Here is a 115,343-nt window from a genome sequence, read left to right on the forward strand (position 1 = left end):
ATGGTCTACGACCTGATCTCCAAGATCACCATCAAGCAAGACCTGCCCATGTTCGAAAGGATCATCGATATGAAGTTCTTCTTCGAATTCGACAACTCCCTCCTGCTGTCTGCCGTGCGCAACGGTCATACCGATATCTTCACCTACAGCATGACCAACAGCAAGGTAGACCAGATCACCAACGACGTGTGGGACGATCTCGATCCTTCTTTCGCGGCGTTCCCCGGCAAAAGCGGGATCATCTATTCATCGAACCGCCCCAACGCGAAAGCCCGTACTTCGGACACTTCGCTGCCGCATAACCGGTATAATATTTTCATGGTCGACAACTGGAACAAATCTTCCGAAAAACAGATTTCCCAGTTGACGGACCTCCCCTACGGCAATGCCCGCCTGCCCGTTCAGTACAATACCACCCACTTTACCTTCGTGAGCGATGCCAACGGTATCAACAACCGGTACGCCGGTTTCTTCCGCGCGGAAAGGGCCGGGGTGGATTCCCTGTACTTCGTGGGCGCGGAGATCCTCCACAATCCCGACAAGGAAGAACTGGATTCCGCATTGATGGATTACGGCGCCACGGCACCGGATTCCGTGCAGGCCATTACCATCACCAACGACTCAACGTACGTTTTCCCTGTTACCAACTACCAGTTCGGCATCAAGGAATCCCGGATCGCGGGAGACCAGGGCATGGTGTCGGAAGTAGTGCAGATCGGCGACTGGAAACGGTTGTATAAATTGAAAGTGGACACCAATACGCTGAAAAAACGCAACGTATCGGCCCGGCCCACCAACTACATGCGCCAGCAAATGCGCTACGACTCCCTGCGCATGGGCCTCCCGAGCTATTACGCACGGCCAGACACGGCACCCAAGCAGCCCAACTTCTTCCAGAACGAATTCGGCAACGAGCCGGCAGATACGGCCGCGCATACCGCCAATGAGCCCGCGCTGTCTGAAAAGAAAGAGCCGCCCATCCTGAAAAGCGCGCGCCTGAGCAATTACAGGCTCAAGTTCAGCTCCGACTACCTGGTAACGCAGATAGACAACTCGGTGCTCATGAACCGCTACCAGCCTTACTACGGCTGGCCGCAGGGCCCCATCCGCCTGGCAGATCCCGTGAATGGCCTCATCCGCCTCGGCATCAGCGATCTCATGGAAGATTACAAGTTCTCCGGCGCGTTCCGTATCCCCCTCGCCCTCGACGGTACCGAGTATATGTTCTCGTTCGCTTATCTCAAGAAGCGTTTCGATTACAAACTGACGTATTACCGCAAGGTGGAAAAAGCCGCACTGACCGTTGGGGACGGCAGCAACCAGTTCACCAACTATCCCATCAAGAACAAAACGAACATCTACCAGGGAGAAGTCCGCTATCCGTTCGACCAGGTGCGCAGCATGCGCATCGCGGCAGGCCTGCGGACGGATGAGCTGGTAGTGCTCGCCAACGACCAGGGATCGCTGAAAGAGCCCAACTACAAGGAAACCGCCGTGCTGGCGCGTTTGGAATATGTGCACGACAATGTGATCAACCCCGCCATCAATATCTTCAAAGGCACCCGCTACAAGATTTATGGCGACATGGTGGCGCAGATTTCCGGGAACCGCAACACCCTGTTCGGACAAGTGACACCGAAAGGCAAGTTCACCTACAACATGGGCATCGATGCGCGCCATTACGTGGAAATTACCCGGAACTTCATCTGGGCAACGCGTTTCGCCGCCGACCTTTCCTGGGGCTCGCGCAAGCTGATCTACTTCCTCGGCGGGGTAGACAACTGGATGATCAAACCCGACATCTACACCAACCGCGCGCCGAACGCCAATGAAAACTACGCTTACCAGACGCTGGCCGTGAACATGCGCGGCTACAAACAGAACATCCGCAACGGTAACAACGTGATGTTGATGAATACGGAGCTCCGCCTGCCGGTGTTCACCACTTTCATCGACAAGCCCATCAACAGCGCGTTCCTCCGCAACTTCCAGCTGATATCGTTTATCGACATCGGTACGGCCTGGAACGAGAAACTGAAGTTCAAGGACGCGAATTATACGGAATACGTGACCGAAGAAGGTGTGGTGATCCGCATCAAGGAAGGCTTCCTCGGGCCCTTCGTAGGCGGTTACGGATTCGGTGCCCGCACCACCGTGCTGGGCTACTTCGCCCGCTTCGACGCCGGCTGGCCCATGACCGGGTTCTTCCGCGGCAAACCGCAGCTCACCTTCGGTTTGGGGGTAGACTTCTAAACAAAACGCATTTTCACATACACGAAAAAGCCGGCTACATCAGCCGGCTTTTTTTATGGTAAAATCTGTTGTAAAATGTTGGAAAGGCGCGATGGCTGTGCGGATCATTCCGTTACAAAATTTTTGGAAGGAAGATGCACCCCGCTGCGATCACTGCGCCGATGGCTGCGATGAGCACCGCCCCGGCTGCCATGTCTTTGATGTTTTTGACGAGGGGATGCTGGTCCGGATGGAGGAGGTCCATCGATTTTTCGATGGCAGTGTTGAGCAGTTCGGCCGTCCACACGGCAGCGGTGGCTACGGCGAGCACGGCCCATTCGCCGGCGGAACAGCGGAAGAAGGCCCCTGCTGCGATAACGGCGCCGGTGGCCACGAGGTGGATACGGGCGTTGGGCTCGCTGCGGAGCGCGGTGCCGATACCGCGGAAGGCGTTGCGGAAACTGCCGGTCAGCCTGTTCATCACTGTGTAAATTTGATCATGGCTTCCAGCGCGGCGAGGTGGCCCTTGAAGGCTTTTTCGCCGGTTTTGGTGATGGAATAGGTGGTGTTGGTTTTGCGGCCCACGAAACCTTTGTGCACCTTGATGTACGCATTTTCTTCCAGCGTGGAAAGGTGCGAGGCCAGGTTGCCGTCGGTTACGTCGAGCATCGCCTTGAGATCGTTGAAGCTCACTTCCTCGCTCACCATGAGCACGCTCATCACGCCAAGCCGTATTCTACTTTCGAACAGTTTATTCAGATTCTCGATTGGATTCATGCATACCGGGGTTTAAGCCGCCTGGGGGGCGCGTTCGTATTTCCACCACATGATGACGCCGTACAGGATATGTACCAGCCCGAAGCCGAGCGCCCAGAAAAAGAGGCCGTATCCCAGCCAGAAAGTGGCGATAACGCCGAGGAGGCATTCGGTGAAGCCCACATAACGCAACTCCGGCATGGTGAATTTGCTGGCGTTGATGAGCGCCAGGCCATAAAACACGAGGCAGGCCGGGGCCACGAAACCGTAAAACCCGTTATAGATCATGCCGAGGATGAAGAGCCCTCCGGCCACGAGCGGCACGGCGAGGTTGATGACCACTTTGCGGGCGGTGGCGTCCCAGATGGGAAGGCCCTGCTGCCGGGCTTTCCGCCAGGTGAAGTAGCTCCCTGTGGTGAGGGCGCCCGCGAGCACCGCCGCTGCCACCAGCATCAGTTTGAGTATGACGGTGTTATGTTCGGGAGCGGGGCTGTAAATATCAGCATCGTAAGCGATCTGCGTTCCGTTCCCGGCGCGGTACTCGTCCAGGATGCCGTACGCGAACCATGCGCCGATGAGCCCGCTGAGGCCTGCGCCCACGCCGCCGAGGCCGCTGAGCGACATGAACCGCGTGCTGCGTTCCATGATCCGCTTGATGTCTTTAAGGGTATCGAGATGTTGTTGCTCGTTCATAGAGAAAGCACTTTGTCTATCAAAGCTAGGCATATTTCCGGAAAATGGGGCATGGGAACGCCGGGAAAGAAATCCGGCATGTTTTTGTGTTGTTATAGGGGTGAAGGGTCGGGACGCGCGTTTTGTCATAGGGCGTTGCGGGCAGAGCGGAGTAACCTTGGGAAGGGGGTGTTCGTTTAGGGTGGGTTACGACGGCCGGTGCCGATCCTCATAAAATTACCATGTTGCCCGAAAAGTGTAGGCTGATGCGTGAGTGGCGATGGATGGATGATGGGTGCGATGCGGGCCTGACAGCACGGGTTTCCCGGGTTTCCGCGGTGCGGCTTACCCTGGCAGGCTGGAAATTGCCATAAATCCGTCCCATTTAACAACAGTCAAAGTAATTCGTCCGAAAATATCTAATTTGCCTCCTGAAATGAACGGCTGGAAACGAACCATAGCTTCAATAATAACGCTCATCAGCTTCTTACCCCTACATGCGCAGCATAAAGTAAAAGGCATTGTTAAAGACGCGCACACCCAGGAACTGATCCCATTTGCCACACTCCAATTCGTGGGCACCAACACCGGTATGGTCACCGATGCGGAAGGCGCATTCGTTTTCGAGCTCCCGTCCATCCCCTCAGATTCCCTCCTCGTCCGCGTCATGGGATACGCCCGCACCGTGCTGTTCGTTGACCGGAAACTGCCCGAACAAACGCTCGTTTTCGAGATTTCCCGCGGCGACGTTTCCCTCAAAACCTACGAAGTCAAAGCCAACGTCAACTTCGCCCTCATCCTGCTTCGGAACATCGTCCGCCGCAAACCGTTCAACAATTACGACCGGCTCGACAGCTATAAATACGAGATCTATAACAAACTGGAGCTCGACATCAAGAACCTCAACACCGTCAAGCTCGCGAAAAACCGCTTCACCAAACCGTTTTCGTTCATCCTGAAGAATATCGACAGCACCACGGAAAACCAACCGTTCCTGCCCGTGTTCCTCACCGAAAGCATCTCCGATTACTATTTCCAGCGCAACCCGAAGAAAACGAAAGAGATCATCAAAGCCTCCCGCACCTCGGGCCTCGACAACGAAAGCGTCACCAAGTTCCTCGGCGGCATGTACCAGAACATCAATGTGTACGACAACTTCATCCCGGTGTTCGACAAAAGCTTCGTGAGCCCTATCAGCAGCAACGGCACGCTTTTCTATAATTACCGCATCACCGATACGCAATACATCGCCAATAACCGGTTCATCCGCATGAACTTCGAACCGCGGCGCAAAGGCGAGAACGCGTTCATCGGCGACCTTTGGGTGATGGACTCCACCTTCGCCATCCAGAAGATGAGCATGTCTGTCCCCAACGACGCCAACATCAACTTCGTCCGCAAAATCTCCCTCGTCCAGGAATTCAAACAACTGGCAGACAGCAGCGGATGGTTCCTCGCGAAAGATAAATTCGTGGTCGACTTCTGGACGCCGAGCCCCAAACCGACAAAAACCATCGAGTTCATCGGCCGGAAAACGACGACGTACGAAGGTTTCATCCTCAATGATACCGCCGTTACCAACCTGTTCTCCGAAAAACGCTACCCGCAAAACATCGTGGTGGCCGACAGCGCGCGCACGCGGACGGATTCCTTCTGGGACAGCCACCGCCACGAATCGCTGAGCCAGAATGAACAGTCGATCTACAAGATGGTGGACACGCTGCAGAAGATGCCGCTGTTCCAGAAATATTCCAATACCATCCGCTTCCTGGCTACGGGATATAAACCGTTCGGGCCGCTGGAATGGGGGCCGTACTGGTACCTCTTTTCCCAGAACCGCCTGGAAGGTTTCCGGGTGCGGCTGGATTTGGGGACTACGCCGCAGTTCCATAAAGACCTGTACCTCAACGGGTACCTGGCCTACGGATTCGGCGACGACCGCTTCAAAGGAAAAGTTTCCGCGCTGTACCTCCTGCAGCGCCACCCGCGCATGTACGTGTACGGTTCATTCATACGTGATCTCGACAATGGCGCGAGCTACTACGATGAGGTGGGCACAGATAACATTTTCACCCTGGCGATCCGCAAGCCCGGCGTTCCGCAGAAATTCATGCAGATCGAAGAGAAGCGTGCGGAGTTCTACAAGGAATATTACAGCGGGTTCTCCCATCACTTCTCGGTGGTGCACAAACAGTTCATGCCCTACGATCCTTTGCCGGGCAGCGCCGTATTCCCGCACAGCGGCGGCAAAACGGACCCCTACACGAACCTGGAAGTGGCCGTGAAACTGCGGTACGCTTTCCGCGAAGAATTCCTCGAAGGCAATTACTACCGCTTCAGCCTCGGCAGCAAATACCCCATCGTGGAACTGAAATACGCGCTGGGCGTGAAAGGCATCTGGAAGAGCAATTACAGCTACCACAAAGCAACCTTCACGGTGTCTGACTACCTGAAAGTGGCGCCGTTCGGACAGTTGTACTACAACTTCTTCGGCGGTAAGATCTTCAATACCACCCTGCCCTATCCGCTGCTGGAAATACATCCCGGCAACGAGATTTACTACTACAACAAATACGCGTTCAACATGATGAACCGCTACGAGTTCATCAGCGACCAATACGCCGGTTTCAACCTCGAGCACACCCTCGGCAGCGGGATCTTCAACTACATCCCGCTCGTCCGCAAACTGAAGTTCCGCCAGTTCTGGACGGCCAAAGGCGTGATCGGCAGCCTGAGCGACAAGAACCGCGCCCTCAACCTGCAAACGAACTATCCGTTCAAGACATTACAGGGCAGTCCCTACGTGGAAGTAGGCACGGGTGTTGAAAACATTCTCAAATTCATTCGGGTGGATTTCGTTTGGCGAGTGGCGCCGAAGCCCCTGCCGGCCGAGGTCAACAACAAAAAGTTCGGCGTGTTCGGCAGCTTCCGGCTCCAGTTCTAGGGCTTCTGCGGCTTCGCTTTCTGCGTGGACATTTCCCGGATGGGATGCAGCACCGCCTGCATGATCCGTATGTGCTCGCGCATCATCTGGTCCATCTTCTGCATAGAATCGCGCATCGTCGTCATCATTTCCTTCATGAGCAATTTGTCTTGCCGGAAATACGCCAGCAGGTCTTGCAAGTCTTTTTCCTGCAACACCGGTTTCAACTGCCGTTGTTGTGGCGGCTGATCGTTGAACAGTTCCGTGAAATGAACATCGAGCACTTCGGCGATCTGCATCAGCCGCTCCACCGTCAGCCGCTTCACTTCGTTCCGCTCTATGTTCCCATAAGCCGTAGAACCGATGCAGAGCCGGTCCGCCATGTACTCCTGCGTCAGGTTGCGGTACTCCCGCAATCGCCGGATCGTGTTGCCAACATTCATAATGAAGGTATTTGAAAATCGTACCTGGGTTAACGGTCGCGCCCGCAATATTAACGCGCCCGGCAACACGTTCCAAAAAATCTCCGAAAATGCAAGAAGTTCTCTTCTAACTCGGAGAATATCTCCGAAAATCGAAGATTGCGGGCATAAAAAAAGCGCCTTTTTGAAGGCGCTTTTATGTAAAGTATGTCTTTTCAAAAACGATCATTTCAGAAACCGCATCCCCACGAACCGGAATATCAGCGCGCCCGCAATGGCGCCCGCCGTATCCGCGGCAAAATCCCACAGGTCGAAACTGCGGTTGGCCACCAGGTATTTCTGGATGAACTCGATCGCCAGGCCGTAGGCAGACACACAGGTAACGATCAGCGTGAGCATGCCCGCGCCGATGCGCCCATGATGCCGGTAATATCCGTACGCCAGCAGCAACACCATTCCCCCGAAAAGGAAAAAATGCACCACCTTGTCGAAATGCAGCATCTCCAGGAAACCTGACGTTGGGATCGCCTTTCCCGGGAGGGTGCACAAAAAAAGAATGAGGATGATCCATCCCATAGCGGGCAGGTAATAGCGGACCATCCTCATACTAAATGTGTCTTTATGGTTTCTACTCGATGTATCGGGCATAATTCATTATTCGCCTACCAGCGCTTTGTACTGGTCCGCCGTCAGCAGGCCTTCCACATCGGCAGGGTTGTTTACGGTGATCGTCACCATCCAGCCATCACCATAAGGGTCGGTATTCACCAGTTCGGGGCTGCCTTCCAGCTCCTCGTTCACCGATCCGATCGTACCGGCAACAGGCAGAAACAGGTCGGAAACGGTCTTCACCGCTTCAACGGTACCAAATACGTCTTCAGCGGCCAGCGATTTACCGGTCGTGGGAATGTCCACGAACACGATATCGCCCAATTCGCGCTGCGCGAATTCGGTAATACCGATTTTCGCAGTTGTCCCTTCTAATAATACCCACTCGTGGTCTTTGGTGTAACGCAGATTCGACGGAAAATTCATGTCAAGTTTGATTTTGAGCCGTAAAAATAAAGATTACGTCCAGAATTATAAAAAGTTTGTCATTTTCAAAACGTTAAAATGACAGACCTAGAAGAAAAAGAACTTCTTTTTCAGGCGGATTTTCATGCGCACGTCCTGCAAAGGCCGGTTGTCGGCCTTGTTCGTCTGCACGGCTGCGATGCTGTCGATCACGTGAAACCCTTTCACCACCTGGCCAAACACGGTATAGCTCTGGTCCAGGTGCGGCGATCCGCCCCAGGTTTTGTACACCTCGCGCTGGTCTACCGGCAGCTTCCGGCCGCCCAGCCGCGTTTGCTCCAGCGTATCCAGGCCGCCGTCTGTCCACTTCTTCCCCTGCACAATGTAAAACTGGCTGCCCGACGAGGCTTTGGTGGGATTATCGTCCCGCGCCGCGCCCAGTGCGCCTTTCCGGTGATACAGATCCAGCTGGAACTCCGCCGGCACCGTATATCCCGGCCCGCCGTTGCCGACGGTTTCCCCGGGTTTGGCGCGCTTGCTGTCCGGATCGCCGCCCTGGATCATGAAATTTTTGATCACGCGGTGAAACAACAGGCTGTCGAAATAATGCTGCTTCGTGAGCCGGATGAAGTTGTCGCGGTGCTTCGGGGTCTGGTCGTACAACCTGATCACCATTTTTCCGTAAGGCGTATACACCTTCACTTTCCGGTTGCGCTGTGCATGCGCGGCCATGGTGGCGAGCAGCAACAGCAGTAAAAAGGGTAACTTTTTATTCATGGGCATGTTCGTGTATTCGTCTTTTGGGCAGGGCCGGGCCGCCGTTGCGTCGCACACTTCGGCCGGGTTGCGGGGCCGGGCTTATTCCTCCCCTTCTTCGAAATAGTCGATAATATGTTCTTTCAGGAACCGTTCCTGCTCTTCCATCCCCATTTTGGGCACCGGCTGGATTTCCTTGAAATGCGGCCATCCGTCCTTATCCCGCCCTTCCGGCTCAAAATAGCCGCTGCGGGTCAGTAATACGCAAACCGCCACGTGCATGAGGTCTTGCTTCTGCTCTTTCGTGAATTTCTTCTTCGGGAGGTTCACTTCCTGCACCCCGATCATCATGAGCATTCCCTCGAAATTGGGCATTTTGCCGAACCGGGCGGTCAGCAGGTCTTCTACTTTTTTCCAGCGTATATTAAAATCGTCGTTGTTCATTTTCAATGGGTTTATGATGCGCCGCCCTGTCTGGCATTTGTATTGCAGGGCTAACGGACGACAAATGTACGGTTTACGCAAAAAATCACTGTAAATATCGATCCGTATTCTTAAATTGGAATTTTTTATAAACCATATCTGCTTTAACAGGAAATCCCTCCGGCGCCCGATTTAACAGGTTTTTAACTGCGGAATCCCGCCATGGGAGTAGGTTTAAATGGCAGAATCCTTATTTTAGCAACCTTGAAATAACAATTCATGGAAAATACCTCGTACGACATCCGACAGATAAACGAAAAGATCCACCAGGCCAGCTCCTTCGTAGACCTCCTCAATTCGGAGATCAACAAAGTGATCGTGGGCCAGAAATATATGGTGGAGCGCCTCATGATCGGCCTGCTCGCCCAGGGCCACGTGCTCCTCGAAGGCGTGCCCGGCCTCGCCAAAACGCTCTCCATCAAATCTTTGTCTTCCGCCATCGACGCCAAATTCTCCCGCATCCAGTTCACGCCCGACCTGTTGCCGGCAGACGTGGTGGGCACCATGATCTATAACCAGCAGCGCAACGAGTTCATGGTCCGCAAAGGCCCCATCTTCGCCAATTTCATCCTGGCAGACGAGATCAACCGCGCCCCCGCCAAAGTGCAGAGCGCCCTCCTCGAAGCCATGCAGGAAAAACAGGTGACCATCGGAGACACCACCTTCAAACTCGAAGAACCGTTCCTCGTGCTCGCCACGCAGAACCCCATCGAGCAGGAAGGTACTTATACCCTCCCGGAAGCGCAGGTAGACCGTTTCATGCTGAAAGTCGTGATCGGATACCCCACCAAGGAAGAAGAACGCCACATCATCCGGCAGAACCTCGCGCCCGAAGGGCAGGCGAAGATCAATCCCGTGGTGCGCCCCGAAGATATCCTCGAAGCACGTAAACTCGTTCGCCAGGTATATATGGACGAAAAGATCGAACAATATATCCTCGACGTCGTGTTCGCCACCCGCAACCCGGAAGATTATAAACTCGGTAAACTGAAACCGCTCATCGCCTACGGCGGATCGCCCCGCGCCTCCATCAACCTGGCCCTCGCTTCCAAAGCGTACGCCTTCATGAAGCGCCGCGGATACGTGATCCCCGAAGACGTTCGCAGCGTTTGCTTCGACGTGATGCGCCACCGCGTTGGCCTCACCTATGAAGCCGAAGCCGAAAACGTGACCAGCGAAAACATCCTCAGCGAGATCCTCAACGCCGTGGAAGTGCCCTGATCCCTTTAAACCCGCCATCAGATGGACACTGCAGAAATACTCAAAAAGGTCCGCCAGCTGGAAATAAAGACCAAAGGGCTGACCAACCACATCTTCGCCGGAGAATACCACTCGGCCTTCAAAGGCCGCGGTATGTCTTTCAGCGAAGTGCGCGACTACCATTTCGGCGACGACGTAAGGGCTATCGACTGGAACGTGACCGCACGCTTCAACAGCCCCTACATCAAGATATTCGAAGAAGAACGCGAACTGACCGTGCTCCTGCTGGTAGACGTGAGCGAAAGCGAAACCTTCGGCACCACGCGCCAGACCAAGCGCAGCCTCGTTACCGAGCTGTGCGCCGTGCTCGCGTTTTCCGCCATCAAGAACAACGACAAGGTAGGCGTCATCTTTTTCAGCGACGGCATGGAAAAATACATCCCGCCGAAGAAAGGAAAATCGCACATCCTCTTCATCATCCGCGAACTGCTCTCGTTCGAGCCGAAGAAAAAAGGCACCAACATCGCCGAAACCCTCCGGTTCTTCAACAACGCCACCAAAAAGAAAAGCATCGTGTTCCTGCTGAGCGATTTCTTTTCCGGGAATTACCAGGATGCCCTCAACATCGCCTCCAAACGGCACGATGTGGTGGGCGTTCAGGTGTACGACCGCCGCGACAAAGAGCTCCCCGACGCAGGGCTCATCCGCATGACCGACGCCGAAACGGGTGCATCGCAGTGGGTGGACTCCAGCGACCGGAAAGTGCGGGAATATTACGACCGCCAGTTCCAGCAGCATGCCCAGTATTGCCGCAACGCTTTCATGAAAAGCGGCGCCGAACTGATCAGCATCCGCACCGATGAAGATTACGTAAAAGCATTACAGACATTTTTCCTGAACAGGGTATAACCGATAAACGAAGCACGATCAAGACCGGATGAAATCCATCAAGAACATATTCACCACCGTCCTCCTTTGTTGCATCTTTGCCGGCGCCCGGGCGCAAGACAAGGAAGAACCGGTACAATACGAAGACTACTTCAAGGTAACGGCCAAAGCCGACACCACGCGCATCCGCATCGGCGAGCCCGTGAAGGTAGACCTCACCGCCAAAGTGATGCTGTACGCCCTCAAAGGCGCCAACATCAAAGTGATCTTCCCCAACATCCCCGATTCGAGCAACCACATCGAGCTCGTGGAACGCACACAGCTGGATACGACCGGCTCCAACGAAAACCAGCGGATCTGGCGGCAAACCGTCACCTTCACCAGTTTCGATTCCGGCCGGTGGGAACTGCCGCCCATGAAATTCGAAGTGTATTCGGTGACAGACGGGTCTTACGATTCCGTGTTCACCGATCCCATTTTCATCGACGTGGGCACCGTGGCCGTGGATACCACCAAAGCCTTCAAGCCCATCAAGCCCCTGCGCGTGGTGGGGATCAACTGGCTGGATTACTGGTTCCTTATTTTGGGCGGATTCCTGCTCATCACGGCCATCATCCTGTACTTCACCATGTGGCGCAACCGGAAGAAAGCGCCGAAACCCTTGCCCGTGGTACCCTCCAAGTCGCCGTTCGAACGCGCGGTGGAAGCGTTGGACAAGCTGGAGAAGGAACAGCCCTGGCAAACGGACGTCAAAGGGTATTATACTTCGCTGACAGACGTGCTGCGCAATTACTTCGAGCAGCAGTTCAACATACCGGCCATGGAACAGACCACGGCGGAACTGATGGACGACATCAAGCCGGTCACCATCCTCAATCAGCAGCGCAACGAGATCTACGCCATCCTCAGCCTGGCCGATCTCGCCAAGTTCGCCAAGCTCCAGCCTTCGCCGCAGGAGCATGAAGACTCGCTGCGCAAGGCCAGGGCCGTGGTGGAATGGACGCGCGCCTCCGCCCTGCCCAAAACCGAACAGCCGGCCATCGGCACAAATTCGTAAAACGACTCATGAACGCGGAACTCTGGAAAAATATTGAATTCGCACACCCGGCCTTTTTCTGGCTGCTGCTGCTCATCCCCGTCTTTATCTGGTGGAGCGTGAGCGCCGGCCGCAAGTTCCAGGGATCGGTGAAAGTCTCGTCGCTGCAAGGCCTCAAAGGCATCCCCGTTTCCTGGAAAATCCGTTTCCGGCCCATCCTCCCCGCCCTGCGCATCATCACGTTCGCCGCGCTGGTTACCGCATTGGCAAGGCCGCAAACGTCCAACACTTCTGAAAACATCGACAGCGAAGGCATCGACATCGTGCTGGGCATCGACATTTCCGGCTCCATGCTCGCCGAAGACCTCCGGCCCAACCGGATGGAAGCCGCCAAGAAAACAGCGATGGATTTCGTGGACAGCCGCATCAGCGACCGCATCGGCCTGGTGATCTTCTCCGGCGAAAGCTTCACGCAATGCCCCATCACCTCCGACCACGGCGTGCTCAAACAGCAGCTCATGGCCATCCGCAGCGGAATGTTGCAGGACGGGACGGCCATCGGGATGGGGCTCGCCACATCGGTCGACCGCCTCCGTGAAAGCAAAGCCAAAAGCAAAGTGGTGATTTTATTGACGGACGGGGTGAACAACACCGGCCTCGTAGACCCGCTCACCGCGCTCGAAATCGCCAAAGCGTATAAAGTGAAAGTCTACACTATCGGCGTAGGCACCATCGGCAAAGCCCCCTCGCCCGCCACCATGCCCGACGGCAGCGTGCAGATGCAAATGGTGGACGTGCAGATCGACGAGCCCCTCATGAAAAAAATCGCCACCGAAACCGGCGGGCGGTATTTCAGGGCCACCAACAACGCTTCCCTGCAAGACATCTACCACGAAATCGATAAAATGGAGCGCACCAAAGTGGAAATCACGTCTTACCGGCGCTTCAAAGAGCATTTCTTCCCCCTGGCCATGATCGCCCTGGCGGCGTTGCTGCTGGAGGCCGTGCTGCGGTATACGCTTTTCAAGCGGCTGCCCTAGTCCGGATTTGCTTTATCTTTACACCGTGCAAGCAACGATCTATAAATCCACCGGCAGTTGGTATTCCGTGAAAACGGACGAGGGCGCCATTTACCAGGCGCGTATCAAAGGCATTTTCAAAATCGATGAAGACATCACGTCTACCAACCCCATCGCCGTGGGCGACCATGTCGAAATCCAGCTGGAGACAGACGGCGAGGAAGGAACGGCCATCATCACCGGCATCGAGAAACGGCATAATTACATCGTTCGCAGTTCGCCCCAGGGCAAGCACAAAAAACATATCGTAGCCGCCAACCTCGACCAGGCGGTGCTCGTGGCTACCGTGCGGGAGCCGCGCACCTCCCAGGGGTTCATCGACCGCTTCCTCGTTACCGCGGCCGCATACCATATTCCCGTTATTCTCGTGTTCAACAAAATGGACGTGTACCGCGACAAGGAGATGGAGCAGTTCGAACACTGGAAAGAAGTGTATGAGCAGATCGGTTATACCGTTTTGCTGACGGGCGCGGCGAAAGGGATCGGTATAGACGAATTGGGAGAATTGCTGAAAGATAAGACCACCCTCATTTCCGGGCATTCCGGCGTGGGCAAGAGCACCATCATCAATGGGCTGATGCCCGGCCTGCAACTGAAAACGAAGCAGGTGAGCGGATGGAGCGGGAAAGGTTTACATACCACTACTTTCGCCGAGATGTTCGACCTGCCCAATGGCGGCCGGCTCATCGATACGCCCGGGGTCCGGGAATTCGGGATCGTGGATATCCCGAAAACGGAGCTTTCGCATTATTACCTCGAGATGCAGGAATACATTCCTCAATGCCAGTTCAACAACTGCCTTCACCTCGACGAGCCCGGTTGCGCCGTGAAAGCCGCCGTGGAAAAGGGAGACATAGATCTTGACCGGTATGTCAGCTACGCTACTGTGCTGGCTACGATCAATGAGAATGATTACGATTGATTACTGCGGACAGATAATTCCCTCCTGGAGTATTTACTGGCAAGCCTGGGCCGGCGGCGTTATGCGTGGGTCGCCTGCGCAAAACGGGAAACGGCTTGCGGGGGCCGTTTGGGACAGCATCACCTTCTTCTGAATAGCCCCTTTTTCTTCGGGGCGTTCATTTCATCGAACACTTTTTCGGCACCGAGGTTACGCTTTGGCGTGGGGCAGCCGGTTTTCTGAGACCTGCAGCCCGCTCCCAGTGCGGATATCACGATCAGGCAAATGACAAGATGCCGCATGAACGGGGGTTTTAGAAAAGTTTCATTTGTTTGCCGGCTTTGGCGTTCTGTTTCATATTGCCGGAATTGTAGAAAGTGCTGCCAGGGCAGCCTTGCTTCTGGGAGGCGCATCCCACCAACAGGAATGCCGCCCATAGCCCAATCATCCATTTTGATTTCATAGGTCCGGGATTAGACCTGCAATATAATGATTATTCATAACATGACTATACCTGGTCGCGGAACCAGTCGGCGTACATGATGTAGTTGTTGGCGATGCGGTCGATTTCCCCGGAAATGAGCTCCTGGGAGATGGTTTTCACCTTTTTGGCGGGCACCCCGGCATAGATACATCCTGCTTCCACCTGCGTATTTTCCAGCACCACGGCCCCCGCGGCGATAATGGTATTGGAACCGATATGGGCATTGTCCATCACGATGGCGCCCATCCCGATCAGCACATTATCTTCCACCGTACAGCCATGCACGATCGCGTTGTGGCCGATGGAAACGTTGTTGCCGATAAGGGTTTTCGTTTTCTGATAAGTGGCATGGATCACGGCACCGTCCTGGATATTGACTTTATCGCCCATCCGGATGCTGTTCACATCTCCCCTCACAACAGCATTGAACCAAACGCTGCAATCCTTTCCCATCACCACATCGCCCACGATGGTGGCATTCGGCGCAATGAAACAATTGTCGCCCATTTGCGGGTGTACACCCTTTACTGGTAATATTACTGGCATGATACAAATATAGAACTTCACTACCTTCGCCCCAATGAATAACAGGCAGCTTTTTTTACAGCACGTAGCGCAAACCTCCGACGCCCCGCTGGCGCTCGAAATGGTAAAAGCGCAGGGAATGCACATGTGGGACGCTTCGGGCAAGCAATACCTCGACATGATCGCGGGCATCAGCGTCTGCAACGTCGGCCATTGCCACCCCGCCGTCGTGAAAGCCATCCAGGAACAGGCGGCCGCTTACATGCACCTCATCGTGTACGGCGAGTTCGTTCAATCGCCGCAGGTACAATACGCCACTTTCCTCACCCAACACCTCCCCGGATCCCTCAACTCCGTATACTTCACGAATTCCGGCAGCGAAGCCACCGAAGGCGCCATGAAACTGGCCAAGCGCCACACCGGCCGCACCGGCGTGATCGCGTTCAAAAACAGCTACCATGGCTCCACACAGGGCTCGCTGAGCATCATCGGCGACGAATACTGGCGCAACGCCTACCGTCCCCTCCTGCCCGATGTGCTTCATTTGCAGCATAACGATATGGGCATGCTGGAACAGATCACCCACCGCACCGCCTGCGTGATCGCGGAAACCGTTCAGGCCGAAGCGGGCGTGCTGGCGCCTTCCGTGGAATGGATGCAAGCCCTCCGCCGTCGCTGCACCGAAACCGGCACGCTGCTCATCCTCGACGAGATCCAGTGCGGGCTCGGCCGGAACGGCACGCTGTGGGCCTTCGAACAATACGGCATCGTCCCCGACGTGCTGCTGCTGGGCAAAGCCCTCGGCGGCGGGATGCCCCTGGGCGCGTTCATCGCCGACCGCGATATCATGTGGAGCCTGACGAACCAGCCCGTCCTCGGCCACATCACCACCTTCGGCGGCCACCCCGTGGCCTGCGCCGCGGGGCTCGCGGGCATGAAGGCGCTGCTTTCCGAAAACATGATCGACGGTGTTTTCGAAAAGGAAAAACTGTTCCTCAGCCTGCTGCAACATCCGAAGATCAAGGCCGTGCGGAGCCGCGGGCTCATGCTGGCCGTGGAAGTGGAAGATTTCCCTGCCGCCAAGAAAGTCATTGATTATTGCATCGCCAACGGCGTCATTACAGACTGGTTCCTCTTCGCATCCAACGCCATCCGGTTCGTGCCGCCGCTGATTATTTCAGAAGAAGAAATCCGCCAGGCCTGCGCCATCCTCCTCGCCGGGCTCGATACTTTATAAATTAAGGTTTACACTACAAAAGCCGCCATGGACAAGGTCTCTGGCGGCTTTTTTTCATAAGCGGCATGGCAAAAAAATCCTCCCGGAAAGCCGGGAGGACCGTTTCAAACTGCTTATGAGAAAATTCAACTAAAAAGCTTATTTCTGACCAGCTTCGTTCTTCGCGTCGGACTTCATTTTGTCGTTTGCGAAGATGGAGAATTCCACACGACGGTTTTTGGTGCGATTGGCTTCGCTGTCGTTGGGGAATTTAGGCTGGGTTTCGCCGTACCAGAAAGTCTGCACGCGGGAAGCGGAAACGCCCTGGCCAACGAGGTAGTTCGCTACGGATTTTGCCCGGCGTTCGGACAGGCCGTAGTTGTAGGAATCGGAACCGGTGTCGTCCGTATGGCCTTCCACACGAACGTGGGTGTCTGGGTATTTGTTCAGCACTTGCGCCAGCTCTTCGATGTTGGATTTAGCGGTAGCGGTAAGGTCGGATTTGTCGAAGCCGAACAGTACGCCGGAGTTGAAGGTAACGTTGATACCTTCGCCTACGCGTTCTACGGTGGCGTTGGGTACTTCGTTCTTGATTTCTTCGGCCTGTTTGTCCATCTTCTTACCGATGAGCACACCGGCAGTGCCACCTACTGCGGCACCGATGATGGCGCCCAGGGCGGTGTTACCAGCGGCCTTGCCGATCACCGCGCCGGCAGCAGCGCCGCCGCCGGTGCCGATTACGGCGCCTTTTTTCGTATTGTCCATGCTCTGCCACGTGCTGCAGGAGCTGAAAACAAGGATACCTGCCATCGCCATCGCCACAAATGCATTCAATCTTTTCATCTTAAAATATTTTATTGGTTTGAGTACGCTAGCCTAAACAAATTCTTTGCCAACAATTTTTGACGGCAGATAAATTTATGTTTATCAATGTGTAAGGGATAACGGTTTAAAAAGATATGGAGTTATTCCCCGATGCGTCATTTCCCGAAAAGGCCACCAAGAAGCCCGCCCAGGCCGCCGCTGCTTTGCTGCTGTTTGGCGCCTTTCGTGATCATGGCGGTAAGGTCTTGCATATCTACGTCGCCATCGCCGTCTTTATCCAGGCCGAATTTGCCCAGCAGGCCGCCGAGGTTGAAGCCGCCGGTAGAACCGCCGGTGAGGGAACCGATGATGCTGTCCAGCGAAAAAGAGCTGTCTCCGGGATCATTGGTTTTCTTCACGAGGCTGCCCAGAACGGAAGGGATGAGCGACCCTGCGAGGGAGGCTGCGGCACCGTTGTTGAGACCGAATTTCTCCATGAGGTTCTTTACGAAATTCCCCTGAATGCCGTTTACCAAAGGGTTTGCGCTATCGGGCGCGCTGCTTCCGTTGAAAAGGCCCATCACTTCGTTCACATTGCCGTTGGCAAGGGCAGACTGCAGGCCTTCTGCGATGGAGTGAGACGCTTCGCCGATCACGGCATCGTTTTGTTCGTTGGGGACGGCAGGGTTGGCTACCACTGTTTCCTGCGCATTTTCGCGGACCAGTTGCACTAATTGATCTAACATTTGTGAAAGTTTAGGGTGGATAAATTATGAAGCTCGACAATTTCTGCATACGCGCAGGATTAATAACATTTCCCTTCCGCAAATTGTTGCGAAAGGGAATTGTCTATACGGGCGAAGCGGGACGCGACGGGACTATACGCCCATCTGGTCGCCGGTCTTCATTTTCTCTGCGTTTTCAGCGAACTGGAGGGCCTGGATCATTTCATCGACCTCGCCGTTCATGAAAGCGTCGAGGTTATAGACGGTCATACCGATACGGTGATCGGTCACGCGGCCCTGGGGATAGTTGTACGTACGGATTTTCGCGGAGCGGTCGCCCGTGGAAACCAGTGATTTACGTTGCGAAGCGATGGCGTCTTCATGCTTGCGGACGGCCGCTTCGTAAATGCGGGTCCGGAGCATGCGCATGGCGATGTCGCGGTTGGAGTGCTGGCTGCGGCCTTCCTGGCATTCCACCACCACGCCGGTGGGGATGTGGGTGAGGCGAACGGCCGATTCGGTTTTGTTTACGTGCTGGCCACCCGCGCCGGAAGACCGGAAGGTGTCCATCTTGATATCGGCTTCCCGAACGTCTACGTCCACTTCTTCCGCTTCGGGCAGCACTGCTACGGTAGCGGCGGAGGTGTGCACACGGCCGGAGGCCTCGGTGGCGGGCACGCGCTGTACGCGGTGAACGCCGGATTCGAACTTGAGGGTCCCGTATACATCATCACCGGAAACTTCGACCACTACTTCCTTGTAGCCGCCTGCGCCGCCGGTGTTTTCGTTCATGATAGACGTTTTCCAGCCTTTGTTCTCGCAGTAACGGAGGTACATGCGGAGGAGATCGCCGGCGAAAAGGGCGGCTTCGTCGCCCCCCGTGCCGCCGCGGATCTCGAGGATGGCGTTTTTCTCGTCTTGCGGGTCTTTCGGGATGAGGAGGTTCCGGATATCGGCCTCCATCTGGTCTTTCTGTTCCGCCAGGCCTTCGGTTTCTTCCTTGGCCAGCTCGCGCATTTCCTCGTCGCCGCTTTCGAGCACTTCGCGGTTGAAGGCGATGGCTTCGAGGAGCTTGCGATAAGCTTCGTAGGCCTTTACGATCTTTTCCAGCTGGCGGTATTCCTTGCTCAGCTTGCTGAATTGTTTGTTATCGCTCACTACCTCGGGGTTGGTAAGCGCCATGGAAACTTGTTCGTATCGGCCTTTGATGGCTTCCAGTTTATCTATCATAAATCGGTTATCCGGATTAAAATTCAGCAATTTAGGGCTTGATCCTGCGTTATTACGCCGCCTGCCTTGCCGGTTCGGGTTGCAAAATTACGTTTTTGCCGGTTATTTTAAGCGCCCGAAGGCGATGCTTCCGGCCAACATTCCCTAAATTCACCCTTATGATCAAGATTACAGCAGATGATATATTCGACGGGAGAAAGTTTCATGGCCCCGACCGGGCGTTGGTGCTGGACGAGCACGCCACCGTTTCGGCGCTCGTTCCGCGCTCGTGGGTGGGGGAAGATTTCGTGAAAGTGGATGGGATACTTTGCCCGGGGTTCATCAACACCCACTGTCATCTTGAACTGTCGCACATGAAAGGTTCCGTGCCCGAGGGCACCGGCCTCCCCGCTTTCCTGACGGCCGTCATGGAAAACCGCACCCCTCCCGCCGCCGACGTCCTCCATTCCGCCATAGACGCCGCCGCCGAGGCCATGCGCCAGGAAGGGACCGTAGCCGTGGGAGACATCGCCAACACCGCCGCCACCGTGTCCGTCAAACGGCGAACGGCCCACCAGACCGAGTGGCACACCTTCGTGGAATGCATGGGCGTCGCCGACGCATTCGCCCCACAGCGCCTGGAACACTCCATGGCCGTACTGGCCCAGTTCCGCCAGGCACAACTGCCGGCGGCCCTCGTCCCCCATGCGCCCTATTCCGTGTCGCCCACCCTGTTCCGCCTCATCAACGGCCTCAAAAGCAACGGCACCATCAGCATCCACAACCAGGAATCCGCCGCCGAAAACGAATTATTCCGTCACAAAACCGGCCCATTCCTTCAATTTTACCGTCATTTCAATATGGACGCTTCTTCTATCGGGGGAACCGCGTCCAACAGCCTGCCCGCCTTTATCCCGTATTTCGACCAGGGGCAAACGATGCTCCTCGTCCATAATACCTTCACCAACCGGCAAGACGTGGAAGCCGCGCTGGCGCGGGAGGGCGAAACCTACTGGTGCCTCTGTCCCAACGCCAATCTCTATATCGAAGGCATGCTGCCGGATGTGGACATGCTCCTGGAAATGCCCGGGGTAACGATCACACTGGGGACAGACAGTCTTGCATCCAACCACCAGCTTTCCATCTGGCGCGAAATCGAAACCCTCCGCGGAAAATTCCCGCACATCCCGCTGGAAACCATGCTGCAATGGGCTACCCTCAATGGCGCGATGGCACTGGGGATCGACGACCGGTTCGGCAGTTTCGAAAAAGGAAAAACACCCGGCGTTGTCCAGATTACCGGAAATACCTCCCGCATCCTCGACCCGAAATCGCTATTTGCGTAGATTTGCACCGCTATGAATGAATTCCTGAACCAACAGTTTTTCGAAAACTCCATTCGCAACTATCTCATCGTTGCGGGCATCATCCTTTTCGTTGTCCTCATCCGGCGATATTTGTCCAAAAGCCTCGCCGCCGGGTTGTACAAGCTCATCCGCCACTGGTCTCCCGCCATCGGGCAGAAAGAATTCGTGGAGCTGCTGCTCAAGCCGATCGAATATTTCCTGGTGATGGTGGCCGTGATCATGGCCAGCAACCACCTCGTGTTCCCCGAAGCGCTGAACATCGTCGTGTTCAACCGCGCCGAGCCTTTCACGCTGAAAATGCTCCTGGCACTCGTGCTGAAAATCGTGCTGAGCATGACGTTCATCATGATCCTGCTGCGCCTCATCGATTTCTTCGCGCTCATCCTGGAAAAGAAAGCCGGCCTCACGCACGATAAAACCGACGACCAGTTCGTCATCTTCTTCCGCGATTTCTTCAAAGCGATCGTTTACATTATCGGGGCGATGATCCTCATCAACATACTTTTCGGGAAAGAGCTGGTAGACAAGCTGGTGGCGGGCCTTGGCATCGGTGCGGCCGCCCTTGCCCTCGCCGCCAAGGAAAGCATCGAGAACCTCATCGGCTCGTTCATCATCTTTTCGGACAAACCATTCCGTGTAGGCGACAGCGTTAAGGTCGACAATTTCCAGGGAACGGTGGAAAAGATCGGATTGCGCAGCACCCGCATCCGCACGCTGGAAAAGACTTTCGTGACCGTTCCGAATAAAAAGATGGTAGACAGCGTGCTCGACAACCTGTCGCTCCGCACGCAGCAGCGCGTGGCCATGAAGCTGGAGCTCGCGGGCGATACGCCTCCTGCTGCCGTGCTGGCCGTGGTGAAAGACCTCCAGGCTTTCCTGAAGGCGCAACCTGACGTGGAGCCCGGTTTCAACGTGAACCTCCACGATTTCGGCAAAGATTCCATCCTCCTGCAACTCATTTACATGACCAATATCCTCGACGGCACGCCGTACCTGGAGCTGCGCGAGCGCGTGAACCTGGAAGCATTGCGCATCCTGGAAAAGCACGGTGCGCGCCTGGCTATGAAGGAAAGCGCATAAAGCGGCTTCATTGCAAAACAAAAAATCCCCCCGGGCATTGCCGGAGGGGATTTTTTGTCGCTGTATGTAACGATAATTATTTCGCGTTCATCTTCATGATGATCTTGGCCAGATCGTCTTCCACGGTGGAAGAAGCGGCGCCGGTGATGCGGCCTTCCTCTTTGCCGTCGCGCACCACGATGATGGTGGGATATTTCTTCACTTTGTAGCTGTCGGCCTTCGTATCTCCGCTGTTCCCGGAATTATCCACGGCGTACATGTGGATGGATTCTTCGGGCACGCTGGAGAGGATCATTACTTTATAGAATTCGGGGAGGAGCGTGCGGCTGGCCTCGTCTGCCGGGTTTACCAGTGCCACCAGCTGAATTTTATCTTTATTGGTCTTGATATAGTTGACCATGGTGGTGTTGGCGTTATAGCGGTTGACGCCGTTATGGAACCAGGCGTAGGAGGAGTCGGAAAGGAGCTGTTTCATCTCGAATTTGCCTTTGAGCGGCTGGCTCTGGCCCATGGTCACGGAAGACAGCAACAATCCGCATCCCAGTAGTACTGTGTGTAAACGCATAATGTCCTATGTTTTATAATTGATCTTTTAACTCCGTCAGGAACGTTCTGACTTTCTCGAGGGATTTTACCATTTCGAAATTGCGGGAGGCGATGCGCTTGTCTTCCCGGAGTTTCTGTTTGGCGCCTTCGATGGTGTACTTTCTTTCGCGCAGCAGGTGATAGATGAGTTTGAGGTGCTGGATATCTTCCTGGCGGAAAAGGCGGTCGCCCTTCCGGTTTTTTTGGGTTGGAGGATATCGAACTCATTTTCCCAGTAGCGGATCAGGGAAGTGTTGACGCGGAACATGCCGGCTACTTCACTGATGGAATAGTACTGTTTGTCGAGCGTTAATTTTTCCAGTTCCTGGATCACGTGTGGATCGCCAGACAGCTCTTTCAGACTTTTCCGGCCCCTTTTTTTGCCCTTTACCGGTGTAGCACCTGCGGCAAGCGGGGCGTCCGGTGCCGGAAGGGCGCCGTTTTCTTCCCCGGGAACACCGGGCACAGGTTGCTTTGCGGTCGGGGGCGGCGTCGGGAGGCCGAATAAGTCCAGTTGCTGCATCATAACCGAAACTAATTGATAATGAAAAAGATTACGGATACAATATTACGGAATCCATCCCATGAACTGAACCGCCATTTCCTTCAATAATCATTCCATTAATCGAAAGATTGGTTGCCGGAACGCGCGATCTTCAACATACGGTCGAATTGCTCGGGAGTAAGATCATTATAAAAGAAGTACACAGGGTCTACTTTCACCCCGTTTTTCATCACTTCGTAGTGGCAGTGCGGACCGGTAGATTTGCCGGTGCTGCCCACCCAGCCGAGGATGTCTCCCCGTTTCACGGCCTGGCCGCGCTTGGCTTTGATGCGCACCATGTGGCCGTAGAGCGATTTATAGCCATAGCCGTGGTTCACCACCACGTGGTTGCCGTAGCCAACGTCGCTGAGGCTGGATTCTTCGATGGTACCATCGCCCGTGGCATAAATGGGTGTGCCGGAAGGAGCGGTGAAATCGAGGCCGGAGTGGAATTTTACGGTTTTATAGATAGGGTCGATGCGATAGCCGAACCCGGACGCGATCCTGTCGAGGTCTTTGTTGGCCACAGGCTGGATGGCCGGGATGGAGGCGAGCATCTTTTGTTTGTTCTTGATAAGATCTTCGATCTGGAGGTAGGATTTTTCCTGGAGCTGGACGCGGTTCCCGATTTCGGCGAGCATTTTTTTGGTAGCGGCGATGATCTCGCTTTCGGGTTTGGTGGACAGGGCGAGGTTTTCTTTGGATTTCTCGTCTTGCCCCGCCCGTACGCTATCCGGGATGGGAGCGGCTTCGAAGATGACGCGGTAAATCTCGTTGTCGCGGTGCTGCAGCTCGCCCAGCTGCCCTTTCAGTTCCTTGACCTGGTCTTGCAGGGTGTTATATTCCTCCTGCATATTATCGAGGTCGCGGCGGAGCATCGTTTCCTTGGGGGAATCGAGGAACCGGTAAGAGACGGTGAGGAACAGCATGCCGGTGACGATGGCGGCAGACAGGAAGCCGAGGATCCGGAGGACTTTTACCTTGACGGAGACTACGAGCTTTTCGTATTTAAGCGTTTGAGTATTATAAAAATATTTGACTTTCTTCATGAACCATTAGCGGTTGATAGCAGCGTACGATAGAACGCCCCCCGTTAAAATTTATTATAAACCCGGTTCCCGGGCGGATTGGCCCTGGAAAATGGCGGTTAGCTAGTTATGATTATTTCGATATTTTTGCACCGCATTCCACCTTGCGCTAAAAAATTGAACGGTTGTAACCGGGGTCCGCAAACCTAAGAGAATTAGGCTAAAACGTCAACCTTTTGCATCTCAATTTTCTCGGCGGGCCTATTTGCGACAATCACAAAATAACGCCAATTTCAGGACGGATGCAATTATAATACTAAAATTAGATATTAATACCGACTAATATTTTATGACCGCAGCCCAGATCAGGCAACAGTTCCTGGATTTTTTCGTGTCCAAGGGGCACCACATCGTCCCTTCCGCACCGATCGTACTGAAAAACGACCCCACGCTGATGTTCACCAACGCGGGGATGAACCAGTTCAAAGACATTTTTCTTGGTAACAAGCAGCCGCAGTGGACGCGCGTCGCGGACACCCAGAAGTGCCTCCGCGTGAGCGGCAAGCATAACGACCTGGAAGAAGTGGGGATAGACACCTATCACCATACCATGTTCGAGATGCTGGGGAACTGGAGCTTCGGGGATTATTTCAAGGAAGAGGCCATCGCCTGGAGCTGGGAATTGCTGACGGAGGTGTACAAACTCCCGAAAGACCGCCTGTACGTTACCGTTTTCGAAGGCAGCGAGGCGGAAAACCTGCCCATGGACGCTGAAGCTTTCGATTTCTGGAAGCGCCACATCGCGGAAGACCGCATCCTGCTGGGCAATAAAAAGGATAATTTCTGGGAGATGGGCGAAACCGGCCCCTGCGGCCCCTGCACCGAAATCCATGTGGATTGCCGGACAGACGCCGAAAGAGCCGCCGTTCCCGGGAAAGAACTCGTGAACAACGACCATCCGCAGGTAATCGAGATCTGGAATAACGTATTCATGCAGTTCAACCGCATGAAAGACCGTTCCCTCGTGCCCCTGCCCGCCCAGCACGTAGACACCGGCATGGGCTTTGAGCGGCTGGTACGCGTGATCCAGGGCAAACAGTCCAATTACGATACCGATGTTTTCACGCCGCTCATCCGCGCCACAGAGCAACTTTGCGGCAAAAAATACGGTCAGACCGAAAAAACCGATATCGCTTTCCGCGTGATCGCCGATCACATCCGGGCCATATCCTTTACCATCGCCGACGGGCAGCTGCCTGCCAATACGGGGGCCGGTTATGAGATCCGGAAGATCCTTCGCCGCGGGGTACGTTATTACAACTCCTTCCTCGATGTGACGCAGCCGCTGCTCCATGAGCTCGTTCCCGTCCTGGCCGAAGAATTCAAAAACGTGTTCCCGGAATTGCACCAGCAGACCGATTTCGTGAAACGCATCATTTTCGAAGAAGAAACGAGCTTCCTTCGCACCCTCGATAGCGGTTTGGGCCGTCTGGAAGGCATCCTGGCCGATTCGAAAGATAAAACCCTCGCTGGCGCCGTTGCCTTCGAACTGTTTGATACTTACGGCTTTCCGTTCGATCTCACCCGTCTTATCGCTTCCGAAAAAGGATTTACTGTAGACGAGGCAGGCTTCAAATCTGAGCTGCAAAAACAAAAAGAGCGTTCCCGCGCCGCCACCAAGCTCGATATGGGCGACTGGAGCGTACTGGACGAGCAGCCTTCCGGCGTTTTCGTGGGCTATACCGAACTGGCGACGGACGCTAAAGTGCTGAAATACCGTCAAATCACGGCGAAAGGTAAAGACCAGTACCAGATCGTGCTCGACAAAACCCCCTTCTACGCCGAATCCGGCGGCCAGGTGGGCGACACCGGCACCTTGTACTTCGGGGACGAAGCCATTGCCGTTACCGATACCAAAAAGGAAAACGACCTCATCGTTCATTTCACCGATCACTTGCCGGCCCATCCGGAAGCGGCGGTCAAAGCTGAAGTAGACGCGCTCAAGCGCCGGGACATCGCCCGTCACCACTCCGCCACCCACTTGCTGCACGCGGCCCTTCGCCAGGTGCTGGGCACGCATGTGGCGCAGAAAGGCTCGCTGGTGAACGCGGAATATCTCCGCTTCGACTTCTCCCATTTCGCCAAAGTGACCGACGAAGAGCTGGCCTCCATCGAAGCGATCGTGAACGAAAAAATCCGGGAAAACATCCCCGTGATCATCCGCGAAATGCCCCGCGACGAAGCCATGAAACTGGGCGCTATGGCGCTTTTCGGCGAGAAATACGGAGACACCGTTCGTGTGGTGACCATCGATCCTCAATATTCCCTCGAACTTTGCGGCGGCACGCACGTTGGCCATACGGGCGAGCTCGGCCTTTTCAAATTCCTCTCCGAAGGCGCTGTTGCAGCCGGCGTGAGAAGGGTGGAAGCCGTAACCGGCGCCAAAGCGGAAGCATACGTTAATGAACAGATAGCGCAGTTGAAGGAAATTAAAGCTGCGATCAAAAACCCGAAAGAGCCCGCCAAAGCCGTGGAAACGCTCGTTGCCGAAAAATCGGCCCTCGAAAAGCAGCTTGCTGCCCTCGAACTGAAACAGGTGCAACAGGCCGCGGCCAGCCTCCCGCAACAGGCGGAAACCGTGAACGGCGTTCAGTTCATCGGGGCCGTGGTAGATGCTTCCAGCGCAGATGCGGTAAGGCTTTACGCCAACGTCCTGAAAGACCTGCTGACCGCGCCCTTCGCGGCCGTGCTCTGCGCCAACGTCGGCGGCAAAGCGCAGGTGACGGTCCTCCTGTCTGACGACCTCGTGAAAGACAAAGGCCTCAACGCGCAGAAGATCATCAAAGAACAGGTTGCCGGCCTCATCAAAGGCGGCGGCGGCGGACAGCCCTCCATGGCCAATGCCGGCGGGCAAGACGTCAGCCAGTTCCCGACGGTCATCGAAAAAGTGAAAAGTATCCTCTGATAATAGAAAGGCTCCTCCGGGAGCCTTTTTTATTTTAACATTCCCTTATCGCCTTCATCGCTTTTTTAACATTTTTTTACCCTCCCCGGCCTGTAAATTTGCCCTGTCACTAAAAACAGCTGATATGCGCAAACTCCTTTTTTCCGGCAGCACCCTTCTCCTCGCTTGTACCCTGGCATCGACCGCGGTATCCGCACAAGACGGGCGCGGCCATAAATTGGGAGAATATGATGAGATCATCATCAAACGCAAAGGCGAAACGCAAAACGCGAAAGTAACCGTAGAGATCAAAGACGGCGAAGTGTACGTGGATGGCAAACCCATCCGGGAATACGAGGGCGACGGACTTTCTGTGAAACGCCGCGTCATCATACCGCGCAACGGCAATTTCCCCGACCAGGCGCCCGAAAACCTCCTGGAAGACGCCATCAGGCCGGGTGCGGCAGTGCTGGGCGTGATCACTGAAAAATCCACCGCAGCAGGTGCCACCGTTACAGAAGTAGCGGAAAACAGCGCCGCGGCCAAAGCTGGCCTCAAAGCCGGGGACGTGATCACGAAAGTCAACGAAGTCAAGATCTCCGAGCCCCAGGACCTTTTCGAAACCATCGGAAAACTCCAGCCCGGCGACGAAGTGACCGTTCTCTATCTCCGCGACAAAAAAGAACAAAAAGCGAAAGCCAAATTACAACCGCGGGATAGTGCAGAAGACACGATGCGTGGCCGCCGTTTCCGCAATCCGCGCATGCTCGACGACGAGCCCCGCGTGTTCCAGATGCCCCGTGGCTTCGACGACCTGTTCAACCCCAACGCTCAGGCCAAACTGGGCCTTCAGGTGCAAGACCGCGAAGAAAATGATGGCGCTACCGTTCAATCTATCGATAAAGAATCCGCCGCCGAAAAAGCCGGGTTCAAAACCGGCGATGTCATCCTATCCATCGATGGCCAGACCGTAAAAAACGCACGCGAAGTGGTGGCCGGTTATCGCGGAGCGAAAGATAAATCCAGCATCGCATTCAACATCCGGCGCAACGGTAAAACCGAAACACTCACGGTAAAAGTGCCGCGCAAACTGCGGTCAGAAAATTTGTAAACAGTAAGGCAGATATATAGTTTAGTGTAAAGCAAAGAGAGGCGGCCCGGGGTTTCCCGGGCCGTTTTTTTTATTGATTAAAACGTTATCATTTCTGCTGATAATTTTCCTTCCAATGTTTATAAAGAACGAAAAAAGCTGATAATTGAGAATACACAATTACTTGCTTCAAATCCTCTTTAGTTTCCTCGTCGATTCTTGAATCTGCCAGTAAGCTATCTAAGAATTTCAGATAGCGATTTCTGGCATAGTTGGCTTTGCCATTCCTCAATGCAAACACCACCTCCAATTCCAAAAAATTCCAGCTTTGTTTTAATATTAACGTTACTGCCGGAACGAGGTCTATCAAAAGGCCCTTTTCGCTAAAAGTATCAGGTAAACTCAGCGCCATTTGTGCCAGAAACATTCCGCCTCCCACGGCGGCAATACTGTCGGCAGTGATTACAATTCTTCCAGTGGCATTGGCCGCACGGTTTGTGTTTTCCATAATTTGTTTATTCCTGCCCAAAAAATACTTTTCCGAATTCTACCATTTCCTTCGGGTCGTTTTCACCTCTCATATTGAAGGATACAGCTTTGCCGGTCTTCTTGCTGATAATTGTATACTTCCTTGGAGGAAAAATTCGAAAACCCAGGTACTTAATCAATGGGATAAGCACCGGTGACAAGAACATTAATAAGAAAATGATTTTTAAGATTTGATTTGGTGTCATAATATTCAGGTTTTAAAATGTTCATCCCAATAATAACAACTTGCGAAACACAAAACTTTTTCGGCATCATCCCACAAAAAATTTTGCAACCAATTTTCTCAAACCGGTATTGATAGTTAGTTGCGATTTCTCTTCATTTTATTACACATCAAGCGAAAAAATTTTCTTCACTTTCACCCATAAAAAAACGTTTCGCAAACCGATCAATTCAATGATAACGATTCACGAAACGCGAAACTTTTTTGGACGATTTTCTCCGTCTATTTCTGCAGCATCTTCAGCATTTTCAGTTTATTCCCGAACGGCGGATATTTCACCGGAACATCCAGCCAGGTACCCGTTTTCATCACGCCCTTCACATGCGTGAACTCGTCGAAACTGTACTTCCCGTGATAGCGTCCCATGCCACTGGGGCCAATCCCGCCGAACGGCATCTCCAGGTTCGTGAAATGCACCAGCGTATTGTTGATACAACCGCCGCCGAAAGCCACTTTCTCCACAAGCGTTTTCGCAGTACGCGAACTTTTGGTGAAAATGTACAGCGATAGCGGATATGGATTGGCGGCGATGATCTTCACCGCTTCGTCGGTGCCACTGTATGGGATCACCGGCAGAATGGGCCCGAAAATTTCTTCTTTCATCACCTTCGCATCCGGCTTTATGTCGGTCAGGATGGTCGGGGCGATGTACTTGTCGGCCCGGTCGGACTGTCCACCGGAAAACACGGTGCCATCCGCCAGGTAGCCCGAGAGCCGGTCGAACTGCCGTTCGTTGATGATGCGCGGATAATCGGGGCTTTTGGCGGGATCCTCGCCATAGAATTTCGTGACGGCGTCGCGCAGGGCTTCGAGCAATTGCGGCATTATTTTTTTATCGGCCAGCACATAATCCGGCGCGATGCATGTTTGTCCGGCGTTCCAGCATTTCCCCCACACGATCCTTTTTGCAGCGGTTTTAATATCGGCGCCGGCGTCTACCACGCAGGGGCTTTTCCCGCCCAGTTCCAGCGTTACCGGCGTGAGGTGGGGCGCTGCCATTTCCAGGATTTTCCGGCCCACGGGGATGCTGCCGGTAAAAAAGACATGATCGAACCGGTAGGCCATGATCTCCGGCACCACTTTGGCGCCATCGCCCAAAACGGTGGTCACGTGCTCCGGCGCAAACGCGTCTGCGATCACTTTGGCTACCACGGCTTCCGTGGCGGGCGCCAGCTCGGAGGGCTTCACGATGGCGCAATTGCCCGCCGCCACCGCCCCGATGAGCGGATTCACCACCAGCTGGAAAGGGTAATTCCAGGGGCCGATGAGGAGCGTCAGTCCCTTGGGCTCGCGGTACACCGTGCTGGACGAAGGGTAATGCATGAGCGGGGAGCTGACCGGTTGGGGGCGCATCCACTGGCGGAGATTGGTGAGGGTATGATCGATTTCGTCGTACAAAAGCCCTACTTCGCTGCCAAAAGCCTCTACCGGCGCTTTCCGGAGATCAGCGCGGAGCGCGGCCAGAATGGCTTCTTCATGCCGTTTGAGGGATTTTTTCAGTTGCTTGAGGGCGGATTTGCGGAATTGCAGGGAACGGGTGGCCCCGGAGTCGAAAAAGCGGCGCTGGGCCTGGTGAATATCTTGGATAGCAGCCATAGGATGGAACGTTGATGATACAATTTCGTGAAAATTCCCTGCTTTTTTACAGTTTGAATATCTTTGTGCGAATCAGCAGTGATATCAATATTATGAGTGCGAGCATCGATTATAACAAATATGAAGCGGTAATAGGCCTGGAAGTGCATGCCCAACTGCTGACAGTCAGCAAATTATTCGCCAGCGACTCCGCCGCTTTCGGCGGGCAGCCCAACACGCATATCAGTCCTGTTACACTGGGGCACCCCGGCACCCTGCCCTTCATGAACAAAAAGGCGGTAGAACTGGCCATCAGGCTCGGTTTTGCCTGTCATTGCCGCATCGAGCAGGAAAACTTCTTCGCCCGGAAGAACTATTTCTACCCCGATCTCCCGAAAGGATACCAGATCAGCCAGCACACCGCCCCCATCTGCGTAGGCGGCCATGTGCCCATTTTCGTGGACGGGACCGCCCGGAATGTCCAGCTCAACCGCATCCATCTCGAAGAAGACGCCGGAAAATCCATCCACGACCAGGACCCTCATAACACCCTCATCGACTATAACCGCGCCGGCGTTCCCCTCGTGGAGATCGTTACGGAGCCCGACCTCAGCTCGGCAGACGAAGCCTACGCCTACCTCACCGAGCTCCGCCGGCTCGTTCGCTGGCTCGATGTGTGCGACGGCAACATGGAAGAAGGCTCCATGCGCTGCGACGCCAACGTTTCCATCCGCCTCAAAGGCGAAACCACGCTCGGCACCAAGGTGGAAGTGAAGAACATGAACTCCATCCGCAACGTGAAGCGCGCTATCGAGAACGAGATCAAACGGCAGATCGAGCTCGTGGAAACCGGGGGCACCATTGTCCAGGAAACCCGCAGCTTCGACGCTTCCAACGGCAGCTCGTTTTCCCTCCGTTCCAAGGAAGAAGCCAACGACTACCGGTATTTCCCGGAGCCAGACCTGGCGCCTTTCCGCCTGACGGAAGCTTTCCTCGACCAGGTTCGCCGCTCGCTGCCGGAGCTTCCCGAAGAAAAAGTGACCCGTTATACCAGCCAGCTGGGCCTTCGTGAATACGATGCCCGCGTGATCTGCGACGACCGCGAAACCACCGTGTATTTCGAAGCCCTCATGGCCGAAACGCCCCACGCACAGGCCGCCTCCAACTGGATGCTCGGCCCCGTGAAATCGTGGCTCAACGAGCGCAATGCCGGTATTTCCGACTTCCCCCTCACCCCTTCCGCCCTCGCCGCGCTCATTGCGCTGATCCACGACGGCAAGGTAAACTTCTCCATCGCTTCCTCCCGCATCCTGCCCGCCATGATCGAACAACCCGGCCAAACACCGCTGGAAGTGGCCACCGCCCTCAATCTCATCCAGGAAACCGATGCCGGCAGCATTCTCCCGGTCATCGATGAAGTGCTGGCCAGATTCCCGGCAAAAGTGGCGGAATTCCGCTCCGGAAAAAAAGGCCTGATCGGGATGTTCGTTGGCGAAGTGATGAAAATGAGCGGCGGAAAGGCTGACCCGAAATTAACTAACGAGTTGCTGCTCAAGCGCCTCAACGGTTAACAACTGCCGCTCATCCCGGATAACATCTCCCGAAAAAGCGCCGCCACAGGCCCATTCCGCGCTTACGCCCCCCGCTGGAGCCGATACCGCAGGGAAATGACCATTTCAGGTGATTTGTTTAATTAACCGACTACATAATTTTAACATTTCCGGAGAACCCTTCCGGGGATTTAGGACTATTTTTGATTGAAAATCCAACTAAACGAAAAGCCCATGAAACAATTTGCGATTTGGCTGACAGGAGCGGCCGCCTTGCTGGCAAGCTGTAACAGTCACCCGGAGAAAGGCGCGTTCAAGATCGATGTGCAACTGGCGAACACCCCCTGGAAAAGGTGTACCTCGAAGAAGTGATGGAAAACTCCACCAAAATCGTGGATACTGCGGCCGTTAAAGACGCGTCCGGAAAGATCACCCTCGAAGGCATGGTGCCCGAACAAGGCCTCTACGCCATCCGGTTCGAAAGCGGAAAATATATCTTCCTCGCCCTCGATGCAGGCGATATGAGCATCACCGGCGATTATAACGAACTGGAAAAAATCCAGGTGAAAGGCTCCGATGCCACCACCGAGATCCAACAGTTGCTGAAATATTATAGCGAGAAATCGCAGACGCTGAGCAAGGAAATGCAGGCGTTCGACAGTATGCGCATCGCCAAAACGCCCGACAGCGTCCTCAATGCGCGCCGCGCCGCCATGGACCAGGAAACCAAAAACTTCCGGGAACATTTCCTCGCCGCCGCCCGCGCTTCCAAAAACCCCGTTCCCGCGGTTTTCGCCATGGAGCTGGCCGGTTTTGAAGACGCCGCCGATCGCGTTGCCCATAAAAAAGATTTCCAGGACATCGCCAAACGATTCCCTGAAAACGGCTTCGTGAAAAACACCCTCGCCGGCCTCGAAACCCTTGAAAAAGGCGGCGCCAAAGAAGCCGCCGAAGGCCCTGCTGCCATGGTAGGACAGGTTGCCCCCGACTTCGTGCTCCCCGACCCCGCAGGCAAACAGATCAAACTCAGCTCCTTCAAAGGGAAATTCGTACTGGTCGATTTCTGGGCCAGCTGGTGCGGCCCCTGCCGCCAGGAAAACCCCAATGTCGTAGCGGCTTTCAATCAGTATAAAGACAAAAACTTCACCATCCTCGGCGTTTCGCTCGACAAGGAAAAAGGCGCCTGGATGAAGGCCATCTCCGACGACCAGCTCGCCTGGACGCACGTGAGCGACCTCAAATTCTGGGAATCTTCCGTAGTGCCGCTGTACGGCATCAACGCCATCCCCACCAACATCCTGGTAGACCCCGCCGGCAAGATCATCGCTGCCAACCTGCGCGGTAACCAACTGGAAAAGAAACTGGCTGAAGTGTTGAAATAATTGCAGTGCTGCTGTAAACAAAAAGGAGCCTCCGCGCGGAGGCTCCTTTTTTATGCCCGGCATCAAAAAGCCCGGAAGCGGTGGCTTCCGGGCTTTTGCAGGTATAGATGTTGCGATTTCCCTATTGATACAGGGGATGCTGGCCGATATTCCGGTTTGCCTGCATCTCCTCGAACGGGATGGGCATGAAATACTGCTTTTTCGTAACCGGCAACGTCAGCACATTCCCGCCGACGCTCACGATATCCTGCGGCAGCCGAACAATATCTTTCTTCCAGCGGCGGAGGTCATAATAACGATGCCCTTCGAAAGCCAGTTCGCGGAAGCGTTCGGCTTCAACGGCGGCCAGCACTTGCGCGGCGGTGCCGTAGCTGGAATGCACATAATTATCGATTCTGCTGGTGCGCAGGGTTTCCAGGTCGGTATTGGCCGCGGCGATGTTGGCGCCGGTTTTGCGCGCCTGCGCTTCCGCCCGGATGAGATACATTTCCGAAACACGGAACAGCTTGATGTCGGTCAGGTTCAGGTTGGCGGAATTGCCGGTGTATTTCGTGACCGTCCAGCGGGTGCTGGCGGGCGCGGCATCGAGATCGGCGATCCAGCTGCTGAAGCGGACATCGTGCGCGGCATCGAAAGCCGCCAGCAGTTTGAATGACGGCGCATAGAGCACCATGCCCGCGCTCGAACGGTAGAATGCGCCGAAACGCTCGTCGGAAGGTTCCCTTTTCAGTTTCCAGATCACTTCATGCGTGGCCAGGTCGGTCCAGATGCCGGGGAATTGTTGCTCCGTTGCCAATGGCACCGCGCCGATCACTTCATCCGCAGCGGCGATGGCCGCCGTCCAATCCTGCTGGTACAGCGCGGTACGCGCTTCGATGGCGAACACGGCCAGCCGGGTAATGCGCGTTGAACTGGCCCAATTGGCGGGAATGAGCAGCTTCGCGTCGGCCAGGTCTTTGCGGATCTGCGCGAAAACCGCGCTCACCTTGCTCCGGCCGGGTTGCGAAACCTGGGAGGTCGTCATCACGGGAACTCCATCGTCGTTCCCATCGTAAGACACCGCGTAATTGCGCAGCAGTTCCAGGTGGCAATATGCCCGCAATGCCAGCAGCTCCCCTTTCATCTGGTTTCTCTGCTCCACTTCATGCGCTTCGGCAGGCACGCCGTCGATCACGGCAAGGATCCGGTTCGCCCGGTCGATGGCCTGGTAGTTGCTTTGCCAAACGGGCAACACGTCGGGCGTAGATTCGTTGTGCTGCCACCTGAACACCGTTGCGCCAGCATTCGTGGTGTTTTCCAGCGGCATCATATTTTCATCCGCGATAAGCGAGCTGATCTTGATGGATTGACCATTGAGCGAAGCATACGCTCCCAATACGCCGGCATTCACATCGTCTACCGAATTGAATGCTACCGTCTGGTCTTTGATGTTGGTGGGCTTGACGTCGAGGTCTCCCAGGCAGGAAGCCGCCATCATCCACACCGCTATCAAACTATATCTAAACATTGATTTCATCCCTGATTGATTTTAGAACTGGACACGAACGCCCGCCACCATCGTGCGCGGTGCAGGATATTCAAAAAACGCGTTGGCATTATAATCTTCCGGATCGAATCCGTTCCATTTGGTGAACGTCAGCAGGTTCTGGCCCTGCAGGTACACCGTCACGCCCTTGATCACCTGCGTACGCGCCAGCAGGCTTTCCGGCAGGTTGTAACTGATCTGTGCGGTGCGCAGGCGCAGGAACGATGCGTCCTGGATGTGGCGGGACGAGAACGTCCGCACGCTGCCGAAGGATGCTTCTTCCGCCGCTTCGCCGGCCTTGCGCCAGCGGTCGAGCCAGCGGCGCGACTGGTTGCTGTACACATTGGAATTGTTGTTCAGCGTATACCAGTCCATCGCGTTGTACCGGGAAATGTCCGTCACGTACGAGAACAGCACATCGGCCGACCAGTTTTTCCAGCGAACGCTGGTGTTGAAGCCACCGTATATGGTAGGATCGTTAGCACCGAATTCGGCCACGCTGGCGTTGAAACTATAGTTCGAATTGATATTGCCGTTGCGGTCGTAATACAGGGCTTCGCCCGTTTGGGGATCAACGCCCGCGTATTTTACGATGTAGTGGGAATTGACGGGTAATCCTTCCTTGATGAGGAACGTGCTCACCTGGTATTGGTTGGCGTTGCCGAGGCTCGTCACCAGGTTGCGGTTATACGTGAAGTTAACACCGGCCGACCAGGTCAGGTCTTTCTTCCGGATGATGTCTCCGTTCAGATCCAGCTCCACGCCGCGGTTGCGCACATTGCCGGCATTGATGTTCCGGGAATCGAAACCGCTCGTCATCGACAGTTGTTCGTTCAGGAAAAACCCTTTCGTTTCGCGGTTATACCAATCTGCCACGAGGCGCAGGCGATGGTCGAAGAATGCGAGATCGAGGCCGAGGTTGGTCATGTGCGTTTTCTCCCATTCGTAATCGGGATTGCCGATGGCGACCGGCGCGATGGCCGGCTGACCGTCGTACCGCGTAGCCCCGTACCCCGCTGCGTAGGCGAAATACTGGTTCGGCGGCGCGGCAGACGTACCGTAGCTGGCACGAACGCGCAAGGTATTGATCCACGCTACGTTTTCCAGCCAGGGAAGATCGTACCCCGCGCCGATGGAATAAAACGGCTGCCAGCGGTTCTTCTTCGGAAGGGTCGACGAGCCGTCGTACCGGTAACTGAAGTTGAGGCTGAAGCGCTCGTCGAGCAGGTAGCGCACGAGCCCTACCCACGATGCCAGCGCCATTCCCGTCCGTTCCCCGCCCACCTGCGGGATAAACCCGTTCACGGCAGAACCCGGCGTGGTACCGGAAAGCGTGCCGCCGAGGCCCGGCGTCAAGCCGAAACCTTTCGCCTGCAAACTCTGATACTTCAACCGGTTGAATTCATAAAACCCTGCCACCACGAGCCGGTGGCGTTCGGCCAGCAGCTTGTCGTACGTAACGCCCGCGGAAGAAGTGAACTGGAAGAAGCGGTTGACTTTTTCTTCATGATACCCCTGTCCACCGGGTGCCGACTTACCGGCCACGGAGCCAGGTGCCGCACTGCGGATTTCATTGTTTTCGCGGAAATCCATCCCCATGTTGAAAGTAGCGTACAGCCAGTCGTTCACCTGGTATCGCAGCGATGAGCTGAGGAGCCCTTTCAGTTGGTTCAGGCGGTTGGTGGTGGTCTGCATCCGCTCGATGGCGTCGGAACCTTCACGGGTGTCGTACACGCCGCCGAAACTGGCTTTATTCCCGCTATGCACGAGCACGCCGTTAATGTAAGGCTGTTCGTACGGCAATGCGTAGTAAATGGAGGCGAAGGGATTGCCGACGGCTTGCGTGGCTTCATCTTCGATCAGATCGCTGCCGGTGTACCCGATGGCCGTATTCACGGAGAGGCGCAGCTTTTTGCCGGTAGCGTCTACGTTGGTGCGGAAGGTATACCGGTCGAGGCCGGAGCGGTAGGCGATGCCTTGTTGGGACAGATAGCTGGCGGAGGAGTAGAACCGCACTTTATCGGAACCGCCGCTGGCGGAAAGTTCGTATTCGTGGAAAGGCGCTGCGTCGCGCATGAGGTAATCCATCCAATCGGTCTGGATGCTGCCGAGGCTATCGAGAATGCCCTGGTAGCGGGCTTTCACATCGGCGGGAAGATTGGCGTTGGCGGGATTGTTCCTGGAAAATATCCAACCGGCGCCGATGGTGCGGCCGTTCTCTTTACCCACTTCTTCCTCAAACTGCAACCTTTCTTTCGTATTCATCATATCGAAATGGCGGCGGGAAACCTGGGAAATACCGTGGCGGGTGTTGAAGGAAAAGCGGACATCTCCCTGCTGCCCCCGCCGGGTGGTGACGATCACCACGCCGTTGGCGCCTCGGGAACCGTAGAGCGCCGTTGCGTTGGCATCTTTGAGTATACTGACGGATTCGAAGTCTGCGGGGTTCAAACCCATGAAAACACCGCTTTCCACCGCAATTCCGTCTACGATGAAGAGCGGAGCGGAGGCGTAGAAGTTGTGGATGTCGTTATTGGTGCCGGTGCCCCTGATCACCATGCGCGCGGAAGCGCCGGGCTGACCGCTTCCCGTAGCCACGTAAAGGCCGGGCACACGGCCCTGCAGCATCTGGTCGAAAGATGCGGTGGGCGCCATACGGAATTTGTCTCCCGCTACGATGGTGGCCGCTCCCGTGTATTGCTTGCGGGTGGCGGTGTTATAACCCGAAATAACGACTTCGTCCAGAAGCCGTTTCGAAGGGATAACAGAATCTGGTCTACTACCTGTTGTCTGTGCAACGCCCGGAATGCTGATGGCGGTTAATAACCATAGCGGCAGCGTTTTGTTCATGTGATTGCGTTTTTGTCTAATGCCCCGAAGGTGTAACAGAATGAACCACAAGATACTGAATTTCAACAGATACTATAGTACACTTAAATGTGATTGGAAATTTGGGGGGATATTTTATGGGGAGGGGATAAAAAAAGCCGTTCCGGGTGAACGGAACGGCTTTCTTATAGTTGAATAAACTGCAAGACTTATTCGGCGATATCCCACCAGAGGCGTTCGCTGTTCGGTCTGTGTTTTACGTCTTTAAATGAACCGTTGGTATTGGCTTCCGTTTCAGGATAAGGCAAACGAACGGGGAACTTTCCGCCCAGGCGTTGGTTTACCGACAGCGTGAAGAAGTCGGGATAACCGGTACGGCGCCATTCAGTCCAGGCTTCGAAGGTCTGCCATCCATTCATGGCATAGTATTTCTGGGTGATGATCGCCTTTACCTGGTCGGCCAGTGTACCAGGCCATTGGGCATCTGGCGCGCTTGCGATGTACGCTGCGGCTTCTGAACCGATCTTATTGGCTTCAAAACTAGCCGTGATGCCATCATTGAAGAGCGTTTGTGCGCTGCCGGTAGTGAACCAGCCGCGGGCACGGGCTTCCGCTTGCAGGAAATAGCTTTCTGCTTCGGAGATCAGTACTACGGGAGCAAGCGCGGAATTGTTATCGGCACCGAGGCCACCGGTAGCGGCGCTGGGATAGGAATAATCGAAATCCGGAGAGCTACCGAAGTCACCCTGAGGGCCGCCCACGATAGTGTCCTCAACTCCGTCCCAGGTTACCTTGGTATAGAGTTGGGCCAGGCGGGGGTCATTATTCTCCTTCATGGCATCCAGGAAAGTATTGCTGGCTACGAGGTTCTGGGTTCTGCCAAGACCGAGGATTTCGGAGAACAGGGGGTTCTCGTTACCACCGGAGGTAGCGTACTGGATCATAGCGGAAGAGGCCAGCAGCGGTTTGCCTGCCAAAGCTCTTACACCGGCCTCTGCGCGCGTTCCGTCGATAGCGCTGATGCGGAGATAAGCACGCAGCTTCAAGGTGTTGGCGAAACGGATCCACTGGTTGATATTACCCTGGAAAACCACGTCTTCGCTTCCTACCTTGTTGGGGCTGGCAGGGTTCAGCATAGCAAGACCACGATCGAGCCACAATTGAATGCTGTCGTAAACAACTTTCTGCGACTGATACGGGATGTTCAGGCTAACGCCTTCGTTAAGCGCATCCTTTACAGGTACATCTCCCCAGGCGTCGGTGATCATCTGGTAGGTGTAAGCCTTCATCACATACGCGATTGCCGCGTGCTGGGTAAGGCTGCCTGCATTCTCGATCACCCGTTTGTAATCTTGCAGGGCGCCTGCATACAAAATAGCCCAGGAATTGTTGGAAGTAGATGGTTGGAGGTTATAACGATCGTTGTTACGGTACTGGCTGGAGAACGGGTTCTGCGTCCAATACTGCGCCCAAATACCACCTGTAATACCGAATTGGTTGGAGAGCACGTGTGCCGTTGCCGCCTGTCCGGAAGGCAGCAGGAGTTTTACATCCGCCACCAATGGCTGGTTGGGACTTTCGTTCACATCCAGGAACTTACCGCAGCCTGCCGCTGTCACGGCTATCGTAACAGCTAACGCTACATTCTTTATATTCAATTTTCTCATTCTTCAAATTTTTAGTAACCGTTAAAAAGTAACTTTCACGTTAAAGCCAAAGTTCCGCAGAGAAGGCTGTGCAGAGAAGTCCAGGCCTTGTTCGTTAGAAGAACCGCCGGAGTTCACTTCAGGATCTACGTATTCGTTTTCTTTCGGTGTCCACATGAACAGGTTGTTGCCAAATATCCCGATAGTAACATCACTGAACATACCTTTATTCAGCATGTTTTTCGGGAAGCGGTAGCTCAGGTTTGTTTCGCGCAGTTTAACGAAGGAACCATCCAGTACGTGCTGGCCAGCAGGAATCGCATTGGTCCAGTAGTTCAACATATCATAGGGTTCCGTGTTCGCGATGTATTTGTTGGCATCGTTCGGGTCCTTGATTACAGAATTCGGGAACGGATGGGGATTACGTCCATTTGCAGCGGATTCTTTCGAAACGCCCACAAAGTCCATCAGGTCTTTCGTTCTGGAATAGAACATACCGCCTTGTTTGGTATCAAACAGTACGCCCAGGCTCCAGTTTTTAAACTTGATGTTGGTACCCAGCGATGCCATATAATCCGGGTTGTAGTTTCCGAGGTATACGGATGCAGGTGTCAACAGCGGTTCACCCGTGGTAGGACTTACGATAACTTTTCCGTCAGGAGTCTTTTGAATATCCTGGGAATAGAATGTACCATAAGGTTTACCAACAGCAGCAACGATAGACATGCCGCCGAATCCGCCCAGAACGATCTGGTCTACTCCAGGCAACAGCGAGATTACTTCGCTCTTGTTTTTGGTGTAGGTACCATACAATTCAACGCTCAGGCCGTAAGATGTCTGAATAGGCGTACCACGCAGGGCAAGTTCCACACCTTTATTCTGAATAGTGCCCGCATTCACCACTTTGGAAGTAAATCCGCTGGCGGCAGAGATCGGGATGCTCAGGATCTGGTCTTTAGACTTGTTCTGATAGTAGGAGAAGTCGATGCTCAGTCTGTTCTTGAAGAAGCTCATCTCGGTACCCACCTCGAATGCCGTGGTGATTTCCGGTTTCAGCTCGGGGTTACCGATCCTGTTGGACTGTGCCAGACCGGGAATGCCATTGAGCGGGAAGCGTGTGCCACCGAAAGGTCCAAGGATGTTGGTACGGTCATAGAAGGTATTGAGCAGATAAGGGTCCGCATCATTACCCACTTGCGCCCAGCTGGCACGGATCTTACCATATTCAAACCAATCGGAGATCGCAGCATCTTTCATCAGCTCGGTAAACACGAACGAAGCGTTCACACTGGGATAGAAGAAAGAACGGTTGTTCTTCGGCAAGGTAGAAGACCAGTCGTTACGCGCGGTAAGACCCAGGAAGATCAAGTTGCGGTAAGACATGTTGATGTCTGCGTATACACCGATGAGGCGACGACGGGAGAAGGTATTCACCGCGTCGATCGGACCATTGGAGTTGCCGAAGTTATACCATCCGGGTACTACAAGGCCGCCGGAAGGGTTGGTTTCCACATCAGAAACGTCGAACTGGCGTTGACGGATGTTGTGTCCAAGCAGGATGCTGCCTTTGAAGTCGGAGTTGAATTGATGCTCAGCCGAGATCATGAAGTCGTTCACGATTTCAGCCAGGTTGTAAATTTCCTCCTGGTATTTACCTGCGCCCACCTGGGTGTTCGCGGCTCTGCTGTACTCGCCGGAAGTATTATCGGCAGGAGCGAAGCTGAATTTCGGGTATTTGTATTTACGCCTGTCAGCATAAACGTCGACGCCAAGGCGTTCAACAACGTTCAACCATGACAGGGGTTTCCAACCCACCTGGAAGTTACCGGTAATACGATCTACCGCGTTTTCGTTGCGGTAATTCGCCAGCTGCCAGTAAGGATTCACCGTGTAAGCACCGTAGTAGCCGTACAGCGGGTTGCCAGCAGCATCGGAGATATTACCGAAGCTGTTGTAGGGGTTGTTCATGTCTGCCAACTGGGTCAGCGGAATATCGCGCGGCATCTGGATAACAGAGTTCCATACGGAACCGTCGCCCTGGCCACCCTGGACCATGTTCGATTTGATTTTGGCGTAGTTGAAGTTAACGCTCGTGGTCAGGTTGTGCGCCAGCTCGGCAGATCCGTTGAAACGCACGTTGTACCTGTTGTACGTGTCGGAATGGCCGGGCATAACACCGTCAGAATTCAAAGCGTTGAGCGACAGGAAGTAAGTTGTTTTGTCGCCAGCGCCGGAAAGTGCCAGGTTGTTGTTGGTAGCCTTACCCAAGTCAAAGAAGTCTTTCACGTTGTCTTTAACTGCGGAGTAGGGCTTCTGTTGGCGAACGCCGTTAATCGCCTGACCCCAGGGTTGCACTTTACCGGTGAAGGGTGCGCCCCAGCTAAAGTTTTCCTTCGGGTCATTGTGATAACCACCGGGATAAACATCGGGATCGTCAGGGTAGCCCTGGCCGAATTCGTTCTGGTACTCGGGGATTTTCAGGACGGAGGAGAAAGTGTTGGCCGTATTGAACGAAACGTTCATTTTGGACTGTCCTTTCTTGCCGGATTTGGTGGTGATGATCAATGCGCCGTTGGAAGCGCGGGAACCGTAAAGGGCCGCTGCAGCGGGACCTTTCAGGATGTTGATGGACTCGATGTCGTCCGGGGAGATGTCGTTACCACGGTTACCGAAGTCTACGGAAGAACGGCTGTCGCCGCCACCCATCAGACCGCTGTTATCGATAGGAACGCCGTCTACAACCAGCAGTGCCTGGTTGTTACCGGAGATGGAAGAACCACCACGGAGTACGATACGGGTAGAACTACCGGGAGCGGATGCTGTACCGGAGATGTTCAGACCGGGAACTTTACCGGTCAGGCCGTTCAGGGCGCTAACGCTCTGGCCTTTGGTCAGCTCCTCGGCTTTCACCGTGGGCGCAGCAAAACCCAGCGAACGTTTCTCCCTGCGGATAGCCTGGGCCGTTACAACTGTTTCTGTAAGATTCGTAACGTCGGTAGACAATACCACGTTTACGTTTGTGCCGGAGATCCTTGCCTCCTGGTCACGCATACCGATGAATTTAACCACCAGTACGTCTACACCATCTGGAACGTTCAGGGAATACACACCCTCAGCATTTGTAACGGTTCCTACGTTCGTGCCTTTAGCAATAACCGTGGCACCAATGATAGGGGTACCGTCATCTGCCGCTGTAACCTTTCCTTTAATGGTTCGGCTCTGCGCCAATACCTGTCCTGATATACAAACCAGGATCAGGAAAAGTGCGGTTAGACCTTTCCTCATAAGCATAATTTAGTTGTTTAACAGAATTTTAACAGACAAATATAAATTACTTAACTCTTTTTTAACGCAATTGATTTGTAAATTTTTTGGAGGGGACATACATTTTTTTTGGTTAATACTTTTTTTCTTGATAAGTTGAATGTGTGGTATAGAAAGAAGTTATATTGGGATGCCGCCCTGTTGCTTTGCCTTGAGCCGGGTTAAACCAGGTACAAAAAGAAAAAGCAGGCGACAAGATTATCACCCGCTTATCATCAACCAAAATCTAAATCGAGATCTTTAGAATTAGTTGTATGCGCCGCATTGCTGCGGAGCACAATATTTTTTATTGCTGAAACGCTGTACGGTAAAGGTTTATATGCAGTACCCCGACCAGATTTTGTTTGCACCGGCACGCCCGGCCACCCGAACGGCAAGCGTTTTTCGTTTACTTTTTTCATAAGCGACAGACTTTGGTAACGTAAAATTACTGGTTTTCCCGTAATTCACGCCTACTGTCGCTAGAAACAAATTATGGTCAAGATAAGTTTAATGGATAAGTCTTGAGAAGATTAAGTAGTACTGCGTATAATTCCTCATGTCTATAGTTGTAGCGAAACTCGCATTCTTTCAAATGTAAATAAGCCGTATTCCGGTTCAGGCCCTTGAACTTCGCCAACCGGTGCTTCGTCAAACCCCAGAACCCGTCCACATCGTCGAGCACCGTCTTGCTTTCCGCCTCGTGGTGCCCGTGGCCCAGGTGATACAAACGATATTGACTCAGGTCTACCACCCCGTTGAACCGGCGGATCCGCTCCGCACTGCCCACCGTTTCCAGCACAGACCGCCCGCGGGCGATCGCCTGGATCATGGAACGGCTAACATCCGGGAGGATCTCCGTAAACACCTTGTTGTCGCTCTTGTAAATACCGAATATCACCGGCTTCACGATCCGGTCTACATCGGTCTTAACAGCAACGGCTATGTCTTGCGGCTGATGGAGTGCGTGAGCGCGGTGCCCCAGAGATGCGGACCCCGCTGCTTTTTCAGGCTGTAAAGACTCACAGTACTTTACAATCTGCATCCTGATTTTCTTCAGGTAACTGTTGATCGTTACCCTGCTCACACCGCTGATATTGGCTATCTGCGTGGCGGTTAAATCTTCGGAGAACAGCTTAAGTATCTCCTTAAATTTACGCTCAGATAAATGAGCGCCCTTTAGGAACTTATTTTTCATGGACTAAGAGGATTAGAAATGGCATCCTAAACCTCTTACTTTTTCTCTACTATATATAACGCTTTATTATAAACGGCGAATTCCCCATGTCGAACGCCCCCTACTAGATTATTTGACCGGAAGCCACTAAAAAACCCGCGGCAAGCGGCCACGGGTTTAAAATTTAACGCCTTACAGATATGAGATAATTATCTAGTGCGGCGATCGTAAAATTTTTTGAACGGTCATAAAACAGGATGAACGCATCAGTCCTTGTGCTCATCCAGCCCGATCTGATCCATTTCCAGGTCGGCCTCCTCATCCAGCGCCTTCCATAATTCCTTCTTCTTCGCCTTCTTCTGCAACGCCTTCTCCATCCACAACAACATCGCCGGCAAAATCGTCAGGTTCGTGATCATCGCCATCACCAGCGTCAAACTCGTGAGCCAGCCCAGCGCCTTCGTGCCCTGGAACTCCGAAAAACTGAAGATCATAAAGCCCGCAAACAGGATCAGCGATGTGTAAATAATACTCAAACCCGTATCGTTGATCGTATGCCGCACGGTCGCGGAAATATCATAATTATTCAACGGCAACTCCTGCTTGAAGTTCACGAGGAAACGGATCGTTACGTCTATCGCGATGCCCAGCGCAATGCTGAAAACGAGCACCGTGGAGGGTTTGATGGCAATGTCGAGCCAACCCATCACCCCGGCCGTCACCAGCAGCGGAATTATGTTCGGCACCAGCGAAATGATGAGCATCCGCCAGCTGCGGAACAGGTACAGCATACAGAAAATGATCAGCACGAAAGCCAGCAGAATGCTTTCCGCCAGGCCGTTGATGATGAACCGGCTCCCTTCCAGGAAGATGATGCTGGTGCCAGTAAACGTCACTTTATATTGCGCGGTATCGAAGATCCGGTCTGCCTGCGGGCGCAGCGAATCCAGCAGCCGCGGCAGTTCCACCGATCCCACGTCGGCCATATTCACGCTCATGCGCGCCACCTGGCGCGTGCTGTCCATAAAAGAGGCCACCAGCTGGGAAAATACGGATTTATCGCCCCCGCCTTTCATACGCAGGTACGGCGCCAGGAACCCGATGTCGAACTGGTTGGGCACGGTATAGTTCAGGCTGTCGCCACTGTAATACGCCTGTTTCGCGAATTTGATCCCTTCGGCCACGCTCAGCGGCCGCGCAAACGCAGGTTGATCGGCGATGATCTTGCCCAGCTCGTCGAGTTTTTCGAGCGTGCGGAGGTTCACCACGCCGTTCTTCTTTTTCGTATCCACCGCAATTTCCAGCGGCATTACGCCTTTAAAGCGATGTTCGAAGAATTTGAGATCGGTATAGAGCTTATCGTTTTTCGGAATATCGTCGACGATGAAACCCACCGGACGCAGGCGCATCATACCGACAACGGCCAGCACCACCATGATCACGGTAAATGCGTATACCCATGGCCGGTAGTTGAACACGAGGCGGTTCAGGAACTCCAGCACCCAGCGGCAGGCTTTATTGTCGAGATAGCTCGTATGCTTCGTTTTCGGCGGCGGCAGATAGCTCAGCACCGACGGCAGGAAGATGAAGGAGATGAGGAAAATGAGCATGATATTCACGCCGGCCACTACCCCGAACTGCTTCAGGATCGCGGAATTGGTGAAATAGAACACCCCGAAACCGATGGCCGCGGTGAGGTTGGTGAACAGCGTCACGATGCCCATCCGTTGCACCATCCGTACGAGCGCCTTCATCTTATCGCCGTGAACGGCATATTCCGTATGGTATTTATTGAGGAAGTAAACGCAGTTGGGGATGCCGATCACCACGATCAGCGGCGGTATCAGGCCGGTGAGCAGCGTGATCTTGTAGCCGCAGATAACGATGGTACCTACGCTCCAGATCACCCCGATCGCCACCACGATCATGCTCATGAGCACGGCGCTGAACGAGCGGAAAAACAGCAGCAGGATGAGGGCCGTGAGCACGAAAGAGATGTAGAGGAACATCTTCAGCTCGTCTGCCACCTTGGTGGCCATGATGGTCCGGATCATGGGCAGGCCGCTCAGCTTCACGTCCACGTTATGTTTTTCGCCGAATTCTTCCGCTATTTTCTGGATGGCCTGCACCACTTCGATCCTTCTTTTCGAATTGAGGATCTGTTTGTTGATGCTGACCGCCATCATATAGGCGTTAGCGTTGGCGCTATAGAGCAGGCCTTTATAGAATGGCAGGGAATAGAAAACGTTTTTCAGGCTATCCAGCTCAGCCTGGGTTTGCGGCAGGGGCTGGAACAGGGGAACGGCCTTCAGTTTCTGTGTTTCCGCGTCTTTCACGAGGTTTACGGCCACGGGGATGCTGAGGGTGTTTTCCACGGCTTCCACCTTGCGCAGCGCGTCGTTCATGGCTACGTAGTCGCGGAAGAAATCCAGCTGGAAGAGTTTATCGGATTCGAGCCCGATCACCATCATGTTCCCGTCTTCACCGAATTTCTGTTTGAAATCCTGGTAAACCAGCCATTTGGGGTTATCGCGGGGGATAGCGCCGGTGAACTCGTAAGAGAGCTCCACTTTGCTCGCGAAATAAGCCATGACGCCCGTTCCCAGGAACAACAAAGCCAGAAGCCACAAACGGAATTTCAACACGAAAGCTGCAAGGCGCTGCCACATAGATTTAGACTAATTTTGTTTAAAGGCCATAAAGGTAACTATTCATGTCGATTAATGCATAAGAGATAATTCATAATTGTTACTTTTGAGGTATGTTTCGCCCCTGCTTGATTTTCTTTTTGATATTCGTTTCCAACGACTTACGCTCGCAAAGCATCCCGATTGGCCAATGGCGCGAGCATTTCCCCACCCGCCAGGCCATGGCCGTGGCGGCCAGTGGGAATGAAATCTTTTGCGCCACCGCCCAGGGGCTCTTTTCGCTGTCGGCCGACGAGCACGCGGTAACGCGGTACGGTAAATCCACCGGCCTGCACGATGCCGGCATTTCCGCGATGGCCTGGCACGAAGGGCTTCAAACCCTCGTGCTCGCATACCGCAACGGCAATATCGACCTCGTGGCCAACGGCCGCGTCACCAACATCCCCGACGTGCTCCAGCGCCCGGGGAACCCCGACAAAGCCGCAACAGTCATCCTCATTTCGGGCGACAGAGCCCTCCTGCCCCTGCCCACCGGCATCATCGTGGCCGACCTCCGCCGCCGCGAAATCGCCGACACCTGGACGCCGGGGCACCCCGTACTGTCTGCCACCATTTACGGCACGGAAATATTCGCCTCCACCCCACAGGGCATCTACCGCGCATCGATATCGGCCCCCAACCTGGCCGACCCCGGTTCCTGGAAAATGCTCCCGCCCCTGCCCGCAACCGCGCAACAACTGGTAGCCTCGGATTACCTCGTTGCCCGCGTCCAGGACACCCTTTTCCGCTTCACCGGCAACGCCTGGCAAAAGTGGGTTTTCGGCCGCGGTGCGATCACGTTCCTGCAGTCGTCCGGGAATGCGCTGTTCATGGGGCTCCCGGGGATGGTGGTCCGGATTTCGGATGAAGAAACCACGCTGGCCAACGCCCTCCTGCCCTCGCCTTCCGGCGCTGTGCCCACCGCAGGCGGGATCTGGATCGCCGACCGGCAAAACGGGCTCATTTTTTACCACGACAATACTTTCACATCGCTCACGCCCGATGCTCCGGCAGGCCCGGCTTCGGGGGCGCTGCTTCCGCAGGGGGCGCGATGTGGGCCGCTTCCGGGGCCGTCAGCGACAGCTGGCAGCCATCCGGGGCTACTTTCCCCGTCTCGGTTTTCCGGGAAGGCGAATGGGTACAGCAGGGCAAGGTTGTCCCCGACGTGATTTCCCTTTCGGCGGGGAACGGGAATGTGTATGCGGGCTCCTTCGGCGGAGGGATCTTCACTTTCCGCGACGGCGCACCGGTTTTACAGGAAAAACCCCTGGGCCGCGACCGTATCGGCGGCCTGGCGGCCGATCAGAACGGCAACCTCTGGGCCACCGCTTTCGGCGCCACGCAGCAGCAACTCCTCTTCAAAAACAAATCCGGCAACTGGAACGGGTTCACCGTCCCGTATTTCCTCCCTTACAACGCCGTCTCCCAAATCCTCATCGACGATTACGACCAGAAATGGATGGCAGCTCCGCTTGGCGGTGGCGTGATCGTTATGAACCATGGCACCCATGCCGACGACCCGCGCGACGATCGCTGGAAACAGCTGTTATCGGGCGCCGGGCGCGGGAATCTGCCGTCGCCGCAAGTCTATTGCCTCGCCAAAGACCGCGATGGCTGGATCTGGATCGGTACGTCGCGGGGCATCGGCGTTTTCCAATGCGCGCAGGACGTTTTTGCCGCCAACGCGTGTGAAACCTGGCTCCCGGTTGTGCGTACAGACGCTTTCGCAGGGTATTTATTCCAGAACGAGGAGGTGCTTTCCATTGCGGTGGACGGCGCCAACCGTAAATGGGTGGGCACACGCAACGGCGCCTGGCTCACCAGTGCCGACGGCAGCCGAATCCTGCAACATTTCCATACGGGAAACAGTCCCCTGCCCGACAACACCGTGCAGCGCATCGCCATCGATCCCGTAACGGGGGAGGTATTCTTCGGAACGGGGAACGGATTGGTATCCTGGCGCGGAGAAGCCACCGAAGGCAGCGAAACGCAGGGTGGCGAAGTGCTCGTCTTCCCGAACCCCGTACCCTCCGGCTATACCGGCACGATCGCCGTTCGCGGGCTCGTGCGCGACGCATATGTGAAAATCACGGACGTTTCAGGGAAATTGGTCTTTCAAACCCGCGCCCAGGGCGGCCAGGCGGTTTGGAATGGGCGGGATTACACGGGGTTCCGTCCGCAAAGCGGGGTTTATCTCGTATTGGCCAGCGATGCGGCGGGGAAGGAAAAAATCGTATCGAAGCTGGTATTTATCCGCTGATAACCGATTTTTGTGTGATATGCTGCACAAAACTCCGGGCATCGTACTCCGCACCGTCAAATATGGGGACACCAGCGTTATCCTGAGCATCTTCACGGAGCTTTTCGGGATACAGTCGTACATCGTGAACGGCGTGCGCTCGTCGCGCCCCAAAGCGGCAAAAGGAAATATCCTCCAGCCTGGGAACATCCTCGACCTCGTGGTGTACCATCACGAACAGAAAAACATCCAGCGGATTTCCGAATTCAAACCGGGGCATATCTATACCACCATGCACGTAAATATCGTGAAGAACACGGTGGCGCTGTACCTCATCGAGCTGCTGCAAAAATCCCTCAAACAACCGGAGCCCGATCCCGAACTGTATCATTTCACGGAAAAGGTGTTCCGCGCCCTCGATACCGAAAACACCGCCGTGGCGGCCAATCTCCCGCTGTTTTTCACCCTGCGCTTCGCCGCGCACCTCGGGTTCCATTTCGCGGGGCACTATTCGGAATTCACGCCCTACCTGGATCTGGCCGAAGGCACTTACGTCGACCTTCCACCGCACCACACCAATTATCTCGACGAAACCAACAGCGAGCTTACTGACAAGCTGCAGAACATCCAGTACATCCCCGACCTGGAGCAGGTGTTGATGAACAAGGAGCGCCGGCGCAACCTTCTGTACGCGTACCTCGATTTCTACAGGCTGCACCTCCCCGATTTCAAGGAATTGCACAGCCCGCCTATCTTACACGAGATCCTCGGTTAAATCGGGGTGCCGGTTTTGTAATATTTCAGTTCGGTAGTCTGGCCGTCGAACACGGCGTAAGAATGATAGTTCAGCCAGTCGCCCAGGTTGATGTAGCGCGATGCGTCTCCCAGTTTCAGATCGAGCGGGAGGTGGCGATGGCCGTAGATGAAGTAATCGAAATGTTCTTTCCGGAGGATTTCGCGGGAGTATATCGCCAGCCATTCCTCGTTTTCGCCGAGGAAGGTTTCCAGCTTTTCGCCGGTGGCCGCGCGGCTTTTGCGGCTCCAGAAGTTCGCCATGGAAATCCCCCAGTTCGGCGGGATGCACGAAAAGAGGAAGCGGCAAACAGGATTGCGGAAGATTTTCTTGAGGAATTTATACCCATGGTCCCCGGGCCCGAGGCCGTCGCCATGACCGATATAGAATTTCTTTCCACCGATCACGTATTGCTGCGGCTCGAAGTACACGGGAATTTCCAGTTCTTCCTCGAAATAACCGTCCATCCACATGTCGTGATTGCCGATGAAAACGGTGATGCCGATGCCTTTGTCGCGCAGTTCGGCGAGTTTGCCCAGCAGGCGGGTGTATCCTTTGGGGATGACGTGTTTGTATTCGAACCAGAAATCGAAGATATCGCCGACGAGGAAAATGTGCTGTGCGTCTTTCGAGGCTTCGTCGAGCCACTGTACGATGAGTTTTTCGCGCTGGCGGCTGCGGGCCATATCGGGGGCGCCGAGGTGAAAGTCGGAAGCGAAATATACACGTTTGCCGGGCGGCAGATGAATGTTCATGGTTCGTAATGAAATGTAAAATGCAAAAGTGATGAATTCCTTTTGCATTTTACACGTATCGTTATCTATTGTATTTGAAGTAGTTATTCATCCAGCAGGAAAACATACACTTCTTTCGGGCCGTGCACGCCGACCACGAGCGTTTTTTCGATATCGGCGGTGCGGCTGGGGCCGGTGGCGAATGAGATCATGGAGGGAAGGTTTCCCTGGTATTTCTCTTTCAGCCGCTGGATGCCGTCTTTCACGTCGAACACGAGCTGGTGGGTGAACGCCACAACGAGGTGGACGGGCGCGAACACGGGCAGTGCGCGGCCGGAGGGCTGCGCTGCGCTCATGACGATGGACCCGGTGCGGGCAACGAGCATTTCGCAATCGGTGATCGCGGCGTCCATCTGGTTCATGTCGCCCACGTTGAGGTAGGCGGGATTGAACGGCTGGAGGATTTTCTCCAGCGCCGGTGTTTTGCAATGCACGTGCGCCCATTCCTTGTTCTCCACGAGCGTCTGGAGGTTTTCCGCCAGTTCTTCGCGGGAGGAGCAGAAGATGAATTTGCCCTGCAGTTTCGAAAATTCTTCCGCGAATTTCAGTTCGAGGCCTTCATTTTCGGTGACGAATACGGAGTTGTTACCTTCCGCATGGGGGAACGGGAGCTGCACCGGCTGGCTGAGCGCGTTGCGGACCCTTTTAAGGATGTTTTCTTTGGCGGGAGATACTTTCATAGTGCCTTATTCCTGTTCGGTTGTTACGTTAGCCGGGGAAGGATTGATGATGTCTGACGGGTGAACGCCTTCCACACCGATACCTGCCTTTGTCGGGATATGTTCTTTGTGCGTATCGTACGGGCGTTTGCCGATGAGGCGCTCGAGGTCGTCTTTATACAGCACTTCTTTTTTCAGCAGTTCTTCCGCCAGCAATTTCACCTGGGGCAGCTTGTCGGTCAGCATGGCCTTGGTGCGCTGGTACGCTTTGTCGATCAGTGCGCGCACCTCATCGTCGATCAGTTTCGCCGTTTCTTCGGAATACGGTTTGGTGAACGATTGTTCGACGTTCGGATCGTAGAAGGATACGTTGCCCACTTTGTCGTTCATACCATACACGGTCACCATGGCGTACGCCATGCGGGTGATTACCTGCAGATCGTTCTGCGCGCCGGTGGAGATCTTTCCGAACACGATGTCTTCTACCGCGCGGCCGCCGAGGGTCATGCAGATATCGTCCATCAGTTGTTCGGTATTGTAGAGGTATTGCTCTTTCGGGAGATACTGTGCGTACCCGAGTGCGGCCACGCCACGGGGGACGATGGTGACTTTCACGAGCGGGTTGGCGTGTTCGAGGTACCAGCCGCAGATAGCGTGTCCGGCTTCGTGGTAGGCGATCACTTCCTTTTCTTCGGGGGAGATGATCTTGTTTTTCTTCTCGAGGCCGCCGATCACACGGTCGATGGCGTCGTTGAAGTCTTCCATTTCCACTTCGTTCTTGCCTTTACGGGCGGCGATGAGCGCGGCTTCGTTACATACGTTGGCGATGTCTGCACCGGCGAAACCGGGCGTCATGGAAGCGAGTTTCTTGATGTCGAGGTTGGGCGACGTCTTGATGGGCTTCAGGTGTACGTTGAAGATATGTTCACGGCCTCCGAGGTCGGGCTTGTCGATGGAAATCTGGCGGTCGAAACGGCCGGGGCGCAGCAGGGCGCTGTCGAGCACGTCTGGCCGGTTGGTGGCGGCGAGGATGATGATCCCGCTGTCTGTTCCGAAGCCGTCCATTTCCACGAGGAGCTGGTTGAGGGTGTTCTCGCGCTCGTCGTTGGACATCATGACGTTCTTGCCACGGGCGCGGCCGATGGCGTCGATTTCGTCGATGAAGATGATACAGGGTGCTTTTTCGCGGGCCTGTTTGAAGAGGTCACGAACGCGGGAAGCGCCGACGCCTACGAACAGTTCCACGAAATCGGAGCCGGACATGGAGAAGAAGGGGACCTGCGCTTCGCCCGCCATGGCTTTGGCGAGGAGGGTTTTACCGGTACCGGGAGGGCCTACGAGGAGGGCTCCTTTCGGGATTTTACCCCCGAGCGCGGTGTATTTCTTCGGGTTTTTGAGGAAATCCACGATTTCCATCACTTCCACTTTGGCTTCGTCGAGGCCGGCAACATCGTTGAAGGTGATGTTGACGCGGGTGCCTTTATCGAAGAGGGTGGCTTTGGATTTGCCGATGTTGAAGATGCCGCCGGGGCCGCCGCTTCCGCCGGACGGGCCGCCCATTTTACGCATGAGCAGTACCCACATACCGATGAGCAGCAGGATGGGCAGCAGTATTTGCATGAGCGGCTCGAACCAGTTCTGGCGCGGAACGTAGGATACGTTCATCTGGTCTGCCAGGGGCATCCCTTCCTGGGCGCGGTCCAGCTCCTTCTGGAAGCTTTCCACGCTTCCGATGGTGAACTGGTAATGCGGGCCTGAGTTCTGGGCGCCGAGGCGGCCTTTGGCCACTTCCGAATATTGGGGCTGGTTCAGCCTTTCTTTTTTGATATAAACTTCTACAAGTGCCTTGTTCACCACTACCAGCTTGTCTACGTCGCCGGTGCGGAGCAGCCTTTGCTGGAACTCCTTGAAACCGGACAGCTCTTTGGGCTGGCTGGAGATCGGCAGTACGAAATTCATAGCCAGCAGGGCAATGCCGATAAAGGCGTATACCCAGTAGATATTGAATTTCGGTCCTTTCTTCGGTGATGATTTATCAGGTCCCTTGCTATAGTTATTGCCTCCTTTTTCCATGATCGTTCGCTCCTTTACGAATGAGAGTTGTCTTTTATAAGTAATTAATACAAAACCCGGGGTTTTGTTCAGTGATCGAGGTGTTCCATGCGTTCCGCATCGCTCCACATCTCTTCCAGGTTATAGAATTTCCGGGTTTCGGGTATGAAAATATGCACTACCACGTTCACGTAATCCACCAGTATCCACTGCTGAGCCGTGAACCCTTCGTGTTTGTACGCGGATTCGTCCGTGTTGTTCTTCACTTCCTCCTCCACAAAATCCGCTATAGCCTTAACTTGGTTACTGGAATTGGCCTCACAAATGATGAAGAAATCAGCTACTGCTTCAGGAATCTTGCGCAGATCAAGGGAAACGATATTCTCCCCTTTTTTCTCCTGTATGGCCTTTATGATGGAAGTAAAAATCTTGCTGTTCCTATTGATGCGTGTTACCGCCTTTTTCCTGCTGTTCAGTATGGTTAAGGGTGCCAATAAGTGCTGTTTTTGTTAAAAATAGTCTTTAATCTCCAAAATTACTAAACCGGGGCCAAAATATAACGCCGGCTTATATGCTGGAAGACGGATGGGTCGGTAAAATATTGTTAAAATGATGGTAATTTGCTCATTTTACAGTTAAATCAGGATTTGTGATAGGCCATCCGTTTCACGTGCTCAACACGGTAGACAGCACCAATAACTATGCCATGGCAAGGGTCGCCGAAGGCCCCGTGGCGCCCGGGTACACATGGTTCGCTATGGAGCAGACCGCAGGGAAAGGACAGCGCGGCAAACAGTGGCTCTCCACGCCCGGTGAGAACATCATGCTCACCACCGTTCTCCAACCCGCGCTGGGCCTGCATCAGCAGTTCATGCTCAGCGTGGCCGTAGCCCTCGGCGCATTCGATTTCTTCCGGAAATACGCAGGAGACGAAACCCGCATCAAATGGAGCAATGATATTTACTGGCGTGACAGAAAGGCAGGGGGCATTCTTATCGAGAACGTTTTGCGTGGAAGCGTCTGGCAATATGCCATAGCTGGGATGGGCATTAATATCAACACCCCCCATTTCCCCGACCATCTCCAAAACCCCGTTTCCCTCCGCCAGATCACCGGCCGCGAATGGGATACGCTCGAACTGGCCAAAGACCTCTGCACCCATCTCGAAAACCGGTACAGCAAGCTCAGCGTAGACACTTATCCTGCCATGCTCGCCGAATACAAAGACAATCTCTACCGCCTTCACGAGCCCGCGCTTTACCGCATCAACGGCGAAATCTTCCAGGGCGTTATCCGCGACGTATTGCCCGACGGAAGGCTGTGCCTGGAAAAGAACAAGGAAATACTGGAACTGGGATTCGGCGAAGTGGAATTCATCTTCGCCCGGTAAAACTGGAAAAAGCCAGTAAAAACTGGCTTTTTGGAGAAGTGGAATTTGTAAAGACAAACATCTGAAGCTTCTCCAAAAATGCCAGCCACGGGTCAAAGCCCATGATTTTGGTCGATAAATGGAGGTTTACAAGATGGAACTTCTTTTCCGCTTATCCAAATAAAATTTTGCAACCCATGCTGCAATTCGCTGCAAACGCCCGCTGTTGCCCGTTGCAACAAATTATTGGATATTTGCAACGAAACGCTTGATGATTGCAATTTCGCTCCCGCATCCGCAGCGTAGCTTTGTTATCCACTTTAAATCCTATTCAGACATGCATTACAGAACTCTGGGAAACACCGGCGAAAAAGTTTCAGCGATCGGCCTCGGCTGCATGGGCATGGCCTTCGCCTACGGCCAGCGCGATGATGCCGAATCCCGCGCTACGCTTGAGCTCGCACTCGACCTCGGCGTTAATTTCTGGGACACGGCAGACATGTACGGCCAGGGCCTCAACGAAAAACAACTCTCCGAAGTGCTCGCCACCCGCAGGAAAGACGTATTCCTCGCCACCAAATTCGGCTTCCGTTACCGCGAAGATAATTCCACCTACTTCGACGGATCGCCCGCGTATCTCAAACAAGCCTGCGAAGCATCGCTCAAAAGGCTCGGCGTAGACGTGATCGATCTCTATTACGCCCACCGCGTAGACGATCAGGTGCCCATCGAAGAAACCGTTGGCGCCATGGCCGAACTGGTAAAGGAAGGGAAAGTACGTTACCTCGGCCTGTCGGAAGCCTCCGCGCATTCAATCCGCAAAGCCGCCGCCGTGCATCCCATCGCCGCGCTGCAAAGCGAATACTCCCTCTTCGTGCGCGACATCGAATCCGACATCATTCCCACCTGCCGCGAACTGGGCATCGGCATCGTGCCCTACAGCCCCCTCGGCCGCGGGGCCCTCACTTCCGACCTGCGCGACGTCAAAGACCTCGACCCGACCGACTTCCGCCGCAACCTCCCCCGGTTCCAGCAGGAAGCGTTCGACAAGAACCTCCGTATCGTGAGCGCCCTGGAAGACATCGCGGCCGAACGCCACATCACCCTGCCGCAGCTGGCCCTGGCATGGCTGCTCGCCAAAGGCGACAACATCACCCCCATCCCCGGCACCAAACGGCGTAAATACCTGCAGGAAAACGCCGCGGCGGCCGATATCGCGCTGACTGCCGACGATGTTGCCCGCATCGAAGCCACGCTTTCCGGTTACCAGATCGAAGGCGAACGTTACAGCGAAGGGGCTATGAAACTGGTGAACCGCTAACCTGACGCAATTGCTCAAATCCGTGCAGCCACTACGGTTCCAATACGGTTACAGTACGGTTACAGTACGGTTACAGTACGGTATCCCTACTATATCTGTACTGAACGAGTACTGTAAGGCTATGGTAACGCCAAATAAAAAGGGAGCGCTCCTGCCGGGGCGCTCCCTTTTTATTTGGATGAACATGGTTTATTTCACATTGTACCCCCAGCCTTTCAGCCACTGGAGCACTTTGTCGCGATAATCGCCCTGGATAAGCACCAGCCCGTCTTTTACCGAGCCGCCGGTGCCGCATTTTGTTTTCAGTTCCTTGCCGAGTTTTTCGAGATCGGCTTCCGTGCCCACGAACCCTTCCACCACGGTCACCGTTTTACCGGCGCGCTGCTTCGTGTCCAGCTTCACGCGGAGGCGCTGCTCCGCAGGCGCCAGCGTAGCGGCCTCTTCGGTGGGTTCCTGCGGGTACGAAAAGTTGGGATCAGTAGAATAAACGATCCCGTTGGAGGCGGATTTTTTCTTGCTCATAACTTGCGTTTTTTAGTGACCGTTGGGCACCAGGATCTGGAGCGCGCCCGGCACCACGTTAAAATGAACGGTTTTTCCCTGCGTCAGCGGCACCGCATCGCCATCCACCTGCAGGCAGGATAGATCGGGGCTGGCCACTGTTATTTCTTGTCCGGTAAAATGTTGCATATAGCGGCTCTCGCCGATGTTGCCCCGCAGCGAACTGATGCTCAGCGGCAGCAGGTCCCAGAAGCGGAGCGGGCGCACCATGCAGACGTCCAGCTGCCCATCGAACAGGCTGGCCTGCGGCGCCAGTTTGAAATCGTACCCGAACTGGTTACCGTTGGCCACGGTCATGAGGAACGCCGGCGCTTCGGTTTCCTTCCCGTCCATCCGGATCTTGTAAACCGCGGGTTTGTAGGTTGAAAATCCGCCGACCACGAGCCGCGCGTAATTGATGAGCCCGCGCTTTTTGCTGTGCCGGAAACGGTCTGCGATCACCGCATCGAAACCCACGCCCGCATTGCTGAGGAAGAGGTGCTCGTTGGCGTACCCCGCATCCATGGGCTTTCTATTTCCTCCGGCTACGATGGCAAGCGCCTTTTCCACGTCCAGCGGGATGTTGAGCGCCCGTGCCAGGCCGTTCCCACTGCCGAGGGGCACGATGGCCAGCGCCGTTTTCGAGCCCACGAGGCCCTGGGCGATCTCGTTGATGGAACCGTCGCCGCCCACGGCCACAACGGTATCTACGCCGCGGTCTACGGCTGAAATGGCCAGGTCTGTACCGTGACCGAGGTATTGGAGATAGGTGGTCTCAACCTGGAAGCGATCTTCCGGCAACTGCCGTGCGATGGCGGCGCCGAGGGATTTCTCGCGGTCGGTGCCGGCTTTCCGGTTGATGATGATCAGTATTTTCCGCAATGGTAAGAGGATTGACTCAGGAATGGATAACGGCCTTGAGACTGAGGTCCAGGCTCACGGCATGGTGTATGATGGCGCCGACAGACACGAAATCGACCCCTGTTTTGGCGTATGCCTCCACATTTTCGATCGTGATGCCGCCGGATGCTTCGGTTTCGTATTGGCCTTTGATGAGGTCGAGCGCCGGGGGGATCTGCTCCGGCGAAAAATTGTCGAGCATGATGCGATGCACCTGTCCCACCTGCAAAATCTCCTTCACATCATCGATATTCCGGGCTTCCACTTCGATTTTCAGATCGAGCTGTTTTTCCTTCAGATAAGCCACCACGCGCTCAACTGCCGGGGTGATGCCGCCTGAGAAATCGATGTGATTGTCTTTAAGCATGACCATATCGTACAGTCCGATCCGGTGATTGACGCCGCCCCCGATGCGCACGGCTTCTTTTTCGAGCATGCGGAAGTTGGGGGTGGTTTTGCGGGTGTCGAGCACGCGGGTATGATACCCTTTGAGGCGGTCGGTGTATTTACGGGTGAGCGTGGCGATGCCGCTCATGCGCTGCATACAGTTGAGGACGAGCCTTTCTGCGCTCAGCAGGGTGCGCACGCGGGCGGAGACTTCAAACGCGATTTCTCCGGCCTGCATGGGCTCGCCGTCTTTTTTGAAGGGGACGAAACGGGTGGAATCGTCGAGCATGCGGAAGATGGCTTCGGCCACTTCCATGCCGGCGAGCACGCCGTCTTCCTTGATCTTGAGCCTTGCTGTGCCGGTGGTTTCGGCGGGGATGGAGGCGAGGGTGGAATGGTCGCCCGAGCCGATATCTTCCGCCAGTGCGGCTTTGATGAATTGTTCCAATGCTTCTTTCTGTAACATAACGCAATCGGGAATGAAAGGGCAAGTTACAAACAAAAAGGCCATCCGCCTAGGAGCGGATAGCCTTTCAATGTGTTCGTCTTGCTGTTGAGCTATTTATTTTCGAAGCGCAGTTCGTTGAGGACGAATGCGTTCCCTTTTTCTGGAGAAAAAACGAGGTTCGGAAATTGCCGCCGGAAGTGGTGAGGTTGCCCACCCCGAACTGGGAGCCGCCTTCGGGGCCGCCTTTGTGGAGCAGTTCGAAGGTTTTGACGGTGTTTTTCCCGAAGAAGTCTTTCAGGATGATTTCCGCCTGGGCTTTGCTGTAGGAGTTGGATCTGCCAGCCATATTGATCTCGACCGTGTTGTCCAGGAGTTTGCTCAGGTTACCGGAGTCTCCCTTTTTCAGGGCGTTGACCACATCATCGAAAGGACCCGCCAGCAGCGTAAAAGCCGTCAGCATCCCTCCGAGCAGGAACACCCCCAACACTACGATTAACTTTTTCATTATCCGTTATTTTGATCGCAATACATTTATCAACCTTAGAAGACACGAAAACTATGCCAAATTGCTGACTTTCAATAAATATACCATTATTGTGCTATACTTCCCAAGGTTGCGCATTACAATAATTTAATATACAAAAATCCCCTGAATTATAACCCCTCTTCAAAAATTTTAGACACCGGGAAAGATAGTATTATTAATTTCACGGGCCGATTCATTCACAACGCACAACCGGATTTAAAGTATGGAAACTAAAAGAGCGATCCTGATCATCATGGATGGCTGGGGCCAGGGCCAGGTGCCCGCCGCAGACGCCATCGCACATGCAAACACCCCTTTCGTAGACGGCCTCTATGAACAATTTCCCCATAGCACCCTCATCACCTGCGGCGAGGCCGTAGGGCTCCCCGACGGACAAATGGGCAATTCCGAAGTAGGGCACCTCAATATCGGGGCCGGAAGGATCGTTTACCAGGAACTCCAGCGCATCAACGTAGCCGTAAGAGACGGCGAGCTCGCTGCCAGCAAGGTTTTGCAGGACTCCATGGACTACGCCCGCAATAACAATAAAGCCCTCCACTTCATCGGCCTGGTGAGCGATGGCGGCGTACATTCCCATATCACCCACCTCAAAGCCCTCGCTTCCATCGCGAAAGAACGCGGGCTCACAAACGTGTTTGTACATGCGTTCACCGACGGGCGCGACACCGATCCCAAAGGCGGCCTCGGCTACCTCGACGATCTCCAGCAACACCTGGGCGCCACCACCGGCCGCATCGCTTCCGTAACCGGGCGCTATTACGCCATGGACCGCGACAAACGCTGGGAAAGGGTGAAACTCGCTTACGACGCGCTCGTGAACGGCACCGGTACGCCTACGCAAGACGTGCTGACCGCCGTGAAAGCCTCCTACGCAGAAGGCGTGACCGACGAGTTCATCAAGCCCATCATCGTTACCGACGCGCAACAGCAGCCTATCGGCAACATCCAGCCCGGAGACGCGGTGATCTGCTTCAACTTCCGCACCGACCGCTGCCGCGAGATCACGGAAGTGCTCACCCAGCAAGCGTTCCCCGACTTCGGCATGCAGCCCCTGGCATTGCACTATACGACCATGACCGAATACGACAAAGCCTTCAAGGGCGTACATGTCATTTTCGAAAACGATAATCTTTCCATGACCCTCGGCGAAGTCCTGGAAAAGAACGGCAAAACGCAAATCCGCATCGCGGAAACGGAGAAATATCCGCATGTGAGCTTCTTCTTCTCCGGCGGTCGTGAAACGCCCTTCGAGGGCGAGAAACGCATTCTCGTGCCCTCGCCCAAGGTAGCTACCTACGACCTCCAGCCCGAAATGAGCGCCCCCGAACTGGCAGACGCCATCCTCCCCGAACTGGAGCAGCGTACGGCCGATTTCGTGGTCCTCAATTTCGCGAACGCAGATATGGTGGGCCACACCGGCGTTTGGCCGGCCGCCATCAAAGCCGTGGAAACCGTAGACGCCTGCGTGTCCAAAGTAGTTTCTACCGCATTGCTGAACGATTACACCATCTTCCTCACGGCAGACCACGGCAACGCGGACTTCATGATCAACGAAGACGGTACGCCCAATACGGCACACACCCTCAATCCCGTGCCTTTCTTCATCATCAGCAACGATTTCAAGGGTGAGGTCAAAAACGGTAAACTGGGCGACCTCGCTCCTACCATCCTTCACTTCATGGGCCTGCCCATCCCGAAGGAAATGACCGGCAACGTACTCGTATAATCCTCAACAGGATACATCGAAAGGGGCTGCTCCGGCGGCCCCTTTTTTATTTTCCGCCACCTGTAACTTTCCGGGGCCGCCTGGCGTTTAACACCTGATGAAGCCGGAAGGCTTCCCCCGAAACTGATTATTCTACTATTACCATAAGTTTTTTAGTGCTCTCGACAGATTTGCTCATGCATCAGATGCGCCGTATTCACGGTGCATTTTTTTATAGGCCGATAACGGCTACACCATTAAATTTGTGGGTATGAGAATCGTATTTGCTGGGCTTTTTGCGTTGTTGATGACCGGATGCCGGCTGCCCGAGCCCAAAGGCGGCGCGCCCGTTGCCGTGAGGGACCATAGCTACAGGGCGTTGGGGAACTATTGCTGGGACGAGATCGCCAGGATGCGGAAATCGCCCTTCCAGATCACCAAAACCATCCGCCTCAACGGGCAAACGGTGTCGGCGCCGGTGAAAGACAGCGCAGGACTGGAAGCGCTCTTCCGCCCGCTGATGGACGCCGATATCAGTCGCCCCTCGCTGGCAGACGCGTACGACATCGATACCATTCCCAATCATTTCTCGGGAGATACGACCTTCATCCACCGCACCCGCGGCAAACAGACCTGGCCTGCACAACTGATCGTGGAGATCGACAGCAGCCGGCGCATCAAATCCGTCCAGGCCTCTTCCCACACAAAGAACCCTGTGTACGAATACCGCCAGGAGATCGTTTACGAGCGCGATCGCCAGCTCTCCATCAGCTCCCATCAGAAAATCATCTTCATGAAAGCGGAAAACATGGAAACCATCGCCCAGTTCCGCCCATTAACAGCGCAGCAATGACGTCAGCGGAATTTTCCCAGATATCGCATACCATTCCCACTCAGGCCGGCATCTATAAATATTTCGACGCCGGCGGGGAACTGCTGTACATCGGCAAAGCCAAAAGCCTCCGCAAGCGCGTTTCCTCCTATTTCGTCAAGAACCACGACAATTACAAAACCCGGAAGCTGGTAGACAACATCCACCACATCGAGTTCACGATCGTAGACAACGAAAAAGACGCGTTCCTGCTGGAAAACGCCCTCATCAAGCAGTTCCGCCCGAAATACAACATCGATCTGAAAGACGATAAAACGTATCCGTTCATCGTCATCAAGCACGAATCTTTCCCCCGCGTTTTCCTCACCCGCCGCGTGATCAAAGACGGGTCGGAATACCTCGGCCCCTTCACCTCCGTGGGCCGCGTGCGCGAGCTGCTGGAAGTGATCCGCTACAACATCCCCCTGCGCACCTGCAACCTCAACCTGTCTGAACAGAACATCAAAAAAGGGAAGTTCAAGGTGTGCCTGGAATACCATCTCGGCAACTGCAAAGGCCCCTGCGAAGGGCTGCAATCGGCCGAAGATTACCGGGAAGGGCTCCAGTCCGTGAAGGAAATCCTCCGCGGCAACCTCTCGCCCGTGCTCAACGTGTTCAAATCGAAAATGCAGGCGCATGCGATGAACATGGAATTCGAGAAAGCGGAAATCGAACGGAAGAAAATCGCCAGTTTGCAGGATTACCAGGCCAGGTCTACCATCGTGAGCAGTCGCGTCGGGAACGTAGACGTGTTCACCATCCTGTCTGAAGGCAATTTCGCATATGTGAACTACCTGCGCGTGCTCAACGGCACCATCGCCGATACAAAAACCGTTACACTGGAAAAGAAGCTGGAAGAAACGGACGAGGAAGTGATGGAATACGCCATCGGGTACCTCCGCGAAGCGTTCCAGAGCCTGGCGCGCGAGATCGTGCTGCCTTTCCACGTCGATTTTCCGGAGGAAAACGTGGAAGTGATCGTCCCGAAAGGCGGCGACAAAAAGAAACTGCTCGATCTTTCCACCAAAAACGTCGACTATTTCCGCGAAGAGCTGCGCAAGAAAAAGATCCTGCATCTCGAAGGCAAGAGTGATATGGAAGTGAAGAAAGTGCTGTACCAGCTGCAGGCCGACCTGGAGTTGCAGGAACTGCCCGTTCATATCGAATGTTTCGATAACTCCAACTTCCAGGGGAGCTATCCCGTTTCGGCCTGCGTCGTGTTCAAAGACGGTGTGGCGTCGAAGAAAGATTACCGCCATTTCAATATCAAAACGGTGGAAGGCATCAACGACTTCGCGTCTATGACCGAAGTGGTGTACCGCCGCTACAAGCGCCTCCTGGACGAAGAACAGCCGTTGCCGCAGCTCGTTATCATCGACGGTGGTAAGGGCCAGTTGGGCGCGGCGATGGAAAGCATCCGCAAGCTCGATCTAATCGGCAGCATGACGGTGGTGGGCTTGGCGAAGAACGAGGAGGAAATTTTCTTCCCGGGCGATAAGGATTCCATCAAGCTGCCGTACGACAGTGAGAGCCTGAAGCTGATCCGGCGCGTCCGCGACGAGGTGCACCGTTTCGGCATTACGTTCCACCGGCAGAAGCGTAGCAAGGGCACGTTCAAGAATGAGCTGGAATCGATCAAGGGGATTGGCGAAAACACGGCTACGCAGCTGTTGCAGAGCCACCGGTCGGTCAATAAGGTGAAAGCGTTAAGTAAAGACGAACTGACAAAAGAAGTGGGCCTGAAAAAGGCGACGCTGATCTGGGAGCACTTTCATGGTAAGGAGGGCGCGAACGGGAAAGAAAAGCAGGAAGGATCAGTGTAATAACCGGTTCCCCATCACCTTTCATCAAACTGCACTCAAACATGTTAGTCCGCACCCATGCTTATTGGATACAGGGATGCCGTCTACGACACCGATCAAATCAGCATAAAAATCATCTTACAAGATTGTGATCAGGAAAAAGGGCGAATCGAAACCTCATCAAAAAAATCACGGCTTCATACAAAAGAGAGAGCCCGGTTTGAGAACCAGGCTCTATTCCCCAAGTTAACCATTAAAAGACACAGATTTATTTTTGATGACCGGCAGACCGCCGGTGGATCTTCGTTGTTGAAACATGACAATTACACATTCATTCAAGCGTGTTTTATCACATTACTAAAGTAATGCGTATGTGGCTGTGTCGTTGTTAAGTATTTGTTATCAGCACGAAATAGCCGTTAGCTGTAACCTGCAACAGCATTGAGTTTCAAACGATTTTTCGGGATCGGGAATTTGTTAGCGGGCGGTCTCGGAGAGGTACTGCAAATTGACCGCAGCCACGTCTGCGCCGCGCGCCATTTCCACACTGCGGATAGCCTGCAGCATGTGCCTTTGCGCGTGCGCGATGAGGAAGCGGAACGTATCTCCGGCCTTCAGCGCCACGAGTTTCGACAGCGTGGTCGGCAGCCGGATGCCGCCGATGTCGATCTTCTTCGCGGCTTGCAGGAGCGACAGCATCCATTCCTGTTGCGCCTGGAATTCGTCGAGCGTTTGCGCCGCGTCTAACCGGGGAGTGGGATTATGATTTTTGGGGGCAGACATTTTCATTTTCAGGCTGCCGTCTTCTTTCGGCAACATTGTTTGCGTAAAATAATTGCCCAGCCAGCCGCTGCGGAATTGCTCCGGCACGGGGCGTTTCCTGGAAAGGAATTTGCGGAATGCTTCGTCGAAAGCCGGCAGGTAGAAACGGCCGTAGCCATTGAGATGCTCCAGGCACTGGATGGCAGACCATTTGCCGGGCGCCGGCGGTTGCAGGAGAAGGTCGTGGGGTTGGGAGGCGAGGTAACGGTCTGCCGCCGCGCGAAGGTTGTTCACGTCGTGCTGCAGCTCGCTGAGCAGGGTTTCTGCGTGGAAGGTAGGCATGTGAAGAGATTTAATGATCCGATGCAAAGGTAATCCGGCTATTTACACGAAATCTTTGTCTAAACCAAGATTTACAACCGAACGCCACCTAACAGCTTGCTGAACGTAGCGGGATCGATGCCGAGGTAGGAAGCGAGGTATTTGTGGGGGATGAGCTGGAGAACGTGCGGGCTCCTGGCCAGGAGGCGCCTGAACTTCTGCTCCGCGCCCAGCGTCTGTATTTCGATCAGCCGTTCCATCACGCCCGCCATGGCGGCCATGGTACCGATGTGCACCCACCGGGCTATCGCCGGATGTTGCTGCATGAGCCGCTGAATATCGTTGTACGAAATTCGTAGAAAGGCGCTCTGGGTGAGGGTTTCCAGGTAATACCGCGAGGGTTGCTGCAGGAAAAACGAATCGATGATGCCGGAAAAGGAACCGGGATAGGAGAACATCAGCGTGGCTTCTTTTTGATTTTCAGCGAGGGCGAACGCGCGCTGGAGCCCTTCGGTCACGTAATAGCAGTACCGCTCGGTGTCTCCCGCGGCGGTGAGCACCGTTTTCCGTTTGCAGGCCAGCGGGTGGAAGCAGCCGGAAAGGTCTTCCCAGGCATCTTCCGGAAGCGGAACTACGGCATCTATGGCGGAACGGAGTTGCTGCATGGCTGTAAGATATAAAAAAAACCGCCCCGGATTACCCGGAGCGGCTTCTCATTATTGTTCGCAGGATTTGAGCGAATGGGAGATTAGTATTCCCACAGGTCCTGCTCTTTGTTAAAGATCTTGTCTTTGATGGCCTGGCCTTCCAGGAGGCGCATTACACCGTCTTTGATGTAGTTGCTGATCTCGCGGTTGAACGCGTTCTTTTCCTTCACAACGAAGCTGGAGAAGAAGCGCATTTCGAAGAGGTCTTCCCAGGTCATGGTAGACGCGTCGTTATTCTGGTTATATACGTCGTATTTGGCCAGAACGGGGCGCAGATCGGGATAATAGAGCCAGAACAGGGGGATGGTGGCGCGCACGGTACCGTCGTCGTTGATACGGGATACCATGGGGGCGATGCCGAGGATGCGGACCTTCAGCGCGGAGGCTTCCTGGTCAAACACCCAAACTTCCTTGATCTTGTACTGTTTGATCGTTTCGGGGTTGAACTCGTCGCGGATCGTGACGTTCTTTTCCTCGCCGGTTACCGGGTCGATGCTGCGAACGGTCCTTTCCTCGCCCGAGAGCTTGGTCATGATCTCGTCGTAGTTCATGAGGGTGCTGAATCGGTCGTCGATCGGGCTGAAAGCCTCAACTTCCTTGTTTTTGATCGCTGCAAGCAGGATATTGATGAGGAGCTGGTTGACGCCGGTCTCATCTTCCACGTTGTACTGGAAGGGGAGGTTCATCTTTTCGCGCACATCGATGATCTGCCAGATCTGTTTTTCCCAGAACTTGTCGTCTTCACGGATGTGATCGTAAGCGATGGGCACGCGGTCGCGGATAGGGCTCTTTTCGGAAACCCCGTCTACCCGCAGCGATTTACGCGGCGTATCTACCGGTGTGCCTACCCCGTCTTGCCGGAGCGATGCAGGTGCGGTACCTGCCGGAGCGGCGGGCACGTTTACCGGGTTGCCGGTGGCCGGGTTGGTCACGGGTGCGGGTTGCTGCTGCTGCTGCTGCTCGGGTTGCGGATCGGTATTACCTCTTCTGCGGCGCGACTGTGCGTCGGCGGAGGAAGCGATAAACACCAGCAACAATGCGCTCAGGCTGATCCTTTTCAATATTACTGCTTGCATAGCCAGTAACGGTTTTTTACGTTAATTGATCTTGAAGTTTACGTTGGGCATGGAACGAACCCTTCCGTCCGGACCTTTCACCTTGATATTGTCGAAATACACCTGGTCGCCGGGTTTGATGCCACGGATGGCACCCTGCAACTCGGGGTTGGCGGGCCACATTTCGGAGGTGGCGTCGCCTTCGGCATACGGACGGTTGCGCGATTCGATACCCATACGGTAGCCTACTACAGCGTAGCGGACACCGTCGAACACGAAGTCTTCCAGGTCGGCGCGGAGGCCTTGCTGCACTTTGAATTCGGCGGCTTTCATGGTGGGGCCTTTGGTGAGGCCTACCTTGATAGACGGGTCGGGTACGTTCTTCACTCGGAATTCTTTGCTGGCGAGGGTTTTCACCTGGCCGTCCACTTCAGCGGAAACCGTTACCACGGCTTTACCGGTTGAGCTGACGGTCACCACGAATTCGCCCGGGCCTTTTTTAGTGATCTGGCCACCGCAACCGCTGATCGTCGCATTCACTTTGTCAGACGGTACGCCTGCTGCGGTGATGGAGATCGGGTTTTGGAGGGCTACGTACATCACGTTCATTTTATCGGCCGAGATGGAAGTAGCGGCTGCGCTCACTTTATAAGTTTCCTCGAAAGGAGAACTCTCAACTTGTCCATTAGGCTTGGTCAATTGAACCATACCCGCGATTTTGAACTCGCCGATGCTGTTCACCGGCAGTTCATACACACCTTTACCTCCCGATGCGGTAACAGAAGTACCATTAATCACGATGGTCGGATTTACGGTGCTACTGTATGCGCCCATCACTACGGTAGCCTTGAGGGTCTGGCCGGGAGTGAAGTTTTTCGAGTTGAGGGAAACAAAGGCTTCCATTTTATCGAATGTAAAGTCGTCTTCCGATACTTCCTTCATCAGTTTGTCGATGATCATGGCTTCGGAGTTCCTGATATCATTTTGGAACTTGCTGAGCAAGGTAACGGCGGCGATAGTCGGTACCATGTTGAAGTGGTAAGCCGTCCAGTCTTTCTTCACCGGGCCTTTCTGAGGGGGCAATGTGATGTGGAGCGGGAGGCTCGTATCGAATGCCGCCCTGTCTTTCGGATTGATCAGCGCCAACAATTGATTGCGATAATCGGTCAGTTGTTTTTCAAGCGCCGGGCCTTGCTTCTGATTTTCCATGATGCGTGTAGGCGCATCCAGGTTGTCTTTGCTTTTGATTTCCTTCTCGTCGTTATAGCCACCGGCGGCTACGATAATTTTTTCCTTGAGGGAGTCAAGGTAGGTATAGGTTTGAGCGGACAATTGGCGAACCTGGTCCGCCTTATCTTTCCTCGGCCTTACTTTCGCTTCATCGGACGCCAACAGTTTTTCGAACTGTTTATACGTTTTATCGTTTTTGTTGGCGATCGATTCATTGGAGTTGGCGATGGAATTGTTTACGATATCGAATGCGTTCAGGATCTCGGCGGATACGTTCAACGCTAACATTGCAGTAAGTACCAGGTACATGAAGTTGATCATCTTCTGCCTGGGATCTTTTGGTAATGCCATAGTAGTCTACAAGTTTTAGAATTGAATGTCTCTTGTTAATTCACTATTGCGTTACCTTATCTGCCTTGCATGGCTGTGAGCATGTTGCCGTAAACGGTGTTCAGGTTGCTGAGGTTGCGGGCCAGCAGCGTGATTTGTTCCTGCGTTTTCTTGGCATCGTCTACGCTGCCGCTCATGGCTTTGGAAGCTGTGAGGAGGTTGCTGTAGAAGCTGTTCATCGCTTTCAGGTGGTTATTGGTATCCTGCAGTTCCAGTTCGTAGATGGCGTTCAGGGAGGCCAGGTTTTTGGTCATGGACTGAACCTGCTCGTGGAAGTTGCGGGTAGACTCGGAAGCGTTGTTGAAGGTAGATACGGCTGCTGCTGCATTGGTGTAAGCCTGTGTCACGGAACCGATAGCGTTGGCAGCTTCGCGGGTTTTGGCGGTGTAATCGCCGGTGGCGGCTACTACATCGGAAATGTCGCGCATTTTGTCGACAGTGGTACCCAGTTTGGAGAAGTTGTCGCTCAGGCGGCTGAGGTTAGCGGGCGTGATGTCGGCTTCTTCCAGCATCTTGTCCATTTTGGCAAGGGTGGGGCTGCCGGCAACTACCACGCCACCAGCTGCGGGTGCAGGGCTGCTATCGGGAACGAATGCATAAACAAAGAAGATAAGGGCTTCTACGCTCAGACCCAGGATCAGTGCAATGTCTGCTCCAGGCCAGTGCTGCAGTTTGAAAAGTGCCCCGATGATCACCACCGATGCGGCGATACATACAAAGAAATTAAGCCATTTCGCTGTGTTAGGATTCATAGCCATAGGTTAAAATTTAATTTTATGGGTGATTAAAAGGTAAAAAGCTCGATGCATGCTTGCTGTGCTCATAATGATAGATTTTAAACGTGAGGTTTTATCACCAGGATTTCAGCTATTTATTCCTATTTCCTTTTGTTGAAATCGTTTTTGGACCGGCTCAGGAACGCGATGGTGCAACGGAAGCCGATGTAAGACTTCGCACTGTCCTGGTACTCGTAGGCACGCGTCCCGTTTTGCAGGAAGTGCCCGATATCCTTCCAGCTGCCTCCGCGGATGGTTTTCCGCTTCATCTTCGGCGGCGCGTTGTCGGCAACGTCCATCCGCAGATAAGGGTTCATATCGGAGGTGAAGGAATAGGCGTTCTGATAATAAATGTCCTGCGTCCACTCGGCTACGTTGCCGGCCATGTTGTACAGACCGTAATCGTTGGGCCAGTAAGCGTCGGCGCGCACGGTATAGAAACCACCGTCTTCCGGATAGTTACCGCGGCCGGGCTTGAAGTTGGCGAGCAGACAGCCTTTCTTGTTGCGGATATAATAACCGCCCCAGGGGTATGGCGCCTGTTCACGACCGCCGCGCGCGGCATATTCCCACTGCGCTTCAGACGGCAACTGGAATTTGTCTTCCGTGAAAAGCTTCTTGGAAGAACGGTAGTCGTCCCAGAACTTGGAGCGCCATTCGCAGAAGGTATTGGCCTGGTGCCAGTTTACGCCCACAACCGGATAGTTGTCGAACGCAGGGTGCCAGAAATACATACGCGTCATGGGCTCGTTATAAGCGTACGAGAAGTCGCGGATCCAGCAAAGGGTGTCCGGGTAAATGGGCACGTCTTTCCGGTCGATGAACTGGGAACGCGGTTTGTCCTTGTTCTCACGCAGCTTCGCCTTGTCCCAGTTGAAACGCTCCTCGTGGTATTTCAATTTACGAACGTCGATCTCCACGCGGCCGTACAACCGGTCTTCCGGAGAATACATCATCGCGTCGAGCTTTTCGTAAGTCGATTTGTCTTTCCAGTTGATCTTCTGTTTCCAATCAACATAGTCTACCCCGTTATCATTCTTCACATGCCCCATGAGCACGTGCGCCATGGAATCGATCACCCAGTTCACGAACTGACGGTACTCGTTGTTCGTGATTTCGGTGGCATCCATGTAAAAACCGGAGATCGAGATCGACTTATTCCTTGCCGTGAAGGAATAATTCACATCCTCGTCGTTCGGCCCCATGTGAAAAGTCCCGGAAGGAACATAAACCATTCCATAAGGTACGGGGGAGTGTACTTCGGCCTGGGACTAACGCCTATCAACTGACCCTGTGCGTTCTTGGCGGATTTGCCCCCGCCACCGCAACTGGCCAGCAATACCGCCAGCAGCACGACCAACAGCCCACTACAATAATTAAGCTTCATAAGGGTGACTTTCATTAGAATACGTTTTTTCTTTAACCTGCCAGATGCTTCTGCCAAACGACAAGACAACACTACAGTCACGCTTTTCACCTGGTTGTATCACAGAAAGATAGCAAATGTATTATTTTTTTTAATCCGTAGTATGTTTTCTTCCAACTTTTTCAACCGCACATTTCCCGGCTACGCAATATAGTAAAACGAAGGTTTTAACATTTTATTATGTCGCAACACCGATCGCCGGCAATTTAGCAGCACGCTCCGGGGATAACGCCTTTCCGTAAAGGCCTGTCCGTCAAGTCCAAATACGCATTTACAATAAATATAATATTTATTTGGAAATAATCAACGCAGGATTTTCCTCCGAAATGCTAATTTATCAAAGGGAATGCAATTTACAACAATTCTCATATTAAATTATTGATTTCCGATATATATTCTACCGGCCGCTCGCAGCGGTATTCCCGGCAAACATACACCAGCGTCTTCCCTTCCACCCTCCTGTTTTGCAGCAACGGCATGTCTTCCACATCGTTATCCGCTCCCAGCATCACCTTGAAAGGCAGGTACATCGCGTTCAGCTCCTTCATCCGCTCCAGGTAGTCCGGCCCGGCCACCGCCAGCTCCGGTTCCCCCTGCACCAGGCGCATCACCATCGCCGCCCACACCCCGAACGAAGTGGGGTACCGCATCACCGTTTGCCCCAGGCTTGCCGTCATCGCCAGCGCCCTTTCGGCCCAGCCCTTCTCGTCATAAACAATGGAAAGATGCCAAAGGTTATGCGCCATCAGCGCATTGCCGCTCGGCACCGCCCCGTCGTACACCTCCTTCTTACGTACGATCACATCTTCCTGCCCGGATTCGGTGTAATAGAAATAACGTCCGGTTTCGTCTCCGAATTGTGCCGTCACGTAGTTTGTGATCGCTTTTGCTTCGCGGAGCCAGGCCAGGTTGCCCGTTACTTCCTGCAGCGCGATCAGCGCGCGGATGAGCGCGGCGTAATCGTCGAGGAACGCGGGATAGCGGGCCTCACCGTTCTTATACGTATGCCAGAACGCCGGCGTTTCCCCGGGCCTGCGCATTTTTTCCATCACCAGGTTCATCGCGCGTTCGGCCATCGCCGCGTATTTCTCCACGCCCAGCGCGCCGGCAGCCTTGCACAGCGCGTGGATCATGAGGGCGTTCCAGCCCAGGAGGATCTTATCGTCCAGCCCCGGCCGCACGCGCTTGGCGCGGGCTTCCAGGAGCCTGGGCTTGCTCCGCCGGATGAGCGCGTCCAGCTCCGCAACGCTCATTTGCTGCTCCGCCGCCACCGTGGCGATGGGGCGCGGCACCCAGAGGATGTTCACGTCTTCCCAGTTGCCATGCCGGCTCACGTCGAAATACGCGCAGAAAGCGGGCCCATCGGCCCCGAGGAGCGCCATCACCTCTTCTTCGCCCCACACATAAAATTTCCCTTCCACGCCTTCGGAATCCGCGTCCAGCGCGGAATAGAAGCCGCCTTCGGGCGATGTGAGCTCCCGTTCCAGGAAGCCCAGCGTTTCCTGCACGGCCACCGCATACCGGGCTTCGCCGGTGAGTTGCCAGGCTTCGCAGAGCACGTCGGTCAGCAGCGCGTTGTCGTACAGCATCTTCTCGAAATGCGGCGCGAGCCACTTTTCGTCTGTCGAATATCTCGCGAAACCTCCGCCCAGCTGGTCGTTGATCCCGCCGTCGATCATCTTGTCGAGCGAAAGGAGCGCCTGTTGCAGGGCGGCTTCGTCTTTATTCATCCGGTAATAGCGCAGCAGGTAGCTGATGGAAAAGGTGCCGGGGAATTTCGGCGCGCGACCGAACCCGCCCCATTCCTTATCCGCCTGCCCGAGAATGGCCAGTGCCATGGCGTTGCACTGGGCGGCGGTGAACTGTTCTTCCCGCGGCAGCAGGTCATTGACCGCGTCCATCCCGAACTGGTTACTGTTTTCCAGGTGCTGGGTGAGGTTGGCAGCCTGCTGCTCGATGTCGGCGCGCTTGGTATGGAAAGCGTCCGAAACGGCGGTCAGCACTTCCGTCCAGGAAGGCCGGTTGTAGACGGCCTGCGGCGGAAAGTAGGTGCCGCCGTAAAACGGGCGCCTGTCGGGCAGGAGGAACACGTTCAGCGGCCATCCGCCCTGGCCGCTCATGGCCTGGAGGGCGTCCATGTAAATATGGTCGATATCGGGGCGCTCTTCGCGGTCGATCTTGATGTTGACGAAGTGCTCGTTCATGATGGCGGCGGTGGCTTCGTTTTCGAAGCTTTCGCGTTCCATGACGTGGCACCAGTGGCAGGCGGCGTAGCCGATGCTGACGAGCACGGGCTTGTTTTCCGCCCTGGCTTTCTCGAAGGCTTCTTCGCCCCAGGGGTACCAGTCTACCGGGTTGTGCGCGTGTTGCAGGAGGTATGGACTGGTTTCTTTCGCTAATCTGTTTGCCATCTTGCCTTGTTTTTTTGCGAAAATAAAAAAGGGGAACATCATTCGATGCTCCCCCGATAATTTTCGTAAAGGTCGATATTATTTTTGAAGTCCCTGCAGGAATTGTTCCAGCGCGGCCACCATGGAGGGGGCTTGCGGTGCGGGGGCTTTGATGTCGAGTTTCAGGCCGGCTTCTTCCACGGCGGCGGAGGTGGTGGGACCGAATGCGCCGATGCGGGTGCCGTTCTGTTTGAATTTCGGAACGTTTTCGAAGAGGGATTTCACGCCGTAGGGGCTGAAAAACACGATGAGGTCGTATTCTGTTTTCAGGACTTCCGACACGTCGTTCGAAACGGTTTTGTACAGCGTTGCTGCAGCATAGTCACACTTGTTTGCCTTCAGCCATTCTTCGATGTCTTTTTTCTGGCTGTCTGCACTGGGGAAGAGGAATTTCTCGTTTTCCCTGTGTTTGTTCATGACTTCCAGGAGGCTTTTGGTAGAACCGTCTGCCCCGTAAAACACTTTACGTTTGCGGTAAAGGATGAATTTCTGGAGATAGAGTGCAACCGCTTCTGTAATGCAAAAATATTTGCATTCCTGCGATACCTTAACTTTCAGTTCCTCGCAAATACGAAAGAAGTGATCTACGGCATTCCTGCTGGTGAAAATCACTGCGGAATGGTTGACAATATCAATCTTCTGCTTGCGGAACTCCTTACCAGGCACACCTTCTACCCTGATGAACGGAAAGAAGTCCAACCGGACGTTGAATTTCTTAGCGAGGTCGAAATAAGGTGATTTCTCTGTTTCTGGCTTAGGTTGGGAAATTAGGATCGTCAGTTGTTTTTCCTCTTTTTTTGGCCCGCCTTTGATCATACGAAATTTGCTCTTGTGTTAACAATGTGGCTTCCTTACGGGTTACCAGTTAACCAAAGTAAAAGTACCTTTGTGATTATTAAAACCGGCACTACTTCGAATGCGCAAAGGTAAAGAAAAAATGCAATTTGCTGAAGGAGAGATATTGACGCACGAGTGAATAGGACCTTACGTACCTGTACACAACCAGTAATACAATAAAAAATATCGATATATAGAGGCAAATACTGGCAATTTCCGGTGAACAGAACGCCAAAACCACCAGGAACGGCGCCAGCAAAATCCCCAGCACCTTGTTGATCAGGTAGAGGATGAAAACGTACGCATCCACCAGTTCCTCACTCCCGAAAAGCCATCCGCAGAACCGCAGCACCACGTATTTTATGAGATAAATGATCCCGACCAGCAGCATCAGCCCCGGTATGAGCATCCAGGCGATGGCGCCCGTAGGGTAATCGAGCCGGTACATGAGCAGGTATAAATACAGGCCCAGGCTGATGACGAAGAAGAAATTCAGGAGGAAGTTCGGGAAGGGCGACTGCGAAAGCTGGTCTTTCAACTGCCGCTGGCTCAGCGTGGGGTTGAAAAAGGCGCGGAACATATCGTTGAAATATTTCAGGTAGGAACTGCGGATGATGCCCAACAGCAGTAACACGCCGGCCACGAGGTACACCAGCCAGTCTTGCCCCGTACTTTTGCGGGCGGGATTGACGTCGAGCAGTACGGGCTTGCCTTTGCGGGAAAGAAAGGTGTTCTTTTCGAGGAGCGACCGCATGATGGTGTCATACGCATGCACTTTGGGCGCAGCGGCCAGCAGCGAGTCTGCCACCCGGGCCTTCAGCGAGTCTGCCGCATGAAGCGCCGCGGTTTGAGCGGAATCTGGCTTACCTTTGTGCGCAGCGGCGGGCCTGGTGGCGGTGGCAGCAGGGGTTTGCCGGGTGGCTGCAGGCTTCTTTTTCGCGGAACTGTCGGCCTGCGCCATCGTTTGGAGGGCACATACGATCAGCATCCATATCATCATCCAGGTTCGCAACGGCTAAAATTTTATAATGCAACTTAACTTTTCCAGTTCCAAAAATATCAACAAAACTGACATGTATTTTCGAGGTTTGCAAATTAATCCCCTAAAACTTTTCTAAGCGCGCATGGCCGGAATCTATCTCCACATACCGTTTTGCAAAAAGGCTTGCCATTACTGCAACTTTCACTTCTCTACTTCCCTGCAGTTGCGGGGCGAGATGGTGGATTGCATCGCGGCCGAAGCGGTCCTCCAGCGCAGCTACCTCCAGGGCCAGCCCGTGGGCACCGTCTACTTCGGAGGCGGCACTCCCAGCCTCATCGGCCCGGAAGCCATTCAACGTTTGCTGGACGTTCTCCGCCAGCATTACGACATCCTCCCCGACGCGGAAATCACCCTGGAAGCCAATCCGGACGATCTTTCGCCCGAAAACCTCCGCGCTTTCCGGGCTACGGGCGTCAACCGCCTCAGCATCGGGGTGCAGTCGTTTTTCGAAGAAGACCTGAAATGGATGAACCGCGCCCACCATGCGGAACAGTCCATCGATTGTTTGAAAGAAGCCCGCGCAGCGGGGTTCGATAACTTCAGCATCGATCTCATTTACGGCGGCCCCACTCTTACCGACGAGCGCTGGCTGGCCAATATCCACCAGGCCGTGGCGCTGAACATCCCCCACCTGTCTTGCTACGCCCTTACCGTGGAGCCCGGCACCGCGCTCGATCATTTCATCCAGCACCACAAAATCCCGCCCATCGACCCCGACCGTGCCGCCAAGCATTTCGGCATCCTCATGGAAACCCTCGAAACAGCGGGGTACGAACATTACGAGATTTCCAACTTCGCGCTGCCCGGCAAGCGTTCGAAGCACAACAGCAGTTACTGGCAGGGGAAACATTACCTCGGCCTCGGCCCTTCCGCCCATTCGTTCAACGGCACTTCGCGGCAGTGGAACATCGCCAACAACCCGCTGTACATCCAAAGCATCAAAAAAGATACGGTGCCGTTCGAGATCGAAATGCTCAGTCCCAGCATGGCGCTGAACGAACATATCATGATCTCGCTGCGCACGGAAGCCGGATGCCAGCTGGAAACCGTGGCGGAGCGATTCGGGGCCGACAAGAAATCGGCGCTCCTCGCCGCCAGCCGCGAGTTCATCCGCAAAGGCTGGATGCGGCAAGACGATGACCGCCTCACGCTCACGCGCGAAGGAAAATTCTTTGCCGACGGTATTGCCGCCGCGCTTTTCTTTTAAATCAGTCCTTTTTCCAGCTCGAGGAAAGCTTCTTCGGGATGCAGCTGCTCCCAAAGTATCGCGTAGATTTTCTGTGCGATGGGCATGTATGCGCCGATGCGCCCGTTGATCTCCGCGATGCAACGGCTCGCATAATACCCTTCCGCGATCATGTTCAGTTCCAGCTGCACCGCCTTAACGCTGTAGCCTTTGCCGATCATGTTGCCGAAGGTGCGGTTGCGGCTGTGGAGCGAATAGCACGTTACCAGCAGATCGCCGAGATAGGCGCTGGCGTTGTAGTTGTGCGTCACGGCTTCGCGGCCGCTGCCGGCTTCGTACTGGCCGTATTTCTCCAGGAATTCCTGCATTTCTCGGAAGCAGTTCGTGATGAACACGCTGAGGAAATTATCGCCGTATTCGAGGCCATGCGCAATGCCGGCGCCCATCGCGTAAATATTTTTCAGCACGGCGGCGAACTGCACGCCGTTGAGGTCGGTATTGGCGATGGTCTGAAGATAACTGTTCGTGAAAAGTGCGGCGATCGATTCGGCTGCTTCGAGATCGGTACCGGAAAACGTCAGGTAAGACAGCTTTTCGTTGGCCACTTCCTCTGCGTGGCAGGGCCCGGTGATGGTGAAGTATTTTTCCGCCGGCACGTTGAACCGCTCGGCGAGGTAATCGTTGATGAGTTGATTGGTGACGGGAACGAGGCCTTTGATGGCCGAGATCACTTTCTTTCCTTCGAACGCATCGGCCGGGAGCTGTTCGAGCACGGCGGGGAGAAATGCGGACGGTACGGACAGGATGACGATATCGCTGGCTGCCACCACTTCCGCAGCGCGGCTGTTCAGTGAAAGCAGGCTCGTATCGAAGTAAACGGAGGTGAGATAATGTTTGTTATGATGGCGCAACTGCATGTGTTTGATGGTTTCTTCGTTGCGTATCCACCAGTGAATATGATTATTGTTGTCTGTCAGTATTTTGGCGAGTGCGGTTGACCAGCTGCCGCTTCCAATGATCCCGATATGGTTTGCCATGCGCTTCTGTTCCGTTTGGTTGGGCGCAAAGGTACGAAAATATAAAGTTACGGCTGGCTGGTGCCTTGTATTGCGATGTATGTAAAAACAAAAGGGGCGGCTCGTGAAAGCCGCCCCTGCATTATATTTCAGGTATAATTACTTCTTCGCTTCGAACAGTTCTGAACGGGGTACCACTTTCACCTTTTTACCGTTTTCCAGCTCGCGCGATACCGCGGTGTACGGACCGCTCACCACGCTTTCGCCGGCTTTGAGGCCGGAGGTGATCTGGATATTGTTATCGTCCTGGATGCCGGTGGTTACTTTGCGGAGCAGCACGGTATTGTCGGCCTGCAGCACGAATACCACTTCCTGGAAATCTTGCCGCTGGGTACCGCCGCCGCCTTCCGCATCTGCGGCATTGGCGGTGTTGGCGTTGTTTTCCTTCGGCGCTTTTTTCGCGGATTTATCCTTCTTCGTGGTATCGGAAAGATCGCGGGTAGTTACGGCGTTGATGGGAATGGAAAGCACGTTTTTCTCGGTGCGCGTCTGGATGTCTACGTTGGCAGACATGCCGGGGCGGAACGGGAACCGGCGCGGGTTGTTGGGATCGAGCAGGTCTTTGTAAGACGATACCAGGATGCGGATGCGCACCACATAGTTCGTTACCTGCTCGGCAGAAGAGGTGCTGGTAGTGGAAGCCGTTGCCGCGCCTTTGGAGGAGCTGGCGATCTGGGTCACCAGGCCTTTGAATTTGCGGCCGGTATAAGCATCGACTTCTATCAGCGCGGAATCGCCGACCTTTACTTTCGGGATATCGTTTTCACCAACGTCTACCTGCACTTCCATGGTAGACATATCGGCGATGCGCAGCATTTCGGTACCCGACATCTGCCCCGTTCCTACCACGCGCTCGCCTTCTTCCACGGAAAGGAGGCTCACGGTGCCGCCTGTGGGCGCGGCGATGGTGGTACGGCTGAGGTTTTTGTTCGCTTCAGCCAGGTTCGCTTCGGCGCTGGCCACGGCGAATTTGTTGGCGTTGATGCGCTGGCTGGCGGCATTGTAGTCAGACAGGGCGGCTTTGTAGGTAGCGTCTGCCGTTTCGAATTCCTGGCGGCTGATCACTTTTTCCTTATACAATTGGTTGTTACGGTCGTAGGAAGCCTTGGCCTGGTCGAGCCGGGCCTTGAAAGCCGCGAGCGCCGCGGTGGCGTTGGCAAGCTCCGCCTGCGTCTGGGAAACGGCGGCTACCTGCCGGTCGCGGTTGGAGGCGTAGATGTCTGCGTATATGTGCGCCAACGTCTGTCCTTTCATCACGGAATCACCTTCCTTCACGAGCAACTTGGTAATTTCACCGGAAACGTCGGAGCTAACTTTCACTTCCACTTCCGGATAAATTTTGCCGGACGCGGAAACGATTTCGATGATATCCTTATCGGAAGCCTTGTCTATAGCTACTTTCAGCCCTTCGTCCTTCCCTGATCCGCGGACGATGGCTACAATGACGATAAGGGCCACCAGGGCCCCTATCCACCAAAAAATCTTTTTTCTTTTCTTCATATACGCTTTGTATTACTGTGTCATGGAACACTACAGCGTAATTTTCTGATCGCGATAGAATTCCAGTAGTTTAACTTTGAAAATATAGTCGTACAAGGCGGAGACGCGTTCGATCTGCGCCTTGAAAAGGTTCGTTTGCGTGGTGACGTATTCCACGGTGTTCATGAGCCCTACTTCGAAGCGTTTCGTCGCGAAGTCGAACGCTTTCTGGGAAGCCCGTTCCGTGGTGATGGACGCCTGGTATTTCTGATAGGCGCCAACAGCGTCTGCATGGGCGGTATAAACATCCTGGCGGAGCTGGAGGCGATTGATGTCTTGCGTCAGTTTCCGGTTTTCCAGGTCGATCTTCGCGCGTTCCACCTGTCCGCGCAGCTGCCATCCGTTGAAGATAGGGAAGCTGAGGGAAATACCGATATTCTGGCCGAAGTTATCCGACAGCTGGCGGCCCACGGTATATTTCCGGGTAGCGCGGTTGTTGAATTTATCGTAGGTGAAAACGGTATCCAGGGGGTTCGATTTCGGGAAACCGATGCTGGAAACGTAGGTTACGAAGTTATCAGGACCGTACTGTTCGTAGCGGATACCGCCGGCGAGCCGCGTATCTGCGCCGGCATTGGCGCGGAGGCGGGGATACATGGCGCCTTTGGCGGCGGAAAGCGTTTTGTCCGCCGATTTCACGCGCATTTCGTCTGACCGGTATTGCGGCTGGATCGAAAGTGCGGAGCTGAACACCATTTCCGGCGAAGTTTCCGTGAGGTTGATCACGGGCACGGCGGCGATGTTGTCGGGGATTTTGGTATCGAAAGGCACTTCAAAGCCCAGGTTCAGCAAGGCTTTCATCTGGAGCGTCCGTAAAATGACGGCATTTTCGGCGGTTACCAGCGTGGAGCTGTCGCGCGCCAGCTGCGCTTCCAGGTCTGCCTGGTTGCTTTCGGGCACCGATCCTGCCAGCACGAGTTTCTTCGTGTTTTCCAGCTGTGCCTTGCTCAGGTCTACCTGCGCACGGCTGATTTTCACCTGTTCCCCGGCCAGGAGTATCTGCAGGAACGCGTTCGCCACGTTCACACCCATATCGTTCCGCGCTTTTTCCAGCAGGTAATTCTGCGCGTACACTTCGTATTTGGAAGAAGCCACCGTATTCCGTTTCTGGAACCAGCCGAACAGGTCTGCCCCGGCCGAAAGGCCCAGGCTGGCGTTGAACGTGGCCTTGTTATCGAACTGGTTGGTGGTAATGTTGATGGACCGGCCGAAGATATAGCCTGCGCTCCCGTTGCCCGTAAGCGTCGGCAGCATGGACATCCTGTCGACTTTCAGCGTCAGTTCCGCCAGCCGTTTGTTCAGCACGCTTTGCTGCAACGTCAGGTTATGGCTGAGGGCGTACTCGTAACAACGCTGGTACGTCCACTCCCCTTCCTGCGCCATTGCCGGGCGGACAGACAATACCAAAGCCACGATGAGGGCGGTAAAAGCGGGCGAAAATTTCATAGCCGGTCGTAAAAATTTGAAATGTTGTGATACCATGCCGGTTTCCTGATTTAAAGGCACAAACTTCCTGCGTGCGGCAAGGGGCCCCACGAATTTAAGGCAAAACATCATATGATGAGTTTTTAGCTTCCGGAAAAATATCCAACCGGTCATTGGATCCTTCCGTCCATGATTTGAATGACCCGGTTGCCGTAACCGGCATTGACGTCGGAATGGGTTACCTGGACGATCGTGATGCCGTCCTTTTTATTCAGCTCCGCGAACAGTTCCATGATCTGCCGGGCCTGGTCGGAATGCAGGTTGCCCGTGGGCTCGTCGGCGAAAATCACCGACGGCTCCGCCACAATGGCCCTCGCGATGCCCACCAGCTGCTGCTGGCCGCCCGAAAGCTGCGTGGGGAAAAGGTCTTTCTTCGCCACCATGTTAAACCTGTCGAGTATATCCGCCACGCGGCTCTTCCGTTCGCCGGAAGGCACATTCTTATATAACAGCGGCGTTTCTATATTTTCGTACACCGTCAGCTCGTCGATAAGATGATAAGCCTGGAACACGAACCCGATCGATCCCCGGTGCAGCTGCGTTCTTTTCTTGTCGTTCATCTTGTGCACCGGCTCGTCCTGGAACAGGTACTCCCCTTCCGAAGCGTCTTCCAACATCCCCAGGATGTGCAGCAAAGTCGATTTTCCAGAGCCCGACGGGCCCATGATCGACACAAATTCCCCCTGCTGGATGTCCAGGTTCACGTCTTTCAAAATCTCGTGCTTCCCGAAACCTACCGGATAGTGCTTTGTAATGTTACGCAGTTGTATCATGATCTGAATGTAAAAAAAATTATGTTCTGGAAATATGCTATTCCGTTCTCAATGATTTGACGGGGTTCATCAACGCCGCCCGTACGCTCTGGAAACTCACCGTGAGCGCGGCCACCAGCATGGCCATGCCGCCTGCCATCACGAAAATGCTCCAATGAATGTCTGTCCGGTAAGCGAACTCTTTCAGCCATTGCCGCATCAGCACCCACGCCAGCGGAGACGCGATGAGGATCGCGATGCCCACCAGCACGAGGAAGTCGCGCGAGATGAGCGTGGCCACGCCTGCCGCAGAAGCGCCCAATACTTTCCTGATCCCGATCTCGCGGGTACGCTGCCCGATGATGAGCATCGCCATGGCGAACAGCCCCATGCAGGAAATGATGATGGTCAACACGCCGCCGCTGATGAAAACCCGCATCAGCGTTGCTTCCGCACGGTATTGCCTTTCGGTGTTCTCGTTCACGAACGAACCGATGAACGGCGTTTCCGGCGCCACGCGCTTCCAGGAAGCCGCCAGCTTGTCCATCGAAGCCACCAGCTCGCCAGGCGCCACCCGCACAAAAATATAGGAAGGCCGCTGATCTGGCCCCAGCAGATGCAGGGTCAGGGGCTCGATGGTGTTATGCAACGATTGGTAATGGTAATCTTTTACGATGCCGATAATGGTATATACCGTGGCGTCCGCAACCTGGTCGTCCATCCTGAAACGGAAGCCCACATGCCCCTTCCCGGGGCCGAACTGCCGTGCCATCTGTTCATTGATGATCAGGCTGTTGGAGTCTGACGCGAGCGCCGCGGAAAAATCGCGCCCGCCGGTCAGCTGCAGGCTCATCGTTTGCACGTAATCGGTAGATACGCCCTGCCAGTGCGACTGCATATCTTTCCCCCCGTCTTGCCACGAAATGATGGAAGTGCTCATACTCCCGTCGATCCCGCGGCCGAAGTTCGTGTTGGCGCCGGTTATGGACAAAATGCCGGGCTGGCCTTTCAGGTCGGACCGGAGGCGTTCCAGCAGCGCGGCCCCGTTCTCTTTCGCGCCTACGGGCACGCTGATAACTTCAGAGGTATTATAGCCGAGGGGCTTATTCCGCAGGTAATTCATCTGCCGCCAGGCGATCAGCGTAGCGATGATCAGCAGGCAGGAAAAAACGAACTGGGTAACGATGAGCGAATTGCGGAAGTAATTCTTCCTCCCCGTCGTCATTTTCCCTTTCAACACGAGCAATGTGCTCGCGCGGGCCATGAGCGCAGCCGGATATCCGCCGGCGAAGGCCGTCACCACGAGCAGGGTAAGAATGATGCCGCCGATGAATTTCGGTTCCAGCAACAGCGAAAAGCTCACGCCCGAACGGAAGAGCGAATTATAAGCCGGCAGGAGCAAAAATGCGGTCAGCCCGCCGACCAGCAGCGCAAAAACGAACAGCAGGAAAGCTTCGCCCCACAGCTGGAGGCTCAACTGCCATTTCTCCGCGCCCATCACCTTGCGCATACCCACTTCACGGGCACGGGTAAAAGATCTGGCCAGGGTCAAGTTGACGAAGTTGATGCTGGCGATGAACAGCAGGAACCCTGCGATGAAGAGCAACATCAATACGAGGCCCTTCTTTTCGCCGCCCAGGTTGGAATTCGGCGAAAAATGCAGTTCTTTCATGGGGATCAGCCCCAGCAACTGGTATTCTCCGTATGCGCCCGGAGTAGCGCCGGCGTTCTTTTGCCGGGCAATGTCTTCCCCATAATACTTTTCCAGCAGCACCTTGCTGGCGCGCTCCACAGTTTCGGGCGAAGTGCCGGGCTGAAGCTCCACAAAGGTTTCGAGGCTGAAGCTGAACCAGTTGTCTTTGCTCTCCGCGTAATCGGATTTATTTTCCAGTCGCACGATGGAAGAAAATATCACACTGGAATTCTCCGGCGCATCGGCCAGCACACCCGTTACGGTAAAGGGTTTCCAGATGTCTCCCAGCTTCAGTTCCATCTGTTTTCCCACCACATCGGCCGTCCCGAAAAGGTTTTTGGCCGTGGTTTCGGACAGCACGATATCGGTGAGCCCCAGCCGGGTTTCGCCTTTCAGAAGCGGGAAGGTGAATATCGAGAAGAAAGATGGATCGGTGTAAGTGGCGTTGATGGCCTGTTGCTCGCCGGTGGTGCGCACGGCCACCCCGTTCTTCACGAGGCGCACTACCTCTTTCACGCCCGGGATTTCCGCCTTGATGGCGGGCGCCAGCGGATGCGGCGTATTGTTCATGGGCGTTACCTTTTCGGCGGTGCGCACATCCTTATAAATACCGAATATCCTGTCGCCTTTTTCATGGAACCTGTCGAACGAGAACTCTTTGTACACGGTCATGCACAGCAGCAGCGCGGTGGCGATGGCTACGGAGAGGCCGACGATGTTCACGAAGGTTACCTGTTTGGCTTTCCAGATGTTGCGGAAAGCGATCTTGATATAATTTCTCCACATAAAAATCGTGGTTTAAAGGTTCGGAGTTATTCTGCCCGGAGCGATTTGACCGGGTTCATCCGTGCGGTGCGTACCGACTGGTAGCTCACGGTCATCATGGCCAGGGCGAGCGACAGCAGCGCCGTTCCCGCGAAAATCCACCAGCTCAGTTCGATGTGCATGGAGAACTGTTCCAGCCAGCCCTGCATGAAATAAGCGGCCAGCGGCAATGCGATGGCAACGGCCACGAGTACCAGCCGCAAGAAGTCTTTGCTGAGCAGTACGAGTATCTGGCCCACGGTAGCGCCGAGCACTTTCCGGATCCCGATCTCTTTGGTCCGCTGCTGCGCCGTGAAAGCCGCCAGCCCGAAGAGGCCGAGGCATGCGATCATGATGGCGAGGATGGTAAACACGGTCGACAGCCGGCCGATCACCGCTTCGCTTTTGTACATTTTCTCGAAGAAAACGTCCATGAACTTCAGTTCCAGCGGGTATTCCGGGTTGAATTCCTTGTAGACGGATTCGATACTGGCCAGCGCTTCGTCTGCCTGGCCGGGCTTGATGCGCACCATCACTTTGCCACCCGGTTCATTGAAGGATTCCAGGATCATGGGTGCCGATTTCTTTGACAGGTGCGAGCTCGCGAAATCGCGCACCACGCCGATGATGGGCGTTTGCCGGTCGTCGACCGTAATAACGCGGCCTACCCAGGGCTTTTGCAGCTTCATGAGCTTGGCGGCGGTTTCATTGATGACGACGGCGTCTTTATCCGTAGGATGATCTGCCGAGAAGGTGCGCCCCTCCAGCATTTCGAGCTGCATGGTTTCCCCGAAGCCGTCTCCCACCGTAATTTTATCGAACAACACTGTTTCCGTGGCGGATTTCCCGGGCCACGACACGCCCTGCCCGCTGTTCCCCACATCGATGGGCAACTGGTTGGCAACCGTGGATGCCATGATACCGGGCTTGCCTTCCAGCGCACGGCGGAACGTTTCCAGGTTTTCGGCCAATCCGCCTTCGCGGGTGAAGTAAACGACCTGGTCTTTGTTCAAGCCCAGGTTCCGGTTTTTGATGAATTGAATCTGCAGGAACACGAGCGCCGCCGCCACGATGAGCACGGTGGAAATCGCGAACTGGAAAACGACCAGGCCCTTCCGCAGCCAAACCGCAGAAGATTTCAACCGCAGCATCCCGCCCTTGAGCGTGGAAACCGGGTTGAGGGACGACAGGTAAAATGCAGGATAACTGCCCGCCGCAAAACCGGTGAAAAGCCCCAGCGCAAAGATCGCCAGCATATTGTACCAGGTGAACAGCGGCACGCCGATCGTGGTATTCACCATCGATTCGAATGCGGGCATCAACAGCCACACCAGCAACACAGACAATACCGAAGCGATCATCACCAAAGCGAACGATTCGCCCAAAAACTGCGACACGAGCGAGAACCGCCCTGCCCCGATGCTTTTGCGAACGCCCACTTCCTTACTGCGTTGTACCGCCCGCGCCGTAGACAGGTTCATGAAGTTGATGCATGCGATCAGCAGTACGAACACCGCTACGATGATGAACAACCGCACATATTCCATCCGGCCTGGCAACAGTTTCCCGTCTTTGAACGAGCCTTTCAGGTAAATATCGGAATAGGGATAGAGGAAAATCTCGGTGGAAGACCCTTCCGCATTGCGTTTGATGATGTCTTTCGCGCTGGCGTTCACCTTGTTGATGTCGGCCTTTTCGTCGAGCAGCACGTACGTCCGCGGCGCGTTGGAGCCCCAGCCTTCGAGCCAGGGATTTTCCGCTTTCAGCTCCTGCATGGGCAGCAGGAACGCGAATTTGAGGGAACTGTTCTCCGGCGGGGCTTTCACCACGCCTGTCACCGTATAGTCTTTAGCGTTATCAAGGCGAACGATTTTGCCGAGTGCTTTTTCGCCACCGAAAAGGGCTTCGGCCGTTTTATCCGTCAGCACCACGCTGCCCGGTTGTGTGAGCGCACGGGCGGGATTGCCTTCCTGGAAAGGGAAGGAAAATATCGAGAAGAATTCGTTGTCTACGTTGTGGCCGGCGAACTTCAGGTTATTGTCCCCCACCGATATCAGTTTTTCGACGTTCCAGCTCACGGAAGCGGCGGTGCGGACACCCGGCACTTCGGTCTTGAGCTTGTTCAGCAGCGGACCGGGCGTTGCCGTGGTGGTGAGCATATCGCCATGCGAATAATACTGATGCTCGTACACCTGGTAAATATTTGGCAGCTTTTCGTGATAGCGGTTAAAGCTGTATTCGTTGGCCACCCAGAGCAGAATGAACATGCAGGCCGTCATCCCGATGGTGAGACCGGTGATGTTGATGACGCCGAATACCTTGTTGTTCCAAAGGTTTCTCCAGGCGATCTTGAGATGGTTTCTAAGCATGTGCATGTTAAATGTCGTTAAGCGGTTAAAGGTTCGTTGGCGTTTGGGGGCTCACCGCCCCGATGGCGGCGGTATCGGTTCAGGAGGAAAAGTCCGGCCAGCAGTACCAGCAAAAGCGGCAGCAGCATAGACGGCAACAGGAGCATCGCCTGGAAACCGTCTCCGGCAGCTGCTTCGCAGGAGGCGCTCCCCGGGAGCACAAATCCCAGTTGCGGCAGGAGGATGTTCGGGTCCAGGCAATGCGGTATCATGGTCAATCCGTTTTTAATGTTTGAACAGGGTTCGCCAGCGCGGCTTTCAGCGATTGTGCGCCGATGGTGATAAGGGCTACGGCCACCGCCATGCCGCCCGCGGCGAGAAATATCCACCAGGGCAACCCGATCCCGTAGGCGAAGTTGCCCAGCCATTCGTTCATGGCGTACAGGCCGATGGGCGTTGCCACGGCAATGGCCACCAGCACGGGCTTGAGAAAATCTTTCGTGAGCAGGCGGAGGATCCCGGGGATGGAGGCGCCCAGCACCTTGCGGATCCCGATCTCCTTCGTCCGCTGGCCGATGGCGAACGTGGCCAGACCGAACAGCCCGAGGCACGACAGGAATATCGCCACCACGGCAAAAGAACTGAACAGTGCGGAAGTCCGTTTTTCGTTGAGGTACAGATTCCCGTTGGTGTCTGCCAGGAACGACGAGTGAAACGCGTAATCAGGATTATATTGCTTCCATATCCCTTCCACCGCGGCCAGCGCTTCGGCATTCCGACCGTCTGTGCGGACGAAGAGGTTCGCACCGGCGGAACTGTAATACATCGCCAACGGCATGATTTTTTCCCGGAACGAACCGAAATGAAAATCCTTCACCACGCCGATCACCTGCCCCTGGGTTTCCCACATCTTGAACCGCATGCCCACGGGGTTTTTCAGCCCGAGTACGCGCACCGCTTCTTCGTTGAGGACAAACCCGGCGCTGTCTGCCTTTCCGGCGCGGAAGTTCCGCCCTTCCTTCATTTCCAGCCGCAAAGCGGGAATGAATTGTTCATTGACGAACAGATATCTGACATTGGTATTTTGTCCGGCGGATTTGCCTTCCCAATCGAGGTCACCGGTAGAATTGTCGATGTAAGTGATGTTCGTTCCGGCGAAAGCGACGGCTTTGACGCCGGGGCTGTTCAGCAGCTGCTGCGTTACGGCTTCCTTGTGCTCGCTCATTTTGCCGGCTTCGGCCACGAACACGTTTTCCCGGTCATATCCCGGCCATTCGGTTTGCATGTATTGCAGTTGTTTGCTGATGACGAAGGTGCTGCCGATCAGTACGATCGACACGGCAAACTGCGTCACCACCAATCCTTTCCGCAACCATCCCCCGCTCTTGCCCGATTTGCTGCGCAGATTGCGCAAAGGCTCCAGCGCAGCGAGTTTCAGCGCGGGGTAAATGGCAGACAATGCGATCATGGCCAGCATCGAAACGCCCAGGCTCTTTGCCAGTGCCGCGCCCTGCAACGACAGCGATAATTCCTTTCCCGTCACCTGCCCGTAAAACGGCGTCATCACCCAGATCAGGAGCAATGCTACCAGCAGTGCGGTCCCGAACACGATCGCCGATTCGCCGAACACCTGGCGGAAGAGTTGCGCTTTGCTGGCCCCGATCATCTTGCGGACGCTGATTTCGGCCGTCCGCTGATGGGCCCTTGCCGTGGCGAGGTTCACATAGTTGATGCAGGCGATCAGCAAAATCACGATCCCTACCATCGCCACGCTCTTCACGATCTTCACCTGCCCCGGCTGCCCGTCTGGCCGGTAAAGATGCTGCTGTTGCAGGGGCATGAGGAGATAGCCGAAGTTGAAGCCTTCCGGCCCGGGATTCGCCGTTTTCCAGTTGCGGTCTATGCCCGCGTTCACCTGCTTCACATCTATCCCCGGTTTCAGGCGCAGGTAAGTGAATATGTAAAAATTGCCCCAGTCGTCGTCGAACCCTTTCCAATATTTCGAAGAATATTCCGCTTTGCGGATGCCCATCGGGTAAAAGATGCGGCCCTTGATATTGCTGTTGGCCGGCAGATCGCGGATTACGCCGGCAACGGTAAATTGCTTGTTTTTATCGACCAGGAGCGTTTTCCCGACGGCTTCCTCTTTCCCGAAAAACGCTTCGGCAGCAGATTCCGTGATGACAACGGATTGCAAATCGCGAAAAACGCTTCCTTTCACGATGGGGAAATCGAACATCTTGAAGAACGAGGGATCCACATAGAAATTCTCCCGTTCGAAAATCGTTTTCCCGCCGACGTCGTACCTGAATTCCCTTTCGCCGTTCAGCACACGCACCGCTTCTTCCACGCCCGGAACGGATTCCAGGGCATGCGGGCCCACAGAGCCCTGTGTCGATTCCCAATATTCCTTCTTCCCGCCAGACTCGAACCAGGTGTTTACCTTGTAGATCTGGTCTGCATGCTGATGGAACCCATCATAGCCATATTCGTCCTGCACCCAAAGGAACAGCAGTGCGCTCACGGCCAGGCCGATGGCGAGGCCACCGATGTTTAGCAGCGCGTAAAGCGGGCGGTTGAACAAAGTTCTGCAGGCGATTTGAATACGGCGGATCATACTGGCGGATTGATGGGTTTATACGTGGAATTGTTCCTTGATGTTTTCGGTCACTACCTTACCGTCGAACAGGTTCACGATGCGATGCGCGAAACCGGCGTCGTACGGCGAGTGCGTCACCATGATGAGCGTGGTGCCGGCATCGTTGAGTTCCTGGAGGAGTTTCATCACTTCTTCGCCGTTGGTGGAATCGAGGTTACCCGTTGGTTCATCCGCGAGGATGAGCTTCGGTTTTGCCACAACCGCGCGGGCGATGGCCACACGTTGTTGCTGGCCGCCGGAAAGCTGTTGCGGGAAGTGGTTGCGGCGATGCATGATGTTCATGCGCTCGAGCACTTCTTCCACCCGCGCCTTTCTTTCGCTGGCGGGCACTTTGAGGTACAGCAGCGGCAGTTCCACGTTTTCAAAAACAGTCAGTTCGTCGATGAGGTTAAAGCTCTGGAACACGAACCCGATGGCGCCTTTGCGGAGTTGAGCGCGCTGGCGTTCGCTCATGCGCGCAACCTCCTGCCCCCAGAAATGGTATTCGCCGTGGGAAGGGTTGTCGAGCAGGCCGATGATATTGAGGAGCGTGGATTTCCCGCAGCCGGAAGGGCCCATGATGGCCACGAATTCTCCGTCCTGGATTTCCATATTGATGCCGTTGAGCGCGGTGGTTTCCACTTCTTCGGTGGTGAATAATTTCTGCAGGTTGACTGTTCTGATCATTGTTTCGGATTGAAGTTGATGATAATGATTTTGGGTTGGGTCAGAATTCCAGGACTTCCTTGTTCCCGAAGTTTTCGTAAGAGGATGTAATGACTTGTTCTCCGGGCCGCAGGCCGTCGAGCACTTCGAAATACACCGGGTTTTTGCGGCCCAGGGAGATTTTGCGTTTCACGGCGCGCTTGCCGCCGTTTTCCACGACATACACCCAGGAGCCGCCGGTGTCCGAGAAGAATCCGCCCGCAGGCAAAAGTAAGGCTTCGGAGGATTTCCCCAGTTCTAGGCGGATAGGAGAGGATTGCCCGCGGCGGATTCCTTCCGGAGCGGCCTGTACGAAGTTCATGTCTACTTCAAACCTGCCGTTCCGTACTTCGGGATATATTTTGGAGATCACCATTTCATTGGCTTTCCCGTTGAAATCGAAATTGGCTTTCAGCCCGGTCATGATGCGGTTGATGTAATGCTCGTCCACTTCCGCGCGCATCTTGAAACCGTCCATATCGTCGATCTGCCCGATGTTCTGGCCCGCCTGGATGCTGGTGCCCACTTCCACGTTGATGGAAGAAAGCTGCCCGTCTACCGGCGCGCGCACCACGAGGTTGGCCAGGTTGTCCTTCATAAGCGAAAGGTTGCGCTGGGTGCGGGCGATGGTGCCTTCGAGCTGAACGATCTGGGTTTTGGCGTTATCGAGCTGGTATTCCTGCGACTGCACTTCGATCTGGCGCTGGCGGCTCAGGCGTTCGTATTCGCGTTTGGTTTTGAGGTATTCCTGCTCGGCTACCACTTTGTCTTTGAAGAGTTTGTGATTCCTATCGAACAGGTCTTTGGCCTGGTCTACCTGGTAATCGAGGTCGCTGAGGGTCTTTTCCAGGGCGAAGCGGTCCTGTTTGAGCCGGAGCCTTGTGTTCTGGAGCTCGTTGATGAGCCGGTACATTTCCGTTTCCCGGTTCACGAATTCCATCATGAGCCGCTGGTTTTCCAGCCGGAGGATGGAGTCGCCGGCCTTTACGAGGCTGCCGCCTTCGAGGAACTTGCGGGCAACGTACCCGCCCTCAATGGCATCCAGCCGGATGGTTTTGAGGGGGTGCACCACCGCCGTTACGGATATGTACTCGTCGAAGGTTCCCTGGGTAACCTTGGAAATGGTGATTTTTTCCTTTTCGACGTTGAGCTTGCTGCGCTTGTCGGCGAAGATGAAGCCCCAAAGCAACAGGAGCACCACCGCTCCGCCGCCGCCGTACAGAAATAGACGCTGTTTGGTCCAATATTTCTTTTTGATCTGTCTGTCCATGACTAAAATTGCTGGACAGGAGAAGTCAATCCACATGCCAAGCCATGCCAAACCCCGAAACCCGCTACCATGGCGGATGGTGAAGCTCCCCTCCCCGCGGGGGCTGTTCCAAAGCGGACAAGGAGTGTCCGTTTCCGGACATCCGGACGGGCATTTCGGCCGGCTTAAAATATCCTCCGCACGTCCCGAATGTTTGTTAATATTGCCACGGCAGGGCTATTCCGGCGAAAAAAGAAGGCGCCGCCGCAGGTGGGGCCGCCATCCCGGAATACGTTTTGCTGTCTTCAACCCAAACGCATTAATCCTATATTCATGAGCATCCAGCAAGGTAAAATTTTGATCGTGGACGACGACGTGGACGTGCTCCGCGCCGCCAGGCTTCTCCTTAAAAGACATTTCGCACAGGTCGATTTCGAAAAAAACCCGCAAAAGATCCCCTATCTCGTTTCCAATTTCGAATACGACGTCATCCTGCTGGACATGAACTTTACCCGCGACCTTTCCAGCGGAAAGGAAGGGTTCGAATGGCTCGATAAAATCCTCGATATCAATCCCAAAGCCACCGTGGTCCTCTTCACCGCCTATGGCGACGTGGAAATGGCCGTTCGCGCCATTAAGGCCGGCGCGGCCGACTTCGTGCTGAAGCCCTGGGAAAACGATAAGCTCCTCGCCGCCATGCAAACCGCCGTAGCCACCAACCAGGCCAAGCAGGAAAAGAAGGCCGGCGGGGCCACCCTGCATACCGGGAATGTGCTCATCGGCGACAGTCCGGCCATGCAGGAAGTCCTCGAAACCGTGGGCCGCGTGGCGGGAACGGACGCCAACATCCTCATCCTCGGTGAGAACGGGACGGGGAAAGACTTGCTGGCCCGGCACATCCACGCCCTCAGCATGCGGAAAGAAAAGCCCATCGTGCCCGTAGACCTCGGCGCCATCAGCGAAACCCTCTTCGAAAGCGAACTGTTCGGCCACGTCAAAGGCGCCTTCACCGACGCGCGCGACGACCGCGCCGGCCGTTTCGAAGAAGCCGCCGGCGGCACCATTTTCCTCGATGAGATCGGCAACATTTCCGTTCCCTTCCAGGCGAAACTGCTGACCGTGCTGCAAAACCGGCTGGTGACGCGCGTGGGCTCCAACAAACAGATACCCATCGACGTAAGGCTGATTTCCGCTACCAACAAAAACATCCAGCAGCTGGCCGCTTCCGGTCAGTTCCGGCAGGATTTGCTATACCGCATCAATACCATCGAAGTGCACCTGCCGCCCCTGCGCGAGCGGCGGGAAGACATCGTGCCCCTGGCCGAATATTTCCTCGGTATGTACCGCAAGAAATACAACCGGCCGGTGGCGTTCCTCCACGAAACCCTCATCACCCAGCTCGAAAATTACGAGTGGCCGGGCAACATCCGCGAATTGCAACATGCCATCGAGCGGGCGGTGATTTTGTGCCAGGGCAAAACCCTCATGCCCAAAGATGTGTTCGTGAAATCGACCGCGTCTTCCGAGAAACTGGATACTGGTTTCAACCTGGAAGATATGGAACGGAACATGATCGCACAGGCGTTGAAACAATGTAACGGAAATATTACCGATGCCGCTCGGGAACTGGGTTTGAGCCGTGCAGCACTGTATCGCCGGATGGAAAAATACAATCTCTGACATGAACCGTTTCAGCGTCAATATCCTGCTGCGCCTCGTGGTGCTGATCCTGACCGTGGCGGCGGGCTTTGCGGTTTGGCAGGCCGGTTACCCGCTGCTGATCTGGCTCGTGGTACCATTCCTCATCGCGCAGGTGGTATCGCTTTACCATTATCTGAACCGCGTGAACCGGAAACTCACCCTGTTCCTGGAAGCCATCCGGTACGAGGACTTTTCCATCCGCTTCAGCGCAGACAATAAGCTGGGCAAGAGCTTCAGCGCCCTCAACCACCAGTTCAACGAAGTGCTCGAAGCCTTCCGGCAAACGCGCGCGGAAAGGGAAGCCAATCTCAAGTATATCGATACCATCATCCAGCATATCAGCATCGGCATTTTTTCTTTCGATGCCGATGGAAAGATCGAACTGATCAACCCCGCGGCTTTCCGGCTGCTGGGCATTTACCGGCTGCGGTATATCGATGAACTGAAGAACGTCCACCCCGATCTCGCACAATTGCTGCTGGCATTGCCCGCCGGCCAGAAAACGCTGTACGCCACGCAAAACGGCCAGCAGCTTTCGATCCACGCGGCGAGCGTGCGGCTGCAGGGGCGCCTCGTGAAGCTGATCTCCCTCCAGAACATCCATGCCGAGCTGCAGCAGAAAGAGCTGGAAGCCTGGCAAAACCTCACGAAGATCCTGCGCCACGAGATCATGAACTCCGTGACGCCCATCGTGAGCCTCATCGGCACCATGCAGGATATCGTGCAGTACGACCTGGCGGCTACCGACGAGCAGAACGATGCCGTGGGCGACCTCCGCGAAGCCCTCGAAACTATCGAAAGCCGCAGCAAAGGCATCATGAACTTCGTGAACGCCTACCGCGATTACACGACGCTGCCCAAGCCGCAGTTCACCACCCTCAACCTGAAACAACTCATCAACTCCGTCAGCAACCTCCTGCTGGCCGATATGAAAGCCAAAGGCATCCGGTACCGGGCGCATGTGTCGCCCGACAATATCGAGATCCACGCCGATGAAACGCAGCTGCAGATGGTGCTCATCAACCTCATCAAAAACGCCATGGACGCGCTGGACCAGACCGAGGAGCCGCTGATCACCGTAAAAGGCTCGTTTAACGGGCAACAGGTGATCATCGAGATCACCGACAACGGCCCAGGCATCGACCCGGACGCGCAGGAAAAGATCTTCATCCCCTTCTTCACCACTAAAAAAACCGGCTCCGGGATCGGGCTGAGCCTCAGCCAGCAGATCATCCAGATGCACGGCGGACAATTAAAACTGAGCAGCATCCCCGAAAAGGGTACCACTTTTTATGTATTGCTCACCAATTAAAAAGGGTGTAAGTTGAGGGTACAATTCCACAACATGAAACCTGCCTATTGGATAACAGTATATTTCCTCGCGTTGCTCGCGGATATCGGGATGATCGTTTTCGACGTTCCGCAGGCCCGCTTTATCACCAAGCCCCTGCTGATGATCCTGCTGGGGGTGTACGGATGGGTGCTGGCGGGGAAGCTGCAATATTCTTCCCGGAATTTCATTTTCGCCGCGGTGATCTTTTCCTGGTCGGGCGATGTGTTTTTACTGTTCCCGCAATATTTCCTGCCCGGGCTGGTCAGCTTTCTCACGGCGCATTTGATGTACATCGGGTTCTTCGGCTGGTCGAAACCCCGGCCGAAAATGGGGATCGTGGAGAAAATGGCCATGGTAGCGGTGTTGGGATATGCGGTCATCGTGCTGTCCATGCTGTACCCGAAAGCGGGCGAGATGAAGATACCCGTTGTGTTTTACACCATCGTCATCACGTCGATGCTGATATTGGCGGTCCGCGCGTTCGGGTTCGGAGCGCCCTGGTACGGGGTGCGCTGCATCCTGGGGGCTTTCTTTTTCGTGGTGTCTGACACGGTGCTGGCGTTCCAGCTTTTTTATGCGGATTTCCCTTTCAGCGGCGTCGTCGTTATGGCAACGTACGGAGTGGCGCAGTGGCTCATCGTGTCGGGGAGTTTATACTATTTGAGAAACAGGATTTAATCACAAACCATGCTTCGAAAATTAACCGTTCTACTCGCGGCATCGCTGACGTTGCAGGGCGCCCGGGCGCAGTCCTGGCAAGATACGCTCGCAAAGATCGAAACCGCTTTCGCGCAATTCAAGCCCGACATCGCCGGTGCGCAATTCGCCATCAGCCGCAACGGGAAAGTGATTTTTTCGAAAGCCTGGGGGATGGCCGACCTCGAGCACAACGTTCCCATGACCACCACTTCGCTCATCGAAGCGGGAAGCGTCAGCAAACAATTCACCGCCGCGTCGATACTCATGCTGGAACAGATGGGGAAATTGTCGGTGGACGACGATGTGCGCAAATACATCCCCGAGTTGCCGGAATACGGTCATCCCATCAAAATATCGCATTTGCTGCATCATTCGAGCGGGCTGAAAGACTGGGGCGCCGTGGCATCGCTCAATGGCTGGCCGCGGGCGGAAAAGAATTACACGAATGACGATGCGCTGCGCATCATTTGCCGGCAGAAAACCCTGAACTACGTTCCCGGGGCCGAATACATTTATTCCAATTCCAACTACACGTTGCTGGCGCTCATCGTGGAGCGCGTGTCGAAGGAATCGCTGGAAGCATTCACCAAAGCCCACATCTTCACACCGGCCGGTATGAGCGGCTCGCTGTGGCGGATGGACCTCCGCCGCATGGTCCCCAACCGGGCCGTGGCGTACGGTATTGGCAATGGAATGCTGTACGTCAACATGCCCAACGAAAGCGTGTACGGACATGCCGGACTGCTCACCACGGCCGAGGAGCTCCTCAAATGGAACGAGCTGTATACGACCGGGAAGTTCGGTTCCCCTTCCCTCTATGCCAAACAAACGGAAACGGTGCCGCTGACAGGCGGCCAACCGGCCATGTACGCCGCCGGACTCATGACCACCCCTTTCAACGGCTTCCCTGCCGTAACGCATTCCGGCGCTACAGCGGGCTACCGGTGCAACCTGGAGTATTTCCCGGAGCAGGGCATGTCGTTCGCTTTTCTGTCGAACACTTCCCAGTTCGACCGCTCCCCCACCAACCCTGCAGCCCTGGCGCGCAATATTTTCATCCCCGAACCGCTTCCGAAAAACCCGCCGCCGCCACCCGCGCCGGCCATCGCCATCCAGGAAGAAACCCTCCGCAGCTTTGCCGGGTGGTACCGCTACGAACCGAATGACCAACCTATAAAAATCACGTATTCCGACGGCAAGCTGTACGACAATACCCAGCAATTGAAGATTGAAGGGGCCAACGCGTTCCGCAACAGCGGCGGATTACGGTACGTTTTCGGGAACGGCGACCTGACGCTGGTGACGAAAGAAAACAGCCGCTTCGTGTTTAAACGGGCAGAAAACCCGGACACCGCCGCCCACTCCCAATTCACCGGCGAATACCTTTCCGAAGAAGCAGAAGCCCGCTGGACGATCGGGCTGGACAACAAAAACCTGGTCGTCAAGGTAGACCGGCCGGGCTACGACTCCCCCATGAAACCGCTGTATAAAGACGCTTTCGAGACGGAACTGGGGCTGGTGCGCTTCCTGTGCGACGGGCAAAACCGTGTAACCGGGCTCGAGGTAACGTCTGGCCGGGCGCGGAAGGTGCCATTTACAAAGGCCAAGTAATCCGATTATTAACTAATTTTGATGCCTATGCATCAAACAGATTTTCTGGTGGTGGGTTCCGGCATCGCGGGGCTCACGTATGCGCTGAAAGTGGCCGGCCAGTTCCCGGACAAAAAGGTGACCATCATTACCAAGACACGGGAAGACGAGACCAATACCAAGTACGCCCAGGGCGGCGTGGCGGTGGTCAACGACCTGGAGAACGACAGCTTCGAGAAACATATTGAAGACACGCTGATCGCCGGCGATGGGCTTTGTAACGAGAAGATCGTCGAAATCGTAGTGAAGGAAGGGCCAGACAGGGTGAACGAACTGATCGCCTGGGGCGCGCAGTTCGATAAGTCGCCCGACGGCGACCTGGCGCTCGGCAAGGAAGGCGGGCACTCCGAATTCCGCGTTATCCACCACAAAGACGTGACCGGCCGCGAAATCGAGCGCGCATTGCTGGACGCCGTCCGCAGCCAGAAAAACATCGAAGTCGTGACGCATTGCTTCGTGCTGGACCTCATCACCCAGCACCACCTCGGCTACCTCGTCACCAAATCCACACAAGACATCGAGTGCTTCGGGATTTACGTCCTCAATCAGAAAACCAACCGGATCGAAAAAATCCTGTCGCGCCTCACGCTCCTCGCTACCGGCGGTAACGGACAGGTATACCGTACCACCACCAATCCCGCCATCGCCACGGGCGACGGGGTAGCGATGGTTTACCGCGCCAAGGGAAGGATCGAGAACATGGAGTTCATCCAATTCCACCCTACGGCATTGTACCAGGTGGGCGTGAGCGGGCAATCGTTCCTCATCACCGAAGCCGTGCGCGGCGACGGCGGTATCCTGCGGAACGCGGCCGGCGAGGATTTCATGCATAAGTACGACCAGCGGCTTTCCCTCGCCCCGCGCGACATCGTGGCCCGCGCCATCGACAGTGAGATGAAGATCACCGGTACCGAGCACGTCTATCTCGATTGCCGGCATATGGACATCGAGAAATTTATCCATCACTTCCCGAATATTTACCAGAAATGCAAGTCGATCGGGATCGATGTGTCGAAAGACATGATCCCTGTTGCCCCGGCGGCCCATTACAGCTGCGGCGGTATTAAAACCGACGAGCACGGGCGTACATCGATCCTGAACCTCTATGCCTGCGGAGAATGCGCCAGCACGGGGCTTCACGGTGCCAACCGCCTCGCGTCCAACTCCCTGCTGGAAGCGATGGTGTTTGCCCATCGCTGCTACCTCGATGCTATCACGGCCCTGGAGCGCACCGCCATCCGGGCCGATGTTCCGGACTGGAACACCCTGGGCACCACCGCGCCGAAGGAAATGATCCTCATCACGCAAAGCCTTAAAGAACTGAAGCAGATCATGAGCGATTATGTGGGCATCGTCCGCACGAACGTCCGCCTGGAAAGGGCCATGCGCCGGTTAGATATGCTGCATCTCGAAACGGAAGCCCTTTACCGGGAAACCGCCGTTTCGCCCCAGCTTTGCGAGCTGCGCAACCTGATCACCGCCGGTTACCTCATCGTGAAAGGCGCCGCCTTCCGGAAAGAAAGCCGCGGATTACATTACAACACCGATTACCCGTCAAAAAGCGAACTGGTTCAGAATATCATACTGTAGAGAAAAGAGAGCGAGGTTATGTATTATATTTTACTGGCATTTTGTTACAGCGTTTCCATCCTGCCCTTGTGGGTTTTGTACCGCATCAGCGACCTGTTGTATGTGTTCGTGTACCATATTCTCGGGTACCGCAGGAAAGTGGTGCTGGGCAACCTCCGCCAGGCGTTCCCGGACAAGCCGGAGGCAGACATCCGGCGGATGGCGCGGAAATATTACCGCAACCTCACAGATATGATGGTGGAAACCATCAAGCTGCTCACCATGAGCAAAGCCTCTCTGCAAAAGCGTTTCATCTGCGACCTCGGCCCGCTGAACAAACTGTACAACGAAGGCCGTAGCTGCCAGTTGCACCTGGGGCATAACTTCAACTGGGAATGGGCCAACCTGTTTTGCATGCAGGGCGTTCAGTTCCCTTTCCTCGTCGTGTTCATGCCCATTACCACCAAAGCCGTCAACCGGATGTTCCGCCATTTCCGTGAAAAGTTCGGGACGGTGCTCATCCCCGCCAACGACATGCGCAACGGCATGGCGCCCTGGATGGGAAAGCAATACCTGCTGGCCCTGGTGGCCGATCAGAACCCCGGCAATCCGCGCCGCTGCTACTGGTACCCGTTCCTCAACAAGATGACGGCGTTTTACAAAGGGCCGGAAATGAGCGCCCGGCGCAACGATATCCCGGTGGTGTTTGCAGACATCCGCAAAACGAAACGCGGACATTACGAAGCCCGGCTCACCCTCGCGTTCGAACACCCTACGCAAACGAAAGAAGGCGAGATCACGGAAGCGTTCGTCCGCTACCTCGAAAAAAACATCTACGAGCAGCCCGAAGTCTGGGTTTGGAGCCACCGCCGCTGGAAGCACGAGTGGAAGCCGGAATATGCAGACGAGCAGCCGAAATGAACGAACTAAAAAAGGGCGTCTCCGGTCGGAGGCGCCCTTTTATTATGTTGCGGGTCGTTATGCCGAAGGGATCTTCAGCTTCCAGCCCGGTTGTATGACGTCGGGGTCCTTGATCTTGTCTTTGTTGGCTTCATAGATTTTCTGCCAGGTAAGGCCCGGATATTTCTTCGCGATCTTGCTGAGGTTATCGCCCGATTTCACCTCGTATTCCTGTTCGGCGCCTTCGGCCAGGGAGATGTTGAGCACGAGGTCGCCCGCGCGCATTTCGGGATCGAGTTTTTCATAAATGCCCCAGAGCTGATCTTTCACGGCACCCGAAGGCGCAGTGCCCGTTACGTACAGCACGCCGTTCTGTTCGGCCACCTGCAGCCCGGAAACGCCGCCGCCATTGGCGGCCTGGATCAGTTCCGCATATTTTTCCTGTAATGCCATAATGCGAATTTTTTGAGTGATGGAATGGATGAGCTGGGCTTACTGAAGGGTCAGCTTGTTGTTGATCTTTTTCGGTTTCGCTTCGGCTGCGGCCTGCATCACCGTTTTCAGTTCTGATTTCTTGATAGTGCCCGTCAACGTTACTTCCCCGTTGGCGATAGTGGCCGTAACGCCCGAAATGCCTTTGGCGCTCAAAACGGAATCTACACTCGTTTTCAACAGATCGTCGGGGCTGATCACCACCGGCGGCGGAGGAGGCGGGGGCGGAGTGATCATCACGTTGTTGGTGACCGACTTGATCCCTTTCACTTCCTTGGCCGAAGCTTCGGCGGCAGATTTGGTGGCGTCGTCCATGACTTCGCCACTCAATGTGGCTACACCACCTTTCACTTCCGCGATCACGCCGGGAGTGGTGGCGGCCAGTTTGTCGTTGACTTCTTTCTGAAGTTTGGCATCGCTCGGTTTGCAAGCGTACAGGAATACGCCGAACCCAAGCAGGCAGGCGAGTAACCAGGATTTGGATTTTTTCATACGATTAATATTTAAAGAAATGGAAAGGAATACTTGCCGAATTGCAAGCCATCCTTCGATTAAAAATTTAAAATTCAATTCGTTAGGTATTTCGCCGTTTCCTAAACCGCCTGTGGCCGGCGGAATTTTCCCTACTGCTGATCTGCGCGCAAACGACGGGGATAAACAGGGTATTTAGTACAACAACGCCGTAGCGGAGATGTTTAGATTGGGGAAATTAATTTGATGGGTTTTTACCCAGCAACTCATGCAAACCCGCCAGGTCAAAAAGCAGGTTACCCAATTTCAGCTCCGACCAGCCGGGCTTCAACCGGTATGTTTGTACCGGAACGCCATCGTCGATCCGCGCTTCCATCTGCATCGCGTCGTAGGGCACGCTTTCCAGCGCGGGACGGATTTCTATCAAATGGGTGGAAATGATGAACAATCCGGATGAAAAACGCTGCAAACCCCGTACCGTTTGCACCAGCAACGCCACGGCCTCTTCCGTATTGGTGCCGCTGAACAATTCATCGAACATGGCGAAGCAGCGCTGCCCCGCTACGGCGGCTTCAGCAACGCTTTTGAGGTAGATGACTTCCTGCATGTAATGGCTCAGGCCGGTTGAAATATCGTCGGTGACGTTAAGGGCGGCCATGAAAGAATCGAACATCGGCAGGGCGCATTGCTCCGCCGGCACGCCCAGGCCCAGGTGCCCCAACATCACACAGAGCCCGATCCCCTTCATGGCGGTCGACTTCCCACCCATATTCGGGCCCGTCAGCAATACGATATTCGAGCCGCCCGTAAAATCGTTCCGCACCGCATTCTTCACCAGCGGATGATAAAACCCCTCCAGCCGGAGGGGCCCTTCATGGAACTCCGGGAACGTCAGCCCATGGGCAATGATCCCTTTCGCCAGCGACCAATATAGCTCGAATTCGTGCAACGCTTCCCAGAAAGGATCGAGCTGCTTGCGTTGTTTCATTTCCTGCAGCTCTTTCAGCAGCATGGAAGCATGAAAATCACCAAACCGGTCTTTATGCACCGCCTCCACGCCCCTTTTGATCTTCAACCGTGCGAGCACCCGCTGGATCCGGTCCACCTTTTCCTGGAATGCCTCCGGGTATCCAATGTCTTCCGGCAAAGGGAAGTAAAACGCATCCAGCCGCTCGAAAAAGAACATCACCTGCACACTTTTGCCGCGCACGAGCTTTCGGTTGGTGGAAGGGAACATCCTCGCCCACACGCCCGGGAACTCGTAAGCGAAATAATCGGCCTGGGTGGTGAATGTCAGCACTTCCTCGAAATCATAGCGGGAATACGCAAAATGCTGGAGATGCTTCCAGTGCCGGATAAACGTCTTCAAAACCGCCTGCCGGTGAAGGATCTGCTGAAGGGAAAGCCCGCCGCTGCGAAAAAAATCTTCCAGCAGTTGCCGGGCGGGGCGACTGTAAGTATGGTCGAACAGGGAAACGATTTCCCGGGGGATCTGGAGCGTTTCGGGCATACGGGACGTTGTACGCCTGGAGCGCAAAACTCCTGCCAGATATGAAAAAGCCGGGACCATGCGGCCCCGGCTCCTATCAAAAGTTTTGTTAATCTTAGTTGAGAACGTTCTTTTCCTTCTTGATTTCGATCCCTTTCTCGTCTTTCATTTTCGCAAATCCGCCGTTTACGTTGCGGAGGTTATGGATGCCTTCACGCTTCATGAGCGAGCAGGCGATCACGCTGCGGTAGCCGCCCTGGCAATGAACGTAAAGGTTGAGGTGCTCGTCGAGATGGGCCATGGTACCGGGGTCTGTGAGCTCGCTGAGCGTGAGGTTCACCGCGTCTTTCACATGGCCGTCGGCGAATTCTGCCGGTTTGCGGACGTCGATCACCTGGAGGTTTTCGTCGTGCGGGATGTCCATCGCCAACTCGTCGGGGTCTACGGAAATGATCATATCCATCTTTTCGCCGGCGTTCTTCCAGGCGTCGAACCCGCCTTCGAGGTAGCCTTCCACTTTGTCGAAACCTACGCGCGCGAGGCGGACGATCGTTTCTTCTTCCTGGCCGGGCGCGGTAACGAGGACCATCGCTTTATCGAACGGCAGGAGGCTGCCCGCCCATTCGGCGAAGCGGCCTTCCAGCCCGATGCTGATGGAGCCGGGCACGAAGCCTTCGGTGAAAGTGGTGGCGTGGCGCGTGTCGAGGATAACGGCGCCATGTTCCGACTTTTCCTTGAAAGCGGCTATGGATAAAGGTTGCAGGCTGCGCTCCATGACTTTGTTCATGGCGTCGTAACCTTCCTTGTTGATTTGTGCGTTGATGGGGAAATATTGCGGCGGGGTGCTGAGACCGTCGGTCACCTGGCGGATGAATTCGTCTTTGTTATCTGCGAGGAGCGCGTAATTGTCGCGCTTTTGCTCGCCGATGGTGGAGGAAGTATTGGGACCGAGGTTCTTTCCGCAAGACGAGCCCGGGCCATGCGCGGGATATACGATCACGCCGTCTGGCAGGGTTTTGATTTTCGTGTTGAGGGATTCGAACAGCATGCCGGCCAGTTGTTCTTTGGTGAGGTTGCCGCTGAAGAGGTCCGGACGGCCAACATCCCCTACAAAGAGGGTGTCTCCCGTAAAAATGGCGTTCGGTTCGCCGGCTTCGTCGAGCAGGAGGTAGCAAGTGCTTTCCAGCGTGTGGCCGGGGGTGTGAAGGGCGCGAACGGTCAATTTGCCGATGCGGAATTCTTCCCCGTCTTTGGCGATATGCACCGGGAACCCGGTTTTGGTTTCAGGGCCATAAACGATCGGCGCATGGGTGGCAGCGGCCAGGTCGAGGTGACCGGAAACGAAATCGGCATGAAAGTGCGTCTCGAAAATATATTTAATGGCGGCATTTCTTTCGTGGGCCAGTTCAAGATAGGGCTCAATGTCGCGCAGGGGGTCGATGATGGCTGCCTCACCCTCCGACTCGATATAATAGGCGGCTTCCGATAAGCACCCGGTATACAACTGCTTAATGTACATAGTGGTTTTTGATTTGAGCAAAAATACGAAAAAACAAAAGACCGCCTTCAGGGGCGGTCTTTTGAGTATCGTAGGTGGCCCAGGGTAGGGCACGGTTATGAAAAAGAAAGATGTGTGGCTTATCCCACCAGTTCTTCCACGAATTTTGCCACTTCGGCAATACGCTGCTTGTTGATGGTATAATGGATAAACTTGCCGTCTCTTTCGGTAATCACGATCCCGGCGCGGCGCAGGATGGCGAGATGCTGGGAGGCTACCGACTGTTCCAGGCGCAGTTTCACATAAATCTCCGTTACAGTCATGCGCTTATGGTCCTCCAGCAGCTTGATCATCTGCTGGCGGAGCTTGTGGTTGATCGCTCTCAACACCATCGCGGCTTTCTTAACGGCAATGTAATCCAATTTGATCTGATCTTTTTCATTGTTACCTCTAGAAATAATAAGAGTATTAGAAGAGGTAGTTAATAATTGTTTTTCCATCGCAAAATAGTTTTAAAAAATAATGAAATGACAGGGATCAACGGACAGTAAAACGGGACTATTAGACAATAATCGCGGATATTGATTAGACAAAATTATAATATCTGTCACAATAAAAAAAATTTCTATACCTTCTTTTTTAATATATAGCCCGGAATATCCCTGTTTTTTCCACAATTTGACGCTTTCGTGACACTTCCGGGCGCTATCTGCCGTCCGTCGACATCCTTTCAGATATAAACGTAATTCTATGCGTAATATGATGCCGGGAAATGCTAAAAATCTGCTAAAAAATCAACGGATGTTATTTTTTGCCGGGATGGAAGAAGGCTTTGAGGTAGTGCGGAGCGAAGTAGGCCACATCCTGGAAATCCTTATCCGCAAAGGCTTTCGCGGCAAGGCTGACCATATGTTCGGCCGAAATCACGTAGGATGGAAAAAGCGTATTGGTTGGCTCACCTAACAATTGCTGCCATTTGGGGGCCCCGTCGCCAAAGAAAATGACGGTTTTCTGTGCAATAAAGTTGTCGAGCGAGTGCGGTTCCAGCACCATCGCCTGGGGCGGCAGCAGTGCTTCGAGGTTTTGATCGAACACGGCGGTGAACACCTCCATCCTCCGCGCATCGATCATGGGGGCGTACAACACATCTTCGGAAGGCCGCTGCGCCTGCATCCCCGCCGCCATCATCTGCAGCGTCGATATCGCGATGAGCGGCTTCTTCCAGGTGTAACACAATCCTTTCGCGGTAGCCGTCCCCACACGGAGCCCCGTATACGACCCCGGCCCCGCGCTCACCGCGATGGCGTCGATGTCTTGCGGATTCACCCCGTGGCGCTTCATCAGCTCCCCGATGTTCCGGGTAATGGTAGCGGCATGTTCGCGCTGGTCGGTATTGTGGATCGTTTCCACCACCTGCCCGTTGCGCGCGAGGCATACGGAGCCGATGGAAGTTGCAGTATCGATATGGAGTATCTGTGCCAATGTCCGGAATTAGTCGGGTTGTTGGATAAATGTTTGGTATTCCTGTTCAAGCGTATCGCAGACGCGGTACCGCTCATTGCCCGTTTCGGCGTGCACGGCGCGCAGCACTTCGTAAACGTTCCGGATGCCGATGCGCCGGCACCATTCGAACGGACCGAAAGGATAATTGGTGCCCAGTTTCATGGAAATGTCTATGTCTTCCCGCGAAGCGGTCCCTTCTTCCGCCGTGAAATAGGCTTCGTTGACGATCATGGCGACGGTGCGCGGCGTAACGAGGCCTGCGGCCGCTTTCACCGTGTCGTATTCCCATCCCAGTTCGGCCATGACCGATCGCAGCGTTTCGGCGTCCCCTTCCGCGGGGATGCCCACTTCCAGCCGCGGCATCCCGTAAAAACCGGGCAGCCAGTTCACGGCATATACGCGCCGATGTTCCTCCCAGGCCACTGCCGGCGTTTTCACGAGGCAGCCCAGCACGGGCATTTCGGGGCGCAGCGCGTAGATCATGAGGTTTTCCGGCCGCTCGTCGAGCGAAAGGTCGATCACCAGGTCTGCCCCGCCTTTCAGCGGCTGCAATTCCGGTTCGTACAAAACGCGGTGCGCGCCGGTGTTCCTCGACTGGCGAAACGCGTCCCACCGCTGCCTGTCGCCCGTTACAAGAATATCCATCGGCGGTTATTTAACGGCGATCATGGAAATCTCCACATTGGCGCCTTTGGGCAATGCGGCTACCTGCACGGTTTCGCGGGCGGGGAAATAACCGGTGAAATATTTCCCGTACACTTCGTTGATCTGCCCGAAATCGCCCATGTTCATGATGAAAATGGTGCTTTTCACGACATCGGAAAAATCCATACCCGCCTCGGAAAGGATGTTGCGGAGGTTCTGCATCACGCGATGGGTTTCGGCGATGATATCGTCTTGCTCCATCTGCCCGCTTTCCGGGTTCAGCGCGATCTGGCCGGAGATGAACAGCATGTTGCCCGCCTGCACGGCCTGGTTGTACGGACCGATCGGTGCCGGCGCATTGGTGGAGTTGATGATTTGTTTTTCCATATGCCGCAAAAATAAGGTTTTGCGCCTGCAAAAATGCTTATATTAGCTGAACGTATCAGCCGAGACTAGTCAACTACCCGAAGAAAATTTAGCTGCACTAATATGTATGTCAAAACAAGGCATGGTCTGTCATTGAATGGCGCATGGCAAATGCAGATCGCACTGTTTGCGGGATGGATCATTCCCTGCGCGATCGTGTTCCTGGTATCTGGCATCAACCTCCTGCAATTTCCCGAAATCCTTTCCTGGTTATACACCCTGGGCGGTGTGAGCGTTATTGTCTGCGCACTCGTCCGCAAGCGCGATAATTTCCAGTTCATGCCGCGGTTGTACATGACCGGCGAGTTGTTCCTGCTTTGTGTTTCCATGGCCATTGCGCTGGTGATGGTGAAAGACGGGCTGGGCAGCATCCTGCCGCTGCCGGTTTGGTCAGACATGAGTTTTACCTCGATCCGCATCGGCTCGCCGTATTCCATCATTTGCACGGTTATGCTCATGGCGATGATGGAAGAAATACTGTTCCGGGGAATCATCATGGAGGCCCTCCTCCACCGCTATTCTTCCGGCGTTGCGCTCGTGCAGAGCGCGCTGCTGTACATGCTCGCGCATCCAGACCCTTCGCAGATGCCGGGCGCGTTCATGATGGGGCTGGTGACCGGCGCGTTCTACCTCCGCTTCCGCGATCTTTGTCCGTCGATGCTCGTGCACGTGGCTTACAACGGCGCTTCGGCGCTCCTGCTCAACGTGGGCAGCCATCATTTCACGCAGCATTCGCCCGTGATGTATTATCTGATGGTGGCCGGCTGCGCAGGCGCCCTCATCGCGGGGTACTTCCTCCTGCAGCGCATTTCTCCTCCCAAATCAACGGCAAAAGCGGCCCCCCTTCCCGGGAAACCGCTTCTGCATACGGAAAGTTCCGTCTGATTTATTTTCCGAACAGCAACGCTGCCAGTTTCTTATCGTGGCCATACACGTCGTCCCGGAAATTGAGACGCCCCTGGCTGTCGACCCACGCCGTGAAATACCCGATAAACACGGGGATTTTCTCTTTCACCGTTACATATTTTTCCTTGTTGGCGTTCATGGCGGCGTCGATCTTGGCGGTCGTCCAGCTGGAATCTTTCCGCAGCACCCATTCCGCCAGTTTTTTCGGTTCGGAGACGCGGATGCAGCCGTGCGAGAAGGAGCGCTTCGTTTCGTTGAACAATCCTTTCGAGGGCGTGTCGTGCAGGTAAATATTGTATTCGTTGGGGAAAAGGAATTTCACTTTGCCGAGCGAGTTGCTGGGCCCGGGTTTCTGTCTTATCGAAATGCTGTTCCCACTTCCCGACATTTCCATGTTATGCCGTGCCAGGTAAGCTTTTCCGCTCTTCCGGATGCCCGGCAGCACTTCTTTCCTCAGGATGCCCGGGGGTACGTTCCAGTAAGGGCTGAACACGACGTATTTCAAATCTTTGCTGAAGATCACGGTGCTGTTGCCTTGCGTGCCCACCACCACGTTGCAGCTCCAGGCCAGCTTGCCGTCTTCGTAGGCATGCAGCCGGAATTCCGGGATGTTCACGAGCAGGTAATCGGTATTTACTTCCACCGGCACCCAGCGGATGCGTTCCATATTGAGGAGGATCTGTTGCATGTAGTGCTCCAGCGGCCGGTTCAGCGACGCCACGGTGCTTTCGCGGATAACGCCGTCTTCCTTCTGCCCGAAACGCGCCTGGAAGTTGCGCAGGGCGCTGTCGAGCTGCGGCGTGAAGCGGGATGTGGTATCGCTGTCCTTGAAATCTCCATACATCTGCAGTCTTTTTTTCACGGCGGCGATAACGTTGGAAGAATCGCCCGATTTGTAGGTTTTCTTTTTCTCGATCCGGATAGAATCCAGCACCGGATTGTCTTTCGCGAGTTTGGCGAGGCGTTGCAGTTCATCGCGCAGCAGTTTGTATTGCCGGTTGACGGGTTCGTTGGTAGCGATGGCTGTTTTCGGATAGCGGATAACGGAATCGAGGAGGCTTTCTACATTTATTTTTTTGCGGGGGATGAACCACTCCAGGTCTTTGGAATTGTCGCTGGTCATGCCGCCCCATGTTTTCTGGGCGTAATCGAAGAATTGGCCGGTGAGGGAAATTTCGGTGATGCGGTACAGTAAATCCTTACGGTTTAATTCGCTGCCTTCGGCGCTGAGCGAATCGTACAGGCGGAGGGCGGCGGATTTGTCGAGCGAGGAATCGCGGATGCCGGTGGCTTCGTCTTGCCGCATCATGTTCATGAATCCGCCGGCTTGTTCGGTGAGGCCTGCGCTATCGATCCATGCGAAGTGGAAATCGCGTTTGCGATAGAAGTCGAGGATGGATTCGCGATATGGCGCAAATTCCGCATGATGGTCCAGGAACGCCACAACGAGGTTGCTGTCCATCGCTTCGGCGATGTATTCTTCTTTGGTGTAGTGCGTGGTGTCGCGGTTAATGCCTTCGCCTTTAGGTCTTTTCTGGCCTTGTTGGCAGGCCACGGCGAGGGCCAGGAGCAAAGTGGGCAGTACGATTTTTTTCAGCATAGCGAAGTAGCATTTAGGAGGTATAACAATCTTCCGCCGGGTATGTTGCAAAGCGGGGGCCGGAATGCGGGCGGAGGAAAAAAGGGCGCAACCGGCCGGGTGCGCCCTTTTTCGAATATCAGAGCTTGATTTCTTCGTCGTTGTTGTCGAAGAAGTGGTATTCTGTGAGATGGTAGTTGGAGTCGGCGCGGAGCTTGATCCATTTTTTGTACGCGAAGTACCATTTCCATTGGCGGCTGCGGAGCCATCCTTTGGTGAGGTAGGCGTAGAGGATGGGGTGCACACGGATGGTGAGCCCTTTGTGCTGGTGGTTGAGAAGATACTGGAGGTTCTTCTCGATATCTTCCACGATGAGCATGGAAGCGCCGATTTTGCCGGTTCCTTTGCAGGTGGGGCAATCTTCGGCGACGGAAATGGTGATTTCCGGTTTCACCCGCTGGCGGGTGATTTGCATGAGCCCGAACTTGGAGATGGGCAAAATGGTGTGTTTGGCCCTGTCTGTCGCCATGAATTTCTCCATGGCTTCGTATACGTTCTTTTTGTTCTCCGGCAGTTTCATATCGATGAAATCGATGATGATGATGCCGCCGAGGTCGCGGAGGCGCAGCTGCCGGGCGATTTCCGCTGCGGCTTCCAGGTTAGACGCGAGGGCGTTTTGTTCCTGGTTGTTGCTGGAGCTTTTGTAGCCCGAGTTGACGTCGATGACGTGGAGGGCTTCCGTGGCTTCGATGATGAGATACACGCCGGAGTCGAGGTTGACGGTTTTGCCGAAGGAGGCTTTTACCTGCCGGGTGACGCCGAAGTGGTCGAAGATGGGGGCGCCGTTGTGGTAGTAGGTGACGATGTCCTGCTTTTCGGGCGCTATCTTCTGGATATACGTTTTTGTGTCGGTGTAAATATTTTTATCGTTGATGACGATCCTGTTGAAGGATTCGTTCAGCAGATCGCGGAGGATGCTGGTGGTTTTGGTTTGTTCGCTGAGGATTTTCTGCGGGGCCTGACCGTTCCGGAGGTTTTCCTGGATGGTGTGCCAGGTGTTTACCAGGGTGGTGAGGTCTTCGTGGAGCTCGGCGGTTTTCTTGCCTTCGGCGGCGGTGCGGACGATGACGCCAAAATTGGGCGGTTTGATGGCTTCGACGATCTTCTGGAGCCTTTTCCGTTCTTCGGAGGAGTGGATCTTTTTGGAGACGGCCACGATATTGTTGAACGGGGTGATGACGATGAACCTTCCCGGGAGGGAGATTTCGCAGCTGAGGCGCGGGCCTTTTGATGAAATGGGCTCCTTGAGGATCTGGACGAGGATGTTGGGTTTTCCGCCGAGGACTTCCGTTATTTTACCGGTTTTGATGATTTCGGGCTCATTTTTGAATTTGCCGAAGTCGAAAGCGCCGGATTTATCGGAGATGGCCTGGTTGGTGAACTTCAGGATGGAGCGGATGTACGGGCTAAGGTCGGTGTAATGGAGGAAGGCGTCCTTTTCGAACCCTACGTCCACGAAAGCCGCGTTCAGGCCTGGGATGAGTTTTTTTACTTTGCCTAAATAAAGGTCCCCCACTGCAAAATTAGGATTGCCGCTTTCGTGATGCAGCTCTACCAACTTCTTATCTTCCAGCAATGCAATTTCAACACCAGACGGTGCTGCATTTATAATCAATTCCTTATTCAAGCGTCAAAATTTTATCCATAAATACTTTCACTTTATGCCACCCTCTCGGTGCTCTGTGGGTTGACAAGGGGGTACAGCATTCCCGGTTGTAGCCGGTGGTCTGGCGGCTTACACGTCGTCGAGAGGGGATTGCAAAGGGTTCAGTGATATACAGGTATCCGTGGTGTCTGCGGGGCTGACTACGAAAACAACCTGCATGACACTAGCAATTTAATGATTAATGCTAACATCATGCAGGATTGCATTAAAAAATTTATCGCGCAGCCCCTCCGGCTATCTATATGCTTAGTATAAATGGCGGGGAAACAGGAGAATTATTTCTTGCCTTTCTTGTGGCGGTTCTTTCTCAGTCTTTTCTTACGCTTGTGGGTTGCGATTTTATGTCTCTTTCTTTTCTTTCCGCAGGGCATACGCTTGTAATTTTTTTAATGTTTTATAAAATACTATTTAATACTTTTTATGTATTCGTCGATCTCGGCCGCCAAAGCGGGGTCTTTGATCATTTTGCGGCACTGCCGGAGCAGGTCTACCGCTTTTTCGTTTTCCCCTTTGCTCTGGTAGGCCACAGCCTGGAGGAAAAGCGCTTTGGGTTCGTTGGGCGTGCGTTCGAGGACTTTGTCCATTCTTTCGATCGCCTTATCGAACTGGCCGGATTTGATGGAGAAATTTGCCAGGGTGAGCTGAGCGTCCAGGAAATCCGGGTTCTTTTCTGCCACTTCGCGGAGGATGCCGATGCCTTTCATGGGCTCGCCGGTATAATCCACGATGAGGGCTCCTTTTCTCAGTTTCAGCGTATCATTGCCGGGTTCCAGGGCGATGGCCCGGTCGAGCAATTCAAGCGCGGATGAAACTTCCCACAATTTCACCGCAGGGTCCTGGGTGTGTGAAAGGTGCTCCAAAAATAAATTGGCTGCAAAGGTGAGGTTTTTTCCGGAATTTTCCAACTTGGCTGCTTCTCCGGCATAATGTGCGGCGATGGGCGCCTCGTTGAGGCCGTCCCAGAGGAGGTAAAGCTGGCGGTAGGCATTGATTTGCTGCGTCTGCACGTCTCCGCGCACTACAGCATTTTCCAGCCGGGAGATCTCTCCCAGCCTTTCGGCAGGAACTCGTTCCTTGGCCTTCTGCAATAAGTCCTTGAAATCCGCTGCTTTAGCGGCATTTCCTTGTGGCATAGCCATGCCGGTAGCGGCATGGTCGTGATCATGCACCTTCGGCGAAATTCGGCCGAACGCGAACAAAGCGATAACTGCGGCAACGCCGAGGCCAATCAGCAATAGTTGATTTCTTTGCACCCTATTCCAATATTAGGATGCAAATCTATGAACTTTTAAGCTTCTTTACCTCTGCAACAAATTCTTTCGACGGTTTAAACGCCGGAATGTAGTGCTCGGGGATCTCCACGGCCACATTCTTCTTGATGTTGCGCCCGATCTTGGCGGCCCTTTTCTTGGTAATAAAGCTGCCAAATCCGCGGATGTAGATATGTTCGCCATTCGCTAACGCCTCCTTCACTTCCTTGAACATGGCTTCGAGTGTTACTAACACATCTACTTTCGGGATGCCGGTTTTTTCAGCAATGTTGTTAATCAAATCAGCTTTTCTCATAATGAAGCGGAGGATTACTTGTTTTCAAAGTTAAATAAAAAATTTTAATCGCTCTATTTTCAAGCAAATAAAATTTAATATTTTTTATTATAGATAGCAGGTTATAAAAATACGTTTATTTGCGTTCTTTACCAACCCGTAAATCATTGCAACACAATACTATCAAAGGTTTCGGGACAGCGAATATATACAAATCAATCGACATATATAAATTATTTTGTGCAAATGACCGATATGAAGCAATTTTTTACCGCGGGTATCCTGGCCTGGAATGAGCTGCAGAACGACCGGTCCATGCCCTGGAAACAGGAAAAAGACCCCTACCGCATCTGGCTCTCCGAGATCATCCTCCAGCAAACCCGCGTGGAACAGGGCCGCCCCTATTACGAACGCTTCATTTCCGCCTACCCCACCATCACCGAGCTCGCCGACGCGCCCGACGAGGAAGTTTTCCGCCTCTGGCAAGGCCTCGGCTATTACGCCCGCTGTAAAAACATGCTCGCCGCCGCCCGCACCGTGGCCCGCGACTTCAACGGCCGCTTCCCCGGCACCTACGAAGGCATCTCCGCACTGAAAGGCGTTGGCGCGTACACCGCCGCCGCCATCGCTTCTTTCGCGTACAACCTCCCGCACGCCGTACTGGACGGCAACGTGTACCGCGTACTGGCGCGGTTCTTCGGTATCGACACGCCCACGGATACCACCGCGGGTAAAAAACTTTTCACTCAACTTGCCCAGGACGTACTTCCCGTGCAACAGGCCGGCACTTATAATCAGGCGATCATGGACTTCGGGGCCGTTGTCTGCAAACCACAGACTCCACGCTGCAAATCTTGCCGGTTATCCTCCCAATGCGTAGCTTTTCAAAAAGGATTAACAGATCTCGTTCCTGTAAAATCCAAAAAATTACGCATAAAAAAAGATATTTCTATTATTTGTTGCTAAGCAAAGGCTCACTGCGGTACGTCCGCAAGCGCACCGGCAAAGACATCTGGGAAAACCTCCACGAGTTCCCCATGATCGAGACCCCGGCGCCCGTCTCCGATGCCGAACTGCTCGCCTCCCCGGCCTTCCGCGCCCTGGTAGGCCCCGGCGCCGTAACGGTGGAACAGGCTTTCCCGGAAAGGAAACAACAGCTCACCCATCAAACCATCCACGCCCGCTTCCTGCGGATCGGGCCGGAAAAGGCCATATTGCCGCCCGAAGGCTTCCGCGCCGTGAGCGCAGCAGAACTGGAACTGCTGGCTTTTCCGAAGATCATCGTCGATTTCCTGAAAGGATGACGATCGGGCTGCACTCCGGTACCATTCATTTATAACGACTTATAAAAAATATTCGTGCCCTCGGCCGATAATTTTTTGTGTACCCGATCAGAAAAAACATTAACTTTAATAAGGTTGACCGTGAGATGATTTTTTAAACATAGGACAGAATTAAAACCTACAATTATGAGAGGTGTTAATAAAGTAATCCTGATTGGCAATCTTGGCAGAGACCCCGATGTTCAGTTCCTGGAAGGCAACATAGCAGTGGCAAAATTCTCACTGGCCACTACGGAAACTTTCAAAGACCGCGCCGGCAAGCTGATTTCCCAGACAGAATGGCACACAGTCGTGCTCTGGAGGGGCCTGGCAGAGCTGGCCCAGAAATACCTCCACAAAGGAAGCCTCGTCTATATCGAGGGGCGCCTCCGCACCCGCAGCTGGGAAGACAAGGAGGGCAACAAGAAATTCGCTACCGAAGTGGTGGGCGATAACCTCGTGATGCTCGACAAGCGGATGGACGTCGGCAATGGCGACCATGCCATTTCCCACGGGTCCGGCTCCTCCACCGGGCAGCAAAGCGGCCCCGGCCACCATGGCGAAGGTTTCCCCGGCATCGAGATCCCGCCCATGGGCGAGGCAGCCGACGATCTACCGTTTTGAAAAACCACCCCGGGGCAAGGCCCGCTCCTTTTCCTTGCCGTATCGGGACATTCTTTATATTTGCACGCGGGAAAGCGATTCACCTCTCCAAGACCTGAATTACTTTCCCCTTATTTTTGACCAAAGCTCATCATCTTGGCTTATTTTTCGGCTAGCATGCTACCGTTACTGAATGTTTTCCTGCAAAACCCGGCGCCGGCCGCCGCCCCCGATGTGAATGTCCTCGTGTTCCTGCTGGTCATTTTCATTCTGCTCCTGCTCACCTTCATCGTGTCTGGCGCAGAAGTTGCCTTCTTTTCATTGAACTACAAAGACCTTAACGTCCTCAAAACCAGGCAGAACAATGCCGGCCGCACCATCACACGGCTGCTCGAAAAGCCGAAATCGCTGCTGGCATCCCTCCAGATCGCCAACATCCTTTTCAACATCGCCTTCATCTTCATCACCAATTACCTCATTTACCAGGTAGAGTCGCTCCAGGAGCTGGCCGTGGTTTCCTTCGTGGTCCGCATCGCCATCATCACCCTGGTACTCCTCTTCTTCGGACAGATCCTCCCGCGCGTGTGGGCCACCCAGAACAACATGCGCTTCGCCACCTATTTCGCCTGGCTGGTGCATCTCATCCACGCCACGCTCGAACCGGTGAGCAATTTCTTCGTGAACCTCAGCGAAAGCATCGAGGCACGCCTCTTCCACCGCAACACCAAACCCATCAACTACCGCGAGATCGACGAAGTGATCGAAATGAGCGTGGAACCGGGCGCGTCGCAGGAAGAGAAAAACATCGTGCGCGGCATCCTCAAATTCGGCAACATCGCCGTGAAACAGATCATGCGCACACGGCTCGATGTAAACGGGCTCGAATTCGACCTCCCTTTCAGCGAAGTCACCAAACATGTGGCCGACCTCCATTATTCCCGTCTTCCCGTATATAAAAACAACCTCGACACCATCGTGGGCGTGATCCATACCAAAGATCTGCTGCAGCACCTGGGGAAAGGGGACTCGTTCGACTGGCACGAAGTGATGCGCCAGCCGTTTTTCGTCCATGAGCACAAGCTGATCGAAGACCTGCTCAACGAATTCCAGACCCGCCACATGCATTTTGCCGTGGTGGTAGACGAATTCGGCGGCACTTCCGGCATCGTGACCCTGGAAGACATTATGGAGGAAGTGATCGGGGATATCAAAGACGAGTTCGACGAAGAAGAATTCAACTACAATAAAGTCAACGACCATACCTATGTGTTCGAAGGCAAGACCATGCTGAACGACGTGTGCCGCATCCTGAACATCGCGCCCGATACCTTTGAGCAGGTAAAAGGCGAAAGCGATTCCATCGGGGGCCTCATCCTGGAGCTTTCCGGCAAATTCCCGGAAGAAAACAGCGTCATCAGCTACGGCAACTTCGATTTCACCATCCTGGAAGTCACCAAAATGCGCATCCAGAAGGTACAGGTCAGCATCAAATCAGACATCGAAACGGAATGAAACGCCTCCTCCCGCTCCTGACTTTCGCCTTGATTTTCGCAGCCTGCCAGCAACGCGGCCACACGCCCAAACCGAGGGGCTATTTCCAGATCGACCTTCCCGAAAAGCATTACCAGCTGTTCAACGAGCCTGGATACCCATATACTTTCGAATATCCGACATACGCCCGGATCGTGAAAGACACCCTGTTTTTCGACGAAAAAGCGGAAAATCCCTGGTGGATCAATATCGAAATACCCCAATTCGACGGTAAAATCTACCTCAGCTACAAGCAGGTAGGCCCAAAAAATTCGCTGAACAGGCTGGTGAACGACGCGTTCAAACTCACCTACAAGCATACCTACAAAGCAGAATCCATTGAAGAAGAAGCCATTACGACGCCAAACGGCGTTTCGGGCCTGTTTTACGAAGTGGCGGGAAACGCCGCCTCGGCGAAACAGTTTTTCGTGACGGATTCCAGCAACCATTTTCTGCGCGGAGCGTTGTATTTTTACGCCCAGCCGAATGCGGACTCCCTGGCACCGGTAACCCGGTTCGTGGAAGAAGATATGCGGCACCTCGTGAACACCTTGAAATGGAGACCAAACTGAGAGCAAGATGATAGTGATCGATGACAAATACATCAGCGATGATGTGGTCGAGAAAAATTTTGTATGCAACCTGAACGCCTGCAAAGGCGCCTGCTGCGTAGCGGGCGATTGCGGCGCGCCGCTGGAGGAGCCGGAACTCGAAACCCTCCGTCGCATATACCCTTCCATTAAACCGTACCTCCGCGAAGAAGGCATTCGCGAAATCGAAGCCACAGGCCTCCATACCTGGGACGATGAGCACGGCCACGTTACGCCCATCGTCAACGGCGCCATCTGCGCCTACGCCGATATCGACGAAAACGGCCACGTAGGATGCGGTATCGAAAAAGCCTGGAAAGCCGGCGCCACCGATTACCGGAAACCCATTTCCTGCCACCTCTACCCCATCCGCATCACCAAATACGAATCTTTCGAGGCCGTCAACTACGACAAATGGAGCATCTGCAAACCCGCCTGCAAACTCGGAAACCAGCTGCAGGTACCGGTTTACAAATTCCTGAAAGAAGCCCTCGTCAGAAAGTACGGTGAAGATTTTTACAACGTCCTCGACCAGATCGCAACAGGACAGTACAGCACAGAAGAATGAAACTTTGATAGCATCTTTGCAAGGACCTGTACAATAGGCTCAATCTTTGCGCAACGGGTCCAGCAGTAGACATTTTGACTATATTTACAGCCATGAATAAAACGGCCAGCACATTTCTCAACGAAAGTGAAGTAAAAGCGGCGGATCTCGGCCACCGCAATACGATCAATTTCAACATCGGCAAATACAACGCCGCGGTCAAGAACGGCAAGATGCAGTTTGCTGACCTTACCACCGCCCGCGAACGGGCGAAAAACGTGAAATGGCGCGCCATCGAGAACCTCGACAAGTACCTGGAGGAATTCGAAATGAATTTCATCAAAAGGGGCGGAAAGGTGATCTGGGCCGAAACGGCGGAACAGGCGCGGGAAGAGATCCTCGCCATCTGCAAGGCCAAGAACTGCAAATCCGTGGTGAAAAGTAAATCCATGGCCACGGAAGAAATCCATCTCAACGACTTCCTGCAAGAACATAATATCGAAAGCGTAGAAACGGACCTGGGCGAATACATCCAGCAGCTGGACGAAGAGCCTCCCTACCACATCGTAACACCGGCCATGCACAAAAGCGCGCAGCAAGTGGCCGACCTGTTCCACGATAAACTGGGGACCCCGTCTACACTCACGCCCGAACAACTCACGCTCGTAGCCCGCGACAAGCTCCGCCAGAAGTACCTGGAAGCGGAAGTGGGCATCACCGGCGCCAACTTCGTCATCGCCGACATCGGCGGTATCGCCGTTACGGAGAACGAAGGCAATGCCAGGCTGACGACTTCCTTCCCGAAAACCCACATCGCGCTCATCGGGATCGAAAAAGTGCTGCCTTCCATCAACGATCTCGCGCTTTTCTGGCCGCTGCTCGCCACCTACGGCACGGGCCAGCAGATCACTTCCTACAACTCCGTCTTCTCCGGCCCGCGCCAGGAGGGCGAAACCGACGGTCCTGAAGAGATGTACGTCATCTTCCTCGACAACGGCCGTACCAACCTGCTCAAAGACGTGGAAGCCCGCGAAGCCCTGTATTGCATCCGCTGCGGCTCCTGCCTCAACGCCTGCCCGGTATATAAAAACATCGGCGGCCATACTTACAAAACTACTTACAGCGGCCCCATCGGCTCTGTGATCACGCCGCATCTGAAAGGTGTGGGCGAATACATGCACCTCAGCTATGCATCGTCGCTGTGCGGCAACTGCACGGAAGTGTGCCCCGTTCGCATCAACCTGCACGAACTGCTGCTCCACAACCGTCATAAAGCGGTGGAAGAGCATCATACCGGCGGCGGCGAAAAACT

General features: G+C 54.6%; 102 protein-coding genes and 1 pseudogene (2 of these 103 running past the window's edge). 38 read left to right on the plus strand and 65 right to left on the minus strand.

Going from position 1 to position 115,343, the window contains the following annotated elements:
- Positions 1–2,253, plus strand: partial view of a hypothetical protein gene (locus WJU22_RS03165; RefSeq protein WP_341841839.1) — the 3' portion only. It extends 1,086 nt beyond the left edge of the window; only the last 2,253 of its 3,339 coding nucleotides appear in the window; its start codon lies beyond the left edge, outside the window; its stop codon occupies positions 2,251–2,253.
- A gap of 112 nt (positions 2,254–2,365) precedes the next feature.
- Here WJU22_RS03165 and WJU22_RS03170 read toward each other — a convergent pair whose 3' ends face one another.
- From WJU22_RS03170 to WJU22_RS03180, 3 genes are read right to left on the minus strand one after another with little or no spacing between them, the layout of a single operon-like run.
- On the minus strand, positions 2,366–2,713 hold the full coding sequence (locus tag WJU22_RS03170) for a diacylglycerol kinase family protein (protein ID WP_341841840.1): 348 nt from the start codon (positions 2,711–2,713) through the stop codon (positions 2,366–2,368).
- Positions 2,713–3,009 carry a transcriptional regulator gene (locus tag WJU22_RS03175; RefSeq protein ID WP_341841841.1) on the minus strand — a complete coding sequence of 99 codons (297 nt, stop codon included), beginning with the start codon at positions 3,007–3,009 and terminating at the stop codon, positions 2,713–2,715. Before WJU22_RS03175 ends, WJU22_RS03170 begins: the two co-directional genes overlap by 1 nt.
- Before the next feature lie 12 nt (positions 3,010–3,021).
- Positions 3,022–3,681: a hypothetical protein gene (locus tag WJU22_RS03180; RefSeq protein ID WP_341841842.1), complete on the minus strand. Its 660-nt coding sequence runs from the start codon at positions 3,679–3,681 to the stop codon at positions 3,022–3,024.
- 415 nt (positions 3,682–4,096) lie between these two features.
- On the opposite strand from WJU22_RS03180, the gene WJU22_RS03185 reads away from it, so the two are divergent.
- Positions 4,097–6,604, plus strand: a complete 2,508-nt coding sequence (locus WJU22_RS03185) for a DUF5686 family protein (protein WP_341841843.1) — start codon at positions 4,097–4,099, stop codon at positions 6,602–6,604.
- On the opposite strand, the gene WJU22_RS03190 is transcribed toward WJU22_RS03185, so the two are convergent.
- The 5 genes from WJU22_RS03190 to WJU22_RS03210 all read right to left on the minus strand — a co-directional run bounded on the left by WJU22_RS03190 (position 6,601) and on the right by WJU22_RS03210 (position 9,219).
- Positions 6,601–7,026: a helix-turn-helix transcriptional regulator gene (locus WJU22_RS03190; protein WP_341841844.1), complete on the minus strand. Its 426-nt coding sequence runs from the start codon at positions 7,024–7,026 to the stop codon at positions 6,601–6,603. The genes WJU22_RS03185 and WJU22_RS03190 overlap by 4 nt on opposite strands.
- 204 nt (positions 7,027–7,230) lie before the next feature.
- Positions 7,231–7,611 carry a VanZ family protein gene (locus WJU22_RS03195; protein WP_341841845.1) on the minus strand — a complete coding sequence of 127 codons (381 nt, stop codon included), beginning with the start codon at positions 7,609–7,611 and terminating at the stop codon, positions 7,231–7,233.
- Positions 7,612–7,659: 48 nt separating this feature from the next.
- Positions 7,660–8,040, minus strand: a complete 381-nt coding sequence (gcvH, locus tag WJU22_RS03200) for a glycine cleavage system protein GcvH (RefSeq protein WP_341841846.1) — start codon at positions 8,038–8,040, stop codon at positions 7,660–7,662.
- A gap of 87 nt (positions 8,041–8,127) precedes the next feature.
- Complete coding sequence (locus tag WJU22_RS03205) at positions 8,128–8,796, minus strand: peptidylprolyl isomerase (protein WP_341841847.1); 669 nt, start codon at positions 8,794–8,796, stop codon at positions 8,128–8,130.
- A gap of 81 nt (positions 8,797–8,877) precedes the next feature.
- Entirely contained in the window at positions 8,878–9,219 is a 342-nt protein-coding gene (locus tag WJU22_RS03210) for a hypothetical protein (protein WP_341841848.1), read from the minus strand.
- Positions 9,220–9,477: 258 nt separating this feature from the next.
- Between WJU22_RS03210 and WJU22_RS03215 the strand changes: the two genes are divergently transcribed.
- Genes WJU22_RS03215 through rsgA form a run of 5 tightly spaced genes read left to right on the plus strand, consistent with a single transcriptional unit; the run spans position 9,478 to position 14,383 of the window.
- A complete protein-coding gene (locus WJU22_RS03215; RefSeq protein ID WP_341841849.1) occupies positions 9,478–10,479 on the plus strand; it encodes a MoxR family ATPase in 1,002 nt (333 codons plus the stop codon).
- 21 nt (positions 10,480–10,500) lie between these two features.
- The gene (locus WJU22_RS03220; RefSeq protein ID WP_126244514.1) at positions 10,501–11,367 is read left to right on the plus strand and encodes a DUF58 domain-containing protein; all 867 of its coding nucleotides are present in this window, start codon (positions 10,501–10,503) and stop codon (positions 11,365–11,367) included.
- 28 nt (positions 11,368–11,395) lie between these two features.
- A complete protein-coding gene (locus tag WJU22_RS03225) occupies positions 11,396–12,403 on the plus strand; it encodes a hypothetical protein (protein ID WP_341841850.1) in 1,008 nt (335 codons plus the stop codon).
- An 8-nt stretch (positions 12,404–12,411) separates the two neighbouring features.
- Positions 12,412–13,422 carry a VWA domain-containing protein gene (locus WJU22_RS03230; protein ID WP_341841851.1) on the plus strand — a complete coding sequence of 337 codons (1,011 nt, stop codon included), beginning with the start codon at positions 12,412–12,414 and terminating at the stop codon, positions 13,420–13,422.
- A gap of 25 nt (positions 13,423–13,447) precedes the next feature.
- Positions 13,448–14,383 (plus strand): ribosome small subunit-dependent GTPase A, encoded by a 936-nt coding sequence (gene rsgA, locus WJU22_RS03235; protein WP_341841852.1) that lies wholly within the window; start codon positions 13,448–13,450, stop codon positions 14,381–14,383.
- A gap of 119 nt (positions 14,384–14,502) precedes the next feature.
- On the opposite strand, the gene WJU22_RS03240 is transcribed toward rsgA, so the two are convergent.
- From WJU22_RS03240 to WJU22_RS03250, 3 genes are read right to left on the minus strand one after another with little or no spacing between them, the layout of a single operon-like run.
- The gene (locus WJU22_RS03240; protein WP_341841853.1) at positions 14,503–14,664 is read right to left on the minus strand and encodes a hypothetical protein; all 162 of its coding nucleotides are present in this window, start codon (positions 14,662–14,664) and stop codon (positions 14,503–14,505) included.
- A gap of 11 nt (positions 14,665–14,675) precedes the next feature.
- Positions 14,676–14,825, minus strand: a complete 150-nt coding sequence (locus WJU22_RS03245; RefSeq protein ID WP_341841854.1) for a hypothetical protein — start codon at positions 14,823–14,825, stop codon at positions 14,676–14,678.
- 45 nt (positions 14,826–14,870) lie between these two features.
- Positions 14,871–15,392 carry a gamma carbonic anhydrase family protein gene (locus WJU22_RS03250; protein WP_341841855.1) on the minus strand — a complete coding sequence of 174 codons (522 nt, stop codon included), beginning with the start codon at positions 15,390–15,392 and terminating at the stop codon, positions 14,871–14,873.
- Between the two features lie 34 nt (positions 15,393–15,426).
- Between WJU22_RS03250 and WJU22_RS03255 the strand changes: the two genes are divergently transcribed.
- Positions 15,427–16,608, plus strand: a complete 1,182-nt coding sequence (locus WJU22_RS03255; protein WP_341841856.1) for an aspartate aminotransferase family protein — start codon at positions 15,427–15,429, stop codon at positions 16,606–16,608.
- Positions 16,609–16,746: 138 nt separating this feature from the next.
- Here WJU22_RS03255 and WJU22_RS03260 read toward each other — a convergent pair whose 3' ends face one another.
- From WJU22_RS03260 to prfA, 3 genes are all read right to left on the minus strand, one after another.
- Positions 16,747–17,430: an OmpA family protein gene (locus WJU22_RS03260; protein WP_341841857.1), complete on the minus strand. Its 684-nt coding sequence runs from the start codon at positions 17,428–17,430 to the stop codon at positions 16,747–16,749.
- A 137-nt stretch (positions 17,431–17,567) separates the two neighbouring features.
- A complete protein-coding gene (locus WJU22_RS03265) occupies positions 17,568–18,137 on the minus strand; it encodes a hypothetical protein (protein ID WP_341841858.1) in 570 nt (189 codons plus the stop codon).
- A gap of 132 nt (positions 18,138–18,269) precedes the next feature.
- Positions 18,270–19,346: a peptide chain release factor 1 gene (gene prfA / locus WJU22_RS03270; protein WP_341841859.1), complete on the minus strand. Its 1,077-nt coding sequence runs from the start codon at positions 19,344–19,346 to the stop codon at positions 18,270–18,272.
- Positions 19,347–19,504: 158 nt separating this feature from the next.
- Between prfA and WJU22_RS03275 the strand changes: the two genes are divergently transcribed.
- Together WJU22_RS03275 and WJU22_RS03280 are read left to right on the plus strand one after the other, a co-directional pair.
- The gene (locus WJU22_RS03275; protein ID WP_341841860.1) at positions 19,505–20,671 is read left to right on the plus strand and encodes an amidohydrolase family protein; all 1,167 of its coding nucleotides are present in this window, start codon (positions 19,505–19,507) and stop codon (positions 20,669–20,671) included.
- Between the two features lie 12 nt (positions 20,672–20,683).
- Entirely contained in the window at positions 20,684–21,772 is a 1,089-nt protein-coding gene (locus WJU22_RS03280; protein WP_341841861.1) for a mechanosensitive ion channel family protein, read from the plus strand.
- 76 nt (positions 21,773–21,848) lie between these two features.
- Here the strand turns inward: WJU22_RS03280 and WJU22_RS03285 are convergent, their stop codons facing one another.
- From WJU22_RS03285 to WJU22_RS03300, 3 genes and pseudogenes are all read right to left on the minus strand, one after another.
- The gene (locus WJU22_RS03285) at positions 21,849–22,337 is read right to left on the minus strand and encodes a hypothetical protein (RefSeq protein ID WP_341841862.1); all 489 of its coding nucleotides are present in this window, start codon (positions 22,335–22,337) and stop codon (positions 21,849–21,851) included.
- A gap of 13 nt (positions 22,338–22,350) precedes the next feature.
- A pseudogene (locus WJU22_RS27240) lies at positions 22,351–22,883 on the minus strand (MerR family transcriptional regulator).
- Between the two features lie 95 nt (positions 22,884–22,978).
- Entirely contained in the window at positions 22,979–23,950 is a 972-nt protein-coding gene (locus WJU22_RS03300) for a M23 family metallopeptidase (protein WP_341841863.1), read from the minus strand.
- A gap of 328 nt (positions 23,951–24,278) precedes the next feature.
- Here WJU22_RS03300 and alaS point away from each other — a divergent pair, with 328 nt between their 5' ends.
- Together alaS and WJU22_RS03310 are read left to right on the plus strand one after the other, a co-directional pair.
- Positions 24,279–26,894 (plus strand): alanine--tRNA ligase, encoded by a 2,616-nt coding sequence (gene alaS, locus WJU22_RS03305; RefSeq protein WP_341841864.1) that lies wholly within the window; start codon positions 24,279–24,281, stop codon positions 26,892–26,894.
- A 124-nt stretch (positions 26,895–27,018) separates the two neighbouring features.
- The gene (locus WJU22_RS03310) at positions 27,019–27,984 is read left to right on the plus strand and encodes a PDZ domain-containing protein (protein WP_341841865.1); all 966 of its coding nucleotides are present in this window, start codon (positions 27,019–27,021) and stop codon (positions 27,982–27,984) included.
- 88 nt (positions 27,985–28,072) lie between these two features.
- On the opposite strand, the gene WJU22_RS03315 is transcribed toward WJU22_RS03310, so the two are convergent.
- Together WJU22_RS03315 and WJU22_RS03320 are read right to left on the minus strand one after the other, a co-directional pair.
- Entirely contained in the window at positions 28,073–28,471 is a 399-nt protein-coding gene (locus tag WJU22_RS03315; protein ID WP_341841866.1) for a hypothetical protein, read from the minus strand.
- Positions 28,472–28,957: 486 nt separating this feature from the next.
- Complete coding sequence (locus WJU22_RS03320) at positions 28,958–30,331, minus strand: aldehyde dehydrogenase (protein ID WP_341841867.1); 1,374 nt, start codon at positions 30,329–30,331, stop codon at positions 28,958–28,960.
- Between the two features lie 92 nt (positions 30,332–30,423).
- Between WJU22_RS03320 and gatB the strand changes: the two genes are divergently transcribed.
- From gatB to WJU22_RS03335, 3 genes are all read left to right on the plus strand, one after another.
- Positions 30,424–31,881, plus strand: a complete 1,458-nt coding sequence (gene gatB, locus WJU22_RS03325; protein ID WP_341841868.1) for an Asp-tRNA(Asn)/Glu-tRNA(Gln) amidotransferase subunit GatB — start codon at positions 30,424–30,426, stop codon at positions 31,879–31,881.
- A 213-nt stretch (positions 31,882–32,094) separates the two neighbouring features.
- A complete protein-coding gene (locus WJU22_RS03330) occupies positions 32,095–32,232 on the plus strand; it encodes a hypothetical protein (protein WP_341841869.1) in 138 nt (45 codons plus the stop codon).
- A complete protein-coding gene (locus WJU22_RS03335) occupies positions 32,214–33,242 on the plus strand; it encodes a TlpA disulfide reductase family protein (RefSeq protein ID WP_341841870.1) in 1,029 nt (342 codons plus the stop codon). Before WJU22_RS03330 ends, WJU22_RS03335 begins: the two co-directional genes overlap by 19 nt.
- A gap of 121 nt (positions 33,243–33,363) precedes the next feature.
- Here the strand turns inward: WJU22_RS03335 and WJU22_RS03340 are convergent, their stop codons facing one another.
- From WJU22_RS03340 to WJU22_RS03370, 7 genes are all read right to left on the minus strand, one after another.
- Positions 33,364–34,758, minus strand: coding sequence for a RagB/SusD family nutrient uptake outer membrane protein (locus WJU22_RS03340; protein WP_341841871.1), 1,395 nt, complete (start codon positions 34,756–34,758; stop codon positions 33,364–33,366).
- Between the two features lie 12 nt (positions 34,759–34,770).
- Positions 34,771–37,617, minus strand: a complete 2,847-nt coding sequence (locus WJU22_RS03345; protein ID WP_341841872.1) for a SusC/RagA family TonB-linked outer membrane protein — start codon at positions 37,615–37,617, stop codon at positions 34,771–34,773.
- Positions 37,618–37,805: 188 nt separating this feature from the next.
- Positions 37,806–39,263 (minus strand): SusD/RagB family nutrient-binding outer membrane lipoprotein, encoded by a 1,458-nt coding sequence (locus WJU22_RS03350; protein WP_341841873.1) that lies wholly within the window; start codon positions 39,261–39,263, stop codon positions 37,806–37,808.
- 21 nt (positions 39,264–39,284) lie between these two features.
- The gene (locus WJU22_RS03355) at positions 39,285–42,533 is read right to left on the minus strand and encodes a SusC/RagA family TonB-linked outer membrane protein (RefSeq protein ID WP_341841874.1); all 3,249 of its coding nucleotides are present in this window, start codon (positions 42,531–42,533) and stop codon (positions 39,285–39,287) included.
- Between the two features lie 248 nt (positions 42,534–42,781).
- Positions 42,782–42,967, minus strand: a complete 186-nt coding sequence (locus tag WJU22_RS03360) for a hypothetical protein (RefSeq protein WP_341841875.1) — start codon at positions 42,965–42,967, stop codon at positions 42,782–42,784.
- Positions 42,968–43,044: 77 nt separating this feature from the next.
- A complete protein-coding gene (locus WJU22_RS03365) occupies positions 43,045–43,632 on the minus strand; it encodes a hypothetical protein (RefSeq protein WP_341841876.1) in 588 nt (195 codons plus the stop codon).
- A gap of 356 nt (positions 43,633–43,988) precedes the next feature.
- Positions 43,989–46,391: an efflux RND transporter permease subunit gene (locus WJU22_RS03370; protein WP_341841877.1), complete on the minus strand. Its 2,403-nt coding sequence runs from the start codon at positions 46,389–46,391 to the stop codon at positions 43,989–43,991.
- A gap of 92 nt (positions 46,392–46,483) precedes the next feature.
- Here WJU22_RS03370 and WJU22_RS03375 point away from each other — a divergent pair, with 92 nt between their 5' ends.
- From WJU22_RS03375 to recO, 3 genes are read left to right on the plus strand one after another with little or no spacing between them, the layout of a single operon-like run.
- Entirely contained in the window at positions 46,484–47,578 is a 1,095-nt protein-coding gene (locus WJU22_RS03375) for a hypothetical protein (protein WP_341841878.1), read from the plus strand.
- Positions 47,461–48,669 (plus strand): two-component regulator propeller domain-containing protein, encoded by a 1,209-nt coding sequence (locus tag WJU22_RS03380; protein ID WP_341841879.1) that lies wholly within the window; start codon positions 47,461–47,463, stop codon positions 48,667–48,669. The genes WJU22_RS03375 and WJU22_RS03380 overlap by 118 nt, the downstream gene beginning before the upstream one ends.
- A gap of 19 nt (positions 48,670–48,688) precedes the next feature.
- Positions 48,689–49,423 (plus strand): DNA repair protein RecO, encoded by a 735-nt coding sequence (gene recO / locus WJU22_RS03385; RefSeq protein WP_126244539.1) that lies wholly within the window; start codon positions 48,689–48,691, stop codon positions 49,421–49,423.
- Here the strand turns inward: recO and WJU22_RS03390 are convergent.
- The 4 genes from WJU22_RS03390 to rsfS all read right to left on the minus strand — a co-directional run bounded on the left by WJU22_RS03390 (position 49,420) and on the right by rsfS (position 53,440).
- Entirely contained in the window at positions 49,420–50,196 is a 777-nt protein-coding gene (locus tag WJU22_RS03390) for a UDP-2,3-diacylglucosamine diphosphatase (RefSeq protein ID WP_341841880.1), read from the minus strand. The two genes, recO and WJU22_RS03390, sit on opposite strands and share 4 nt — an antisense overlap.
- 83 nt (positions 50,197–50,279) lie before the next feature.
- A complete protein-coding gene (locus tag WJU22_RS03395) occupies positions 50,280–50,915 on the minus strand; it encodes a lactate utilization protein (protein WP_341841881.1) in 636 nt (211 codons plus the stop codon).
- A gap of 6 nt (positions 50,916–50,921) precedes the next feature.
- The gene (gene ftsH / locus WJU22_RS03400; protein WP_341841882.1) at positions 50,922–52,967 is read right to left on the minus strand and encodes an ATP-dependent zinc metalloprotease FtsH; all 2,046 of its coding nucleotides are present in this window, start codon (positions 52,965–52,967) and stop codon (positions 50,922–50,924) included.
- Positions 52,968–53,035: 68 nt separating this feature from the next.
- Positions 53,036–53,440, minus strand: coding sequence for a ribosome silencing factor (gene rsfS, locus WJU22_RS03405; RefSeq protein ID WP_126244543.1), 405 nt, complete (start codon positions 53,438–53,440; stop codon positions 53,036–53,038).
- A gap of 155 nt (positions 53,441–53,595) precedes the next feature.
- Between rsfS and WJU22_RS03410 the strand changes: the two genes are divergently transcribed.
- Entirely contained in the window at positions 53,596–54,336 is a 741-nt protein-coding gene (locus tag WJU22_RS03410; protein WP_341841883.1) for a biotin--[acetyl-CoA-carboxylase] ligase, read from the plus strand.
- A 316-nt stretch (positions 54,337–54,652) separates the two neighbouring features.
- Positions 54,653–55,636 (plus strand): aldo/keto reductase, encoded by a 984-nt coding sequence (locus tag WJU22_RS03415; RefSeq protein ID WP_341841884.1) that lies wholly within the window; start codon positions 54,653–54,655, stop codon positions 55,634–55,636.
- Positions 55,637–55,825: 189 nt separating this feature from the next.
- On the opposite strand, the gene WJU22_RS03420 is transcribed toward WJU22_RS03415, so the two are convergent.
- From WJU22_RS03420 to WJU22_RS03435, 4 genes are all read right to left on the minus strand, one after another.
- Entirely contained in the window at positions 55,826–56,158 is a 333-nt protein-coding gene (locus tag WJU22_RS03420; protein ID WP_341841885.1) for a translation initiation factor, read from the minus strand.
- Positions 56,159–56,170: 12 nt separating this feature from the next.
- Positions 56,171–57,058, minus strand: coding sequence for a diacylglycerol kinase family protein (locus WJU22_RS03425; RefSeq protein WP_341841886.1), 888 nt, complete (start codon positions 57,056–57,058; stop codon positions 56,171–56,173).
- Between the two features lie 16 nt (positions 57,059–57,074).
- Positions 57,075–57,929: a carboxylating nicotinate-nucleotide diphosphorylase gene (gene nadC, locus WJU22_RS03430; RefSeq protein WP_341841887.1), complete on the minus strand. Its 855-nt coding sequence runs from the start codon at positions 57,927–57,929 to the stop codon at positions 57,075–57,077.
- A 67-nt stretch (positions 57,930–57,996) separates the two neighbouring features.
- Complete coding sequence (locus tag WJU22_RS03435) at positions 57,997–58,416, minus strand: DUF4783 domain-containing protein (RefSeq protein WP_341841888.1); 420 nt, start codon at positions 58,414–58,416, stop codon at positions 57,997–57,999.
- Positions 58,417–58,660: 244 nt separating this feature from the next.
- On the opposite strand from WJU22_RS03435, the gene gpmI reads away from it, so the two are divergent.
- The 3 genes from gpmI (at position 58,661) to uvrC (ending at position 62,857) form a co-directional block, all read left to right on the plus strand.
- Complete coding sequence (gene gpmI, locus WJU22_RS03440; RefSeq protein ID WP_341841889.1) at positions 58,661–60,184, plus strand: 2,3-bisphosphoglycerate-independent phosphoglycerate mutase; 1,524 nt, start codon at positions 58,661–58,663, stop codon at positions 60,182–60,184.
- A 250-nt stretch (positions 60,185–60,434) separates the two neighbouring features.
- Positions 60,435–61,016: a hypothetical protein gene (locus tag WJU22_RS03445; RefSeq protein ID WP_341841890.1), complete on the plus strand. Its 582-nt coding sequence runs from the start codon at positions 60,435–60,437 to the stop codon at positions 61,014–61,016.
- The gene (gene uvrC / locus WJU22_RS03450; protein ID WP_341841891.1) at positions 61,013–62,857 is read left to right on the plus strand and encodes an excinuclease ABC subunit UvrC; all 1,845 of its coding nucleotides are present in this window, start codon (positions 61,013–61,015) and stop codon (positions 62,855–62,857) included. The genes WJU22_RS03445 and uvrC overlap by 4 nt, the downstream gene beginning before the upstream one ends.
- Before the next feature lie 456 nt (positions 62,858–63,313).
- On the opposite strand, the gene WJU22_RS03455 is transcribed toward uvrC, so the two are convergent.
- From WJU22_RS03455 to WJU22_RS03495, 9 genes are all read right to left on the minus strand, one after another.
- The gene (locus WJU22_RS03455) at positions 63,314–63,940 is read right to left on the minus strand and encodes a DinB family protein (protein ID WP_341841892.1); all 627 of its coding nucleotides are present in this window, start codon (positions 63,938–63,940) and stop codon (positions 63,314–63,316) included.
- Between the two features lie 71 nt (positions 63,941–64,011).
- Positions 64,012–64,584 (minus strand): Crp/Fnr family transcriptional regulator, encoded by a 573-nt coding sequence (locus WJU22_RS03460; protein WP_341841893.1) that lies wholly within the window; start codon positions 64,582–64,584, stop codon positions 64,012–64,014.
- Positions 64,585–64,667: 83 nt separating this feature from the next.
- Positions 64,668–65,702 carry a gliding motility protein GldN gene (gene gldN / locus WJU22_RS03465; RefSeq protein ID WP_341841894.1) on the minus strand — a complete coding sequence of 345 codons (1,035 nt, stop codon included), beginning with the start codon at positions 65,700–65,702 and terminating at the stop codon, positions 64,668–64,670.
- 21 nt (positions 65,703–65,723) lie between these two features.
- Complete coding sequence (gldM, locus tag WJU22_RS03470) at positions 65,724–67,262, minus strand: gliding motility protein GldM (RefSeq protein WP_341841895.1); 1,539 nt, start codon at positions 67,260–67,262, stop codon at positions 65,724–65,726.
- A 56-nt stretch (positions 67,263–67,318) separates the two neighbouring features.
- Positions 67,319–68,053: a gliding motility protein GldL gene (gldL, locus tag WJU22_RS03475; protein WP_240646559.1), complete on the minus strand. Its 735-nt coding sequence runs from the start codon at positions 68,051–68,053 to the stop codon at positions 67,319–67,321.
- A gap of 125 nt (positions 68,054–68,178) precedes the next feature.
- The gene (locus WJU22_RS03480) at positions 68,179–69,312 is read right to left on the minus strand and encodes an SUMF1/EgtB/PvdO family nonheme iron enzyme (RefSeq protein ID WP_341841896.1); all 1,134 of its coding nucleotides are present in this window, start codon (positions 69,310–69,312) and stop codon (positions 68,179–68,181) included.
- 556 nt (positions 69,313–69,868) lie between these two features.
- A complete protein-coding gene (locus WJU22_RS03485) occupies positions 69,869–71,914 on the minus strand; it encodes a thioredoxin domain-containing protein (RefSeq protein ID WP_341841897.1) in 2,046 nt (681 codons plus the stop codon).
- Positions 71,915–71,992: 78 nt separating this feature from the next.
- A complete protein-coding gene (locus WJU22_RS03490) occupies positions 71,993–72,652 on the minus strand; it encodes a uroporphyrinogen-III synthase (protein WP_240646561.1) in 660 nt (219 codons plus the stop codon).
- 208 nt (positions 72,653–72,860) lie between these two features.
- Positions 72,861–73,802, minus strand: coding sequence for a DUF4271 domain-containing protein (locus WJU22_RS03495; RefSeq protein ID WP_341841898.1), 942 nt, complete (start codon positions 73,800–73,802; stop codon positions 72,861–72,863).
- A gap of 112 nt (positions 73,803–73,914) precedes the next feature.
- On the opposite strand from WJU22_RS03495, the gene hemW reads away from it, so the two are divergent.
- Positions 73,915–75,039 carry a radical SAM family heme chaperone HemW gene (hemW, locus tag WJU22_RS03500; RefSeq protein ID WP_341841899.1) on the plus strand — a complete coding sequence of 375 codons (1,125 nt, stop codon included), beginning with the start codon at positions 73,915–73,917 and terminating at the stop codon, positions 75,037–75,039.
- On the opposite strand, the gene WJU22_RS03505 is transcribed toward hemW, so the two are convergent.
- From WJU22_RS03505 to WJU22_RS03550, 10 genes are all read right to left on the minus strand, one after another.
- Positions 75,036–76,055, minus strand: coding sequence for an NAD(P)H-dependent glycerol-3-phosphate dehydrogenase (locus WJU22_RS03505; RefSeq protein WP_341841900.1), 1,020 nt, complete (start codon positions 76,053–76,055; stop codon positions 75,036–75,038). The two genes, hemW and WJU22_RS03505, sit on opposite strands and share 4 nt — an antisense overlap.
- 138 nt (positions 76,056–76,193) lie before the next feature.
- Positions 76,194–77,594, minus strand: a complete 1,401-nt coding sequence (locus WJU22_RS03510) for an efflux RND transporter periplasmic adaptor subunit (protein ID WP_341841901.1) — start codon at positions 77,592–77,594, stop codon at positions 76,194–76,196.
- Positions 77,595–77,624: 30 nt separating this feature from the next.
- On the minus strand, positions 77,625–79,079 hold the full coding sequence (locus WJU22_RS03515) for a TolC family protein (protein ID WP_341841902.1): 1,455 nt from the start codon (positions 79,077–79,079) through the stop codon (positions 77,625–77,627).
- 149 nt (positions 79,080–79,228) lie between these two features.
- Positions 79,229–79,891 (minus strand): ABC transporter ATP-binding protein, encoded by a 663-nt coding sequence (locus WJU22_RS03520; protein WP_341841903.1) that lies wholly within the window; start codon positions 79,889–79,891, stop codon positions 79,229–79,231.
- A 37-nt stretch (positions 79,892–79,928) separates the two neighbouring features.
- Positions 79,929–82,349, minus strand: a complete 2,421-nt coding sequence (locus tag WJU22_RS03525; protein ID WP_341841904.1) for an ABC transporter permease — start codon at positions 82,347–82,349, stop codon at positions 79,929–79,931.
- Positions 82,350–82,375: 26 nt separating this feature from the next.
- The gene (locus WJU22_RS03530) at positions 82,376–84,736 is read right to left on the minus strand and encodes an ABC transporter permease (RefSeq protein WP_341841905.1); all 2,361 of its coding nucleotides are present in this window, start codon (positions 84,734–84,736) and stop codon (positions 82,376–82,378) included.
- Between the two features lie 17 nt (positions 84,737–84,753).
- Positions 84,754–84,987, minus strand: coding sequence for a hypothetical protein (locus tag WJU22_RS03535; protein WP_341841906.1), 234 nt, complete (start codon positions 84,985–84,987; stop codon positions 84,754–84,756).
- Between the two features lie 2 nt (positions 84,988–84,989).
- Positions 84,990–87,332 (minus strand): ABC transporter permease, encoded by a 2,343-nt coding sequence (locus tag WJU22_RS03540; protein WP_341841907.1) that lies wholly within the window; start codon positions 87,330–87,332, stop codon positions 84,990–84,992.
- An 18-nt stretch (positions 87,333–87,350) separates the two neighbouring features.
- Positions 87,351–88,040, minus strand: coding sequence for an ABC transporter ATP-binding protein (locus WJU22_RS03545; protein ID WP_126244569.1), 690 nt, complete (start codon positions 88,038–88,040; stop codon positions 87,351–87,353).
- Between the two features lie 40 nt (positions 88,041–88,080).
- Complete coding sequence (locus WJU22_RS03550; protein WP_126244570.1) at positions 88,081–89,328, minus strand: efflux RND transporter periplasmic adaptor subunit; 1,248 nt, start codon at positions 89,326–89,328, stop codon at positions 88,081–88,083.
- 312 nt (positions 89,329–89,640) lie between these two features.
- On the opposite strand from WJU22_RS03550, the gene WJU22_RS03555 reads away from it, so the two are divergent.
- From WJU22_RS03555 to WJU22_RS03580, 6 genes are read left to right on the plus strand one after another with little or no spacing between them, the layout of a single operon-like run.
- Positions 89,641–90,987, plus strand: a complete 1,347-nt coding sequence (locus WJU22_RS03555; protein ID WP_341841908.1) for a sigma-54 dependent transcriptional regulator — start codon at positions 89,641–89,643, stop codon at positions 90,985–90,987.
- A 1-nt stretch (position 90,988) separates the two neighbouring features.
- Positions 90,989–92,320 (plus strand): sensor histidine kinase, encoded by a 1,332-nt coding sequence (locus tag WJU22_RS03560; RefSeq protein WP_341841909.1) that lies wholly within the window; start codon positions 90,989–90,991, stop codon positions 92,318–92,320.
- A gap of 33 nt (positions 92,321–92,353) precedes the next feature.
- Complete coding sequence (locus tag WJU22_RS03565; RefSeq protein WP_341841910.1) at positions 92,354–93,019, plus strand: lysoplasmalogenase; 666 nt, start codon at positions 92,354–92,356, stop codon at positions 93,017–93,019.
- Between the two features lie 9 nt (positions 93,020–93,028).
- On the plus strand, positions 93,029–94,651 hold the full coding sequence (locus tag WJU22_RS03570; RefSeq protein WP_341841911.1) for a serine hydrolase domain-containing protein: 1,623 nt from the start codon (positions 93,029–93,031) through the stop codon (positions 94,649–94,651).
- A 27-nt stretch (positions 94,652–94,678) separates the two neighbouring features.
- Positions 94,679–96,280: an L-aspartate oxidase gene (gene nadB, locus WJU22_RS03575; RefSeq protein WP_341841912.1), complete on the plus strand. Its 1,602-nt coding sequence runs from the start codon at positions 94,679–94,681 to the stop codon at positions 96,278–96,280.
- 18 nt (positions 96,281–96,298) lie between these two features.
- A complete protein-coding gene (locus WJU22_RS03580; protein WP_341841913.1) occupies positions 96,299–97,180 on the plus strand; it encodes a lysophospholipid acyltransferase family protein in 882 nt (293 codons plus the stop codon).
- Positions 97,181–97,237: 57 nt separating this feature from the next.
- Here WJU22_RS03580 and WJU22_RS03585 read toward each other — a convergent pair whose 3' ends face one another.
- The 8 genes from WJU22_RS03585 to WJU22_RS03620 form a co-directional block, all read right to left on the minus strand.
- Complete coding sequence (locus WJU22_RS03585) at positions 97,238–97,612, minus strand: LysM peptidoglycan-binding domain-containing protein (protein WP_126244576.1); 375 nt, start codon at positions 97,610–97,612, stop codon at positions 97,238–97,240.
- Positions 97,613–97,651: 39 nt separating this feature from the next.
- On the minus strand, positions 97,652–98,143 hold the full coding sequence (locus WJU22_RS03590) for a BON domain-containing protein (protein ID WP_341841914.1): 492 nt from the start codon (positions 98,141–98,143) through the stop codon (positions 97,652–97,654).
- Between the two features lie 217 nt (positions 98,144–98,360).
- Positions 98,361–99,632: a MutS-related protein gene (locus WJU22_RS03595; RefSeq protein WP_341841915.1), complete on the minus strand. Its 1,272-nt coding sequence runs from the start codon at positions 99,630–99,632 to the stop codon at positions 98,361–98,363.
- A gap of 94 nt (positions 99,633–99,726) precedes the next feature.
- On the minus strand, positions 99,727–101,130 hold the full coding sequence (locus tag WJU22_RS03600) for an MBL fold metallo-hydrolase (protein WP_341841916.1): 1,404 nt from the start codon (positions 101,128–101,130) through the stop codon (positions 99,727–99,729).
- 119 nt (positions 101,131–101,249) lie between these two features.
- Complete coding sequence (locus WJU22_RS03605; protein WP_209145680.1) at positions 101,250–101,531, minus strand: ArsR/SmtB family transcription factor; 282 nt, start codon at positions 101,529–101,531, stop codon at positions 101,250–101,252.
- A 382-nt stretch (positions 101,532–101,913) separates the two neighbouring features.
- The gene (gene tsaB / locus WJU22_RS03610; protein WP_341841917.1) at positions 101,914–102,591 is read right to left on the minus strand and encodes a tRNA (adenosine(37)-N6)-threonylcarbamoyltransferase complex dimerization subunit type 1 TsaB; all 678 of its coding nucleotides are present in this window, start codon (positions 102,589–102,591) and stop codon (positions 101,914–101,916) included.
- Between the two features lie 9 nt (positions 102,592–102,600).
- A complete protein-coding gene (locus WJU22_RS03615) occupies positions 102,601–103,257 on the minus strand; it encodes a 3-hydroxyacyl-CoA dehydrogenase family protein (protein ID WP_341841918.1) in 657 nt (218 codons plus the stop codon).
- 6 nt (positions 103,258–103,263) lie between these two features.
- Positions 103,264–103,644: a RidA family protein gene (locus WJU22_RS03620; protein ID WP_341841919.1), complete on the minus strand. Its 381-nt coding sequence runs from the start codon at positions 103,642–103,644 to the stop codon at positions 103,264–103,266.
- A 150-nt stretch (positions 103,645–103,794) separates the two neighbouring features.
- Between WJU22_RS03620 and WJU22_RS03625 the strand changes: the two genes are divergently transcribed.
- Complete coding sequence (locus WJU22_RS03625) at positions 103,795–104,568, plus strand: type II CAAX endopeptidase family protein (protein ID WP_341841920.1); 774 nt, start codon at positions 103,795–103,797, stop codon at positions 104,566–104,568.
- Between the two features lies 1 nt (position 104,569).
- On the opposite strand, the gene WJU22_RS03630 is transcribed toward WJU22_RS03625, so the two are convergent.
- The 4 genes from WJU22_RS03630 to WJU22_RS03645 all read right to left on the minus strand — a co-directional run bounded on the left by WJU22_RS03630 (position 104,570) and on the right by WJU22_RS03645 (position 109,460).
- Positions 104,570–106,189: a L,D-transpeptidase family protein gene (locus WJU22_RS03630; protein ID WP_341841921.1), complete on the minus strand. Its 1,620-nt coding sequence runs from the start codon at positions 106,187–106,189 to the stop codon at positions 104,570–104,572.
- Positions 106,190–106,307: 118 nt separating this feature from the next.
- Positions 106,308–107,855 (minus strand): Rne/Rng family ribonuclease, encoded by a 1,548-nt coding sequence (locus tag WJU22_RS03635; RefSeq protein ID WP_341841922.1) that lies wholly within the window; start codon positions 107,853–107,855, stop codon positions 106,308–106,310.
- 443 nt (positions 107,856–108,298) lie between these two features.
- The gene (locus WJU22_RS03640) at positions 108,299–109,147 is read right to left on the minus strand and encodes a tetratricopeptide repeat protein (RefSeq protein ID WP_341841923.1); all 849 of its coding nucleotides are present in this window, start codon (positions 109,145–109,147) and stop codon (positions 108,299–108,301) included.
- Between the two features lie 25 nt (positions 109,148–109,172).
- Positions 109,173–109,460, minus strand: coding sequence for an HU family DNA-binding protein (locus WJU22_RS03645; RefSeq protein WP_029464490.1), 288 nt, complete (start codon positions 109,458–109,460; stop codon positions 109,173–109,175).
- A gap of 234 nt (positions 109,461–109,694) precedes the next feature.
- Between WJU22_RS03645 and WJU22_RS03650 the strand changes: the two genes are divergently transcribed.
- The 7 genes from WJU22_RS03650 to WJU22_RS03680 form a co-directional block, all read left to right on the plus strand.
- The gene (locus WJU22_RS03650; RefSeq protein WP_341841924.1) at positions 109,695–110,405 is read left to right on the plus strand and encodes an A/G-specific adenine glycosylase; all 711 of its coding nucleotides are present in this window, start codon (positions 109,695–109,697) and stop codon (positions 110,403–110,405) included.
- Entirely contained in the window at positions 110,396–110,743 is a 348-nt protein-coding gene (locus WJU22_RS03655) for an NUDIX domain-containing protein (RefSeq protein WP_341841925.1), read from the plus strand. Before WJU22_RS03650 ends, WJU22_RS03655 begins: the two co-directional genes overlap by 10 nt.
- Before the next feature lie 165 nt (positions 110,744–110,908).
- Positions 110,909–111,385 carry a single-stranded DNA-binding protein gene (locus WJU22_RS03660; protein ID WP_341841926.1) on the plus strand — a complete coding sequence of 159 codons (477 nt, stop codon included), beginning with the start codon at positions 110,909–110,911 and terminating at the stop codon, positions 111,383–111,385.
- A gap of 156 nt (positions 111,386–111,541) precedes the next feature.
- On the plus strand, positions 111,542–112,876 hold the full coding sequence (gene gldE / locus WJU22_RS03665) for a gliding motility-associated protein GldE (protein ID WP_341841927.1): 1,335 nt from the start codon (positions 111,542–111,544) through the stop codon (positions 112,874–112,876).
- Positions 112,873–113,466, plus strand: a complete 594-nt coding sequence (gene gldD, locus WJU22_RS03670) for a gliding motility lipoprotein GldD (protein ID WP_341841928.1) — start codon at positions 112,873–112,875, stop codon at positions 113,464–113,466. Before gldE ends, gldD begins: the two co-directional genes overlap by 4 nt.
- Before the next feature lie 7 nt (positions 113,467–113,473).
- Positions 113,474–114,052: a DUF3109 family protein gene (locus WJU22_RS03675; protein ID WP_126244591.1), complete on the plus strand. Its 579-nt coding sequence runs from the start codon at positions 113,474–113,476 to the stop codon at positions 114,050–114,052.
- 92 nt (positions 114,053–114,144) lie between these two features.
- On the plus strand, positions 114,145–115,343 hold the 5' portion of the coding sequence (locus WJU22_RS03680) for a LutB/LldF family L-lactate oxidation iron-sulfur protein (RefSeq protein ID WP_341841929.1). The gene runs 181 nt beyond the window's last position; the window shows 1,199 of its 1,380 coding nt (coding positions 1–1,199); the start codon lies at positions 114,145–114,147; its stop codon lies beyond the right edge, outside the window.

This window comes from Chitinophaga caseinilytica (assembly GCF_038396765.1).
In the GTDB taxonomy this organism is placed as follows: domain Bacteria; phylum Bacteroidota; class Bacteroidia; order Chitinophagales; family Chitinophagaceae; genus Chitinophaga; species Chitinophaga caseinilytica.

What these genes read in the sequence shown, in the direction of transcription:
- WJU22_RS03170 (WP_341841840.1), bottom strand. Translation starts at nt 2,713, where the DNA reads ATGAACAGGCTGACCGGCAGTTTCCGCAACGCCTTCCGCGGTATCGGC.
- WJU22_RS03175 (WP_341841841.1), bottom strand. Translation starts at nt 3,009, where the DNA reads ATGAATCCAATCGAGAATCTGAATAAACTGTTCGAAAGTAGAATACGG.
- WJU22_RS03180 (WP_341841842.1), bottom strand. Translation starts at nt 3,681, where the DNA reads ATGAACGAGCAACAACATCTCGATACCCTTAAAGACATCAAGCGGATC.
- WJU22_RS03185 (WP_341841843.1), top strand. Translation starts at nt 4,097, where the DNA reads ATGAACGGCTGGAAACGAACCATAGCTTCAATAATAACGCTCATCAGC.
- WJU22_RS03190 (WP_341841844.1), bottom strand. Translation starts at nt 7,026, where the DNA reads ATGAATGTTGGCAACACGATCCGGCGATTGCGGGAGTACCGCAACCTG.
- WJU22_RS03195 (WP_341841845.1), bottom strand. Translation starts at nt 7,611, where the DNA reads ATGAGGATGGTCCGCTATTACCTGCCCGCTATGGGATGGATCATCCTC.
- gcvH (WP_341841846.1), bottom strand. Translation starts at nt 8,040, where the DNA reads ATGAATTTTCCGTCGAATCTGCGTTACACCAAAGACCACGAGTGGGTA.
- WJU22_RS03205 (WP_341841847.1), bottom strand. Translation starts at nt 8,796, where the DNA reads ATGAATAAAAAGTTACCCTTTTTACTGCTGTTGCTGCTCGCCACCATG.
- WJU22_RS03210 (WP_341841848.1), bottom strand. Translation starts at nt 9,219, where the DNA reads ATGAACAACGACGATTTTAATATACGCTGGAAAAAAGTAGAAGACCTG.
- WJU22_RS03215 (WP_341841849.1), top strand. Translation starts at nt 9,478, where the DNA reads ATGGAAAATACCTCGTACGACATCCGACAGATAAACGAAAAGATCCAC.
- WJU22_RS03220 (WP_126244514.1), top strand. Translation starts at nt 10,501, where the DNA reads ATGGACACTGCAGAAATACTCAAAAAGGTCCGCCAGCTGGAAATAAAG.
- WJU22_RS03225 (WP_341841850.1), top strand. Translation starts at nt 11,396, where the DNA reads ATGAAATCCATCAAGAACATATTCACCACCGTCCTCCTTTGTTGCATC.
- WJU22_RS03230 (WP_341841851.1), top strand. Translation starts at nt 12,412, where the DNA reads ATGAACGCGGAACTCTGGAAAAATATTGAATTCGCACACCCGGCCTTT.
- WJU22_RS03240 (WP_341841853.1), bottom strand. Translation starts at nt 14,664, where the DNA reads ATGCGGCATCTTGTCATTTGCCTGATCGTGATATCCGCACTGGGAGCG.
- WJU22_RS03245 (WP_341841854.1), bottom strand. Translation starts at nt 14,825, where the DNA reads ATGAAATCAAAATGGATGATTGGGCTATGGGCGGCATTCCTGTTGGTG.
- WJU22_RS03250 (WP_341841855.1), bottom strand. Translation starts at nt 15,392, where the DNA reads ATGCCAGTAATATTACCAGTAAAGGGTGTACACCCGCAAATGGGCGAC.
- WJU22_RS03255 (WP_341841856.1), top strand. Translation starts at nt 15,427, where the DNA reads ATGAATAACAGGCAGCTTTTTTTACAGCACGTAGCGCAAACCTCCGAC.
- WJU22_RS03260 (WP_341841857.1), bottom strand. Translation starts at nt 17,430, where the DNA reads ATGAAAAGATTGAATGCATTTGTGGCGATGGCGATGGCAGGTATCCTT.
- WJU22_RS03265 (WP_341841858.1), bottom strand. Translation starts at nt 18,137, where the DNA reads ATGTTAGATCAATTAGTGCAACTGGTCCGCGAAAATGCGCAGGAAACA.
- prfA (WP_341841859.1), bottom strand. Translation starts at nt 19,346, where the DNA reads ATGATAGATAAACTGGAAGCCATCAAAGGCCGATACGAACAAGTTTCC.
- WJU22_RS03275 (WP_341841860.1), top strand. Translation starts at nt 19,505, where the DNA reads ATGATCAAGATTACAGCAGATGATATATTCGACGGGAGAAAGTTTCAT.
- WJU22_RS03280 (WP_341841861.1), top strand. Translation starts at nt 20,684, where the DNA reads ATGAATGAATTCCTGAACCAACAGTTTTTCGAAAACTCCATTCGCAAC.
- WJU22_RS03285 (WP_341841862.1), bottom strand. Translation starts at nt 22,337, where the DNA reads ATGCGTTTACACACAGTACTACTGGGATGCGGATTGTTGCTGTCTTCC.
- WJU22_RS03300 (WP_341841863.1), bottom strand. Translation starts at nt 23,950, where the DNA reads ATGAAGAAAGTCAAATATTTTTATAATACTCAAACGCTTAAATACGAA.
- alaS (WP_341841864.1), top strand. Translation starts at nt 24,279, where the DNA reads ATGACCGCAGCCCAGATCAGGCAACAGTTCCTGGATTTTTTCGTGTCC.
- WJU22_RS03310 (WP_341841865.1), top strand. Translation starts at nt 27,019, where the DNA reads ATGCGCAAACTCCTTTTTTCCGGCAGCACCCTTCTCCTCGCTTGTACC.
- WJU22_RS03315 (WP_341841866.1), bottom strand. Translation starts at nt 28,471, where the DNA reads ATGGAAAACACAAACCGTGCGGCCAATGCCACTGGAAGAATTGTAATC.
- WJU22_RS03320 (WP_341841867.1), bottom strand. Translation starts at nt 30,331, where the DNA reads ATGGCTGCTATCCAAGATATTCACCAGGCCCAGCGCCGCTTTTTCGAC.
- gatB (WP_341841868.1), top strand. Translation starts at nt 30,424, where the DNA reads ATGAGTGCGAGCATCGATTATAACAAATATGAAGCGGTAATAGGCCTG.
- WJU22_RS03330 (WP_341841869.1), top strand. Translation starts at nt 32,095, where the DNA reads ATGAAACAATTTGCGATTTGGCTGACAGGAGCGGCCGCCTTGCTGGCA.
- WJU22_RS03340 (WP_341841871.1), bottom strand. Translation starts at nt 34,758, where the DNA reads ATGAAATCAATGTTTAGATATAGTTTGATAGCGGTGTGGATGATGGCG.
- WJU22_RS03345 (WP_341841872.1), bottom strand. Translation starts at nt 37,617, where the DNA reads ATGAACAAAACGCTGCCGCTATGGTTATTAACCGCCATCAGCATTCCG.
- WJU22_RS03350 (WP_341841873.1), bottom strand. Translation starts at nt 39,263, where the DNA reads ATGAGAAAATTGAATATAAAGAATGTAGCGTTAGCTGTTACGATAGCC.
- WJU22_RS03355 (WP_341841874.1), bottom strand. Translation starts at nt 42,533, where the DNA reads ATGCTTATGAGGAAAGGTCTAACCGCACTTTTCCTGATCCTGGTTTGT.
- WJU22_RS03360 (WP_341841875.1), bottom strand. Translation starts at nt 42,967, where the DNA reads ATGAAAAAAGTAAACGAAAAACGCTTGCCGTTCGGGTGGCCGGGCGTG.
- WJU22_RS03370 (WP_341841877.1), bottom strand. Translation starts at nt 46,391, where the DNA reads ATGTGGCAGCGCCTTGCAGCTTTCGTGTTGAAATTCCGTTTGTGGCTT.
- WJU22_RS03375 (WP_341841878.1), top strand. Translation starts at nt 46,484, where the DNA reads ATGTTTCGCCCCTGCTTGATTTTCTTTTTGATATTCGTTTCCAACGAC.
- WJU22_RS03380 (WP_341841879.1), top strand. Translation starts at nt 47,461, where the DNA reads ATGTGGGCCGCTTCCGGGGCCGTCAGCGACAGCTGGCAGCCATCCGGG.
- recO (WP_126244539.1), top strand. Translation starts at nt 48,689, where the DNA reads ATGCTGCACAAAACTCCGGGCATCGTACTCCGCACCGTCAAATATGGG.
- WJU22_RS03390 (WP_341841880.1), bottom strand. Translation starts at nt 50,196, where the DNA reads ATGAACATTCATCTGCCGCCCGGCAAACGTGTATATTTCGCTTCCGAC.
- WJU22_RS03395 (WP_341841881.1), bottom strand. Translation starts at nt 50,915, where the DNA reads ATGAAAGTATCTCCCGCCAAAGAAAACATCCTTAAAAGGGTCCGCAAC.
- ftsH (WP_341841882.1), bottom strand. Translation starts at nt 52,967, where the DNA reads ATGGAAAAAGGAGGCAATAACTATAGCAAGGGACCTGATAAATCATCA.
- WJU22_RS03415 (WP_341841884.1), top strand. Translation starts at nt 54,653, where the DNA reads ATGCATTACAGAACTCTGGGAAACACCGGCGAAAAAGTTTCAGCGATC.
- WJU22_RS03420 (WP_341841885.1), bottom strand. Translation starts at nt 56,158, where the DNA reads ATGAGCAAGAAAAAATCCGCCTCCAACGGGATCGTTTATTCTACTGAT.
- nadC (WP_341841887.1), bottom strand. Translation starts at nt 57,929, where the DNA reads ATGTTACAGAAAGAAGCATTGGAACAATTCATCAAAGCCGCACTGGCG.
- WJU22_RS03435 (WP_341841888.1), bottom strand. Translation starts at nt 58,416, where the DNA reads ATGAAAAAGTTAATCGTAGTGTTGGGGGTGTTCCTGCTCGGAGGGATG.
- gpmI (WP_341841889.1), top strand. Translation starts at nt 58,661, where the DNA reads ATGGAAACTAAAAGAGCGATCCTGATCATCATGGATGGCTGGGGCCAG.
- WJU22_RS03445 (WP_341841890.1), top strand. Translation starts at nt 60,435, where the DNA reads ATGAGAATCGTATTTGCTGGGCTTTTTGCGTTGTTGATGACCGGATGC.
- uvrC (WP_341841891.1), top strand. Translation starts at nt 61,013, where the DNA reads ATGACGTCAGCGGAATTTTCCCAGATATCGCATACCATTCCCACTCAG.
- WJU22_RS03455 (WP_341841892.1), bottom strand. Translation starts at nt 63,940, where the DNA reads ATGCCTACCTTCCACGCAGAAACCCTGCTCAGCGAGCTGCAGCACGAC.
- WJU22_RS03460 (WP_341841893.1), bottom strand. Translation starts at nt 64,584, where the DNA reads ATGCAGCAACTCCGTTCCGCCATAGATGCCGTAGTTCCGCTTCCGGAA.
- gldN (WP_341841894.1), bottom strand. Translation starts at nt 65,702, where the DNA reads ATGCAAGCAGTAATATTGAAAAGGATCAGCCTGAGCGCATTGTTGCTG.
- gldM (WP_341841895.1), bottom strand. Translation starts at nt 67,262, where the DNA reads ATGGCATTACCAAAAGATCCCAGGCAGAAGATGATCAACTTCATGTAC.
- gldL (WP_240646559.1), bottom strand. Translation starts at nt 68,053, where the DNA reads ATGAATCCTAACACAGCGAAATGGCTTAATTTCTTTGTATGTATCGCC.
- WJU22_RS03480 (WP_341841896.1), bottom strand. Translation starts at nt 69,312, where the DNA reads ATGGTTTATGTTCCTTCCGGGACTTTTCACATGGGGCCGAACGACGAG.
- WJU22_RS03485 (WP_341841897.1), bottom strand. Translation starts at nt 71,914, where the DNA reads ATGGCAAACAGATTAGCGAAAGAAACCAGTCCATACCTCCTGCAACAC.
- hemW (WP_341841899.1), top strand. Translation starts at nt 73,915, where the DNA reads ATGGCCGGAATCTATCTCCACATACCGTTTTGCAAAAAGGCTTGCCAT.
- WJU22_RS03505 (WP_341841900.1), bottom strand. Translation starts at nt 76,055, where the DNA reads ATGGCAAACCATATCGGGATCATTGGAAGCGGCAGCTGGTCAACCGCA.
- WJU22_RS03510 (WP_341841901.1), bottom strand. Translation starts at nt 77,594, where the DNA reads ATGAAGAAAAGAAAAAAGATTTTTTGGTGGATAGGGGCCCTGGTGGCC.
- WJU22_RS03515 (WP_341841902.1), bottom strand. Translation starts at nt 79,079, where the DNA reads ATGAAATTTTCGCCCGCTTTTACCGCCCTCATCGTGGCTTTGGTATTG.
- WJU22_RS03520 (WP_341841903.1), bottom strand. Translation starts at nt 79,891, where the DNA reads ATGATACAACTGCGTAACATTACAAAGCACTATCCGGTAGGTTTCGGG.
- WJU22_RS03525 (WP_341841904.1), bottom strand. Translation starts at nt 82,349, where the DNA reads ATGTGGAGAAATTATATCAAGATCGCTTTCCGCAACATCTGGAAAGCC.
- WJU22_RS03530 (WP_341841905.1), bottom strand. Translation starts at nt 84,736, where the DNA reads ATGCTTAGAAACCATCTCAAGATCGCCTGGAGAAACCTTTGGAACAAC.
- WJU22_RS03535 (WP_341841906.1), bottom strand. Translation starts at nt 84,987, where the DNA reads ATGATACCGCATTGCCTGGACCCGAACATCCTCCTGCCGCAACTGGGA.
- WJU22_RS03540 (WP_341841907.1), bottom strand. Translation starts at nt 87,332, where the DNA reads ATGATCCGCCGTATTCAAATCGCCTGCAGAACTTTGTTCAACCGCCCG.
- WJU22_RS03545 (WP_126244569.1), bottom strand. Translation starts at nt 88,040, where the DNA reads ATGATCAGAACAGTCAACCTGCAGAAATTATTCACCACCGAAGAAGTG.
- WJU22_RS03550 (WP_126244570.1), bottom strand. Translation starts at nt 89,328, where the DNA reads ATGGACAGACAGATCAAAAAGAAATATTGGACCAAACAGCGTCTATTT.
- WJU22_RS03555 (WP_341841908.1), top strand. Translation starts at nt 89,641, where the DNA reads ATGAGCATCCAGCAAGGTAAAATTTTGATCGTGGACGACGACGTGGAC.
- WJU22_RS03560 (WP_341841909.1), top strand. Translation starts at nt 90,989, where the DNA reads ATGAACCGTTTCAGCGTCAATATCCTGCTGCGCCTCGTGGTGCTGATC.
- WJU22_RS03565 (WP_341841910.1), top strand. Translation starts at nt 92,354, where the DNA reads ATGAAACCTGCCTATTGGATAACAGTATATTTCCTCGCGTTGCTCGCG.
- WJU22_RS03570 (WP_341841911.1), top strand. Translation starts at nt 93,029, where the DNA reads ATGCTTCGAAAATTAACCGTTCTACTCGCGGCATCGCTGACGTTGCAG.
- nadB (WP_341841912.1), top strand. Translation starts at nt 94,679, where the DNA reads ATGCATCAAACAGATTTTCTGGTGGTGGGTTCCGGCATCGCGGGGCTC.
- WJU22_RS03580 (WP_341841913.1), top strand. Translation starts at nt 96,299, where the DNA reads ATGTATTATATTTTACTGGCATTTTGTTACAGCGTTTCCATCCTGCCC.
- WJU22_RS03585 (WP_126244576.1), bottom strand. Translation starts at nt 97,612, where the DNA reads ATGGCATTACAGGAAAAATATGCGGAACTGATCCAGGCCGCCAATGGC.
- WJU22_RS03590 (WP_341841914.1), bottom strand. Translation starts at nt 98,143, where the DNA reads ATGAAAAAATCCAAATCCTGGTTACTCGCCTGCCTGCTTGGGTTCGGC.
- WJU22_RS03595 (WP_341841915.1), bottom strand. Translation starts at nt 99,632, where the DNA reads ATGCCCGAAACGCTCCAGATCCCCCGGGAAATCGTTTCCCTGTTCGAC.
- WJU22_RS03600 (WP_341841916.1), bottom strand. Translation starts at nt 101,130, where the DNA reads ATGTACATTAAGCAGTTGTATACCGGGTGCTTATCGGAAGCCGCCTAT.
- WJU22_RS03615 (WP_341841918.1), bottom strand. Translation starts at nt 103,257, where the DNA reads ATGGATATTCTTGTAACGGGCGACAGGCAGCGGTGGGACGCGTTTCGC.
- WJU22_RS03620 (WP_341841919.1), bottom strand. Translation starts at nt 103,644, where the DNA reads ATGGAAAAACAAATCATCAACTCCACCAATGCGCCGGCACCGATCGGT.
- WJU22_RS03625 (WP_341841920.1), top strand. Translation starts at nt 103,795, where the DNA reads ATGCAGATCGCACTGTTTGCGGGATGGATCATTCCCTGCGCGATCGTG.
- WJU22_RS03630 (WP_341841921.1), bottom strand. Translation starts at nt 106,189, where the DNA reads ATGCTGAAAAAAATCGTACTGCCCACTTTGCTCCTGGCCCTCGCCGTG.
- WJU22_RS03645 (WP_029464490.1), bottom strand. Translation starts at nt 109,460, where the DNA reads ATGAGAAAAGCTGATTTGATTAACAACATTGCTGAAAAAACCGGCATC.
- WJU22_RS03650 (WP_341841924.1), top strand. Translation starts at nt 109,695, where the DNA reads ATGAAGCAATTTTTTACCGCGGGTATCCTGGCCTGGAATGAGCTGCAG.
- WJU22_RS03660 (WP_341841926.1), top strand. Translation starts at nt 110,909, where the DNA reads ATGAGAGGTGTTAATAAAGTAATCCTGATTGGCAATCTTGGCAGAGAC.
- gldE (WP_341841927.1), top strand. Translation starts at nt 111,542, where the DNA reads ATGCTACCGTTACTGAATGTTTTCCTGCAAAACCCGGCGCCGGCCGCC.
- gldD (WP_341841928.1), top strand. Translation starts at nt 112,873, where the DNA reads ATGAAACGCCTCCTCCCGCTCCTGACTTTCGCCTTGATTTTCGCAGCC.
- WJU22_RS03675 (WP_126244591.1), top strand. Translation starts at nt 113,474, where the DNA reads ATGATAGTGATCGATGACAAATACATCAGCGATGATGTGGTCGAGAAA.